Annotated in this window: 104 protein-coding genes and 1 tRNA gene (2 of these 105 running past the window's edge); 47 read left to right on the top strand and 58 right to left on the bottom strand. The window is 65.8% G+C overall.

The window, feature by feature from the left end:
- The 3 genes in view from VH326_RS07990 to VH326_RS07980 are tightly spaced (at most 31 nt apart) and all read left to right on the top strand, a layout consistent with a single transcriptional unit that may run on beyond the window.
- Positions 1-1,227 carry the 3' portion of a hypothetical protein gene (locus VH326_RS07990; protein ID WP_329631277.1) on the top strand. The gene continues 663 nt to the left of window position 1, outside the view, so only the last 1,227 of its 1,890 coding nucleotides appear in the window; the start codon falls outside the window, past its left edge; its stop codon occupies positions 1,225-1,227.
- 26 nt (positions 1,228-1,253) lie between these two features.
- On the top strand, positions 1,254-2,591 hold the full coding sequence (locus VH326_RS07985) for a clostripain-related cysteine peptidase (RefSeq protein WP_329631276.1): 1,338 nt from the start codon (positions 1,254-1,256) through the stop codon (positions 2,589-2,591).
- Between the two features lie 31 nt (positions 2,592-2,622).
- The gene (locus VH326_RS07980; protein WP_329631367.1) at positions 2,623-4,017 is read left to right on the top strand and encodes a matrixin family metalloprotease; all 1,395 of its coding nucleotides are present in this window, start codon (positions 2,623-2,625) and stop codon (positions 4,015-4,017) included.
- Positions 4,018-4,535: 518 nt separating this feature from the next.
- On the opposite strand, the gene VH326_RS07975 is transcribed toward VH326_RS07980, so the two are convergent.
- The 5 genes from VH326_RS07975 to VH326_RS07955 all read right to left on the bottom strand — a co-directional run bounded on the left by VH326_RS07975 (position 4,536) and on the right by VH326_RS07955 (position 9,041).
- Positions 4,536-5,042, bottom strand: a complete 507-nt coding sequence (locus tag VH326_RS07975) for a hypothetical protein (RefSeq protein ID WP_329631275.1) — start codon at positions 5,040-5,042, stop codon at positions 4,536-4,538.
- 263 nt (positions 5,043-5,305) lie between these two features.
- Positions 5,306-5,836, bottom strand: coding sequence for a hypothetical protein (locus VH326_RS07970; RefSeq protein WP_329631274.1), 531 nt, complete (start codon positions 5,834-5,836; stop codon positions 5,306-5,308).
- Between the two features lie 335 nt (positions 5,837-6,171).
- A complete protein-coding gene (locus tag VH326_RS07965; protein WP_329631273.1) occupies positions 6,172-8,286 on the bottom strand; it encodes a CHAT domain-containing protein in 2,115 nt (704 codons plus the stop codon).
- A gap of 64 nt (positions 8,287-8,350) precedes the next feature.
- Positions 8,351-8,647: a hypothetical protein gene (locus VH326_RS07960; protein WP_329631272.1), complete on the bottom strand. Its 297-nt coding sequence runs from the start codon at positions 8,645-8,647 to the stop codon at positions 8,351-8,353.
- On the bottom strand, positions 8,640-9,041 hold the full coding sequence (locus VH326_RS07955; protein ID WP_329631271.1) for a DUF4160 domain-containing protein: 402 nt from the start codon (positions 9,039-9,041) through the stop codon (positions 8,640-8,642). Before VH326_RS07955 ends, VH326_RS07960 begins: the two co-directional genes overlap by 8 nt.
- 147 nt (positions 9,042-9,188) lie before the next feature.
- On the opposite strand from VH326_RS07955, the gene VH326_RS07950 reads away from it, so the two are divergent.
- The 3 genes from VH326_RS07950 to VH326_RS07940 are packed head-to-tail and all read left to right on the top strand — an operon-like array spanning position 9,189 to position 10,794.
- A complete protein-coding gene (locus VH326_RS07950; RefSeq protein WP_329631270.1) occupies positions 9,189-9,644 on the top strand; it encodes a hypothetical protein in 456 nt (151 codons plus the stop codon).
- Positions 9,641-10,144: a hypothetical protein gene (locus tag VH326_RS07945; protein ID WP_329631269.1), complete on the top strand. Its 504-nt coding sequence runs from the start codon at positions 9,641-9,643 to the stop codon at positions 10,142-10,144. The genes VH326_RS07950 and VH326_RS07945 overlap by 4 nt, the downstream gene beginning before the upstream one ends.
- A gap of 35 nt (positions 10,145-10,179) precedes the next feature.
- Positions 10,180-10,794 carry a hypothetical protein gene (locus tag VH326_RS07940; protein ID WP_329631268.1) on the top strand — a complete coding sequence of 205 codons (615 nt, stop codon included), beginning with the start codon at positions 10,180-10,182 and terminating at the stop codon, positions 10,792-10,794.
- A gap of 13 nt (positions 10,795-10,807) precedes the next feature.
- On the opposite strand, the gene VH326_RS07935 is transcribed toward VH326_RS07940, so the two are convergent.
- Positions 10,808-11,392 (bottom strand): hypothetical protein, encoded by a 585-nt coding sequence (locus tag VH326_RS07935; RefSeq protein ID WP_329631267.1) that lies wholly within the window; start codon positions 11,390-11,392, stop codon positions 10,808-10,810.
- 148 nt (positions 11,393-11,540) lie between these two features.
- Here VH326_RS07935 and VH326_RS07930 point away from each other — a divergent pair, with 148 nt between their 5' ends.
- Positions 11,541-12,233: a hypothetical protein gene (locus VH326_RS07930; RefSeq protein ID WP_329631266.1), complete on the top strand. Its 693-nt coding sequence runs from the start codon at positions 11,541-11,543 to the stop codon at positions 12,231-12,233.
- On the opposite strand, the gene VH326_RS07925 is transcribed toward VH326_RS07930, so the two are convergent.
- Positions 12,230-13,069 (bottom strand): hypothetical protein, encoded by an 840-nt coding sequence (locus tag VH326_RS07925; protein ID WP_329631265.1) that lies wholly within the window; start codon positions 13,067-13,069, stop codon positions 12,230-12,232. The genes VH326_RS07930 and VH326_RS07925 overlap by 4 nt on opposite strands.
- A 309-nt stretch (positions 13,070-13,378) precedes the next feature.
- Between VH326_RS07925 and VH326_RS07920 the strand changes: the two genes are divergently transcribed.
- Genes VH326_RS07920 through VH326_RS07910 form a run of 3 tightly spaced genes read left to right on the top strand, consistent with a single transcriptional unit; the run spans position 13,379 to position 17,879 of the window.
- Positions 13,379-14,890, top strand: a complete 1,512-nt coding sequence (locus VH326_RS07920; protein ID WP_329631264.1) for a hypothetical protein — start codon at positions 13,379-13,381, stop codon at positions 14,888-14,890.
- Positions 14,890-17,205: a hypothetical protein gene (locus VH326_RS07915; RefSeq protein WP_329631263.1), complete on the top strand. Its 2,316-nt coding sequence runs from the start codon at positions 14,890-14,892 to the stop codon at positions 17,203-17,205. The genes VH326_RS07920 and VH326_RS07915 overlap by 1 nt, the downstream gene beginning before the upstream one ends.
- Positions 17,202-17,879 carry a hypothetical protein gene (locus tag VH326_RS07910; RefSeq protein ID WP_329631262.1) on the top strand — a complete coding sequence of 226 codons (678 nt, stop codon included), beginning with the start codon at positions 17,202-17,204 and terminating at the stop codon, positions 17,877-17,879. Before VH326_RS07915 ends, VH326_RS07910 begins: the two co-directional genes overlap by 4 nt.
- Here the strand turns inward: VH326_RS07910 and VH326_RS07905 are convergent.
- Positions 17,785-18,231, bottom strand: a complete 447-nt coding sequence (locus VH326_RS07905) for a hypothetical protein (RefSeq protein ID WP_329631261.1) — start codon at positions 18,229-18,231, stop codon at positions 17,785-17,787. The genes VH326_RS07910 and VH326_RS07905 overlap by 95 nt on opposite strands.
- The gene (locus VH326_RS07900; protein WP_329631260.1) at positions 18,224-19,732 is read right to left on the bottom strand and encodes a TM0106 family RecB-like putative nuclease; all 1,509 of its coding nucleotides are present in this window, start codon (positions 19,730-19,732) and stop codon (positions 18,224-18,226) included. Before VH326_RS07900 ends, VH326_RS07905 begins: the two co-directional genes overlap by 8 nt.
- 71 nt (positions 19,733-19,803) lie before the next feature.
- On the opposite strand from VH326_RS07900, the gene VH326_RS07895 reads away from it, so the two are divergent.
- Positions 19,804-20,085 carry a helix-turn-helix transcriptional regulator gene (locus VH326_RS07895; RefSeq protein ID WP_329631259.1) on the top strand — a complete coding sequence of 94 codons (282 nt, stop codon included), beginning with the start codon at positions 19,804-19,806 and terminating at the stop codon, positions 20,083-20,085.
- A gap of 112 nt (positions 20,086-20,197) precedes the next feature.
- Here VH326_RS07895 and VH326_RS07890 read toward each other — a convergent pair whose 3' ends face one another.
- From VH326_RS07890 to paoA, 11 genes are all read right to left on the bottom strand, one after another.
- The gene (locus VH326_RS07890) at positions 20,198-21,151 is read right to left on the bottom strand and encodes a hypothetical protein (RefSeq protein WP_329631258.1); all 954 of its coding nucleotides are present in this window, start codon (positions 21,149-21,151) and stop codon (positions 20,198-20,200) included.
- A 5-nt stretch (positions 21,152-21,156) separates the two neighbouring features.
- A complete protein-coding gene (locus VH326_RS07885) occupies positions 21,157-22,221 on the bottom strand; it encodes an SAM-dependent methyltransferase (protein WP_329631257.1) in 1,065 nt (354 codons plus the stop codon).
- Positions 22,222-22,351: 130 nt separating this feature from the next.
- Entirely contained in the window at positions 22,352-23,467 is a 1,116-nt protein-coding gene (locus VH326_RS07880; protein WP_329631256.1) for a hypothetical protein, read from the bottom strand.
- 4 nt (positions 23,468-23,471) lie between these two features.
- Complete coding sequence (locus VH326_RS07875) at positions 23,472-23,696, bottom strand: helix-turn-helix domain-containing protein (RefSeq protein WP_329631255.1); 225 nt, start codon at positions 23,694-23,696, stop codon at positions 23,472-23,474.
- Between the two features lie 28 nt (positions 23,697-23,724).
- Positions 23,725-25,140, bottom strand: coding sequence for an integrase family protein (locus tag VH326_RS07870; RefSeq protein WP_329631254.1), 1,416 nt, complete (start codon positions 25,138-25,140; stop codon positions 23,725-23,727).
- 397 nt (positions 25,141-25,537) lie between these two features.
- Entirely contained in the window at positions 25,538-27,202 is a 1,665-nt protein-coding gene (locus VH326_RS07865; RefSeq protein ID WP_329631253.1) for a recombinase family protein, read from the bottom strand.
- Complete coding sequence (locus VH326_RS07860) at positions 27,195-27,641, bottom strand: DUF2924 domain-containing protein (protein WP_329631252.1); 447 nt, start codon at positions 27,639-27,641, stop codon at positions 27,195-27,197. Before VH326_RS07860 ends, VH326_RS07865 begins: the two co-directional genes overlap by 8 nt.
- 30 nt (positions 27,642-27,671) lie before the next feature.
- Positions 27,672-27,881: a DUF3489 domain-containing protein gene (locus VH326_RS07855; protein ID WP_329631251.1), complete on the bottom strand. Its 210-nt coding sequence runs from the start codon at positions 27,879-27,881 to the stop codon at positions 27,672-27,674.
- A gap of 372 nt (positions 27,882-28,253) precedes the next feature.
- On the bottom strand, positions 28,254-30,473 hold the full coding sequence (gene paoC, locus VH326_RS07850; RefSeq protein ID WP_329631250.1) for an aldehyde oxidoreductase molybdenum-binding subunit PaoC: 2,220 nt from the start codon (positions 30,471-30,473) through the stop codon (positions 28,254-28,256).
- Positions 30,470-31,423 (bottom strand): xanthine dehydrogenase family protein subunit M, encoded by a 954-nt coding sequence (locus VH326_RS07845; protein WP_329631249.1) that lies wholly within the window; start codon positions 31,421-31,423, stop codon positions 30,470-30,472. The genes paoC and VH326_RS07845 overlap by 4 nt, the downstream gene beginning before the upstream one ends.
- Entirely contained in the window at positions 31,420-32,058 is a 639-nt protein-coding gene (gene paoA / locus VH326_RS07840) for an aldehyde dehydrogenase iron-sulfur subunit PaoA (protein ID WP_329631248.1), read from the bottom strand. The genes VH326_RS07845 and paoA overlap by 4 nt, the downstream gene beginning before the upstream one ends.
- Before the next feature lie 707 nt (positions 32,059-32,765).
- Here paoA and VH326_RS07835 point away from each other — a divergent pair.
- From VH326_RS07835 to VH326_RS07825, 3 genes are all read left to right on the top strand, one after another.
- Entirely contained in the window at positions 32,766-34,751 is a 1,986-nt protein-coding gene (locus tag VH326_RS07835) for a hypothetical protein (protein WP_329631247.1), read from the top strand.
- 697 nt (positions 34,752-35,448) lie between these two features.
- Positions 35,449-39,219, top strand: a complete 3,771-nt coding sequence (locus VH326_RS07830; protein ID WP_329631246.1) for a hypothetical protein — start codon at positions 35,449-35,451, stop codon at positions 39,217-39,219.
- Positions 39,220-39,704: 485 nt separating this feature from the next.
- Positions 39,705-40,103 (top strand): DUF2147 domain-containing protein, encoded by a 399-nt coding sequence (locus VH326_RS07825; RefSeq protein WP_329631245.1) that lies wholly within the window; start codon positions 39,705-39,707, stop codon positions 40,101-40,103.
- A 471-nt stretch (positions 40,104-40,574) separates the two neighbouring features.
- Here the strand turns inward: VH326_RS07825 and VH326_RS07820 are convergent, their stop codons facing one another.
- From VH326_RS07820 to VH326_RS07805, 4 genes are all read right to left on the bottom strand, one after another.
- Positions 40,575-41,027 carry an FAD-dependent thymidylate synthase gene (locus VH326_RS07820; protein ID WP_329631244.1) on the bottom strand — a complete coding sequence of 151 codons (453 nt, stop codon included), beginning with the start codon at positions 41,025-41,027 and terminating at the stop codon, positions 40,575-40,577.
- A 264-nt stretch (positions 41,028-41,291) separates the two neighbouring features.
- Entirely contained in the window at positions 41,292-44,411 is a 3,120-nt protein-coding gene (locus tag VH326_RS07815; RefSeq protein WP_329631243.1) for a CusA/CzcA family heavy metal efflux RND transporter, read from the bottom strand.
- The gene (locus VH326_RS07810) at positions 44,408-45,505 is read right to left on the bottom strand and encodes an efflux RND transporter periplasmic adaptor subunit (protein ID WP_329631242.1); all 1,098 of its coding nucleotides are present in this window, start codon (positions 45,503-45,505) and stop codon (positions 44,408-44,410) included. Before VH326_RS07810 ends, VH326_RS07815 begins: the two co-directional genes overlap by 4 nt.
- A gap of 44 nt (positions 45,506-45,549) precedes the next feature.
- The gene (locus VH326_RS07805) at positions 45,550-47,028 is read right to left on the bottom strand and encodes an efflux transporter outer membrane subunit (protein WP_329631241.1); all 1,479 of its coding nucleotides are present in this window, start codon (positions 47,026-47,028) and stop codon (positions 45,550-45,552) included.
- Between the two features lie 491 nt (positions 47,029-47,519).
- Between VH326_RS07805 and VH326_RS07800 the strand changes: the two genes are divergently transcribed.
- A complete protein-coding gene (locus VH326_RS07800) occupies positions 47,520-48,203 on the top strand; it encodes a hypothetical protein (protein ID WP_329631240.1) in 684 nt (227 codons plus the stop codon).
- 145 nt (positions 48,204-48,348) lie between these two features.
- Here VH326_RS07800 and VH326_RS07795 read toward each other — a convergent pair whose 3' ends face one another.
- The 4 genes from VH326_RS07795 to VH326_RS07780 form a co-directional block, all read right to left on the bottom strand.
- On the bottom strand, positions 48,349-49,677 hold the full coding sequence (locus tag VH326_RS07795; RefSeq protein ID WP_329631239.1) for a surface lipoprotein assembly modifier: 1,329 nt from the start codon (positions 49,675-49,677) through the stop codon (positions 48,349-48,351).
- Positions 49,674-51,443 (bottom strand): transferrin-binding protein-like solute binding protein, encoded by a 1,770-nt coding sequence (locus tag VH326_RS07790; protein ID WP_329631238.1) that lies wholly within the window; start codon positions 51,441-51,443, stop codon positions 49,674-49,676. Before VH326_RS07790 ends, VH326_RS07795 begins: the two co-directional genes overlap by 4 nt.
- Positions 51,444-51,674: 231 nt before the next feature.
- Complete coding sequence (locus VH326_RS07785; protein ID WP_329631237.1) at positions 51,675-52,010, bottom strand: hypothetical protein; 336 nt, start codon at positions 52,008-52,010, stop codon at positions 51,675-51,677.
- Positions 52,011-52,101: 91 nt separating this feature from the next.
- A complete protein-coding gene (locus VH326_RS07780) occupies positions 52,102-52,938 on the bottom strand; it encodes a hypothetical protein (RefSeq protein ID WP_329631236.1) in 837 nt (278 codons plus the stop codon).
- 293 nt (positions 52,939-53,231) lie between these two features.
- On the opposite strand from VH326_RS07780, the gene VH326_RS07775 reads away from it, so the two are divergent.
- The 4 genes from VH326_RS07775 to VH326_RS07760 all read left to right on the top strand — a co-directional run bounded on the left by VH326_RS07775 (position 53,232) and on the right by VH326_RS07760 (position 58,617).
- Positions 53,232-54,329 carry an aminotransferase class I/II-fold pyridoxal phosphate-dependent enzyme gene (locus VH326_RS07775; protein WP_329631235.1) on the top strand — a complete coding sequence of 366 codons (1,098 nt, stop codon included), beginning with the start codon at positions 53,232-53,234 and terminating at the stop codon, positions 54,327-54,329.
- A gap of 61 nt (positions 54,330-54,390) precedes the next feature.
- Positions 54,391-55,179: a 2OG-Fe(II) oxygenase family protein gene (locus VH326_RS07770; RefSeq protein WP_329631234.1), complete on the top strand. Its 789-nt coding sequence runs from the start codon at positions 54,391-54,393 to the stop codon at positions 55,177-55,179.
- A gap of 129 nt (positions 55,180-55,308) precedes the next feature.
- The gene (gene parE / locus VH326_RS07765; protein WP_329631233.1) at positions 55,309-57,291 is read left to right on the top strand and encodes a DNA topoisomerase IV subunit B; all 1,983 of its coding nucleotides are present in this window, start codon (positions 55,309-55,311) and stop codon (positions 57,289-57,291) included.
- 18 nt (positions 57,292-57,309) lie between these two features.
- Positions 57,310-58,617: a serine hydrolase gene (locus VH326_RS07760; protein WP_329631232.1), complete on the top strand. Its 1,308-nt coding sequence runs from the start codon at positions 57,310-57,312 to the stop codon at positions 58,615-58,617.
- On the opposite strand, the gene VH326_RS07755 is transcribed toward VH326_RS07760, so the two are convergent.
- The 5 genes from VH326_RS07755 to VH326_RS07735 all read right to left on the bottom strand — a co-directional run bounded on the left by VH326_RS07755 (position 58,614) and on the right by VH326_RS07735 (position 62,481).
- Positions 58,614-59,174 (bottom strand): GNAT family protein, encoded by a 561-nt coding sequence (locus tag VH326_RS07755; protein WP_329631231.1) that lies wholly within the window; start codon positions 59,172-59,174, stop codon positions 58,614-58,616. The genes VH326_RS07760 and VH326_RS07755 overlap by 4 nt on opposite strands.
- Positions 59,171-59,962, bottom strand: coding sequence for a LysR family transcriptional regulator (locus VH326_RS07750; protein ID WP_329631230.1), 792 nt, complete (start codon positions 59,960-59,962; stop codon positions 59,171-59,173). Before VH326_RS07750 ends, VH326_RS07755 begins: the two co-directional genes overlap by 4 nt.
- Before the next feature lie 113 nt (positions 59,963-60,075).
- Complete coding sequence (gene apaG, locus VH326_RS07745) at positions 60,076-60,474, bottom strand: Co2+/Mg2+ efflux protein ApaG (RefSeq protein ID WP_329631229.1); 399 nt, start codon at positions 60,472-60,474, stop codon at positions 60,076-60,078.
- Between the two features lie 22 nt (positions 60,475-60,496).
- Positions 60,497-61,705: a trans-sulfuration enzyme family protein gene (locus VH326_RS07740; protein WP_329631228.1), complete on the bottom strand. Its 1,209-nt coding sequence runs from the start codon at positions 61,703-61,705 to the stop codon at positions 60,497-60,499.
- A 170-nt stretch (positions 61,706-61,875) separates the two neighbouring features.
- Positions 61,876-62,481 (bottom strand): J domain-containing protein, encoded by a 606-nt coding sequence (locus VH326_RS07735; RefSeq protein WP_329631227.1) that lies wholly within the window; start codon positions 62,479-62,481, stop codon positions 61,876-61,878.
- A gap of 35 nt (positions 62,482-62,516) precedes the next feature.
- Between VH326_RS07735 and VH326_RS07730 the strand changes: the two genes are divergently transcribed.
- Positions 62,517-62,816, top strand: a complete 300-nt coding sequence (locus VH326_RS07730) for a BolA family protein (protein ID WP_329631226.1) — start codon at positions 62,517-62,519, stop codon at positions 62,814-62,816.
- Positions 62,803-63,513, top strand: a complete 711-nt coding sequence (locus VH326_RS07725; RefSeq protein ID WP_329631225.1) for a glutathione S-transferase — start codon at positions 62,803-62,805, stop codon at positions 63,511-63,513. Before VH326_RS07730 ends, VH326_RS07725 begins: the two co-directional genes overlap by 14 nt.
- On the opposite strand, the gene VH326_RS07720 is transcribed toward VH326_RS07725, so the two are convergent.
- Positions 63,514-64,119 (bottom strand): DUF6445 family protein, encoded by a 606-nt coding sequence (locus tag VH326_RS07720; RefSeq protein WP_329631224.1) that lies wholly within the window; start codon positions 64,117-64,119, stop codon positions 63,514-63,516.
- On the opposite strand from VH326_RS07720, the gene VH326_RS07715 reads away from it, so the two are divergent.
- Genes VH326_RS07715 through VH326_RS07705 form a run of 3 tightly spaced genes read left to right on the top strand, consistent with a single transcriptional unit; the run spans position 64,118 to position 65,870 of the window.
- Positions 64,118-64,603: an NUDIX hydrolase gene (locus tag VH326_RS07715; RefSeq protein WP_414714260.1), complete on the top strand. Its 486-nt coding sequence runs from the start codon at positions 64,118-64,120 to the stop codon at positions 64,601-64,603. The two genes, VH326_RS07720 and VH326_RS07715, sit on opposite strands and share 2 nt — an antisense overlap.
- On the top strand, positions 64,600-65,502 hold the full coding sequence (locus tag VH326_RS07710) for a pirin family protein (protein ID WP_329631223.1): 903 nt from the start codon (positions 64,600-64,602) through the stop codon (positions 65,500-65,502). The genes VH326_RS07715 and VH326_RS07710 overlap by 4 nt, the downstream gene beginning before the upstream one ends.
- Entirely contained in the window at positions 65,499-65,870 is a 372-nt protein-coding gene (locus tag VH326_RS07705; protein WP_329631222.1) for a VOC family protein, read from the top strand. Before VH326_RS07710 ends, VH326_RS07705 begins: the two co-directional genes overlap by 4 nt.
- Here VH326_RS07705 and VH326_RS07700 read toward each other — a convergent pair.
- Positions 65,867-66,292, bottom strand: a complete 426-nt coding sequence (locus VH326_RS07700; RefSeq protein WP_329631221.1) for a DUF5990 family protein — start codon at positions 66,290-66,292, stop codon at positions 65,867-65,869. The two genes, VH326_RS07705 and VH326_RS07700, sit on opposite strands and share 4 nt — an antisense overlap.
- Before the next feature lie 160 nt (positions 66,293-66,452).
- On the opposite strand from VH326_RS07700, the gene VH326_RS07695 reads away from it, so the two are divergent.
- Complete coding sequence (locus VH326_RS07695) at positions 66,453-67,352, top strand: alpha/beta hydrolase (RefSeq protein WP_329631220.1); 900 nt, start codon at positions 66,453-66,455, stop codon at positions 67,350-67,352.
- 92 nt (positions 67,353-67,444) lie between these two features.
- Here the strand turns inward: VH326_RS07695 and VH326_RS07690 are convergent, their stop codons facing one another.
- On the bottom strand, positions 67,445-68,572 hold the full coding sequence (locus VH326_RS07690) for a DUF2332 domain-containing protein (RefSeq protein WP_329631219.1): 1,128 nt from the start codon (positions 68,570-68,572) through the stop codon (positions 67,445-67,447).
- 35 nt (positions 68,573-68,607) lie between these two features.
- Here VH326_RS07690 and hisG point away from each other — a divergent pair, with 35 nt between their 5' ends.
- The 7 genes from hisG to pyrE all read left to right on the top strand — a co-directional run bounded on the left by hisG (position 68,608) and on the right by pyrE (position 76,896).
- Complete coding sequence (gene hisG, locus VH326_RS07685; RefSeq protein WP_329631218.1) at positions 68,608-69,354, top strand: ATP phosphoribosyltransferase; 747 nt, start codon at positions 68,608-68,610, stop codon at positions 69,352-69,354.
- A complete protein-coding gene (hisD, locus tag VH326_RS07680; protein ID WP_329631217.1) occupies positions 69,351-70,643 on the top strand; it encodes a histidinol dehydrogenase in 1,293 nt (430 codons plus the stop codon). Before hisG ends, hisD begins: the two co-directional genes overlap by 4 nt.
- A gap of 16 nt (positions 70,644-70,659) precedes the next feature.
- Positions 70,660-71,118, top strand: a complete 459-nt coding sequence (gene nusB / locus VH326_RS07675; protein ID WP_329631216.1) for a transcription antitermination factor NusB — start codon at positions 70,660-70,662, stop codon at positions 71,116-71,118.
- Positions 71,105-71,947: a thiamine-phosphate kinase gene (gene thiL / locus VH326_RS07670; RefSeq protein WP_329631215.1), complete on the top strand. Its 843-nt coding sequence runs from the start codon at positions 71,105-71,107 to the stop codon at positions 71,945-71,947. Before nusB ends, thiL begins: the two co-directional genes overlap by 14 nt.
- Before the next feature lie 105 nt (positions 71,948-72,052).
- Positions 72,053-74,179: a sodium-translocating pyrophosphatase gene (locus VH326_RS07665; RefSeq protein ID WP_329631214.1), complete on the top strand. Its 2,127-nt coding sequence runs from the start codon at positions 72,053-72,055 to the stop codon at positions 74,177-74,179.
- Positions 74,180-74,303: 124 nt separating this feature from the next.
- The gene (locus VH326_RS07660; RefSeq protein WP_329631213.1) at positions 74,304-76,271 is read left to right on the top strand and encodes a S9 family peptidase; all 1,968 of its coding nucleotides are present in this window, start codon (positions 74,304-74,306) and stop codon (positions 76,269-76,271) included.
- A 31-nt stretch (positions 76,272-76,302) separates the two neighbouring features.
- Positions 76,303-76,896 carry an orotate phosphoribosyltransferase gene (gene pyrE, locus VH326_RS07655; RefSeq protein ID WP_329631212.1) on the top strand — a complete coding sequence of 198 codons (594 nt, stop codon included), beginning with the start codon at positions 76,303-76,305 and terminating at the stop codon, positions 76,894-76,896.
- A gap of 128 nt (positions 76,897-77,024) precedes the next feature.
- Here the strand turns inward: pyrE and VH326_RS07650 are convergent, their stop codons facing one another.
- From VH326_RS07650 to VH326_RS07640, 3 genes are read right to left on the bottom strand one after another with little or no spacing between them, the layout of a single operon-like run.
- Positions 77,025-77,780, bottom strand: a complete 756-nt coding sequence (locus tag VH326_RS07650; protein ID WP_329631211.1) for an isocitrate lyase/phosphoenolpyruvate mutase family protein — start codon at positions 77,778-77,780, stop codon at positions 77,025-77,027.
- Positions 77,781-77,794: 14 nt separating this feature from the next.
- Complete coding sequence (locus VH326_RS07645) at positions 77,795-78,595, bottom strand: LytTR family DNA-binding domain-containing protein (RefSeq protein WP_329631210.1); 801 nt, start codon at positions 78,593-78,595, stop codon at positions 77,795-77,797.
- Complete coding sequence (locus tag VH326_RS07640) at positions 78,592-79,752, bottom strand: sensor histidine kinase (protein ID WP_329631209.1); 1,161 nt, start codon at positions 79,750-79,752, stop codon at positions 78,592-78,594. The genes VH326_RS07645 and VH326_RS07640 overlap by 4 nt, the downstream gene beginning before the upstream one ends.
- A gap of 95 nt (positions 79,753-79,847) precedes the next feature.
- Here VH326_RS07640 and VH326_RS07635 point away from each other — a divergent pair, with 95 nt between their 5' ends.
- From VH326_RS07635 to VH326_RS07620, 4 genes are all read left to right on the top strand, one after another.
- Positions 79,848-80,258: a hypothetical protein gene (locus tag VH326_RS07635; RefSeq protein ID WP_329631208.1), complete on the top strand. Its 411-nt coding sequence runs from the start codon at positions 79,848-79,850 to the stop codon at positions 80,256-80,258.
- Positions 80,259-80,312: 54 nt separating this feature from the next.
- A complete protein-coding gene (locus tag VH326_RS07630) occupies positions 80,313-82,547 on the top strand; it encodes a TonB-dependent receptor (RefSeq protein ID WP_329631207.1) in 2,235 nt (744 codons plus the stop codon).
- 37 nt (positions 82,548-82,584) lie between these two features.
- The gene (locus tag VH326_RS07625) at positions 82,585-83,799 is read left to right on the top strand and encodes an aromatic ring-hydroxylating dioxygenase subunit alpha (protein WP_329631206.1); all 1,215 of its coding nucleotides are present in this window, start codon (positions 82,585-82,587) and stop codon (positions 83,797-83,799) included.
- Positions 83,800-83,898: 99 nt separating this feature from the next.
- Positions 83,899-85,506 carry an NAD(P)/FAD-dependent oxidoreductase gene (locus VH326_RS07620; RefSeq protein WP_329631205.1) on the top strand — a complete coding sequence of 536 codons (1,608 nt, stop codon included), beginning with the start codon at positions 83,899-83,901 and terminating at the stop codon, positions 85,504-85,506.
- Here VH326_RS07620 and VH326_RS07615 read toward each other — a convergent pair.
- Positions 85,483-86,778, bottom strand: a complete 1,296-nt coding sequence (locus VH326_RS07615) for an APC family permease (protein ID WP_329631204.1) — start codon at positions 86,776-86,778, stop codon at positions 85,483-85,485. The two genes, VH326_RS07620 and VH326_RS07615, sit on opposite strands and share 24 nt — an antisense overlap.
- A gap of 77 nt (positions 86,779-86,855) precedes the next feature.
- On the opposite strand from VH326_RS07615, the gene VH326_RS07610 reads away from it, so the two are divergent.
- The 3 genes from VH326_RS07610 to VH326_RS07600 all read left to right on the top strand — a co-directional run bounded on the left by VH326_RS07610 (position 86,856) and on the right by VH326_RS07600 (position 91,155).
- Positions 86,856-87,926, top strand: a complete 1,071-nt coding sequence (locus VH326_RS07610; protein WP_329631203.1) for an AI-2E family transporter — start codon at positions 86,856-86,858, stop codon at positions 87,924-87,926.
- A 31-nt stretch (positions 87,927-87,957) separates the two neighbouring features.
- Positions 87,958-89,391, top strand: a complete 1,434-nt coding sequence (locus VH326_RS07605) for an NAD-dependent succinate-semialdehyde dehydrogenase (RefSeq protein ID WP_329631202.1) — start codon at positions 87,958-87,960, stop codon at positions 89,389-89,391.
- Between the two features lie 114 nt (positions 89,392-89,505).
- A complete protein-coding gene (locus VH326_RS07600) occupies positions 89,506-91,155 on the top strand; it encodes a thiamine pyrophosphate-binding protein (protein ID WP_329631201.1) in 1,650 nt (549 codons plus the stop codon).
- Positions 91,156-91,247: 92 nt separating this feature from the next.
- Here the strand turns inward: VH326_RS07600 and VH326_RS07595 are convergent.
- Positions 91,248-91,321, bottom strand: a tRNA-Gly gene (locus VH326_RS07595).
- Positions 91,322-91,690: 369 nt separating this feature from the next.
- Between VH326_RS07595 and VH326_RS07590 the strand changes: the two genes are divergently transcribed.
- The gene (locus tag VH326_RS07590; protein WP_329631200.1) at positions 91,691-93,052 is read left to right on the top strand and encodes a methyltransferase family protein; all 1,362 of its coding nucleotides are present in this window, start codon (positions 91,691-91,693) and stop codon (positions 93,050-93,052) included.
- A gap of 34 nt (positions 93,053-93,086) precedes the next feature.
- Here VH326_RS07590 and VH326_RS07585 read toward each other — a convergent pair whose 3' ends face one another.
- The 4 genes from VH326_RS07585 to VH326_RS07570 form a co-directional block, all read right to left on the bottom strand.
- On the bottom strand, positions 93,087-94,460 hold the full coding sequence (locus VH326_RS07585; RefSeq protein ID WP_329631199.1) for a glutamate--cysteine ligase: 1,374 nt from the start codon (positions 94,458-94,460) through the stop codon (positions 93,087-93,089).
- Between the two features lie 44 nt (positions 94,461-94,504).
- Positions 94,505-95,248: a 16S rRNA (uracil(1498)-N(3))-methyltransferase gene (locus tag VH326_RS07580; RefSeq protein ID WP_329631198.1), complete on the bottom strand. Its 744-nt coding sequence runs from the start codon at positions 95,246-95,248 to the stop codon at positions 94,505-94,507.
- A gap of 130 nt (positions 95,249-95,378) precedes the next feature.
- The gene (locus VH326_RS07575; protein ID WP_329631197.1) at positions 95,379-95,528 is read right to left on the bottom strand and encodes a hypothetical protein; all 150 of its coding nucleotides are present in this window, start codon (positions 95,526-95,528) and stop codon (positions 95,379-95,381) included.
- Positions 95,529-95,554: 26 nt separating this feature from the next.
- Entirely contained in the window at positions 95,555-95,995 is a 441-nt protein-coding gene (locus tag VH326_RS07570) for a DUF2147 domain-containing protein (protein ID WP_329631196.1), read from the bottom strand.
- 118 nt (positions 95,996-96,113) lie between these two features.
- On the opposite strand from VH326_RS07570, the gene ubiA reads away from it, so the two are divergent.
- From ubiA to VH326_RS07550, 4 genes are read left to right on the top strand one after another with little or no spacing between them, the layout of a single operon-like run.
- The gene (gene ubiA, locus VH326_RS07565; RefSeq protein ID WP_329631365.1) at positions 96,114-97,025 is read left to right on the top strand and encodes a 4-hydroxybenzoate octaprenyltransferase; all 912 of its coding nucleotides are present in this window, start codon (positions 96,114-96,116) and stop codon (positions 97,023-97,025) included.
- Between the two features lie 31 nt (positions 97,026-97,056).
- Entirely contained in the window at positions 97,057-98,400 is a 1,344-nt protein-coding gene (locus VH326_RS07560; protein ID WP_329631195.1) for a TldD/PmbA family protein, read from the top strand.
- Positions 98,393-99,187 carry a 3'(2'),5'-bisphosphate nucleotidase CysQ gene (locus VH326_RS07555; RefSeq protein WP_329631194.1) on the top strand — a complete coding sequence of 265 codons (795 nt, stop codon included), beginning with the start codon at positions 98,393-98,395 and terminating at the stop codon, positions 99,185-99,187. Before VH326_RS07560 ends, VH326_RS07555 begins: the two co-directional genes overlap by 8 nt.
- Positions 99,188-99,239: 52 nt before the next feature.
- A complete protein-coding gene (locus tag VH326_RS07550) occupies positions 99,240-99,818 on the top strand; it encodes a hypothetical protein (protein WP_329631193.1) in 579 nt (192 codons plus the stop codon).
- Positions 99,819-99,822: 4 nt separating this feature from the next.
- Here VH326_RS07550 and VH326_RS07545 read toward each other — a convergent pair whose 3' ends face one another.
- The 3 genes from VH326_RS07545 to VH326_RS07535 form a co-directional block, all read right to left on the bottom strand.
- A complete protein-coding gene (locus VH326_RS07545; RefSeq protein WP_329631192.1) occupies positions 99,823-100,524 on the bottom strand; it encodes a hypothetical protein in 702 nt (233 codons plus the stop codon).
- Positions 100,525-100,691: 167 nt separating this feature from the next.
- Entirely contained in the window at positions 100,692-101,909 is a 1,218-nt protein-coding gene (locus VH326_RS07540) for a toxic anion resistance protein (protein ID WP_329631191.1), read from the bottom strand.
- A gap of 124 nt (positions 101,910-102,033) precedes the next feature.
- The gene (locus VH326_RS07535; RefSeq protein ID WP_329631190.1) at positions 102,034-102,978 is read right to left on the bottom strand and encodes a hypothetical protein; all 945 of its coding nucleotides are present in this window, start codon (positions 102,976-102,978) and stop codon (positions 102,034-102,036) included.
- A 189-nt stretch (positions 102,979-103,167) separates the two neighbouring features.
- Between VH326_RS07535 and typA the strand changes: the two genes are divergently transcribed.
- Positions 103,168-104,991 carry a translational GTPase TypA gene (gene typA / locus VH326_RS07530; protein ID WP_329631189.1) on the top strand — a complete coding sequence of 608 codons (1,824 nt, stop codon included), beginning with the start codon at positions 103,168-103,170 and terminating at the stop codon, positions 104,989-104,991.
- A gap of 50 nt (positions 104,992-105,041) precedes the next feature.
- Here typA and VH326_RS07525 read toward each other — a convergent pair whose 3' ends face one another.
- The 6 genes from VH326_RS07525 to VH326_RS07500 form a co-directional block, all read right to left on the bottom strand.
- Positions 105,042-105,797 (bottom strand): Fic family protein, encoded by a 756-nt coding sequence (locus tag VH326_RS07525; protein WP_329631188.1) that lies wholly within the window; start codon positions 105,795-105,797, stop codon positions 105,042-105,044.
- Positions 105,798-105,839: 42 nt separating this feature from the next.
- On the bottom strand, positions 105,840-106,070 hold the full coding sequence (locus VH326_RS07520; RefSeq protein WP_329631187.1) for a hypothetical protein: 231 nt from the start codon (positions 106,068-106,070) through the stop codon (positions 105,840-105,842).
- A gap of 142 nt (positions 106,071-106,212) precedes the next feature.
- A complete protein-coding gene (locus VH326_RS07515) occupies positions 106,213-107,406 on the bottom strand; it encodes a hypothetical protein (RefSeq protein ID WP_329631186.1) in 1,194 nt (397 codons plus the stop codon).
- Positions 107,407-107,876: 470 nt separating this feature from the next.
- Entirely contained in the window at positions 107,877-110,081 is a 2,205-nt protein-coding gene (locus tag VH326_RS07510; RefSeq protein ID WP_329631185.1) for a hypothetical protein, read from the bottom strand.
- Between the two features lie 102 nt (positions 110,082-110,183).
- The gene (locus VH326_RS07505; RefSeq protein WP_329631184.1) at positions 110,184-111,035 is read right to left on the bottom strand and encodes a hypothetical protein; all 852 of its coding nucleotides are present in this window, start codon (positions 111,033-111,035) and stop codon (positions 110,184-110,186) included.
- Complete coding sequence (locus tag VH326_RS07500) at positions 111,032-111,568, bottom strand: sigma-70 family RNA polymerase sigma factor (protein ID WP_329631183.1); 537 nt, start codon at positions 111,566-111,568, stop codon at positions 111,032-111,034. Before VH326_RS07500 ends, VH326_RS07505 begins: the two co-directional genes overlap by 4 nt.
- 159 nt (positions 111,569-111,727) lie before the next feature.
- Between VH326_RS07500 and VH326_RS07495 the strand changes: the two genes are divergently transcribed.
- A complete protein-coding gene (locus tag VH326_RS07495; protein WP_329631182.1) occupies positions 111,728-112,030 on the top strand; it encodes a hypothetical protein in 303 nt (100 codons plus the stop codon).
- A gap of 7 nt (positions 112,031-112,037) precedes the next feature.
- Here VH326_RS07495 and VH326_RS07490 read toward each other — a convergent pair whose 3' ends face one another.
- From VH326_RS07490 to VH326_RS07480, 3 genes are read right to left on the bottom strand one after another with little or no spacing between them, the layout of a single operon-like run.
- Positions 112,038-112,439 carry an EVE domain-containing protein gene (locus VH326_RS07490; protein WP_329631181.1) on the bottom strand — a complete coding sequence of 134 codons (402 nt, stop codon included), beginning with the start codon at positions 112,437-112,439 and terminating at the stop codon, positions 112,038-112,040.
- A gap of 41 nt (positions 112,440-112,480) precedes the next feature.
- Positions 112,481-112,909 carry a nucleoside deaminase gene (locus tag VH326_RS07485; RefSeq protein WP_329631180.1) on the bottom strand — a complete coding sequence of 143 codons (429 nt, stop codon included), beginning with the start codon at positions 112,907-112,909 and terminating at the stop codon, positions 112,481-112,483.
- 23 nt (positions 112,910-112,932) lie between these two features.
- Positions 112,933-113,175 (bottom strand): hypothetical protein, encoded by a 243-nt coding sequence (locus tag VH326_RS07480; protein WP_329631179.1) that lies wholly within the window; start codon positions 113,173-113,175, stop codon positions 112,933-112,935.
- A 164-nt stretch (positions 113,176-113,339) separates the two neighbouring features.
- On the opposite strand from VH326_RS07480, the gene rpmB reads away from it, so the two are divergent.
- Positions 113,340-113,636 (top strand): 50S ribosomal protein L28, encoded by a 297-nt coding sequence (rpmB, locus tag VH326_RS07475; protein WP_329631178.1) that lies wholly within the window; start codon positions 113,340-113,342, stop codon positions 113,634-113,636.
- 159 nt (positions 113,637-113,795) lie between these two features.
- Here rpmB and VH326_RS07470 read toward each other — a convergent pair whose 3' ends face one another.
- Positions 113,796-114,470: the 3' portion of an esterase-like activity of phytase family protein gene (locus VH326_RS07470; RefSeq protein WP_329631177.1), read on the bottom strand. 300 nt of this gene lie beyond the right edge of the window; the window shows 675 of its 975 coding nt (coding positions 301-975); its start codon lies off the right edge, out of view; its stop codon occupies positions 113,796-113,798.

Raw genomic sequence — 114,470 nt, 5'->3', positions numbered from 1 at the left:
GCCATCAAGGCGAACGCCGACGCGCAGGAGGAGGCGACGAAGGCGCTGTCCGCGGCGACGAAGGACGTCGAGCGCTTCACCATCCTCGCCAACCTGAAGAAGGGTCGTGCGAGCGACGTCTCGAACTTGGACGACGCGCTAAAGCGGCAGAACGCGCGGGCCCTCGAACTGCAGGGCCTTACCGACGCCCGGGCCGAGCTCGACGGGGCGGTGGCCGTCACGTCCACGGAGTACTGGCCGCACAAGCCGCTCGACAAGCCGGAGGTCCTGAAGCCGACCACCGATGGCGTCGGCAAGCTCAGGAAGCTGCTGGAGGTCGCGACGGTCCGGACGATCACGCCGTTGAACCTGCGCAACTGGTATCAGGGCCTGACGCCCGCGCTGCGCAAGCGGATCTGGAAAGAGAACGAGGCGCTCCTGAAGCCATTCATCAGGGAGGACGGCTCCGCCATCGCCATCCCCGCAGCCGTGCAGACGCCCTGCACCGCATCAACGCCAGACATCGACGCGTGCCTGATGGACGCCGTCACTGTCACCGCCTCGCTCGTGGCGTCCAGCGGAGACAGGCCGCTGTGCAAGGAGGGGGACTCGCCCGCCTCTGGGTGCCTCTCGAACGTCAACGTCGACGCCGAACAGAAGACCGGTCGCTTCGCGATGGACGACAAGCCTGATCCGGGCATCTTCATCCGCACGCCCGCCGAGGGATTGTTCGTGATCTGCCGACGGTCTAGCCAGCCCGCGGACGACTGTCCGGTGGACCGGCAGCTCGTCCGGCTGGACGCGGTCTCCGCGCCGCAGCTGGGTCAGCTCAGGTTCCTGCCGTTCTCCAGCCAGATGTTTGAATCGGCGACGTTGGCCGTCAGTCTGCGCGAGGACGGGTCGCTCGACTCGCTGACCTATGCCAAGACCAAGGCCGCGGGGACGGAGGTCGCCTCGACCGCAAGCGACATCGCGACGAAGGTGCAGGGCTACATCGACCAGCGCGACACGAAGAAGGCGGGTGCGCTCACGGCAGCGAGGGCCGAGGCGATCGCGCAGGTCCAGTTCCAGATCGACCTGCTGACCAAGCAGGCCACCCTCCTGAAGCTCCAGAATCCGACGGACACCGAGACGATCGACGCTATCAACGAGCAGATCGGCCAGATAAATTCACAGACGGCGCTTCTCGAGGCGAAGCTCTCCAAGTTGAAGGCGGAAGCGAGCTACGCCGCGGCAGGGGGAGAATGATCATGCTTCGACGACTGCAGTCCACGATGGCCATCATGCTGGCGGCGCTTTGCGTGTCGCTATCGGCACCGGTCGCGGCACAGCCGGCGCCTCCGGTCGTGCGCGACTGGACCCTGATCATCTACATGAACGGCAAGAACAGCCTCGAGCTCGACGCCCTGAACAACTTCGGCGCGATGGCGTCGGTGGGCAGCAGCGACCGGCTGGCGATCGTCGCCGAACTTGGACGCCCGAAGGAACACTACACGTCCGCCGAGGGCAATTGGTCGGGCGTCTACCGCTTCCTCGTGGGCAAGGGCCAGAAGCCCCGGCCGGCCGCGGCGGTCGAGAAGGTGGCGGCCGGTGTTGCCAGCGACATGGGCAAGCCCGACACGCTCTCCGACTTCATCGCATGGTCGAAGAAGAAGTATCCCGCGAAGCACTACATGGTCGTGGTCTGGAACCACGGTCAGGGCTATCGCCTGATGTTCAGCCGGTTGATGGCGAAAATGTCGCCGACCGAGAAGTCGATGCTGCAGGTCACCCCGAACGCCGCGAATGGCAGGATCGGCGGGTATCGGGCCGTGTCGAGTGACGACGACACGCGTTCGATCCTCTACAACGCCGAGGTCAACTCGGCGATCTCGCGCAACTTCGGTGCGGATGACAAGCTCGACCTGCTCGGCTTCGACGCCTGCCTGATGTCGATGGTGGAGACCGCCTACGCGCTCGACGGCAACGTGAGGCTCATGGTCGCGAGCGAGGATCTCGAGCAGGGTGACGGCTGGCAATACAAGCCCCTTCTGACACGGCTGGCGGCCGACCCCGCGATGTCGCCGGAGGCGTTGGGACGTACCGTCGTCGAGACCTTCGGCGCGCGCTACGCCGACACCTACGCGACGTTGTCGCTGCTCGATCTGTCGGGGACGCGGGCCGCCGCGACGTCCCTCAGTTCATTCGCCGAGGCCCTGCGAGCGGCCGGCCCTGGCGAGCTTCAGGCCATGCGCGCCGCGCGCGGCGAGCTTTCCGAATACGGCGATTGGGACAATCCGCCGCTGCACCTTTCGGTCGACCTCGTGACGCTGCTAGAGCGGTTCCGGTCACGCACGGCCGACGCCAGCCTCTCGGCACAGGCGGCGTCCACCGCGGCTGCGGTCAACGCGATGGTCCTGGCGAACTACGCCAGTGCCCAGTCACAGGGCGGCGGCAGCGAGGCGCTCTATGGATCGAAGGGTCTCGCGATCTACTATCCCATGTCCAAGGCGGCGTTCCTTGACGACCCCTTCCACGGCGGGTACCTCAAGGCCAACACCGACCGTCCCGTGGCGTTCGTGCGCGACGAGCGTTGGGCGGATCTGCTCTACGACCTGCTCGGTGTCCATTGAACGGGGCTCGTTAGCGGTCGTCTTGGTCGCGGTGCTCGCGGCCGGCGCCGCGTTCGCGCAGTTGAGGATACCTCCTTCGATCGCACCGCTGCCGCCGCCGGCATGCTCGGTCGGTAGCCCGGCGCTCGCGATGTCGGAGGTGACCGAGACCGTGCCGATAGCGCCGCTCCACCGTCGCACGACCTACCTCCGCTCGACGTCGGCGGGCGCGTGGTTGCGCGTCGAGGGCGATCCGACGGACAGGAACCTATACGAGGTCACAATACGCTCGAAGCTCGCAGGTTGGCCGGGGCCAGCCACGCTGGTGTGTGCCAGCGTGAAATGGACGCCATCGCGCGGGGCGCTTGTCGCGACCGACAGGCGCCGTGCGCCAGGTTCGGTCTGGCAGGTCGAGCTCGTCGTGGCTGGACCGTCCCGCGGGAGCGAGGTGCGCCTCCTTCGGCCCCTAGGCTCGGGCAAGGGCGAGGACGGCGATGACGACCAGCGAGCGGACCTCTTTGCGCTGTCATGCGATGGTTGGTCGCCCACGAAACCGGTACGACATCGGGTCGGTGGCTTCGCCAGCCGCGTTCGGCTCGACGCGGAGCCGCCGCAGCAGGGGTCGATGATCGGCCAACGGCAACTCGACGCGATCTCAGACCTGATCCTCTCGGCGGCCGCCTTGTGGGGTACGGCGTGCCGCGAATGCCAGCCGGAGAACCTCGCGGTGATCGGCATCGGTGGGCGTACCTGGGTCCGGCAGGGAATACTCAGGTGGTTGGACGAGTTGGAGGTCGGCGACTTGGAGTCTTCCTCGGCGCGAGCCGAGGCGAAGCTCCGCGACAGGTTGGAGAGCAATGTTTGGCTCACGACCGAACCTGTGGACCTGCGCAGACGACCTCTGCAGCTCTATTCGCGGCTCGACCTGAGCGCGCCCTCGTCGGTGGCGTTCTGCGGTGCGACGCCCAGCAAAGGGTGGGGATCCACCCTGTCGGGGATACACGCCGCGATATGCTCGCCGGCGTCCCTGTCGCGCGAACGCCGGGCACGCATCACGCTCAGCGTACGGCCGCTCGGCGCGACCTACTGCGGCGACGAGCCCGACATCATCGCCTGCCGCGCCGACGACAGGCTGACGGAGCTCAACGCGCGCGACTTCAGGTTCCGGGTCAGGCCAGGGCTGACGTTCGGCTCAGGGCCCGTTGAGCTCGACCTGCTGCCGGTGCTGGTGCACGAGATGGGTCACTGGATCGGACTTCGGCATCTCGACCGCGGCACCAGCATCATGGCCTCGACGGCGGATCGCGCGCGCTGCATCGACGAGGCGACCATCGGCCTGCTGGCGGCCAACCTCAACGCCGCGTCCGCCGGGCCACAGGCTTTCCGGCTGCATGCGAGATCGAAGGCGGTCCGGCGCCGCCCGACACGCGCGGCTCAGCGCGTTTAGGTCACCGCACGGATTGGCCCTGTGCTGGGTCAGCTGCGTCATCCCGATGGTGGGGAGGGCAAGCGCCGCCGGTCACCTTGGCGGGAAGGCCTTCCTTCTCCGTTCACGGCTGAGGAGGGTGGTGCGGCGGCGGACGGGGTGTCGCCACAATGCCGCCGCGTCTCGAGAGCTTGCTGAAATATCGAGGAACCGCCGGCGACTGTGGCAGTCAGCGCGACCGCACAGAGCACAGTCGCGCGCCGTCTTTGCCAACCGGCGGGTACCCACTCGCGGACCATCAGCAGCATCGTGAACAGCAGGGTTCCGTTGATGAAGACGACCGTGAGGGCGAGGCTGTCCAGCGACCCTCTGTGCGGCAACGTCTGCAGGCTTGTCCCCGCGATATCCGATGCGATCATTTACCTAGCTCCTTCGATGTTGCGCTGGGCAATCGCGCCAGCGTCGGGGTCCGCGCGATCCGCAGCTGACCCTCGTTCGGGCGATTGCGCGATCGAACGCCGGTCGGCCGCGGCGGCGGCTCAGAGCGTGGAGATCCCGTAGAACCCGACCTCGTCGTCGGCCGGAAAGTTGCGCGCGGTGTCGGCGAGCAATCTTCCCGCGCGAATGATTCCGCCGGTGAGGCTCGCAGCGCGGCCGGGCCGGTGCTCGAGCTGTCCCTCGACGCTGACGAAGTGCCCGTCGGCATCCGGGCCGCGGGTCACGATCGTCATGGGGTCGTTCCAGTCCCCGAGGAAAAGCGCGCAGTCGCGCGCGACGACCGCCGACCCGTCGGCTGCGCGGCCGACGACCGTGCAGCAGCGGGGGCCCTTCGCGGCCGAGCCGGTGCCGAACTGCAGGACGAGCAGGCTCAGCCCCTGCTCGCTGGCGACCGCGACGGCCGCCTGCTCCTCGAGGGAGTCGCTGGCCTTCACGCACATGTAGACTGTCTGGGAGTAGCGTCCCGCCTCGGCGTCGACCCAGTCGTCCTGGACGAGACGGCGGGCGGCGCTGGCGAACTGGCGCAGGTGGTCATTGAAGGTCATCATGGTTGGAAAAATCCTCGGCTGCCCCGACCGCGGCCGGGTACCGTCCCGCTGGCGGCTGGGACCTTGGTTGAAATCCGTTAGGCACGAATGTGCACCCCGCGGTGAACCACTTGCTAGGCAGCGCCTGTCAGTGATCCGCCGGCGGGGGTCACAAGCCTTTTTCCCCTCTCCAGTTGAACTCGGTTCAACCGCACCCGGGGTGCACTCTTCTCGCGATCGCTGACTTGCCGGCGCGGCCGCAGCCGCGCCGGGCGGCGTTCGCCCTAAGCCGCTCGCCGCAGCGGGACGTACGCGGGCAGGTCGAACTCGTTGCCGCGCTCGAACTGGGCGCGTTCGATCTCCCGCAGCCGAGCGTAGGCGCGCACCATGGCCTCCGTTCCGGCGTCGAAGTCCGCGGCCGGTGCCTTGGCCAGGCGGCGTAGCCGGAGTGCGTCGTCGAAGCGGAACGCGCCCATCGTGAACGCGTCCGGCACGAGTTGCAGGCGCCCGCCGCCCCGCGGTGCCCAGAGCATGCAGTTCTCGATGGCGTGGACCTTGCCGCCGTCGCGGGCGACCAGGCCGATCTGGGGGGCGTTGGGGGCGTCCGCGCTGTGGTGGATCCAGAGCACCGGTCGTCCGTCCGCCCGGACGCGGTCCGTGAACTGCATCAACTGCATGGCGTCCGGCTCGGCGCCGCTCAGGATGACCTCGACCTTGTCGATGAATTCCCTGTGGCGCCCTGGGCGGCCGCCCAGCGCGTGGGCGACGGCGCCCATGTAGTTGGCGGCGATCTTCTGGTTTTCGTTGGTGATCATTTCGCGTTCTCCTGGCGCGTGTCGACGCCCGGTGTCGGTGGACCCGGGTGTTCGTGCGCCGATGATTGGAAAAAAATTCGCACGGCCGTCCTCGGCGTGCACGGAAACTTAACTCTCTTGCCCTTACGCTCCGCTGGGCGGCTGCTTGAAGCTGATATCCTTTTCCCCTCTGCCATTGAGATCAAAGGAACCGCTGCCGCGGTTCATCGGCGACCGCGGTCGCCTCTGCGCGGCGGCTGCAGCCGCCTGCCCTTCCCGCAGCCTTTTCCCCGCCGTCGCCACGGGCGCACCGGGGACCGGGACCCAATCTCAACCTGGCCCGTCGTAAACCTTCGCTACTGGAAGAAGCAGGGCGAACCCCAGTGCAGGATCGCGGAGGTATCCAGGTCCAGGTTCTCGAGCCGTGCCAAGATTTCCTGACCGGGAGCCGCGGCGCGGACGACGGCCGCGATGTCGGCGATCGGCGCGTGGATCATGGCGAGCGCCCTGTCGAAGGCCGCATGGAAGCCCACGCCGTCGGCCAGGGCGCTGGCCATCAGGACGCCGAACGCGGAGGCGACGAGCGGATTGACCGGCCACAGGTGCGACACGGTCGCCTGCCGCGCGCTGGCGAGCACCGGTGCCAGCCCGAGCTTCTGGATCCCGCCGTTGACCGCCGACACCCCGCCGTCGCAGATGTTGAGCACCGCGAGCCGTCGGTCGCCTTCGCGCGGCGTCGCGGCATGCAGCTCGTCGATCCCGACCCGGCAGTACTCGCCCGCGACTAGGCTCGCCGAACCATCGCTCCAGTGATCGATCTCGCCATGCCCCGCGATCCAGACGATGTCGAAGCGCGGATCGGCCCACGCCGCTAGGAACTCATCCGGTCGCGCGCCGTCGCCCGAGCGGCGGTCGATCTCGACGCCGGCGCCGGCGAGCACGGCCGCGACCGCGTCGGTCTCGAACCCCGAGTAGTAGTCGTTGCCCGCCGCCCAGAGGAGCGCCCGCCGCGGCATGCGGTCCGCGCGCGGTGTCTCGAGACTCGACGAGATCGGAAGGCTCGCGCCCCGGTCGGCCAGCAGCATCGCCTGGAGGGGATGGGGCTGCCCCGGGAACGCGATCAGCGCCTGCCGGCCTTCCATCACGTCGGCACGGATCTCCGGCATCGCGTAGGCCCGCGCCATCGCGGCCTCGAAGGCGGGGGCCGCGTCGGCGACCGGGACGCCCGGCCGGTCTGGCACGGCCATGGGCTGCTCGGCGCCCTCGATCGTGAGGATCAGACCGAGCATCGCGTTCGCGACCCGTGTCAGCTCGACGATCTGCGCCGCGCCGTCACGCTCGATCTGCTGGGTGCGCGCACCGAGGTAGATCGTGCCCCGCTCGGCCGTGGCGCAGACGAACAGCGCGCCCGTCAGCAGCCGCTCGCCGTCAGGGACGCGATGCCAGCGCGCGAGGATCTCGAGGAAGTCGTCCGAGCGCTCGAACGTGCGCATCAGGTGGAAGCCGGGCTTGAGCAGCCCGGACCGCTGGTCGGTCGCGCGGCAGATCGCGGTCGGCGTCCCGAGCCGCGCGATCTCGGCGGCGTAGGCGCCGATCGCGTCGAGCACGCTTGGCTTCAGCCGGTCCCAGTCCTCCTCAGTCTCGACCAGCTGCCAGAGCAGCTGGAGGCGCTGGTGCGGATGGAGGTGGCCATCCCCGTTGTCCAATGCCCACTTCGCCCAGTGCTTCGGGTGCTCGCCGCTCAATACGCCGGCGCTGGAGGCGAACACCGCGGCGATCCGCGTCCTGGTGCGCGCGTCCCGGCTCCGGTTGAACCTGCGGCGCAGCCGCGCCGTCAGCGTCGCCGCCGTCCGGTGTCCATTGTCCGCCGCCCAGTTGAGCATCATCGAGTAGGCGTCGATGGTGGCGTCGTCGTCGGGCGGCAGCATCCCGAACACATGTAGGAGGATTGGCAGCAGCGCGGTGGCGGCCTCGCCAAGCGTCCCGCGGACGCGCGCGTAGTAATAGAAGTCGGCTGCCCAGTCGGCGAGCACCTGTCCGCGGGTCGCGCGGATCGTCGGGCGACCCGAGACGACGAAGCCGTAGATGCGTCCGATGTGCAGTCGTCGTTCGATCGTCAATTCCGCGCTGTCGCCCAGTCCATGATGAATCCAGTCGTGCGCGCGCCCGAAGTCGCCGGCCGCCATCGCGTTCTTGAACGGCCCCAGCGCGATCTGGAACTGCATGTACTGAAGCGACACCCCGTCTGCGCCGGCCGGCGGAGCCGCGACGAGCGCCATGGCGTCCTCGACCATCGCCCCGGCGATCGCGAAGTACGCCGGACTGCCCACCGCGGCGTCCTGTTCGTCCGCCACGATCCCCAGGATCGCGTTGAATGCGCCCTCGCGCGACAGGTCGACATCGCGCGTCCAGGGCACGGTGGGGCTCGTGGGGATCGCGCGCCAGCGGGGGAACAGCTCCTGCAGCTGCATCCCGCCTATGCCCGCCGCTCGCCCGGGCGGTCGCCGACCCGGCGCAGCGCGACCCCGGTGGGTCTCACTTGCGCCGGACGATCACCTTGTCGTCCAGCTCGAGATCTATGACGATCAGCCGCCCGTCACGTACGTAGGCATTGATGTACTGGGCTCCCGACGGAAGCGGGTGCTGCATCGGGTCGACCTTGACGCCCTTCACGATGACGCCGGCCGCGGCGCACGCGTCGTAGACGGCGCCGATCAGCGCGTCGACGTCGCGACTGGTCAACCCGGGCGTATCGATTTCGATCGACTTCTGGTCCGGGTTCGCGGCGAGCGTGTCCGCAACGGCGCGTGCGAGTTCGGTGAGGTCAGGCATCGGCTTCTTCCTGAGGTTGCTGGCATTCGGGTGGCACGGGCACCGTTCCGACCGGACAGTCCGCCGGCCGCAGCCGGTTCCAGGTCAGGATCAACTCGCACCGGTTGTCGCGCCACCACTTCTCGACGTTGCGGTCGTAGCGCTCCAGTCCCTTCACACCCGGCAACCGGAGGCCGGTATCGATCGCGAAGCTGACGCTCTCGCCCCGGCCTCGCACATGGAAGTGGGGTGGCGGGTGCTCGTCGGCCTGGATCTGGACCGACAGCCCCTCGAAGCGCGCGACCTGCTCCTCGTTGAGCATGCGGAGCCCGTCGGCGTTGAGCATCGGGCCCATGTTCAGGCTGTCCTCGAGTTCGCGCACGAGGCTCGGGTTGACGGCGACGGTGACGGGCATGGCCGCTTGTCCCAGCGTGGCGGCGCGCTGTCCAGCACCGTCGACCCGGTTTCGGCGCGATCATGCGGACCCCGCCGTTGACGACCGCCGCAAAGGTCGGAAAGGATGCGGGTCAATTCGGCAGGTACGCGTTTCAAGGGGGGCTGCATGGAGGATGAGGGCAAGTCCCGCGCGCTCGCGTTGATCGCCGGGTGCGAAGACCCGGACAAGCTGAAGCGGATGGCGGCGAACGCCCGCCGGCTCGGCGAGGCGGAGATCGAGCGCGCCGCGTCGCTCCGGCTGTACACCGTGCTGCCATCCGCCGATCCGGGCACGCTCGAGCACGACGTGTGGCGCAGCATCCACGCGTTGGAGGGCGCTCTCAAGGATGAGCGCGGACGGACCACGCTGCTCGGGCGCACGCGGCAGAAGATCGCCCGCGACGGCGAGCGGCGGACGGTCGCCGACCTCGTGCGCGGGAAGCCCTCGGACGGTTTCCGGATGCTGATGGACCGGGGAATGGTCGACCACACGTTCGAGGCGGTGGCGCTTCGGCACCAGGCGCTGTTCGACGACGAGGTCGTCGCGAGGCTGCGCGCCGCCGGCGCCGACGGTCGCCCGTGAGCAGCGTCAGCCAGGTCATCGAGGCATTCGAGCTGCTCTACACCGGGCTGCGCGACCCGTCGTTCCGCAAGTCGCTGCCGCTGGACAAGTGGTCGGAGAAGCAGCTGTTGCCGCTCGTGCGGACGTTCCTGCTCGGCTATTTCGGCCCCAAGGCGCGCCCGGAGTTCGGCACCGTGCTGCCCGGCGCGCTCAGCGGCTACGGGCGCGTCGACTTCGTCGTCTATGGCGTCGCGGTCGAGTTCGCCGTGCGGCGTCCCTGGTGCCCGCGCTCGGACCTGATGCCGCGCGTCAACCGGACCGAGGTGCTCAAACTGATGAAGCATGATGGACGCGCCGTGCTCGTGCTCTTCGACTTCGCGCGGGACGGCCTCGAGGACCATCATCTCGCCGGCTATCGCGACCTGCCGAGTATGGGGCGCGGCAACCACGCCCGCTCGCCGTTCAGCGTCGCCTATTTCGGGCTGCGCGGAGACCCCGTGCGGCTGAACGTGCGGGTCTGATGGCGGACCAGCCACCTCCCGAGGCCGGACACACCATGCTGTTTATCACGCGCCAGGAGGTGCGTCCCGACGGCTACGTCAATCTGTCGGATTCGAACTCGTGGACAAGGTGGCTATACCGGGTCGTTCCGGAGCGCATTCACCGAACCGTCAGGGACAGGCTGGTGTCGAACCTGAAGCACCTGATCGTGGGGCTCGAGCTCAAGGCGGCGCTGATCGGCCAGCATCATCATCGCGCCAAGGGGGAGCGTCCGGTCCTTTTCGAGCCCTACTTCCAGAACCTCATCCTCGAGTTCTGCGTGGCCTCATTCTCGGTGTTCGAGGGTCTTGGTTCGGCGCAGTGGCTGGATCAGCAGGGCCAGGACGGAGCCGATGGGCCGAAGATCCAGCGCAACCAGTGGCTGCCCGCTCTCGCTGCGGTCTACGACGAGACCGGCGAACATGGCCTTGCCGCCAACGTGGAGAACACGTTGGCCGTGCGCGATCGTCTCCACCAGGACAAGCTCGGCGCACGCGACGACATCGACTGGCACGCATTCTCCTACGATGCCGCGTTCGCGCCCGCGAGCGCCGCCATCCGCACACTGCTGAGGCGGGAGGCGGACTCGGTGCCCGCCGCATCGAACCTCCATATCGAGCCTGGCGCCTGACTGCCGACGCGCATCAGTCCGCGTCGTTCGCCACCGCGACGGTCTTGGACTTCCATCGCGCGATCTCCCTGAGGAGGACGTCGCCCTCCATGGGACGCCGCAGCTTGGGCAGCGCCTCCAGGACACGCTCGAGCATGAAAGTGGGGTCGATGATGAGGCCGGACCGGAAGCCGCCCGGCGCCGAGCCTATCGCGGTGGCGAGCGCGGTCGCCTTGACCACCTCCACCGACGACTTCAGCCCGCGCGGCGTCACCGTCTTGCCGGTCTCGTGCAGAGCTCTGCTGTCGACTGAGAGCAGCGTCCGCTCACCGCCTGGCTCCTGACCAGCGCCTTGCGCGCGCAGCGTGCGGGCCGCGTCGCCGAACGCCCCGGCGATCGTCGGCCAGCTCGAATTGACGACTGCGACGATCACGTTCGGCGGCATCCGGAACCGCAGCAGCTCGAAGCCGATCAGCAGCTGTACCGCATGGACCGCGGTGTAGTCCGCCCTGTCGCCGGTGCCGACCGCGGTGATCGACGGAAAGTCGAGCTTCAGGAAGTTCTTGATCCGCGAGGTCGTCGCGCTTTTCCGCGTCGCCGGCAGGTCGTGCAGCGCCATTGCGATCCTGACGATGTCACCTTGCTGCAGCACGTTGATCGGCCTCCTTACCCAAGCGGTAATGCAATGCGAGTCCTTGCGCCACCACCGGTTTAGGTGTATATGTATCCCCGGCATACAGCCTTGAGAGGTCGCCTATATGCGCGGAATGGTCCTGGACATCGAGACGCGCATCGACGCCGGCGCGCTGCGCGCCACCCGGCGCACGTCGGCGCCGAAGGGGATGCCGAGCGGCCTCCAGGGGATCGCGGCCGCCGCGTTGCTCGAGTTCACGATGGACGATCGCGGGGTGTGCGACGACTTCCGCCTCACAGCCGCGGATCGGGCGGGCGGTGGGGAGCGCGCGATCGTCGCGATGGCCGAGCGCAAGCTCGCCGGCCTGGCCGCCGACGACGGGACACTCGTGACCTTCAACGGTTCCCATGACCTCGGCATCCTCCGGTTGGCGGCGGTCCGCCAGCGCCAGTTCGACCACGCCGCGGCCGCCGGCTGGCTACGCGACGGCGGCGATCGGCATGACGACCTGATGCTCGAACTCGAGAGCGGGCCACGGGCGTGGCCGAGGCTCGACGACATCGCGGCGAAGCTGGGCATCGTCAGCAACAGCGAGTTCTTCCTCGGCGACGTCGCCACGAGCGCTGAACGGATGAAGTGCGAGCTCGACGTCGTGGTGACGCTCGCGCTGTACATGCACATCATGTCCGAGCGCATGAAGTCGGTCGATCCGCTGCTGCACGGGATGACGCGGCTCGCCGGGTTCGTGTCGGATCGGCTGCCCAAGGCTCCTCATTTCCAGGCCGCGATGCGCGCGCCGGCCTTCGTCGCGGCGGCCGGCCACTAGGCTTTCGCCGGGGGCTTCACGAGCGTCGCCGGTCGACCGTAGCGCCGAGCCCCCTGCTTCGCCTTGCCCGTTCGCGGATCGCAATTCTGCCCTAAGCCGTCGCGCCACTCGACGTTCTTCAACAGCGGCGTGATCCCCACCTCAAGCCCGTTGAGATAGCGCTTCCCGCCCACGATGAAGCCGATCTGCACAGGTGGCCCCTGCATATACAGGCCGGCCAGTTGAGCGGCGCCGCCGGACAGTGGATCGGCGCCTGACGCGATCGCATCCTGGAACCCCGACAGGATGGCGCGGCTGCGGTCGCCGATTTCCGAATCCGTCCAACGCCTAACCTCGGCTTCAGCAGCCTTCGCCCCGCTGCCGAACGCCGCGATGACGCCCGTCACGGCGGGCAGCGTCAGCTCGTTCGAGACGCAAGCGTTGGTCGCGGCGGTGTAATTGATCGTCCACGCCCGGAAGGAGGTATCCGGCCATGTCCGATCGCGCATCAGGTGGTGGATCGTGAAGTCGAGAGTCGGGGTCGATTTGGCGGCGGCCACGCCCGCGCGGATGGCTTCCAGGACGGCCTCGTGCTGCAGTTGCGCGGTCGCGGCGGGATCGATCAGGATGCCCGCGTCGATCGCGCTCGTGATCTGCCCGAGCAGCAGTCCCGGCAGCACAACGTCGCCGCTGTAGCCGAAGAGGTGCGGCAGCGTCGCGGGCGCGAAGGTCTTGCGCCCGGCCTCCCACCGTCGGTCTGCGGACCCCCAGGTGATGCGGCTGTCGGTCGCGAGATAGACCGCGCGCGGGATGTGCTTCTCGTCGCCGGCTTCGACGTAGGTGGCCCAGGATAGCATCGTCGTCATAGCCCCTGTTGCTCATGGCGGGGCGCGCCGTCCAGCGGGTCGATTCTGGGATCGCAGGCCGAATTCAACCGGGGGCGGCTCCCCTCGGCGGGCGAAGTTCCGAAATAGGCGAGTGACACAAGTCGCCGTGGCGCTCCCACGCCTTGGAAACAGCGCAGATCGAGCACTTTTCGAACGCGATTCTAGGGAAACATCTTGCGAGCGCGATTGCAGGGCCAATCTCCCTCGCGCTGACTTGTGTCACAAATCTGTGCCCATATACGGCTTGCACGGCCCCAATAAGGGTCGTATAGCCCTCGTATGGCGATCGCCGCCTCAGTTGCGCCCGACGTGGCACCGAAACCCCGCCGCGGGTCACGGCGCAACGCGCCCTTTATCCGCCGCCGCCCGCTTGCCCGAACGCGCGCCGGCCTACCGTACCGGATCGACACCTCCGGCGACACGGTCGTGGTCTACGGCCCCAAGGGCGAGCCGGACGAGCTGCTGCAGTTCTACGCCGACCGGCGGTTGGCGCCGCCGGACATCGAGGTGAGCGGATCCAGCAAGAGAGACATCGAGGCCGAGCTCAAGGTCTACCGAAGCCGCGCACTGCGCGACATCATCGCCGTCGTCGGGGTGGTGAACGCCGTCCGCGTCAAGCACCCTGCCGCCCACCGCACGATGCTGCTGGACCGGCACGCCTCGCGCGGCATCATGCGCGAGTTCTTCGGGAAGTGCGGCTGCACGGTGAAGCCCGGCAGCGGGCGGAACGCGGGGCACGTCGTGCAGGCGAACACCGAGGCGCAGGGCATCGAGATATCGGTCACGGTGACGGCGCTGTCGGGGTACCTCGGCATCATGGCCGAGGCTGGCCTCTACGAGGACCATGACGCGACCAAGATGGACCCGAAGGCCAGCCGCATGGCGACGGGCAAGTCGAAGTCGACGTCCCGCGGCGAGGATGGCCGCTTCACGGTCGATACCGACCGATACTTCCGCATCCGGGGGGTCGGACGGACGGCGCCGCGCACGAACAACCCCTTCTTCCTGTCCCGCGTGATGGCGGCGGGCAAGGCGTATGGCTGGTGCAAGGCGGTCGAGGTCTGCATCCTGGCCAAGGGCCGGACGGGCGGTCGCGACTTCCAGGTGCGGCCGGCGACCTGGTACAACTACATCGTGCAGGGCGAGGAGAAGTATATCCCCGCTCCGCGCAAGGGCGGCCGCCGCTACTGGCGGTCCCAGAAGCTGATCGTCTGCTCCGAGCTGCGCAAGGGGCTGGAGGAGCTGGCTGCGGCCGCGACCGCGGGCGGCATCAGGGCGCTGCGGGCGCTCGCCCGGACCAACAAGGGAAAGGCCCGGCTGAAGCGGATGTTCATCTTCAGCGTCGACGGCGGCGTGTCGGCGATGAGCTACTCCTATCTCAACGACGAAAACTTCCGGCCGGCGATCGAGCAGGCGGGCCTGCGTCTCCGGAACTACGGCGCGCCCAACGTAGAGTACCGTTGGGTGACGATGCACCAGTTGCGGCACGAGTTCACCAACCGGCTGCTCGACCACATCCGCGACACTTGCGCCAACGAGAAGGACCGGCTGCTCAAGCAGGTTCGGCTGGCGCACTACATGGGCTGGCGCTCAGGCGAGGCGATGCTGCGCTACTACGGCGCCTGGCATTTCGAGCAGGAGACATACGACTTCATCTCGAAGGCGCAGGAGGCGGCCAACGACAACACCATCCCGCCGGGGATCGAGCAGGCCGTCCGCCAGGCGATGAACGACAACGACCGCACGGTCGTCTCGGCGGTGGCCGGCGGCCTGATCAGGATGGCTGCGTGATGGATATGGTCTCGGCGAGCCCCGAGACGACAGCGAAGGCCATGGGCATCAAGCAGGCCACGCTTCGCAGCCTGATGCGGCGCATCTCCCTGCCCACCTTCAGCTGCGTCGAGTCCGACACCAACGCGAACTACTGGACCGTAACCCGGGCCGCGCACATCGACAGTGGCGTCGCCCTCCTCGCGGCGTGGGTGGAACACCATGGGCCGACGCTGTCGGACGCCGACCTGAAGGTGTACATCGAGCTGCGGCAGTCGACCGTCGACATGCATACGCCGCACACGCCGGAACTGCTCACTGCCTATTCCAAGATTAGGAAGAAGGTCGACGGGATCGCGCTGGTTCGCGACCTCGGCGGCAGCAGCGAGGTCGTCCGCGACGCGGTCGAATTCGTTTGCCGGCTGCGCGGCGAGCCCGTGCGGCGGCGCGACCGCCGCCGGTCCAACAGCCCGATAGCGCTTGCGGACTTCCTCGCTGGACGGGGCGAGGTCCTGCGCGGGCTTCCGTGCTCGATCGAGGACCGGGAATTCAGCCACGTCTACAAGCGGCCGAGCGACAACGAGGTCGGCCGGGCGAACGGCATGACGCACGACGACAATGCGGTGCTCGCCGGGCTGACGCTGATCGCGTGCCCGACGCAGCTCGGGCCGTCGTGCATCAAGCATTCGCTCGCCATCGTCGAGCGTCTCGACGAGCTCGCCGACGGCGGAAGCCTCGCGGACACCGAGGTGGCGCTGCAGGCGATCCGCGCGCGCTTCGTGGACAATCCGGACAACGCATCGCCGCTCACCCTCAAGCGCGTGCTGGACCACTACAACTGGACGAAGCGGGCGCTCGACCGCTGGTGGGAGAGCTTGCCCGTGAAGGCCCGGAAGGGATTCACGCGCTTCCTCCTTCCGCCGGTGCCGCTCGACGTCGCGGCAGCCGTCCTGGACCTCCAGGCAAAGGCCGACCCTGACGCGGATGCAGACGCCGACGTCGGGACGGCCGAATCCGAATGGGACGCCACCGCCCGTCAGGTTTCGGAGGAGCGCGTCGCGATCCTCTCGCGGCTCGAGAACCGGTGGGCGGCGACCGAGCCGATGATGGTGGCGCTGAAGGACGAACTGCGCCGGGCCAGGGCCGATTTCGCGGCGGGCGCGCCATTGCAGCTTCCCATCACGGTGGCGCACACTTGGCCGGTGGTGAGGCCGGACGGCACGCCCGGCGAAGGCCGGCAGACGGTCCTCGCCGAGATCGACAGCGCCGCCAACCTGTGGCGGCGGGCGGCCGACCTCGATCCGACCGGCCTGATCGCCAAGGACCGCCTCAGCCACGCGGATCGCTTGGCGCGTTGGAAGGACCGGGCCGGCTCGAAACCTCCGCAGGCGGACGGCAGCGAGCACGACCCGGAGGAGGAGCGTCGTCTCGTCATGGTCTACCACCGCACCATGGCCTGCGAGCCGGGCGGCGAGTGCCACGAGAGCTGGATCTTCCCGATCCTGCGGGCGTCGACGCTGTTCGGTCGCGACCACGTGCCGGCGGAGGATGTTCCTGCCCACCTCGAGGCGCGGAGGCGGCTTGGACTGGTGTCGTCGGCGCGCGTGCCGGGCGGCATGCTCAAGTCGGAGGATTCGCGCGACGTCGTGCTCGGGGCGGCCTGCCGCAAGCATCTCGGGGCAGAGCTCGTCTCGCCCGCGGACATCCTGCGCGGCATCGCTGTCGGCCGCGTCTCCGTTCGCTGCGAGCTGGTCAACGGGCTCCGCATCGGCGCGACCGCCCAGGCGCGCGACGACCATGGTTGCTTCACGGCCGAGAAGGTGCGCGGCAGGCTGGTGTTCTTCATGAGCGCCTGCATGAAGAACGACGACGTCGACGAGCAGCGCAAAACGGTGATGGACCCGGTCACGGTGACCGCCTTCGAGAAGATCCGGCTGCTGTGGCTCGAGCAGTGGAACGACGGAGTGGACGACCTCCTGCCGTCGTTCACCTACTGCAATGCCGACAAGAAGGACGTGCCCAGCGGCGGCTTCCTGCTGTCGGTCGGAGACCGGGCCTGTACGGTCATGGAGCTCAACACGCTGATCGCCGTGGTTCTCGGCGACATCGTCGACACGACGTCCCACCCGCTCAAGTATGGCTTCGCCGCCATGGTGAAGGAGGCTGGGGCCACCCCCCAGCAGCTCAACGTCGCCTGCCACCACGACATCGGGTCGGAGGTCAGCGAGGCCTATGCCCGGTTCGGCAAGGATCTCGGGATCGAGGGACTGCTCGCTGAGGCGCACGACGTGCTCGATCAGGACCAGCACCTTTACCGGCTGATGGAGCTGCAATGAAGGCGCCGTCGGTAGCTAGCGGAAGGCGTCGGTCGCGGGACGCCGACCGCCCCACGCTCGAGCTCGCGCTGCAGCTGCTCGACGTCCGCATCGAGACCTCGCGCCTGCGGGCGGACGCCGAGGGCCGGCCCGTCGACCGCAAGGCCGAGCTGGACCGTGCGAAGCGCGTCGACGCCATGGCGGGCGGAAAGGTGGATGGGGTCACCGAGCGGCTGGAGGTTATGCGCGGGGTGGTGAAGCGCCTGCGCCGTCGCTCGCTGGTCAGCGTCGCGGGTGTCGCCGACGCGATGGCGGCGGCTGGCCACCCGCTGGATCGGCGGACCATCTACAGGCGGCTGGACTACATGGCCGTGATCAACGAGGCCAATGGCGTTGAGGGCATCCCGATGCCCGATGATCCCGAATGGCCGTCGATCGTGCGGATGGACCACCTGGCCCTCGAGAAGGCCCTGAAGAAGGCGCGGCGCGAACGTCGGCGCGCGCGCCTGGCGCTGGAGGAGGCGAAGCGCAAGGTCGTCGCGCCTGACGTCGACCGGCTCCGGCGCGAGATGTCGGAGGCGCGCACGGCGCACCGCGCGGCTACGCGCTGCAGGCGTCCCGCGGGACCTCCGGCGGGGTCTCCTCGAAAGCCCGCTCGATCGAAACCAGAAGCCGTCCGACCTGCCGCCGGCTGAGCAGGCGGGCGCGGATGGCGACCGCGAGCGCCGATCCGCAGTCGGCCACGACCTGCAGCCTCGTCTCGCCGAGGGAGCGCGGCGGCAGGACGAGGTCGGGGATGCCTTCGGGCAGTTCGGTGCTCCCGGGAGCCCATGAACCCACGTTTTCCAGATCGGTCGCGACCACCTCGGCGATCGCTCCCGCGCGCAGAACCGCGATGCGTACCAGGCCCTGCCAGGCGCCCGGGGCAGGCAGCGCAAGTGCCAGGTCGCGGGCCTGCATCGGGCCGGCGGCCTGCGCCCAGCGGCCGATCGGGTCGGCGCCCGCCGCGGGCGGCGACGACCATTCGATCAGATAGCCGTCACGCACGGACCTGCAGCTCGCGGAGCACGTCGAGCACGCGGCCGACAGCCAGGTTGTCGTCCTCGTTATATTCCAGGATGCGGACCTTGATCGCCTCGTCGCCGGTCTGCTGCCAGTCGCGGTACCACCTGATGGACGCGGCGCCGCTCGGCTTGCTGTCGCGCCAGGCGAACCCGCAGTGGACCGCGAGCGTCTTCACGCTGTGGTCGTGGCACGGCCATTCGGTGTGGGGCGAGACGACGTCATAGAGCAGGTCGACGCAACGCGCCGATGAGAAGAGAGCCTCGACGCGGTCGACGGTGTCGGTCTCGGGATACTTGAGGGCGAGCGCGCGGTAGACGGTCCTCTCGTATTTCGACCAATAGATCACCGAGGCGGCGGGATCCTGCTCGAGGAACTCCAGCGCCTCGATGAAGGCGCGGGCCTCGTCGTCGGGGCCGCCCGAGATGAAGGCGTGGTAGCGCGGCTCGCGGCCGCTCCCGTCGGTCCAGCGCTCCACGACCCCATGGAGGTAGCAGTGGTCCGACATCGGGTCCGTCTCGATGTCGAACAGCAGTTCGCGCCCGCGGGGCGGCAGGTGGAGCGCGCTGCGGGCGTAGGGCGTGGACCCGGGCGTCGACAGCAGCCGGGCCCGGTCCTGGAACCGGCGCAGGCGGTCGGCGCCGAGGCCAGGGAACGCCGTCTTGCTACCGTCCATGTGCATCTCGACGTCGGCGTCGGCGAGCGCCTTCACGGTGGGGAAGGTGTGCCGCATGCGGTCGCGCAGTGACCGGCCTAGTTGCGGGATGCGGGTGAGGTCGTCTCGCGCGACGACGTCGGCCTTGCAGGTGGAATACCAGCGGCACAGCTTGCATTCGGCCGCCTGGACCGAGAGCGTGAGCACGGTGTCGTCGGCGATGTCGCGGGCGTGCTGAAGCGCCTCGTCGTATCTGTCGACGAGCGCCCCCTTGCTTCCGCCGAGGTCGACGTCGAGCGCGAACTCCAGTTCCTCCCCGTTGCCGTCGATGATGAACCCGTAGGGCCGCGACAGGCGGTCGATCCGCTCGAGGATGTCGGAATAGAGACAGACCTGGACCGCATATCGCAGGCGCGGCACGCCCGGCGTCCCGTCCTCGCCGGCGCAGAGTTTGATGTCGCCGGCGATGTAGCCGTCGCCGTCGCGGCGGATCAGGTCCGGGCGGCCGAGCAGGTCGAGTTCGGCGATCTCCCCACCGACGATGAGCGGCGCCTTCGCGTCCATGGCGAGGAGCGTGTAGGCCTGCCGCCGGTCGGGCGCGATCTGGCGCAGGTCGACGCTGCCGGGTGACGCAGCGAGCAGCTCCGCGATGATTGCCTCCTCGTGCTCGACGCCGCCCTGCCAGAGCAGCTCGACGAACTCGTTCGGCTCGTCGCGCCCGCCCGTGTCGCCGTGGATGTCGAGGGCGACGCGGTGGTCGCAGCGGATGAGGTCGTGGAGCATCGACCCGGTGATGACATGGCGTTCCATGCCGTCCTGATGCCACGGCAACTTAAGGATGTCAATATACCGGGGATATATATACCGTGGACGTTCTTTGGCGCTACGTGCATCACCGTCGCGTGGCCGCTAGCATCCAGACTGACTTCGGGGAACGTGTGCGCAAGTTGCGCACCGACGCCGGCCGCTCGCAGGAGGAGTTCGCCGCGCAGGCGAACATCGATCGATCGACCTATGGGAAACTTGAACGAGGCCTCATCAACGCGTCCCTTCTGACCATGGCCCGCGTCGCGGTCGCGCTCGACATCAGCCTGGCTGAACTCCTGGACGGATTGCAGCTCGACGCCGACGAGGTCCGCAGCCTGCCACGCTCGGCGACTGGGCCCAAGCGGCTGTCCCGCTAGGCGCGAGGCATCGGCGGCGCTCGGGCCGCTTAGGGCGCGGGCATCAGTTCCCACTAGTCTTCCGCTCCACAGCATACGCACGCCGGATAGCCCGGCCGCCGAATCGCCCGCTTCACTCGCCGTTCCCAGGCCGCAGTCCGCCTGAGCGAATTGCGTATGTGGCTGCCACGCTCGATCTATGGCCGAGCAGATGCGTGAACCTCGCGCGGTGCGATGGAGCAAGGACGGTCCTCGCGGTCCGCGGACGCCAGCGCTCCTTACCTGGCGTAGATGCCAGCAGTGGCACGAGACGATCGACCAGCTCCACGCTCATGCAGGCTGGCTCGCCGGGGGGGGTCCTCGCTGAGGCGATGGTGGCCTTCGTTCCGCGCGCGTCCGCGTCGAATACGGCGCAGACGGAAGCCGCGCCTCGGCCGGCCAGCGCGTTGAGGAGCGCATCCGGATATGCTCCGGTGAAGGTTGCCAGCAGGCGATGGCCTTCAGTGCTCAGGGCGGCGACGACCGTGCCTCGGTCGTTCACGATCGTTGCGCGTCGTACCAGGAGCACGCCTTCCTGACCGGTGAAGGCGACGTCGACCAAATTCCCTCCGTCCGGCAACCATAACTCGCCGTTCCCGCGCATCACCCACGAGGCCGGATCGGCAGGGTTGGGAAGGCACGTGCCGGCGGCGGCGATGATGGCGGCCGCCGCGGGATGGATCGACCAACCAATTGGAGGACCTGGATGCTTCGGCCGGAAGGCCAGCGCCATGTTCCAGACCATCTCGTCGACTGCCTTGCGCATCTCCGCCGACGCGTGGGCCTCCGCTCCCCGCGCCATCCACAGGTCACGGCGCTGCGTCAGCGGGTGACCGTCCTCCGGGCTGTAGGTGAGATACACCTCGTGAATGCGGCCATTGCGCGCGACATCGAGGTCAAAGCGGGCGTAGGCCATGTTGAACGCCGCGCCTGTCCGCCGGAGCGCCGCCCTTCCGGCCTTAAGCACCCTGGGCGCCGTGAGATCGATGATAGTTTCGAGCGGCACGAGCGCCGTGCTGGGCATCGCGCTTGAGTGGGTCACCGACATACTATTCAACCCTTTCTGGAGCGCGAACTTTTGGCCGGCGACGTCAGCGCCGACCCTCGATGAGCACCGGCCTGAGTACGTCCAGCGACGGCCGGGCGCGACTTGATGGCCGGGACACATCCCTTCAAACTCGATCGGCCCTCGACCCGCTCACGGTAGAGCGCGACGATCTCGGACTTCGCGAGGCTGGGAGTGCTAGTTGCATTCCGGGCTGCGCCGGCGAGGTCGAGCTGCGCCATGATGTGTTCGACGTCGCCCTTGATGAAGTAGTACGAGTCTTCATGGACGTTGCGGTCGTGGCTGATCCAGCCGGCGTTCACCCCCACGCGCCTGATCCAGAAGTCGGCCAGGGCGGGAGTGGTGAACTCGAAATCGGGGTGGGTCAGTTCCTCAGGCCGCAAGTCGCGTGGAACCGCGCGTCGCTCCCAGATCTGGAACACGGCGCCGACGTCCCGCCGCTTACCGTCGAGCTCGAAGGCGTTCGGCGGGATCTCGTTGCAGCATACCAGATGGAAGCCCTCATTGAGCTGGTTCTCGATCGAAGCCTTCAGGAAGGACCGTGGGAAGATCATCGCGATGACGTCGGATTGGCGGGCGGCGTGGTTGAAGAACCTGATGGCCAGACACGCGTTTCTTCCGAACGGCGGATTGCCAACGATCATCATGCGGTGAGCGCATCTCAGCTCGATAGACAGGAAGTCCACCTTGATGATGCCGGAGCCCTTCGGATCGATATCGAACGCGATCGAGTTCCGCGGCATCGGCCGCCTGAAGGCGCCGCCTCCGGCACTCGGCTCGACGAGCATCCAGGATGCCAAGTTGTAGAGCAGGCCCAGTTGCTCGAGACAATTGGCGACGACGACGTCGCGCGTATAGAACTGGTCGAGCGCGCGCGCCGACGTGCGCCCCTTGGCACCAGATCCGAAGGCACTCTTGGTCTTGGGTTTTGGGATTCTAGTGTAGGGTGACGGGGCGGTCGGCGACCCCACCCAGTTGCCGACGCGGGAACCACTGACGGGGTAATGTCGACGCTTAAGTCGATTTTCCTGGGCATCGATCAGAGCGATCAATGTGGGGCGCCCGCCGCGCGGCGCGACGAAGTCGATCTCGGGCCTTATCACGCTGCACGCTCGCTTGGTCGGCTGCACCCGTCAGCGGCGAGGCAGGCGCCACGTTCCGTCAGCAAGCCAAGCGACGCCCTCACTTCGACTTCCCGCGGTTGGAGGTCGCATTCGCTGCCGCGCTGACGCGGGCCTTCTCGATCCATGCCGCCCGGGCCGCTCCTTCAGACTTGAGCGCGCTGGCGATCGTCTGCGACGCGTCCTCGAGCGGCGAGGCGGAGGCGGTCAGGATGACGTCGGGCCACTTCGTGGTGACGTTTAGTCCAGCCAACTCGCCGATGGCGGCGAGCTGGTGCTTGACGCGCGGTCGACCCTCCTCCGTCCCGATTTCGCCCTTCCACTCGTCGATCGGGGCGGGCCGCCCGAGATAGTCGAGCAGCCGCTGCGCAGCCGTGCGCGAACGGCGGCGCGGTTGCGCTTCGTCGTCGCGCGCCTTGATCAGCGATGCGGCGAGGCGGAGGAACGCGTCGGCGCGGCCGAGATAGGGACCCTGGTCGAGGAAGTTCGAGCCGCCGAGGAGCTCCGCGACCGACGCGCGCTGCGGGATGGCCCTCTGGCTCCAGCCGAAGTTTCGGTTCAGTTCGGCGAATGCGTGTGCCGCCTCGTCCGGGTCGCGCGAGGCGGCGGTGATGGTCGGCGCCATGAGCGCCATCAGTCCGGCACAGTCCAAGCGGATCGCGGTCGCTTCCTCGTCTGGTTCGACGATGGCTTCCATGGTGAGGAGGCTGGCCGTCGCCGAGGGCTGTCCTGCCGATGCGAAGCCGTCGGGAATGATGGACACGGTGGCCGAGAGGCCGTGGGGCATCTGCTCGGGTCGTACGGCGAGACCCAGCTCGACGGCGGCGGAGATGAAGCCCCGCACCAGCTCCGGCCAGATGTCCTGCACGATAGCGACGGCGTGGGACTGGGGTATGAATAGCGCGTTGAGTTCGAACACCGAGCAGAGCGCGAGCACGCGTGGCAGGTTGTATCCGACCCTGTTTCCCATTCCCGTGCGGATCGCGTCGGGGAATGGCATCTGGCGGAGGTTGCGGAACCGGCCCAGCACGCTGCGCTTGTCACCGCCGCTCAGTTCGACGAGCAGGTTCTCGAGGTCGCCGTAGCGCAGGTCGGGCCACGTGGTTCCGACGCCGACGTCGTCCAGAACCGGGGAATGATCTTCGCGGTCGCGCGGCACGTTTGTCTCGGTTGGCATCGCTTCAGTACTCTGTCGTCGAGTGGAAGGCGTTCCTGAGCTTGTAGGCCCTTAGGTCCGAGCGGAGATAAAATATCCCCCGACGCTTGAACTTGCGGTGGAAGGTCGGGCCCGAGCCCCAATTTCGGAGATTGGCAAGGTATCCGGCCGAGCAGCCCAGATATTCCGCCGCCTCGTCAGTATCGAACTCGTCGTCGTCCGAATCCACAATTGGCGAAGGGAGGTCCATGCAAGCGAAGTTAGTATGTTATGACATACTAGTCAATCTCTAGCTTCTGCTTCCGACGACGGCGTCGCCTGCGCGCGGGGTCCAAAGCCCTGATTCCATCGATGTTGCCAGCCTCCCAGCAAGTCAGCGCGGCGGCGATCAGCTCGCCCCACTCGTCGAGGGCCTCCGCCTTCTCGTCATAATAGTCGTGCAAGTGATAGATCCCGACGACGCCCGTGCGCTTGCCGCTGACGTGGTTGAGGATCGCCTCGGTGTGCTCGATCGCCACGCCCATCGCCTGGCAGCCCGTCGCGAGCGACCGCCGGATGTCGTGGATGACCCATGGTTCGAAGCCATCGGGCACCAGCGCGCGGGCGCGTTCGTCGGAGGCGATCAGCTTCGCCACGGCATCGTCGATGGCGATCTTCGCCTTACTGAACCCGGAGATGCCGACGAGGCCGTTGGTCGTGAACACGTGACCGCGCCGGAGCTTCTTGTCCGGCTGCATTCCCTCGAGGAGTTCGATCGCTTGGATCGACAGCGGTACGAGGTGGTCGTTGGCGTTCTTGGTGCGCTTGCGCGGAAGCAGCCAGTCGTCCGCATCCAGGTCCAGCTCGTCCCAAGGGACGCCCGCCGTCTCCCGCAGCCGCTGTCCGAGCAGGATGAGAAGACGGTGGAACGTGCGGAACGGCTCGACCACCGCTTCGAGCGCCACCCAGAGCACGACCAGCTCGCCGAGCCGCAGGACGCGGGTGCGTTCGCCTTCCTTGAAAGGCGGGCTCATGCGGTCGAGCGGCGAGCGGTCGATGTGTCCTTTCTCGATCATCCAGTTGTATATCGCCCGGAGCCACTTGTGCGCCTTGTTCGCCGCGGCCTCGCTGCGCGCGCCGATCGCGTTGAGCATCGCGGTGACGTCGGCCTTGCTGATCTCGTCGATCGTCTTGCCCACGAACGCCGGCTTCAGGTCCCGTTCGACGACACCGTTGATGTCCGTCTCGCTGCGCAGCGCGTCGCGCTGGACGTGGTCCTTCATCCAGGCGTCGGCGAACGCGGCGAACATCCGGTCGGCCCGGGCGTCTAGGTCGGCGACGGCCGCGGCCTTCGCGGCGTCTCGCTCTGCCACGTGGTCGGTCCCAAGCCGCACCTGCGCCAGCAGCTCGACCGCGCGCTTTCGCGCAAGCTCCGCGGTCCAGGGCGATCCATGCCGTCCGATCGTCAGCATCCGCTGGGGCGTGTCGGCGCCTCCCATCCGGTAGCGCAGGACGTACGTGCGAACGCCGTTGGCCGTGATACGCACCCCGAAGCCCTTGACCTCGGTGTCCCACAGCATGCCCCGCGTGCCGGAGGCAGGGCGCGCCATCGCGTCCACGGTTGACTTGCTGATGCGCGCGGTGGTCTTCTCGCGTCGCTTTGAACCATCGGCCGCCAAATCGATCTCCCAGTTTTGGCAGACCGGATTGGTCATCGCCGGGCCATCACGCTGAAATTAGGCAAGGTCAGCTATGATGAAGTGCGATGAACTTTAATCGAAGGTTTTCAGCGAGATAATGCCGAACGATGAAGTAGGATGAAGTCTAGTTTTGTATGATTATCCACTTCACGATTCTTGGTAAGGCTGAGGTCGTGAGTTCAATCCTCACCGGCAGCACCACGCATTACAAGTCTCCCCGCCATTTTGGCAGGCCAGGAGGCTGGCGGCCGGAAGCGGCGCAGTTTCGCGGGCTTTGGGGGTTATCCCGTTCGCAGTGAGGACAGAGACCGGAACGGCCATCGCGATCCAAGGCAGAATGCGCACGTTCGTCTCCCGGCGCCGTGTTGCTGTCCTGTGTCTGATTTGAAGTTGGCAGTCGTGGACGTCGGCTTCAATTAAATCCGAGAACCTCCCGTTGAGCACTCCACGCCAGCGGAAGCTCAGAGATCCGGAGAAGTGAGCGGCTGGTCAATTCAACGGGCTGACGTCCGTTGACGATGGCGGTGACGATATCAGGTGCGAGGAATCTTAGACGCGCGAGGCGGGTCAAATGGCTGCGCTTCGTCGCATCAGCAATTTTCGGGCCCATCCGCAGTTGCTCCCAAGCAGCCCAACCATTGGCCACAAGCCTTATTAGCCGCTCATCACACTCGCGCGGTCGAGCATCAGCTGCCAGGTAAACGAGACGCAACTCGTGGCCTATTCGTTTGAGCGTGGCGGGGAAGCGAATAGTGAGTCTTTCGGTCGAAGGGTATTCGATGCGACCAACTAGAAGTTTGGCCAAGCGATCGGGGTCCAAAGTTATCTCGATCGCTCCTTGCGAGACGGAGACCACCGCATCAAGGTCGCGGAGAAATTCGTTCAATCGTGATTTCTGCGCGAGGCCAGAAGCAGCTTGCTCAATTCGCATGCCGGTGTCGCGTCGAGCGCCGGCGTCGCCCAATACCGAATTGACGCGACTGGGATTCCGGAGAAAACGTTCAAGCTCCCCAGCCACTATCGACTCAAGATCACCGGCTGGCAGCCGCCACTTTTCGCCCACGGCAGCGTCAGCTGGGCGCGACACATAGTAGCGGTACCGCTTCTGTCCTTTTATCGCGTGCGCCGACATGAGGGGGCGCCCTTCCGCATCGAACAAGCGCCCCGCGAGCAGGCTGGTTTGGCCCGTGCGCGGACGCGCTGCCGATTGATTGAGCAGTTCTTGTGATCCTTCCCAAATATCCTGTCTGATGACCGCCTCATGTTCTCCGGCATAGACATGCTCCCCATGCCTGATCTTTCCGAGGTAGATCTGGTTGCGCAGGAGATGGAGAAGCGTACCTGCCCGGTAGGGGCAGCCGCCCGTGACGCGCCCGTTGCGCATCGTTCTTTGTTTCGATCGAACTCCTTTCGCCCGGAGGTCATCGGCTAGCGCTCGTAACGTCTGCACTGTTTGGTGGCGTTCAAATATCAGGCGGACCGTTTGGGCTTCATTCTCGTTCACGACGAGCTTACGCTCCCGAACATCGTAGCCAAGCGGCACTGGCCCGCCCATCCACATACCCTTCTTTTTGGAGGCGGCGATCTTGTCGCGGACCCGCGCCCCGGTCACTTCGCGCTCGAACTGCGCGAAGCTGAGCAGCACATTGAGCGTCAGCCGTCCCATGCTTGACGTCGTATTGAACGCCTGGGCGATGCTGACAAAGCTGGCATTGGCGGCGTCGAGCACCTCGACGATCTTCGAAAAGTCCGATAAGGCCCGGGTGAGTCTACCGACCTTGTAGACAACGATCACGTCGATCTGACCCGCATTCACATCAGCGAGCAGGCGCTTGAGCGCAGGACGATCCATCGTCCCGCCGGAGAATCCGCCATCATCGTAGCGACCGGGTAAGAGCACCCAACCTTCGTGCCGCTGGCTAAGGATGTAGGCGGCGCATGCTTCATGCTGGGCATCGAGGCTGTTGAACTCCTGATCGAGACCTTCTTCAGTCGACTTGCGGGTATAGATCGCGCAGCGCACATGCCCTGCGATCCCGGCGCTCCGCTGTTCGGTCCGAGGACCGGGTTTAGCCATGTTTTGCGCCACTGGCTGGAGGTCTCGCCGGTCGTTTCAGGCCGAAGAATCGAGGCCCGAACCAATGTGCGCCGGTGATCGCTCTGGCCACCTCGGACAACGAACCGTATCGTTGCTCGCCGAACATGACGCCGTTGTCCATGATGAGCACGTTGTGCACGATGCCGTTCCATTCGCGGACCAAACGCGTGCCGGGCTTCAGCTTAATCGCCGGATCGGGAGGGGGAGCATCGGCCTTGGCCATTGCCTCCAATATCTTTCGTGTCGCGGCCGGCAGACTGCCAAGCGAACGCTCTTGTGCGGCGGAGGCCAGTGCTCGACGAAAGAGCGAGGAAGACAGCGATGGCGCTGCCTCCCCGAACTCTGCTTGCCAGGCATTACGCAACCCCACCGCGGGCATTGTTTCGATCGCGCTGACCTGATCGTCGATCCGGGCCATGCTACGAGGCCTTGACGATACGATAGCAGGTCACGCCATCCCGTTCGCTCTTGACGATCGCGCGGCCCTTCTTGCGCAGGCGGTCAATGCCGCGCGCGTGGTGTGCGGCAGCGAGCCGGTTGCCTCAACCAGTTCTGCGAGCGTCGCGCCGCCGTCGCATTGGAGCAACTCCAGCACGAGAGCGGCCTTGGTCTTCTTCACCGGCTCAAGTGCAGGCTGGATATTTTTACGTTTGGTCATGGTGGCTCCCAGGTCAGGAAGCGGCGACACGCCGCTCCCACCACCCAGAGCCCCGCCGGTCACGCCGGTCGGGGCTGTCGCGCCACTCGGCTGCGACTCACGCGGACACCAATGCTCTTGTTCGGCACCAAGTCGAGTGGATTTTCGTCGGGCTGAGCTCGGTCCGACGGTCCGCAACGACATCGCCCGCCCGATGCCGTGGTACCGTAGGCCAGACTTTCGCGGAGCGTCTGCTTTTGGGTGGAAAACGGCCATTGGTAGCCAGACCTGTAATGGGGTGCGGCCATGCCTGGCGTAGCAGACTGGTTGGTATGGCGACGCCGCTCAATGCAATCTTACAATACGCGTCTCAGCCAAGAACCGGTATGAGGTTCAAGCGACCGTCGGCAAGCCCTCTAGATGCTTGTCGAGGGTAATAGGATAATTGCGCACTCTGACGCCGGTCGCGTTGTAGACCGCGTTCGCAACCGCCGCGCCAACGCCACACAAGCCAAGTTCGCCCACGCCCTTCGCCTTCATCGGGTTTGCCTTGTCATCTGCCTCATCGAGAAAAATTACCTCCTGATGAGGAATGTCGGCGTGGACAGGCACCTCGTACCCCGCCAGGTCGTGATTGACGAAGAATCCGAACCTCTTGTCTACCGCAAGTTCCTCCATCAGCGCCGCGCCCACGCCCATAGTCATTGCGCCGATGACCTGGCTGCGCGCCGACTTGGGATTGAGGATGCGTCCCGCCGCGCAGACCGCGAGCATCCGGCGTACGCGTGTGACTCCAGTATAAGCATCGACACCGACCTCGACGAAGTGTGCGCCGAAGGTGGAGAGCTGCCAGCTCTTTTCGAGATCGCCGAACTCGATCTTGTCCTCCGCGACCAACTCGCCGGCGGCGGCTGCTTCGGCGAGCTTCGCCGATCGGTTGCCACTCCTGACCTTGCCGTCCTCAAAGACCGCATCCGCGGAGTTGAACCCGAGTCGTTGAGCTACGGCTTCGCGCAGCTTGATGCAGGCCGAATAAACGCCCGCGGTCGAGTTTGCGGCGCCAAACTGTCCGCCAGATCCAGCCGATACCGGATAGGCAGAGTTGCCGAGCTTCACCGCCACGGCGTCGATCGGCACGCCCATCATCTCAGCCGCAGTCTGAGCAAGGATGGTGTAGCTACCCGTACCAATGTCGGTCATGTCAGTTTCGACGGTAATCGAACCGTTGCGAGCCAGCCTGACTCGCGCACCCGATACGAAGTTGATGTGGTTGCGAAAGGCAGCGGCAACGCCCATTCCGACCAGCCAGCGGCCATCACGCGCTTTGCCGGGCTTTGCATGACGCCGCGACCAGCCGAACCGATCCGCGCCTTCACGCAAGCAGCGAACGAGCTGGCGCTCAGAGAAGCGACGCTCCGGCTTCTCAGGGTCGACCTGGGTGTCGTTTTTGATACGAAACGCGACCGGATCCATCGCGAGCTTCTCGGCCATCTCGTCCATAGCGACCTCTAGCGCCATCAGTCCAGGCGCCTCGCCAGGCGCGCGCATGGCGTTGCCTTCCGGCAGATCAAGCACCGCCAGTCGCATTGAGATCATCCGATTGGCGCCAGCATAGAGTAGTTTTGTCTGGTTGACCGCGGTTTCCGGTTGCCCCCCGGGCTGGTCGCCCGAGCCGCTCTCGTGCGCGATCGCCGTGATTGTGCCGTCCTTGGTGGCGCCGATACGGACACGTTGCCGCGTCGCCGGGCGATGTGTCGTATTGTTTGCGACTAATGGCCGTTGCAGCGCCAGCTTCACCGGCCGACCGGCCGCCTTTGCACCAAGCGCCGCCAGCACGGCGTCTGCGCGCAGGAACAGCTTGCCGCCGAATCCACCGCCAACATACGGCGACATGAAGTGAATTTTTTCCTTGGGTATCCCAAGCGTCTTCGCCAGGTCGGATCGACCCCAATTGATCATTTGACTGGACGTCCACACCGTCAGCTGATCACCCTGCCATGCGGCAAGCGACGTATGCGGCTCCATCATGGCGTGGGTTTGGTCAGGGGTCGAATATTCGACATCGAGCTTGAACGGCGCTGCGGCGAACGCTTCCTCAAACTTGCCGACTCGTTCGACTGCCGGCGCACCACTGCCCTCCTTGCTGTCGCCGCCGGTCAGCGGAGCGGTCTTGAGGGCTTCGTCGAGATCGAACCGGCCTTTCGCGCGCTCATAGTCCACTCGCACCAGCGCGGCCGCCGCGCGGGCCTGTTCGAAGGTTTCCGCGACGACGACCGCGACAGCCTGATGATAATGATCGACTTCAAGGCCACCGAACAGCTTGACCGTATTGAAATTGCCCTTGCCGAGTTTGTCGGCGTCGGCGGCGGTGACGATCGCAAGCACGCCGGGAGCGGCTTTGGCGGCGTCCAGCTTGATCGACCGGATGCGACCCTTGGCGATTCCTGACCCCACGACCAACCCGTACGCTGCGTTCGTGACCTCGCCGTGATGCTCGTACGCGTAGGGCGCAGTGCCAGTGGTCTTGAGCGGTCCATCAATGCGGTCGAGCGGTTTGCCAACGACGGTCATACGGTCGATGACGTTGCGGCCTTCTGGCTTTTCGAACTTCATGTGGAACTCGCTTGATTGATCACTGCGGCGAGTGTCCGTTCGGCGAGCGGCACCTTGAAAGCGTTGTCGGGAGTGGGATCGGCGCCAGCAAACAGCCGGGCGGCTACCGCGCTTGCTCCCTGAGGCATCGCTGCGTCCGCTGCTTCGACACGCCACGGCTTGTGCGCGACCCCGCCCAGCGCGACCCGGCCGGTGCCGTCTTTCTCGACTACGGCAGCGACCGACACAAGCGCAAAGGCGTATGACGCGCGATCGCGGACCTTCTCGTAGAATTGATGACCACCGATCGGCTTGGGTAGCGTCACGGCGGTGATGAGTTCTCCAAACCGCAGATTGGTGTCGATGTGCGGCGTGTCGCCAGGCAGGCGATGGAACTCGGCGATCGGGATCGACCGGGGTGCCCCCCTGGCGTCGACCGTCTCCACCTCCGCATCCAGCACGCGCATGGCGACCGCCATGTCGGATGGGTTGGTCGCGATACAGTGCTCGCTGGAGCCGATCACCGCGAGCTGGCGCGACACTCCCCCGATCGCGGCGCAGCCGGAGCCCGGTCGGCGTTTGTTGCAGGGCAAGTTGGTATCGTAGAAATACGGGCACCGGGTGCGCTGGAGCAGATTTCCGGCGGTGGTCGCCTTGTTCCTGAGCTGTCCCGATGCGCCCGCCACGATCGCGCGGGAAAGCACGCCATAGTCGCGGCGAATTCGGGCGTCTGTAGCAAGATCAGTATTGGTCACCAGCGCGCCAATGCGCAGCCCGCCCGCGTCGGTTGGTTCGATTTTATCGAGCTTGAGGTCCTGCACGTCGACCAGGTGAACCGGCGTCTCCACCTCGATCTTCATGAGGTCCAGCAGATTGGTGCCCCCTGCCAGAAACTTGGCGCCGGGTCGCTCGGCGACGGCGCGCGCTGCCTGAGTTGGATCCTTGGCCCGCTGATAAGTGAAGGCCTTCATGCCTGCGCTCCCGCGACTTCGGCGATCGCCTCGGCTATGTTGGAATAGGCCCCGCAACGACAGATGTTGCCGCTCATCCGCTCGCGGAGTTCCATATTGGTGACGTGCGGCCGGGCAGCCAGGTCCGCCTGGACATGGCTCGGCACGCCACGCTTGATCTCATCGAGCACTGCGACCGCCGAACAAATCTGCCCTGGCGTGCAATAGCCGCACTGATATCCGTCGTGCTTGACGAACGCAGCCTGCATTGGATGCAGCCGGTCCGGCGTGCCGAGACCTTCTATCGTGGTTACCTGATCGCCGTTGTGCTGAACGGCGAGGCTGAGACAAGAATTAATTCGCACGCCGTTCACGATCACCGTGCATGCGCCGCACTGGCCGTGATCGCAGCCCTTCTTTGTGCCGGTCAAATGGAGGTGCTCGCGCAGCGTGTCGAGGAGCGTCGTTCGCGTGTCGAGCAATAGCGCATGTTGCTTGCCGTTCACTTCAAGGGAGACGGGTATCTCCGGGGGGCTGTCGGACATGGGGGCTCGCTCCTCGGCTGCATCCGCAGGGCCGGCGGCAACCACAGCAGAAGCCGCGCCGGCCACGAGCAGGGCTCGACGCGATACTGCCAGGTTGGGCACATCTGACATTATTGCATCGTCCTTCCGTTGGTTCCCTATTGCACCTGGTCAAGCAGCGCGATCCGGGTGCGGGCGCCCCGGCGCCCGCGAGCTAGCGGACCGCTGCCTCCACGAACTCCGCCCGCTTCGGGCATCTTATCCAACGCAAACGCACTGAGCGGATAATTGACCCAAGCGGCACAAGAAATCGCACGGGCGTCATACCGCGATCCTCTTCAAGGCCGCCCTCCAGAACAACCATATAGCGACAGCAACGCGCCCAATTGCAGACGTTAAACGCGAACTGCGAATTGCTGAAAGCGGCCGCGCCGTTGCGTCGGCATGGTGGGTGCGCGGCGCCAGCATTTCGTGTATCTTGGCGCAGATGGCAGACGATACGATCATCCAAACAGCCGATGGACCCATGACTTGGGGCGAATGGAAGAAGAAGAATCCAGTCCAGATCCCGTCGCGCCGCACAAAGCACAGAAATCTCGGAAAAGACGGCAAGCCCCGCGAGGACGATTGACGCCTTGACGAGCGGCGGAGGGGAGCGGCCCTGACCGCTACGCCCCACAGTTCCAGCCGTTCGGAGCGGTCGGTCTCTTTTTCTAAAGCGGACGTTGCCTCCGCGGCCAAGCAACGGCGACCGCTAGGGGGATGCAAACCGGGGAGGCCTTCGTCGCTGGCTCGACGACGAGGCGTTTGGGCGTGCGGCGGGCTGACAGTGCCGACCGGTGCGCATCTTCAAATGCGCCGCTGCCGCGACGGATCGTTTCGTGGTAGCAACCTCCTTCGACGGCCAAGGGGGTGTTTCGGTGCAGAGAGCGCGAGGTCTGCCGCAACTTAACGGCTCGCTCGGGACGGCGGTGCGGCTGGTATATGTCGCGCTTGCTATTTTAACCGCGATCATTGTCGGCGGCAGCGTGATCTTCAACGGGCTCGACTTCTTTCGGAATAGTCCCGCCGAAGCAACCTGGGGCTTGCGCACGTTCAGTTCGGTCAACATCGGCGCGCCCCCCTATATCGGATGGGTCAGCCCGGAGGCTGAAAAGCGCGGCCTGCGTGTGAACGACGTGATCATCGCGATCCAGGGGACCAAGCTACGACGGGACGCGACGGAGTTCGACATCGGCCAGAGACTGGCGGCCATCCGCGGTGACAGCGCCTTGATCACCACTCGCCGCACCGACGGCAGTGTCGTCGCCCATACCATGCCGCGCGCACCGCATCCGTGGCTCACACCTGACTTCCGTAGCACGTTGCCCCTGTGGCTTTCCGCGATCGCGACGTTTCTCGGCATCGAGGTGATTCCGCTCTTTTTGCTCGGGGCATCCTTGTTGCTGTTCAGTCGCCGTTCGACCGATCCGGAAGCAATGCTGTTTGCGATCGGGTTCCTCCTCTTGTGCAATATTCCCGTGTCGGATTTCTGGTTGCTCGCGCTGTGGCAGGTACCGGTGAACGTCTCCAGCGACATGCTGGCGGCCGGCCAGTGCATAGTCATAATCGCCGCGGCCGGTTTTCCGGACGGCAACTTCGAGTCTAGATGGTCGCGTATCGTTCTGATCGCTGCGATCCCAGTCACCATCGCAACCAGGATCGCACACGGCGTGGCGGCGAATGCGCAGGCCAGCGGCGCGATCTCGGCGACGGCGCTGCTCCTTCTTGGCGGCGTCGCCATGATCGGACTGGAGCAGCGCTATCGACTGATTGAGGACATCCGCGCACGTCAGCAAATCAAATGGGTGGTGCTCGGTTTCTCCGTCAGTGCCATTGCTTCGGCTGCCTATATGGGCCTGCTCAACAGCAACGTGAATCTCGATGGGGCGGTGCCGCAGTTCATCGCGTTCCAGCTGCTTCAGTTGTTGGCGTTCGTCGCTTTGCCGCTGGGCCTCGTCGTCTCGCTGTTGCGGTACAGGCTGTACGATGCGGAGGCGACGATTAGCCTCACCGTCGCGTACAGCCTTCTGACCATTTCGCTGTTGGCCGTTTTCGCGGGTAGCGAAAAGGTGATTGAGATTATGGGTGAACAATATTTCGGCGAGCAACTCGGCGTGCTCGCTGGCGGGCTCGGTGCCGCCATCGCCGCCGTGATGATGGTGCCGATGCATCACCGCGTTATGCAGTGGGCCGAGCACCGCTTTCGCAGTGGCCTGGTGCAATTGCGCATCGGCCTGCCGCAACTTGTCGGCGACCTTCGCGCGACCGCTAGCCCGCGGGTGCTCACTGACGCGATGCTGGCCCGCGTGGAGAAGGGGGTACGTGCACATCACGGGGCGGTGATGATGAACGACGAGGTGGTCGAAACGCGCGACGTCGACGCGCGCTCAGTGGAGACGTGGTGGACCGCGAACAAATCGATGATGGATGCAGAAACCGACCTGCTGTGTGACCGCGCGGACCCGCTGTTTCCGGTGCGCGTTCCGCTGAGGGGAGACGGCGTTGGCCTTGTCGGATGGTTATTGCTCGGACCGCGTCCGGATGGCAGCTTTTACGGCAACGAGGAACGCGCCGCTTTGCGCGACCTTGCCGACCCGATTGCCCGTGCGCTCGCAATCGCGGTCGAGCGCGAGCATCGCGAGGCAGACCGAAGAGATCGCGAGAACACGTTAACAAGTCGCGTCGACTCGATCACGGAGCGCCTGAACACGCTGTCTGCAATTGTGCTTGAGCGACTTGGGTCGAACTCAGGCGTTCCGCCTGACGGTGCCTCAACCGGCTAAAGTCTGCGTCCCCGATCGGCGCGCATCGATAATCATCGTGGCGTGTCGAATGCCGCAATTCTTCCGGAAGCTGTTGTTCGGCAATGCGCCCCAATTGCGGTCGTTCAGTGCGACGCGATCCCGCCCCAAAAGCTGCCGCTCCGTGATAGCGCATCAATCGCTACACTTGCACATGGCGGCGTCCGTTGAGAAGTGGCGGTCAGACAGGAACGACGCGGGGTCACCGAATTCTCTATGAAAATGGGTTCGGCCCACCTGCAAGACTGCGCACCGTATGAAGTCGAGATCGACACTTGGGGGCGGCTGCCAGATTGGCGGGCCTGCATGCTGCTCGAGCCGCCAACCCACTGCGCGCGGGTGCGCACCGCCCGGTTTTGGGAGCGGCAATTCTGGCCGTGAGGCGGAGGCCGGTTAGCTGCGTGAGCCGTCCAGTCGGGGAGCATCGCCGCGGCGGCGCCGATCGAATCACCAAGCTGCCGGTACGTTTTCTCGTGCCGTTGTGATGGTTTCGAGAGCCGAGGGGGAGGCCGGCTGGCCGGGTGGAGGCAAAACCGCATCGACGAAATGGTTCCAAAAATTATTATTTTTCTCAAGCCTTTATTACGTTGACCTCCTCCTTGGGGTGCGGGTACCCGCCCCAGATCTTGCTGGAAGGCGCGTTTTCTATGCGCCTCCCGCTACTACAGGGAGAATAAAGTTGACGAATTCGATAGTCCGCCGCGCGTTGCTCGGTAGCGTTTCAGCTGCGGCCGGGGTGTTCCTGCTGCCAGCCAGCGCGTATGCTCAGAGTACGACCTGCTCGCAGACCGGTACCACGATCAACTGCGTCGATGGCGCAAATACGGTGCTGACTGCCGGCACCACGCCGGGTACTAACACCGTTCCGGGCCCGGGGCTCGTTACCGCCGACACGACGACCCCCTCGACGACGACCTATACCGCGACCGGTCCGATCGCGACGACCGGGTTGACCGCGGTCAACCTAACCTCGACCGGCGGCGCGCTCACCTTCGTGCCGGTCAGCGGCGGCGCACCGTTGAACATCACCACCACCGGCGGCGTAGGTGCCAACGGGCTCCAGCTCAACACCGCCGGTCAGGCCGCTACGGTAACCGTCGGCAACATCAGCACCAGCGGCGCAAATTCGTTCGGCGTGCTTTCGACGGGCGGGACCGACCTGACGCTCAAGACCGGCGACATCACGACGACGGGGGCGACCAGCCGGGGCATCCAGGCGATTAATCAGACGGGCTTCGTCAACATCACCGCGGGCAACATCACGACCACCGACCGCGCGATTAGCGTAGCCGCAGCGGCCACGTCCGACGCGACGGTGGTTGCCGGCAACATTTCCACCGGCGCTTCGGGCGTCCTCGCAAATGGCAACAACGTCAGCATCACGACCGGCAACGTCGCTACCACCAACGGCTTCGGCGTGATCGGCCAGGCGCTGGCAGGCGGGACCGGCGGCGTCGTCGTCCGTACCGGGAATGTGACCAGCACCAACGGATCGGGCGTCGGCGGATCGGTGTTCAACACCGTCGGCGGCGTCGATATCGGTTGCGGGAACGTGACTTCGAACAGCCCCGGCTCGGCCGCGGTATTTGCCCAGAATAACGGCAACGGTGCCCTGACGATCAAGTGCGGCGCGGTGACTAACGTCGGCAACAACGCCGTCTACGCCCAGTCGTTCGGCTTGCCGGACGGCGGCAACATCGCGATCACGGTCGCGTCCGCGGCTTCGAGCAACACCAACTTCTCCACTCTCTTCGCGCAAACCTCGGGGACGGGCACGATCACGGTCAATGCCGGGACGGTTACCGGCGGCGCTAACCCGGCGGGCGTCGGTGCGGCCGGCATCGACCTCATCACCGGCACGGGCGCGATCGACGCTGGCTATGGCAACGTCACCACGATCGGAACGGCGCTGCGGTCGAATTCGACCGGCACGCTTAATCTGCGCGGTTCGGGTGCGACCCTGAAGACCACGGGCGACGGCGCGACCGGCGCGCTGCTCAACGCCAACGGCGTGACCGGCAACCTTGGCAACGTCACCACGAGCGGCCTCGGCGCGCAGGGCGCGATCATCAACTCTACCGCTCCGGTCAACCTGACCATCGGAAACGTTGCGACGACGGGTAATGGCGTCACCGTCAATGCCGGCGCCAACGCCGTTACCCTGACCACCGGAACCGTCACCGCGAGCGAAGCCGGCGCGACCGGCACGGTGATCAACTCGAACGGCGCGGTGACCTTCACCGGCGGCAAGCAGACCGCCAACGGCGCGGACGCGCTGCGCATCAACGGCGGCGCGGGCGCGATCAACGCCACCGTCGCCGGCGCGGCGACGACGGGCACCGGCAACGCGGTAGAGATCACCGGGACCGGCCCGCTGACCTTTGCCAATACCGGGTCGATCACCACCACCGGGACGGGTTCGAATGGCATCAGGATCACTGGTGTCACCACCGCTGCGGTTACTTGCGGCAACGTGTCGACGACCGGCGCGGCCAACACGGCCGTCCTCGTCTCGGCAGGTGGCGATACCAACGTGGCTTGCGGCACGGTTAGCGCCACCGGCGCGGGCAGTATCGCGATCCGCGTCGCCAACACGGCAGGAACAACCACCGTCAGTGGCGGCACGACGCTAGCGACGGGCGCGGGGTCGCGCGGCATTGTCGTAACGTCGTCGGCGCCCGCCGCCTCCGGTCTCGTTACGATCAACACCGGCGCCGTGACGGCCAACAGCGATGCCGTCCTCGCGATTGCGACCGGCGGCGCCAACGTCGTCGTCAACGCCAACGGCAACCTCGCGTCGAGCACCGGCACCGGCATCAGCGCGACAACGGCGGGCACGACGTTCGTGACGATCGGCGCCGGGACGACCACCAACGGCCTACAGGGCGTCAACCTGCAGGGCACCGCAGGCAACACGCTCGTCGTCAACGGCACGCTGCGCAACGCCGGCGGCACCACGCCGTACACCGTGCTCGCGGGCGGCCCGTTCACGCTGACCTTGGGCGCCAACGGGACGATCGTCGGTCCGCTGACGTTCACCACCGGTAACGACACGTTCAACAACCAGGGCACCTTCGCCCTGCCGGCGACGCTCGACTTCCTGACCGGCACCGACGTTCTCAACAACACCGGCACGCTGACTGCGTTCAACGGCACCTCGGTCGTCAGCAACCTCGAGACGTTTAACAATGCCGGCGGCCTGATCGACCTGCGCGATGGCGCCACCAACGACGTCGTCAACCTCGCCAATTCGAACTATGTCGCGACGGGTGCCGCTCGTCTCGGCGTCGATGTCGGCGGGACCGGGGTGATCACGGCAGACCGTCTGGTGATCGGGGGCACGACCACGGGTACGACCACGGTGTTGGCCAACGTCCTCAACCCGGTAATCGACACGACCGGTGCGGTGATCGTCGACTCGACGCTCAACAACCTGACCGCCGGGCAGTTCGTGCTGGGCGGCGCTTCGAACTACGGCTTGGTCAATTATGCGATCCAGATCCGCGGCGGCGATGCGTATATCGTCTCGACGCCCGATGCCCGCACCTACGACATGGTATTCGCCGGTCGCCAGGCGCGCGATCTGTGGTACAAGTCGGCCGACATCTACACGTCGTACGCCAGCGCTCGCCGACTCAGCTTCGGCGAGGCTCGACAGCGGCCGATCGGCTTCTGGGCGCAGCTCGGCGGTGACCGCGAAACCGCCGGCGACCGCAGCCGTACCGCTACGGCGTTCGGCACGTCGTTCAACGTGTCCGATCGCCTCCGTACCGATTATCGCGGGGCCCAGGCCGGGATCGACTTCGGCACGGCGAACTTCGTGATCGGCGTGACCGGCGGCTACGAACGCGCCGCCTCGACCAGCGACGCGGCGACGCGGACGGTGACCGAGGGCATGAACTACGGCGCCTATGCGCAGTTCGGCATGACCTCGGGCATCTATGCCTCGGCACTGATCAAGCGGGACGATTATCGTGCCCAGATCGACAACGGCGCGATCCAGGCGGGCATGGCCAGCCCACGCGGCCACAGCACCGGTGCCCAGGGTGAGATCGGCTTTCGCGCCGGCGGGGCCGACAAGATCAATTTCGATCTGGGCGCCGGCATCGCTTACGTCCGCACCGACATGGACACGTTCAACTTCGGCAACATCACCTTCGATGCCAACCGGATGGAGAGCATGCGCGGGCAGGTTCACGCCCGCGTGAGCTTCGCGGGCGACGTCGCGCCGTTCATCGAAGCGCGCGGTTTCCACGAATTCCGTGGCGACACCAGCTATCAGCTGCGTAGCGGCTCGGCGGTGAGCGCGCTCGACGGGCCCGGCAAGGGCAGTTGGGTGCGGATCGAAGGCGGCATCGCCGGCGGCAAGAAGGGCGGCCCGATGCTAAGCGTGTGGGGCGACCTCGGCGACACCCGCGGCTACGGCCTGCGCGGCGGTTTCCGCTTCTAACTCAAGCCGACGTTAGAATATGGGCGCCCGGTGAAAGCTGGGCGCCTTTTTTTGGTAAGTCTTCGCCGGAGTACGTCCCGGGCCCGATGTTGGCAAACGCCCCGTTGCGGTCGTTCATCGCGGCCGAAGCTGATGCGCCGCCGCTGCGCCAATGCCGGGTCGGTGCGCTCGATCGGACCGGCGTGTTTCGCGCCCTTGGGCGGCTTCAGCTTGTTGGTCATGGCAGCATAATCTGCGGACACGGAGGTTCATTGCGGCTCCACTAGGGCGGAGCCACCCACCGATCTTAGCGCGCGGCCGACGCGGCAGTGAAGTTTCTAGGCGAGGCGACATTCGCCGAGGGCGACCGCAAGTGGGTCGTTAGCCGCCAGTCGCTAGCGGGCGATTTATCCCTGGCACGCCTCGTCAGCTGGGACCTTTATCTGACGTGGCTCGGCCGGAACGCCGGAACCACCGCGACGTTCTCGTCGTGGTAGGAGGTAAGTATGCCTTTCAAATACGGCATCGTGTTGGCGGCGTTCGGACTACCCGGCAATGCGGCTACTGGCACACCACCGCCGGGCGTGTGGGCGAACCCGGCTAATTCGGTGCACGTCGCATTCAAACGATGCGGTGCGGCAGTTTGCGGCACTGTGGTCTGGGCGAGCGCAAAGGCGAAAGCCGACGCACAACGCGGCGGCACCGAGCGATTGGTTGGCGCGCAGTTGTTCCGTGACTTCGTGGAGGAGTCGCCAGGCCGTTGGGCGGGCGAAGTGTTCGTCCCGGACATCGGCCGCACCTTCTCCGGCACGTTAATGGCGACAGATAGTCGTACGCTCACTGGCGAGGGATGTCTGTTGCCGGGCGTCGGCTGCAGGGCGCAGACCTGGAAGCGTATTAACTAGCGAGACGCTGAGGTCGCGCCACGGGACTAAGCCATCGGCGGCGCGAGAGTGATCGTCCGCAGTTGGATCACAAGCCGGCAGCCTCGCCGGGAGGCGCTGCGCGGCAGTATGCGCCCTAGTTGCGGTCATTCAACTGCTGTCGGGGAGGGACCAAAAGCTGCCGTTCTAGCGCCGGTCAGCAGCAGCGTGTTCTACGGAAGAACATTCACTGCTCTCGGGGCGACAAGCGCGATCGCGGGCAGGGAAATCACGGATTCGAACATCATCAATAGCTTTGCGCGCCGGGTGAGCGGAAGCGTATCGATCGGGGAGGAGCTGGCAGACTAACGCGAAAGCGTCTCTGCACGATGGAGTCCGCTCTTGAGGGCAAGCCCACGTTGCGCGGGCTCGACTGCGAAGGCGAGTTGCTCGCCAAAGCGCCGAGAAGCGCCTCATCGGAAGCGTGCGCGATGTCACTCGCCGCGATTGATGTTAGGCGCGGTGCATCCGCGGACTGCACCAACAGACATAGGAGGAAGCGGTCTCGCGGGTGGATAGCCCCAACACCGCGTCGAGCTCATCCCACTCTCGACGGGAAAGGCCGGACTTGTCGAACGCTATCGGATCGCCCGGGATCGCTCGGCGCAAGAGTTCGACGGCACTCGCCGACAGGGCGTATCCGTTTATCTGATGCTCGAGAAATGCCCCATGCGTTAGCGGAACCCAATCGGCTACGATTTTGAGAATAACATCGGCGCATGCCCGGATCTCATATTGAGCATGCAGGTCAGCACGCAGTCGCAAAAACCACAGAAGATTGTGAAGATCGACCTTCCAATACCACTGCGTGTACGTGTTGAGTCCCAGCCCGACGCGGGCCAGTTCGCGGGCCACCCCTGGTCGCTCTGCTTCAAGTCCGCGTTTCCGTCTTCGTTGAGCATCCAAAGATAGTGGGAATAGGCTCGTTCGGAATCGTCGCGCAGTAGCGATCGAACAGCCCCAGCAGCGCTTGCATCCAGGGGGTCCGAACGACCTTGTCTGTTCGCCGAAGACTGAGGGGCAATCTGCTCCGGCTCAGGAATATAGAACTCGCGGTCGAGGACCGAATATCGCGCGGAATACGCCGATCCATCTTATTGACCACCAGAAAATTAGATCGAACCCACTCTGGTTAGTTTGACAGTACCGGCACGCGCATTCCCGCGGCCATTAAACTTCGAGCCGGTCGTTCTCTTTCGCGACTAGAGTGTAGAGCGCCGGCATCAGGAATATTATGATCAGCAGGCAGGCAAACAGCCCGCTGACGATGACGAGCGCGAATGGGCGTTGCGTGTCGGTGCCGACGCCCGTCGCCAGTGCAGCCGGGAGCAGGCCGAGTGCCGCGACCAATGCGGTCATCATGATCGGCCGTAGTCGCAGGATGGCGGACTGGCGGATGGCCTCCTCGATTGAGGAGCCGTTAAGGCGCAGTTCGTTGACGTAAGAGATGTAGACTAGAGCGGTCTGGACCGACACGCCGAACAGCGCGAGGAACCCGATCCCCGACGACACTGAAAACGGCGTTCCTGTCAGCCACAGCGCCAATATGCCGCCGACCGGTGCCGACATCATCACCCCTATCAGCGTAATCGCGGGGAACTTGAAATTCCGGTAGAGCATGAACAGCAGCAGGAAGATCAGCAGGAGAGTGATCGGCACGATCGCCATCAGCTGTGACCGCGAGGCGGTATACTCCTTATATTCGCCGCCCCAGTCGAGCCGATAGCCGCGCGGCACCTGAACCTTGGTCGCGACCTGATCCATCGCGTCGCGGACAGCGCCAGCGAGGTCGCGCCCTTCGACCGAAAACTGCACTCCGATGAAGCGACTATTGTCCTCGCGATAGATGAACGAGGCGCCGCTCTGCACCGAAATGTCCGCTAATTCCTTCAATGGGAGGTGCTGCCCGTCAGGCGTCGCTACCAGGATGTTGCCGATTGCCACGGGATCGTCACGATAGCGGCCCTCCATCCGGACGAGCAGGTCGAACGATTTTTCGCGCTGCACCACTTGCGTGGCCACGTCGCCGCCGATTGCGGTCTGGATCAGGCCGTTGATGTCGTCGACATTGATCCCGTAGCGCGCGATCTTGGCGCGATCGATCTTGATCGTCAGGCTCGGCTGCCCAAGCTCCTGGACCAAGGTGACGTCGCCGATCCCGCGGACGCGCTCGAGCACCGCCTTGATCGCCTTGCCCTTGGCCTGCAGCGTATCGAGGTCCGGACCGAACACCTTGACTGCCAACGCGCTCTTGAGACCAGTCTCGGCTTCGTCGACCGCGTCTTCGGCGGGCTGGGTGTAGTTGAAGCTGATGCCCGGAAACGTTTCGAGCTTCTTGTTGATCGCTGCAATCAGTTCGGGCTTGCTGTGGTAGGCGCCGTGCCACTGCGCGTACGGCTTCAATCCAACATAGAATTCGGCGTTGAAGAATCCGGTTGCATCGGTGCCGTCGTCGGGGCGGCCGTGTTCCGACGCAACCGTCGTTACCTCCGGAAAGGACGCCAGGATCGCGCGCACCTTCGGGACAATCTTGGCCGATTCATCGAACGAGATCGTGTATGGCATCGTCGCGCGGACCCACAGAGCGCCTTCATCCAAGTGCGGCATGAACTCCGCGCCGGTAAACATTGCGAGGACCAGCGAGAGTGCGAGGACGATACCCGAGACGGCGACAGTGCGGCGAGGACGGGCGAGGCAGCGATCGAGCCCGCGCGTATAGGTCGAGCGGATGCGCTCGAAGATCGCGTTGCGGCGTTCGCGCACGCCGCGCCGCATCAGCCACGAGCACAGCACCGGCAGGAGCGTTAGCGTGACGATCAGCGACCCGATCAGTGCGAAGATCATCGTGTCCGCCATCGGCTTGAACAGCACGCCCGACGGCCCCGACAGAACGTAGATCGGCAGAAAGCTGACGCCGATCACGATCACCGAATAGAAAAGCGGCCGATCGACTTCGGCGGCGGCATCACGGATCGTCTCGACGATCCCGGGCGAATCGTCGCTGCGTTCGGCGAGCCGGCGGTAGATATTCTCGACCATGATGACCGCGGCATCGACCAGGATCCCGAAATCGATCGCGCCGATCGAGAGCAGGTTGGCCGAGGCGTTCTGGAGGTCGAGGCAGGTGAAGGCGAACAGCAGCGCCAGCGGAATCGTAACCGCGACGATCAGCCCGGCGCGGACGTCGTAGAGGAAGAAGATCAGGATCGCGACGACGAGGAGCATGCCGCGCAGCAAATTGCCTTCGACCGTGACGACGGTCTCATGCACGAGGTCGGAGCGATCGTAGAACGGGACTATCTTTACGTCCTTGGGCAGCACGTTCTCGTTGAGGTCGCGGGTCTTGGCATCAACGCGTTTGAGCACTTCCTGCGTCTTCTCGCCCGTGCGAAGCATGATGACGCCTTCGACGGCGTCATCCTGTTTGCCGATCCCGAACTGACCGAGCCTCGGCGCGATGCCGAGGGTCACGTGGGCGACGTCTTTGACGAGGGTGGGGACGCCGTTGTGGACGGCGACCACGACGTTGCCGATATCGTCGAGCGTCTCGATCTGCCCGAGACCGCGGACGTAATAGAACTGGCCGCCCTGGGTATAGAATCCGCCGCCGCCATTGTCGTTGTTCGCGGCCAGCGCGCTCTCGACCTGCTGCGCGGTTAGACCGGCGCCCGCCAAGCGAAACTGGTCGAGCAAGACCTGATATTGCAAGCTGCCGCCGCCGAACCCCGAATCATCGGCGACGCCCGCTACCGACCGGAATTGCGGCTCGACGGTCCAATCCTCGAACGTCTTCAATTCGGTCGGGGATCGGTCCGGACTTTGCAGCGTGTAGCGATAGATCAGACCCGAAGGCGAGGTGAGCGGGGTCACCGACGGCGTCACCCCGGTCGGCAGGTCGAGATCGCCGATCCGGTTGAATACCTGTTGCCGCGCGAAGTTGCGGTCGGTGTCCTGGTCGAGCGTGATGACCACGTCCGACAGACCATAGAGCGAAACCGACCGCACGACGTTCTGCTTGGGAATGCCGTTCATCCCGTTTTCGATCGGGACGGTGATCTGCCGCTCGACCTCTTCCGCAGCGTGGCCCGGCCATTGCGTGATGATCTCGACGCTCGGCGGCGACAGATCGGGGTAGGCATCGACCGGCAAACGGGTCCACGCCCGAACACCTGCGCCGATCAGGATGACCGCGAGCAACAGCACGAGGATTCGCTGCTCGAGGCTGGTCGCGACGATCCGGTTGATGAACGACGAGCCGGTCGACGGCGCCGTTGGCGGATCGCCGCTCATTGGCTTTGCATGAACTGAAGGAAGATCGCGCCATCGACTACGATCCGGTCGCCATTCTGGAGCCCGGTCGTCACGTCGTAGCGCCGGGCGTCATGATAACCGAGCTGGACGTGGCGGCGAGCGAAGCTTCCGTCGGGCTGGGCCACGTAAACGAACGGCAGATTCTGGTCGTCGCGAAGCACCGCCGATACCGGCACCAGCAGACCCGTACTGGCGCGGCCCGACTCGATCGAGACATTGACGTACATCTGCTTCTTGAGAAGATCGCCCGGATTGGGCGCGACCACGCGTGCCGCGACCGCGCGGGTGGCGGGATCGACCGACGCCGCGATGTTCTCGACCCTGCCATGAACCACGCCGTTGCCCGCTCCCGGATCGATGTCGGCCTCGTCGCCGAGGCGGATCGCGCTGAGCTCGCTGCTCGCGAGCTGGACGAAAACCCAGACCTGCGAGAGGTTGGCGACGGTGAAGGTCGGGCTGGTCCCCGCCTGCAACAGCTGGCCCGGCGTGACTTGCTTGTCGACGATCGTTCCCGACACGGGCGCGCGAATGATCCCGCCGCTGTTGGGCGCGGCTCGTCCCGCCATGATCTTGCCGATCGTTCCGCCGTCGACGTTGAGCGCGAGCAAAGATTGCAGCGCCGCATCGCGGTCGGCGTCGGCGCCCGCCGCATCGGTCTGCGCCTGTGCGGCCTCGCGTGCGGCAATGCCGTTGTGCGCAAGCAAGTCGCGGTCGACATCGGCAACGCGTCGCGCGGTATTGGCGGCGGCAATGGCCTTGCGATACGTGCCGACCGCCGCGGCGAAATCGGCCGACTGGACCAGCGCCAACGGCTGGCCCTTGACCACATGCTGGCCGAGCGAGACCAACGTCTGCGTGACCGGCCCGCTGAACGGCGAGACGACGGCGGTCGCCTGATCGTTGTCGAAGTCCACGGTCCCCGGCGCCTCGATCCGCTGGCGATAGCCGAGCGGCACCACGGTATAGAGCGTGACGCGGCTCAATTGCGCCTTGGTCAGGCGCACGTTGGCGACGGCGTCGCTGGCGTTCTCCGCTGCGTCGGGTGGCGTCGAGCAGCCCGCGATGAGAAGCATCGCGAATGCGGCGGCTGCCGACCGGCGTATCAATTGTCTATCGATCATTGTGAGCCCTGGTTCAGATCGGGTCGGTGCCACCAGCCGCCGCCGAGCGCCTGGAACAAAGCCGCTGTGTCGGCAAAGCGATCGGCTTCGGCCTGGATGAGGCTCAGCCGCGCCTGCTGGTACGCCTGGTTGGCGGTGAGGACGGCGAGATAGGCGACGTATCCGTCCTTATATTGCACGTTCGTGATATCGAGGCTCGCTTTGGCGGCATCGGTCGCCGCGGCGGATGCCTTGACCGTCTTCGCATCCTGGTCGATCGCGGTCAGCGTATCGGCGACGTTCTGGAACGCGGTCAGCACGGTGCCGCGATATTGCTCGGCAGATTGCGTGTAGGCGGCGCGCGCGGCGCGTTGCTGGTGGAGCAGGGTACCGCCGTCGAAGATCGGCGCCAGCAACGCCGCGCCGAGGTTCCAGAAACCGGTACCCGGCCCGAACACCTGGCCAATCGCGAGTGCGGTGCTGCCGGCATTGGCGCTGAGCGTGATATTGGGCAATCGGTTGGCGGTCGCGATCCCCACCTGCGCGCTCGCGGCATGCAGATTGGCCTGGGCCTGGAGGACGTCCGGCCGCTGCTCGACGAGCATGGAGGGAAGGCTCAGCGGCAGGTCCGACGGCAAGGTGAAATTCGCGAGGCTAAATTTGGGCGGCGCGACTTGCCCGGGATATTGGCCGGTCAGGACGGCGATCAGATTGCTCGCCTGATCACGCTGTTTGACGAGGCCCGGCAACGACGCCTCGAGTTGGGCAAGTTGCGCTTGCTGCGCGACGACATCGGCGCCCGCGATATAGCCCTTGGATTTTTGGTATTGCAGCACGCCCAGCATCTCGCGGTCCGTTTTGATCAGCTCGTTGGTCGCATCGATCTGATCGTCGAGCGATGCTTGCTGGATCGCGGCGGCGGCGACGTTGGTGCTTATCGTGACGTAGACCGCCGCCATCTGATATTTGCTTGCTTGCGCTTGCGCCGCGGCGGCCTCGATCGTTCGCTTGTTGAGACCGAACACGTCGGGGACGTAGGAGACGCTGAGCTGCGGGGTCACCAGCGTATAGAGAAACGCGTTATTGCTCGGCACCGGCGCGAGCGCACCCGATGGATCGCGCTGGCGGGTGATGCCCACCCCGGCGCTCACCTGCGGCAAACGCGCACCGCGCTGCGCGCGGGTGTTTTCCTGGGCGGCAAGCAACGCAGCCTGCGCCGATTTTAGATCAGCGTTCTTGGCGAGCGCCTGCTCGATCAGCGCATCGAGCGGTTTGGAGTGAAACAGGCTCCACCAATCGGCCGGAATCTCGGCGCCGCTGATGAAGCGTTGCGGCTCTCCGCCAAGGATCCCGGGAGTCGCCGCGGTGCTTGCCGGGGGTGCGGCCGTATAGGACGTGACCGGCGGCGGCGCGGGCTGTTTGAAATTGGGCCCCACCACGCAGCCCGTCAAAAGCGACGCGAATAGCGGAGCAATTCGACGATGGGTGGCAGTCATGATAGGCCAGACTGAAAGAGCACACGTCGGCTGGCTCGATGCCCAACGGTCGGTGGTGCGTGATGATATTACAAGGCTAGGCGGTTGGTAACATTCCGTCAATGCGCCTCTGGTCAGCTACGTTTTCGCTACCCGGGTCACCGAGTTATTCGGTCAGGGGTGGGCGCATTACGCGATCCTCGGCATGCGCCCTATGAACTGAAGGAATGGCAGCTAACCACCCATTTTGCGGACCTTCGCGATGGGCGAAGCGGTCGCAACAAGCTGCCAGTCGGCTAGCGACCCAGTAGCCGCCGTTCAGGTGGCTCGCTAAGCTCGTGCCGTGGCAAGCCGTCATTCACTGTGCCGTTCATCCTCGGCTGGTCAATTCATCAGGCTGGCGTCCATCGACAATGGCAGTGACATCGCCTGTCCGACCCCCGTGCTACCGTCACGCGTCGAAGTGTCTGCTTTTGGTGGAAAGCTGCCACTACCCGCGTTAGTGTAGCCCTATGAGCAAGCCTGATATTTTTGGCGCTCGCATGGGGGAGTGGATGTTACGCACTGGTCTTTTCGTTTTGTCGGCGACCATCGCGGCCCTTGCGGCCGGCTCGGCTGATGCCAAGCTACCCGTTGGCGACGCCTCGCAGTGCGAACTCCACATCTGGCCGACCGAAACCTTTTCCGGCATTCCGTACAAGGTAGGGATCATCACCGGGCGAGCGTCGGAGGATCAGATCGTCGGATCGATGGAAAGCCTCGTCGGACCGTCGGCGCAGCTTGCCGCCTTGCGCGATGCCGACCCGGTTCGTGCGCTGGGGCTGCCGGCGGGCACTCGGGTCGTCGAGCATCAGGAGGTGCTCGACCGCAAGACGGTCACGAAGATGCCGACGCGCCGGGCGTCGTCCACCTCGCCCTGTTATTCGGAGCTGATCGTCTTGCAGCACTTCCTGGTCGAAGACATCGTCTGGGGCGACCGGTTCGGCTCTGCGTTCATGTTCCGCAATTTCGGCGACAAACCGGAAGTACGCGGGTCGATCAAAGGCGTGGGGGGCTACAAGCTCAAAGTGCTGACCATGCCCGAGGCAGCGCGTCCGGCCAACACGACCGAACTGGTTGCGGCGGCATTGAAGGGAAACTTCCTGGAATTCGCGAAAAACGTGCATTCGCAATTGACGGCCGGTTCCGCGCGATAGGTCATTGCGACGTCGTCTGGGCTTGCCCGTCTAGCGCCGTCAGAGTCGATCCCAAAAGTGGCCGTTCGGGGACAATAGGCAGAAAGGATCGCCGTTCTTGCGACGACGATGTGGTCAAGCCCCTTCTTGGCTCGCCGGTATAAACTCAAAAGGCGCGGGTCACCCCAAGATCGGCCGCCAGGCGATGGTAGTCGTAGAGGCCCACGCTCGAAACGTTGCGCTCGTAGGTCAAGCGAACCACGGGCGCGAATCCGTGGAATGTCAGCGAGCGGATGGTGGCACCGGTGGCCATTTGATACAGCGTTTCGCGCCGCCGATCGGTGAAGATCGCCAAGCGCGCGTCGCCTTCGGTTCGACGCACGCTCGCGCTGCCAAAGATCGTCACTCGCCCGAAATCGCGCCATCCGAAGGCATTGGCGTAACCCGCAATCGTGGAATAGCCGGGATCGCGCGCTGCCTGGCGCGTTGCACCCACGCCGCCGCCGATGCCACTCTTCGCGTCGATTGCGTGTTCGATTCCGGCGGACACATCGAAAAGTCCGCCGGATTGCAGTGGATTCAGCCGGTAACTGGCATGCGCGGCACTGCCGCTCACGGTGAGTTGAGAACGGCGCCCAAGAGGATGCAACCAGTCGAGCGCGATCGTGTCCGTGCGAGCATAGAACTGGCTGCCATACCATCGCCACGTCGGGCCAGCGGCCGGTGTCAGTCGATCATGCCCTACACGCCATTCAAGGCCGAGTAAGGCAGAGGCAGAGACGTCTCGAAAGGCGGGTGACCGATACAGCGAAGCCGCCCCTGACAGCCGTGGCAGTAAAGCCAGGTTTTGCGTCAGGTTCAACCGAGCATAACCTTGACCCGAAAGCTTTATGCCGACTCCGGATTGCTGACGGGCGTCGCGCGAAAGGGTTAGTGGCGCAATCACGGTGTCGAGCGTGCGCGCACTGGTGGCGCGATTGACATTGCTGTCCGGCGCCAACGCGATCTCCAACGATCCTCCCAGTCGCTGGGTCGACCGCAGCGCCGCCGCGAACTGATCGACGACGACCGCGACATCCGACGGAAGCCCCGAGGCCTGGGCTTGCCGCAACGCGCGGCGGGCAGCAGCCTCGTCGCCCATCGCAATCAGCACGCGCGCCAATTCGAGTTCGACCCGAGGCGTGCCTGGCTTTTCGTCGAGAAACGCCCGAAACACGGTTGCGGCCTCCGCGTAACGCTTCAGCGCTCCGAGCAACATGCCTTCGCGAAACCGTGCTTCGGAGCGGACTTCCAGATCAGGGTCCCGTGCCAGCGCGGTGTAGATTGCAAGGGCGTCGGCCGGATGATCGGCGGCCACGTCGCGTTCCGCCAACGCAAACAGATCCGTCGCGCTAAGTCCGGTCCTGCGCTCCTGCGCAAGAGCGGGCGCGACCCCCAGCGCAAGCCCGATAATCGCGATCTGCGTGCAGGCAAGCCGCTGGTGCGCGCGGATCAATGGCGCTTGGCGGCTGCGACACCCGCGATCGTGAGGTTCTGCCCGTTGATCGACGCGCCAGTCACGATCGAGAATGGCGCAGCGATCTCCTCTCCGTCGGGGCCGTAGAATTGCGGCGAGATATTGTTGCCGGGGTTCGACGGGCCGCCGTTGCTCAGCGGGGCATTTACGAGCAGCCCATAAGACATGTTGGCGCTAAACTGCCACGCACCCAGCGCCGCCGCAGCACCCCCAGCCTCGGGCGTGGCATCGAGCGTGAGCGAGCCACTGTAACGCTGATTGGAGAAGTCCACATCGAAGTGCGACGTGCCTCCGATATCGTACCGCGCGCCGTTGTCTGCCCCACCGGTCCCATAAGCGACGCCATCATAACTACCGCTGCCGGTGCGCCGAGCCAGAAGGTCACGCGGGGTGACGAACCCATACGAGAAGTAGCCGTTGATCGTCCTCGTCACCGACCCGTCGGGAGCCGTCCGCGCCCACCTGCCGAACCCCGCATAGGTCAACGCAATCGCCTGGCCACTGCCGTCGGGCCGATAAAGATCGACCCGCACCGGAGAGCCATTGACGTCTTTTTGATAGCTTACGAAGTTCGCGCGAGAGTTAGGGAGGCGGTCGGCAGCGGTGAACGTCAGACTCGGCATGTTTGAAACCGGCGGCGAGATCGTAAAGCTTCCATCAGCTTTGAACGTCGTTTGACCATATAGCGGACTCTGCGCATTGAAGCCCGTCCCCGACGCGCTCACAGCCTGATCCAGGGTTCCCCAGATGGAATAGAAGAGTTGATCGCTGGTAATAGAATCGAGCGTGAAGTTGGTCGGCGTCGTGGTGGTCTTGCGCTGGCCGGTCAACGCGCCGTTAAGGGTCGCGCCAGCCGCATTGTCGGCGTGAAACGCCGCGCCGATTTCCTCCGCGTTCGGGCCGTAGAAGCGACCGTTGATCGTTCCAGAAACCGCCCCCGAACTCCCGCCATAGGCTAGATTGCCGGCGAAGCTGTTACCGCTGCCGATCGCGCCTTGCGCGACAACGCTGACGCCACCGCCCGAAAGCGAGGCGCCGGTCAGAAAATCGTATTGGGTGACAAATGTCGTCGTCGTGAACAGTGCCTTGGCAAAATCCACCGTGAAGTCGCCGCTTCCCTGGATGGTGCGCGGCGTCAGACCCGGCACCGTGTAGAGGCCGAAAACATCGGTTTTCCAACTCGCGCTTCCCGTTCGCGGCGGTGCTGCGGTTTCGAGCCCAAACGTGAAGGCGTCGAAATTGGTGGATTGCGTGCTCCCAGTGGTATCGTTGCGCTGCCAATACCCCATCGCGACATAGCGGTTGCTAGTACTGCCGGTATAGGGCGTCGTCACGATGGTGAGATAATCGTGCGGATTGTTTCCGACATGCGCGTATCGCGTTTCTCCATTCACCGCGCTCTGAATATCGGCAGGCAAGAACGATGCCGACCGGCCCGGTGCCGTAACCGTGTAGCTTCTGGCCGACGCGTCATAAGCCACGGAGATCGTCTGGCCACTTGCGCTCGCACTACCCGTCGTCCCGCTGGCGAGATCGATTGGAACATTCGTCGTGCTGGCGTCTGTCGCGAACACCTGGCTCGACACCAGATTGGTAATCGTGCCGTTGGACGCTGGAGTGGGCGTAGGTGTCGGGGCAGGCGTTGGCGTTGGCGTGCTGGCGATCCCAGTCCCGCCCGAGCCGCCGCAGCCGGTCAAAGCGATACAGCTTGCGCCAACAGCAAGCATGAATAGCGACTTTTTCACTCACTGCCCTCCAGTAGATCGATAAATATCAATGCGTTGCGACAAAATTCGCACCGCGGCGTCATCGCGCGTGAGCTACCTCGCGTCAACTGTGCGATGAGCTTTTGGACAAATTAGCAGGGATGGGTGACCTGATGGTCTGCAACGCGCCTTCATTGCGTCATTCCGCAGGCCGGCGCTGATCCCCAAAAAACTGCCATGCGCTAATGCGGATGCTGAGCAAGTGCAGCCTCAACTGAGTGTCGACGCCTCCGGCGCCGCCGCCGCGTCCGCGCCCGGCTCGTACTGCGCCCCCGCCGCGCGCTCGATCATCGCCGCCTCCAGCGCATCGTACCCCGCTTCGAGCGCGTCATCGACTTGCGCGGCGAACGCCGGATCGCGCCGCCGGTGATAGTTGATCGTGACCGCCGACACCCCCGCCGCCGCCGCCGCGCGCCCGAGGTTGCAGCACCCCGCCAGGTGATCGAGAAAGGTCTGCCTTTTCTCCTCGGTAAACCCGTCCTTGCGCGGCGCGCGCATCTGAATCCGCCGCTTGTTCCCGGCCTGCGCCGGCCCCTTGTCGCTCAACGCCCCGCTCCCGCTATGAGGGGGAGGAGAGAACCAAATCAAATCCTACATTGCAAGGCCAAATAACCAGATCGGTTCTCGTCGGAGTACCCTAGCACGACGCTTGGGGCAGCGCCGCAACATCCCTGGTTATCGAGGCCAATGCCTTTTCGCGAACGTCGCGTAGGAGGCGCTGTAGCGGCTCTGAATACTGTTCGATTCCAACGGTGACCAGCCACGTGCTATCCCGGATAAAAACGTGGTGATAGTCGAGTTGCTCGCGAACGGTTTTTTCCCATTTGCTTGGATCGTCCCCGTGTTCAAGCACCTCTTCGCACGCTCGAAATAGGACGCCGACAAACCATTGATATTGACGATACTTCTTGTAGTCGCCATCCTCGCTGATCTCATCAGAAGGTTCGGGTTCCGCGAACTCAGGGTATTGCACACATAGCTCGAGATATCGTCGATAAAGTCCCACTGCGTTCGCAAAGCGCTGTGCCTTACGCGTGAAGCGGAAGCTGAGAAATGAAACCACCAACGCCGAAGCGGTAAAAATCACCGCTAGGATGGAGAAGAATGGAGCGAGACGGTCGCCCCAATCGATGATCTCCTTGACTGGACCACCGACGGGGTTTCCGCATCGGAGCTTGTACCCAACTGCCAAGATCTTCCGGGTCTGCGCTTCATTAGTCCCCAGCGTGGCATCCGCAAGATCATGCCAGCCATCTCCGGCCAGACGCATTGCCTCCAACTGGTCACGAGTGAGTGGATAGTTAGAGGAATTCAGCGCGGCGCAGGACGTGCGTGCTCGCCTGACGTACAGCAGTGCGCCTACGTCCGGAGATATACCGGCACCCTCGCTGCCGAACTCGAGATAGGTAACGAGCGTTGCGCCGAAAACCGCAGTCGCTAACGTGAATATATATACCCATGGCCGAACAAACATAGCGTATCTCCCCGCGCGGGCCCTCCGCAGACAATAGCTACACAACCAAATGTATTTTAGCGCAATAGTAGCTACGTCAATGCTGAGGTAAATATGGTAAGATTGCGCGATGGGCTTTTCGCGAATGACGTGGTTAAGCGATCTGTGACTTTGAGGACGTAAAGGTAATGGAGCCTTAGCGTCCGGCCTTGACCTCTACGTTGTCCCTCTTCCCAGGCGGGCAGATCGCACTTGTGCGCTCACCGGATCAGGCTAACCTATGCAAACCTTGAGACGCTAAAAGTTGGAGGTCCATGCTCTCGACCGATCAGTTCACCCGAACCAATGATCTGAACAGCCATTACGAGCATTTGGCTTTTGAATTGGGAGACGGCGATAAGGGCAATTTCTTGTCCGGGTGGCAGTGCATCAATCCCTTTGCCGGAGAGCTTTTAGAGGCCGTGAAGCGTCGATCGGCGAATGTCGACTACACACGCTATCGCTATTTTGACGACGAGCCGAGCCTATGTGAAGGCCTTAGCGCGCTTCATCTCGCGCGCGACGGGCATAATCCGCCGGCGGTATTTTGTGGGTCGGGATCTACATCGCTGCTGTATGGCTTTGTTTCTTTGCTCAAGAAAAGAGGAATCGCACGGGTATATTATCTACCGCCGATGTATTTCACGCTGCACATTGCCTTTGATCGGTTTGGCATCGAGACTGTTCCGGTATCTGAATCTCAACCATTTGAACGCGACTTCGCTATGACGTTGCCGCAAGAGGGATCATCGGTTCTCTTCCTCACTGATCCGATTTGGTATGCTGGAACTCCGATTGATGCCCACGTTATCGAAAGAATTTCAGCGTGGCAAATGCGCACGGGCTCCCTCGTCTTCGTCGATGGCAGCCTGCAATACATGCCCTGGCCTACTCGAGGCGCAAGCGAAGCCACCGCCGACCTCGATCCGGACCTAACCTTTCGCCTGATTTGTCCTTCAAAGCAGCTAGCGACACACGGTTATCGCTTCGCCTACGTACTTTTACCGGCTGCCTTCGTGCAAGAGTTCGCCTGGGTGTACACTAACATTTTCGGGCCGGTGAATGTGGATTCGATTGCCTTTGCCTACGAGGCCGTAGGCGCGATGGAGTCTGGCGCGATTACCGCAAAGCTAATGGCCTTGGCGCGTTCGCGGCATGCCAAACTTCGCTCATGTGGAGCTATCGACTCCAGCTTTGAGCCTACGTGCGGTTATTTCGCATTCGAGCAGGTAAATGTCGAATTGCCGCCGGACTATATTCGTGTCGATGGCAGATATTTTGACCTGACCAAATACGCCACGTACATGAAACTCAACCTGCTTTCCCCATCCATCGCGATTTTGGACAGCACGTCGGCCAATGTTTTCCCATAATCCAAGGTTTCAGCTACCTAAAAACTCGGCCGACACGTTGCGGAGCGAGGGCTATCTGATCGTGACGGTGCCCGACGCAATCACTTTGCTCTCGCTCGAAATCTATCGAGTGGCCACCACATTTTTCTCCAAGCCGGAACAGCTCAAACGACTGGATGCCTGTCCGCAAGAATTTCAGGGATGGCGATCACTCGGCGGTGAGTTTTCTGTCGTCCCCGAGAGACCTGACTTGCATGAATCGTTTTGGGTAACCGGAACTGACGGCGATCATTTATTCTCGCGATTTTCGTCAGAGGCGCGGCGTCTTCACGAACTCCTCGCTGACTATGCGAGGCAAATCTCTGGCCTTGAGCGGTTACTCACCGCGGAAATCATGCGAAGTCTTGGGGTGGATGGACATGCGTCCTTTGAGTGCGTCAGCCGCTCCGACATCCAGTGCCTCTTCTATCGTCCGTCAACGCATCAAGACCGAGAGTTTCTCCAAGAGGAGCACGAAGATGCGGTCTATATGACGCTCACCAAGGCCGACGCCCCCGGGCTGGAGGTCGAATGTAAAGGCGGATCCTATCGCCCACTTAGCCTGCAACCTAACCAAATCGCGGTTTTGCCAGGCGAGATATTATCACTCATGACAGGTGGATTCATCCGACCCCTGATGCACCGCGTCGTGCGAAATGCCTCCCAAGAAGTTCGAACCACCATCGGCTATTTTCTCGCGCCCACGGCGATCGATGGCGGTAAGATCGAGCCCTGGATTTCCAACGCGTTCAACGCGTCGATCAACCTGGAGCAACGGGTTCGCGATAATCAGGTCAAGTTCTTAGTGCGCGGAGAGGGAATAGATAATTAATCGGCAACTTTGAGCACATCTCTCCACGCTTATCGGCAAGTTTTGGGCACACAGCCACCATTCCGCCAAGCCGATCAACACCCCCCCCAAGCTTGCACCCCCGACTCCCCCGCCCCTATACCCCCTGCCATGTCCGAAGACCTGTTCGCTTCCTCGCCCAAGTCCACCACCGACTACGACGCTTCCTCGATCGAGGTGCTGGAGGGGCTCGAGCCCGTCCGCCGCCGCCCGGGCATGTATGTCGGCGGGACCGACGAGCGCGCGTTGCATCACCTTGCCGCCGAAGTGCTCGACAATGCGATGGACGAGGCGGTGGCGGGGCATGCGACGCGGATCGAGGTCACGCTGGAGCCCGGCAACCGCCTCACGATCGTCGACAACGGGCGCGGCATCCCGGTCGATCCGCACCCCAAATTTCCAGGCAAGTCGGCGCTCGAAGTGATCATGTCGACGCTCCATTCGGGTGGCAAGTTCGACGGCAAGGCCTATTCCACGTCGGGGGGCCTGCACGGCGTCGGCGTCAGCGTGGTCAACGCGCTGAGCGAGGACACGGTGATCGAGGTCGCGCGCAGCCGCGAATTGTTCCGCCAGCGATTCTCGCGCGGGATTACGCTGGGGCCGCTCGAAAAGCTGGGGCCGACGCCCAATCGCCGCGGCACGTCGGTCGCGTTCACCCCCGACCCGGACATTTTCGGGCCCGAGCTCCATTTCAAGCCGGCGCGGCTGTACAAGCTGGCGCGGTCGAAGGCGTATCTGTTCGCGGGCGTCGAGATTCGGTGGAAGTGCGCGGGCGAGCTGATCGGCGACGACACGCCGGCGGAGGCGGTGTTCCAGTTTCCGGGCGGGCTTGCGGATCACCTCAAGGAACAGATCGGCGAGCGCGACTGCGCCACCGCGCAATTCTTTTCGGGGTCGCAGGATTTTCCGGGGGAGCAGCAGGGGCGAGTCGAATGGGCGGTGGCGTGGCCGCTATGGTCCGATGGCAGCTATAGCTGGTATTGCAACACGATCCCGACGCCCGACGGCGGCACGCACGAGGCCGGCTTGCGCGCGGCGTTGGTGCGGGGGATTCGCGGGTTCGGCGAGCTCGTGGGGCAGAAAAAGGCGAAGGACATCACCGCCGACGACGTGATGACCGGGTGCGAGCTGATGCTTTCCGTGTTCGTGCGCGACCCGCAATTTCAGAGCCAGACCAAGGACCGGCTGACCTCGCCCGAGGCGGCGGGGCTGGTCGAGAAAGCGGTGCGCGACCATTTCGACCATTTCCTGTCGGACAATATGGAGCGGGGGAAGGCGCTGCTCGCCTATGTCGTCGAGCGGATGGACGAGCGGCTGGCGCGCAAGCAGGAACGCGAGGTCAAGCGCAAGTCGGCGACGTCGGCGCGCAAGCTGCGGCTGCCGGGCAAGCTCACCGATTGCTCGGCGAACGACCCGGCGGGGACCGAGATTTTCATCGTCGAAGGCGATTCGGCGGGTGGCTCGGCCAAGCAAGCGCGCGACCGCAAGACGCAGGCGATCCTGCCGATCCGCGGCAAGATCCTCAACGTCGCGTCGGCCACCAGCGCCAAGATCTTCGCCAACACCGAGATCGCCGACCTCACCCTCGCGCTCGGCTGCGGCACCCGCAAGGACTGCGAGCCCGACAACCTGCGCTACGAACGCGTCATCATCATGACCGACGCCGACGTCGACGGCGCCCATATCGCCACGCTGTTGATGACCTTTTTCTTTCAAGAAATGCCCGATTTGGTTCGGCGCGGGCATCTCTATCTCGCGCAGCCGCCGCTCTATCGGCTGACCGCGGGGACCAAGAGCCTTTATGCGCGCGATGATGCGCACCGCGCCGAGCTCGAAGCGACCGAGTTCAAGGGCAAGAAGGTCGAGGTCGGCCGGTTCAAGGGGCTCGGCGAGATGAACCCGGGCCAGCTCAAGGAAACCACGATGGACCCAAAGAGCCGGAGCCTGATCCGGATCACGCTGCCGCAGGAATATGAGGAGCGCGCGGTGGTAAAGGATCTGGTCGACCGGCTGATGGGCACGAACCCGGCGCACCGCTTCGCGTTCATCCAGGAAAATGCCGCGCGGCTCGACGAGGAAGCGATCGACGCCTGATCGCCAAGGGAGGAAGAGATGCGGGGACTGATTGCACTGATGCTGCTCGCGGCGTCGCCCGCAACGGCGCAAACCGCCGCGCCTACTCCAACCGCGCCCGCTGCCCCGACCGCCGACCCGGCGACCACCGCGCGAGTCAACGAACTGGTCGGGCTCATCGGAGGCACGGGCGACTTTCAGGCCTATTTCTCGCCAACCTTCCACGCCGCTTTGTCCAAGGACAAATGGGACGCCGTGGTCACCCAGGTCGTCGCGCAGACGGGCAAGCCGCTCGGCGTGGACTCCTTCGCGCCATCGAGCCCGTGGAGCGGCATCGCTCGGCTGCGGTTCGAAGGCGGGATCGTGACGGTGCAGATTGCGGTCGATCCGACGCCGCCGCATGCGGTGACCGGCTTGCTGTTCAGCGGCGCGGAAGTCGCGGGCGACACGCTCGACAAGCTCACCGCCGATTTTCGCGCGCTGCCGGGTAAAAACGGGTTGGCGGTTTACCTGCTCGGCGACCGCGCGCCGAAGCTGGTTGCCGGGATCAACCCGGACCAAGCCGCACCGCTCGGCTCGGCGTTTAAGCTGTGGGTGCTCGGCGAACTCGCGCGCGAAGTCGCGGCGGGCGAGCGCAAATGGGCCGACGTCATTCCGGTCGGGCCGCCTTCGCTCCCCTCGGGCATGACGCAGAGCTGGCCGGCGGGCAGCCCGGTTACGCTGCAAACGCTGGCGACGCTGATGATCTCGATCAGCGACAATACCGCGACCGACACGCTGGTGACGCTCGAAGGGCGCAAACTCGATGCCTTCGTCGCGGCGGCGGGGACGCCGGGGCTGATGCCGATCCTGACGACCCGCCAGATGTTCGCGATCAAGTCCGCGCCCAATGCCGACATTGCCGCAAGCTGGGCGAAAGCGACCCCCGCGGCGCGACGTGCGATGCTCGACGCCGACGCCGCGCGGCTCGCCGCAACGCCGCTCGATGTTTCGCTGTTCTCGGGCAAGCCGGTCGCGGTCGACACGCTCGAATGGTTCGCCAGCCCGCGCGATGCGGCGGGCATGTTCGACTGGTTGCGCACCAAAGGCGGCGCGACCGCGCTGGCGCTGCTCGCGATCAATCCGGGAACCGACGCGACGACGCGCGCGCGGTTCGATTATGTCGGGTTCAAGGGCGGGTCGGAGCCCGGCGTGCTGACGCTCAACTATCTCGTCAAGCGCAAGGACGGGCGCTGGCTGGCGATCACCGGCAACTGGCATCGCTCCGACGCGGATGTCGAGCTTGCGACCTTCATGCAGCTAATGTCGCGCGCGCTCGTGCTGACGGCGGACGCCAAGCTCCCCTAGTGGTTGGAGCCGGGACGGCTTCTCCATTCGCCCTCCAGCAGCCCCCAGATCAGGCTGTCGCGGATGCCGAGATGAGTCTCCCACTCGGCGCGCAACGTCGCCTCGAGCGTGAAGCCGAGCCGCTTGAGCACCGCGATCGACGCGACATTGTCGGGGTCGGTGTCGGCGATCACGCGGCGTTGCCCTTCGGCGAACAATTGGTCGATCAGCGCGGCGACCGCTTCGGTGGCGATCCCCCGGCCCCAATACGGCCGCGACAGGATATAGCCGATCTCGGTCACCTTGCCCTGGCGCTTCTCATAGCTCGCGACGGTGCCGATCGCGGTGGTGCCGATCGCCGTGTCGTCGCCCTTGAGCGTGATCGCCCAGGCGCGCCACGCGGTGTCGGCCAGCGCCTTGGCCACACGCTCGTGCGATTCCTCAATGGTCGTGGTCGCGGCGCGCGAGCCATAGATGTTGGCCTCGGCATCCGAATACATCGGATGGAGCGCGTCGGCGTCCTCCTGCCGCATCGCGCGCAGGATCAGCCGTTCGGTTTCCAGCGGCGGGATGGTCACGCGCCGAGCGCTTCGACCAGCGCCTTGACCTTCTTCTGCCGCCATTGCGGGAGCGGCGCGACCAGCCAATAGCCCAGCCGATACGGCTTGGCCTCGCCGACGGCGACGATCCTTCCGGCAGCGAGGTCGCGGCGCGCGAGCAATTCGGGAACGGTGGCGCGACCCAGCCCTTCGGCCGCGGCATCGATCGCGAGCCCGGCGTCCGCCACCCGAACCAGCGAGACCGAATCGTCGTTGAGGCACCCCGGCCACGAGATTCGCGTATCCGCCCCGCCGCCCGGCCGCTCGACGGTGATCATCCCGTCGCTTTCGAGCGCTTCGCCCTCGTGCTCGCCCGGGCCTTCGCCCCAGCGCACCGCGAGGTCGAGATTGGCTTGTGTGAAGTCGAGATCCTCGTCGGCGGCGATCAAGACGAACCGCAACTCGCCGTCGGCTGCGCTGATCTCGGCCAGCCGCGGCATCAGCCAGCATTGCAGCAGATCGCGCGGCGCCGCGATGGTCAGCGACTTGGACGATTGCCCCGCCTGCATCGCGCGGACCGCTTCCTCGAACTGCAGGAACCCTTGGCGCAGCGCGTCGAGCCCGGCCTGGCCCTCGGGCGTCAACTCGAGGCCCTTGGTGGTGCGGCGGAACAGCACGACGCCCAAGGTATCCTCAAGCGCGCGAACTTGCTGCCCGACCGCCGCCGGCGTGACCGCGAGCTCGTCAGCGGCGCGCGTGAACGACAAATGCCGCGCCGCCGCGTCGAGCACGCGCAGGCCATTCAGAGGAAGGTGGGTGCGTTTCATGGCACGTCACCCCGGCGTAGGCCGGGGCCGCCGGCGGCACTTGTCCCCCGCAAAAACGCGGCGGCCCCGGCCTGCGCCGGGGTGACGGAATGAAATGGCGCCCCCGCCACCCGCTAAACCCCCACCGCCGGCGCGGTCAGCGCGAAGCGCGGAATGTCGACGTCGAACGCCGATCCATCCTCGGCGATCATGTGATAGCTGCCTTGCATCTGCCCGGTCGGGGTCGCCAGCGGACAGCCGGAGACATAATCGAACGATCCGCCCGGTGCCACGACGGGCTGCTCGCCCACCACGCCCTCGCCCTCGACCGAATGCCGCGCGCCGCGGCCGTCGGTGATCACCCAGTGCCGCGTGAGCAGCTGGACCGTCGCGGGCGATTCATTCTCGATCCGGATATGATATGCCCAGAACCAGCGCCCGCGCGCCGGCTCGGATTGTTCGGGCAGGAAGCTGACCGACACGCGCACCACCACGCCGCGCGTCTCCGCGACATAGGGGAACAAGGCCTTCATCGCCGCGCTCACAATTTTCTACTCATAGGCCCACCGCCCGAAGCGCCTGGTCGAGATCGTCGATCACGTCGGCGGGGTCTTCGAGCCCGACATTGAGCCGCAGCATGTTCTCGGTCACGCCCATGCCCAGCCGGACCTCCTCGCTGACGCCGGCGTGGGTGGTCGAGGCGGGGTGCGTCATCAGCGATCGCGAATCGCCGATATTGTTCGAGATGTCGATCAGCGCGAGCGCGTCGAGCAAGCCATGCGCTTGCCCCCGCCCGCCATCGACCTCGAACGCGAAGATCGGACCGGCGGCGTCCATCTGCGCCATCGCCAGATTGTGCTGCGGGTGGCTCGCCAAGCCGGGATGGAGCACGCGCGGCACGCGGCCCTCGAGGAACTTGCCGACCGTCAGCGCACTTTCGCTCTGCCGCCGCGCGCGCAGGTCGAGCGTCTCCAGCCCCTTGAGCACCACCCAGGCGTTGAACGGCGACAAGGTCGGCCCGGTGTTGCGCGTGAACGGCAGAAGCGTCTTCTCGATGAAATCGGTCGACCCGCACACCGCACCGGCGAGCACGCGGCCCTGGCCGTCCATCAGCTTGGTCGCCGAATAGGCCACGACGTCCGCGCCGAATTCGAGCGGGCGCTGCAGCACCGGGGTCGCGAACGCATTGTCGACCACCGACACGATCCCGCGCTCGCGAGCTATGTCGCACACCGCTTTCAGGTCGACGATGTCCATCGTCGGGTTGGCCGGGGTTTCGAAGAAATAGACCCTGGTCTCGGGCCGCGTCGCGTCGATGAACGCTTGCGGATCGCGCGCATCGACCACCGTCGTCGCGATGCCGAACCGCGGGAGCAGCGTGTCGACCAGCCAGCGGCACGATCCGAACGCCGCGCGCCCGCCGACGACATGGTCCCCGGCCTGCACCTGGCACAGCAACGCCGCGGTCATCGCCGCCATCCCCGACGCCATCGTCCGGCACGCCTCCGCGCCCTCCAGCAGCGCGATCCGCTCCTCGAGCATCTGCACCGTCGGGTTCTGCAACCGCGAATAGGTCATCCCGGCTTGCTCGCCGGCGAACCGCGCCGCCGCATCGCCCGCGCAATCATAGGCATAGCCCGAAGTCAGGAAGATCGCTTCCGACGTCTCGCCGAACTCCGACCGCGCCGTCCCGCCGCGCACGGCTTGCGTCGCGGGGCGCCAGTTCTGCGTGATCGAGCGGTCCTGACCGGTGCGGCGTTTCATCGAGCGGCTTTGCGGGGTGGGTCGGGATAAATCAATCCTCCCCGCTCGCGGGGAGGGGGACCGAGACGCGAAGCGGCGTGGTGGAGGGAGCAGGCCACACACGAACCGCTCGCGGAAAGCCCCCCACCATGCTCCGCATGGTTCCCCTCCCGTAAACGGGGAGGAATGCGTTAGGCAAACGCCGGCGACCCCTTGAGCTGCTGGTACGCCGCGATCACCTCCTGCAGCGCTTTCTCCATGCTGCGGTCGCCGCCGTTGCGGTCGGGGTGGAACTTGCGCACCAGTTCCGAATAGCGCGTCCGCAGCCCCTTGCGGTCGGTGTCGGTGTCGAGGCCCAGCACCTTGAGCGCGCGGAGATCGCTCGCCGACAGCGGCTTGCCGTCCTTGCGCGGGGCCGCCGCGCGCTCGCGAAACCGGGCGCCGATCGCATCGAGCGGATCGTGGAAATCGGCCCAGCGCGGCGGGCGGTCGGCGCCGTTCGCCGCGAACGCGCGAGTCTCGCGCTCCCACCCGGCGAACGGGCGTTGCGCGTCGTGGATTTCGTCGGCGGTCATGCCGTTGAAGAAATTGTACCTGGCGTTGAATTCGCGGACGTGATCGAGGCAGAAATAGCGGTAGCCGCCGGGCCCGTCGCCGCGCTGGCGCGGACCGTCGAGCAACGGCGCGCGGAACTCGCCCGGCTGCTCGCAATCGGGCGAATCGCACCGCCTGCCGCTCCCTTCCACGCGGCCATGGAAGCGGGCATTGGGTCGATCGTGCGGGGGCGTACGCGCCACGGTGTCTCCGGCGAAAAGCTGGCTATATAAGGACGATGACCGACCCCGCCACCGCGCCGCTCGCCGAAATCATCACTGCTCGTCTGACCGACGCGCTCGCTCCGTCGCGGCTCGACGTAATCAACGACAGCCATCACCATGCCGGGCACAGCGGCGACGACGGCACCGGCGAATCGCACTGGACGGTGGTGGTCGAAAGCGCTGCCTTCACCGGCCTCAACCGAGTCCAGCGCCAGCGGCTGGTGAACCACGCGCTCGCCGATTTGTTATCCTCCCGAATCCACGCGCTGGCGATCCGCGCGCGTGCTCCGGGAGAAGGCAATGGACCTCTATAAGCTCTGGTACTGGCCCTCGATCCAGGGGCGCGGCGAGTTCGTCCGACTGGCGATGGAGGGCGCCGGCATCGCCTATGTCGACTGCGCGCGCGAGCAAGGCGCCGAGGCGCTGATCAAGGACATGAAGGCGCGGCATCCGTTCGAGCCGTTCGCGCCGCCCTATCTCGACACCGGCGAGATGACGATCGCGCAAGTCGCGCACATCCTGACCTGGCTCGCCGACGCGCACGGCCTCGCGCCCCAGGACCAGCCGACCTTGTTCTGGACGATCCAGCTCCAGCTCACCGTCAGCGATTTCGTCGCCGAAGTGCACAACGTCCATCACCCGGTCGCGCTCGACGAATATTATAAGGACCAGAAGCCGGAAGCCGCGCGCAACGCCGAAGGCTTTCGCGACAAGCGCATGCCCAAGTTCCTCGGCTATTTCGATCGCGCCGCGGGCGCACTCGACGGCGATTTTGTCGCGGGCGCGCAATGGTCGCCGATCGACACCAGCCTGTTCCAGCTGGTCGAGGGGCTGCGCTATGCCTTTCCCAAGCGGATGGCGGCGATCGAGCGCGACTATCCGCACCTGACCGCGCTCCACGATCGCGTCGCCGAAATCCCCGGCGTCGCCGCGTACCTCCAAAGCGATCGCCGCATACCGTTCAACGAGGACGGCATCTTTCGACATTATCCTGAGTTGGATGCGGCCTGATCAACGCGCCGGCTGGAAGAACATCACGTAGATCAGGCGCCCGTTCTCCAGGCTGTCGCCGAACCCCGGCCCGGCGGTATGCCACAACCACGGGCGCAGCAGGACGAGGCGGTTGAACCGCATCGGCACCGAGTGCGTCAGCTCCCACTTGTCGTCGTCGAGGCTGTCTTTCTCAACCAGTTCGCGGCGCATCTCGTCGAACGACGAATAGCCCAGCGCCGCGAGTTCCTCCGCGCTGACCGGCGCGCGGTCGGTGCCGGTCGGGCAGTGACGAAAGAAATCCGTGCCGCCGCGGCAATCCTCCGGGCGGCTGAGATAGAGGATGCCCGACCAGTAGCCGGGGTCGATATGGACTCGCCCCTTGCCGACGTCCGCCGCCAGCGTGATGCGGCACTTGGTGTGCGATCGCGGCGGGTCGAGCGGGGTCAGCCGTTCGTTGGTGAGCCGCGACACCTCTTCGGTCAGCCCCTCCATCGCGATCCGTTGCAGCGAGTTGCGGCCGGGGAAATACCCTTCCAGATCGGGATAGGTCAGCCCCAGCGCCGCCGCGCGAAACGTGTCCGGGTTTTCGAGGAAGTCGTCGACGACCATCAGCGAAACAGGCATGGTGCCCGGACTAGGGTTGACGCCCGCGACTGGCAAGATCGAGATGACCCGCACCCCTCGCCCCGCCGCACGTATCCTGTTGGTCGACGACCTGGGCCGCGTCCTGCTGTTCCGCTTTACCCCCGGTGACGGCCGCGCGCCGTTCTGGTGCACGCCCGGCGGCGCGGTCGATCCGGGCGAGAGCTATGAGGCGGCGGCGCGGCGCGAATTGTACGAGGAAACCGGCATCCTCGCCGATCCGGGGCCCGAGGTGCTTCGCCGCGAGGTCGAGTTCCTGACCATCGAGGGGATCGAGGTGAGCGCCGACGAACGCTATTTCCTGGTCCGCACACGGGCGCGCGAGATCGACATCGGCGGCCAAACCGAGCTCGAACGCCGCGTCATGCAGCAATGGCGCTGGTTCACCCCGGCCGACCTCGCCGCGCACCCCGAAATGATCTATCCCGAGGATCTGGGCGATATCCTGCGCGAGATGGCGGCATGACCAACGACGATTTGATCCTGCGCACGATCACCCCAACGACGCACGATCTCGGTGGGTTCAAGGTCCATCGCACGCTCCCGTCGAAGCCGCACCAGATGGTGGGGCCGTTCATCTTCTTCGACCAGATGGGGCCGGCGCATCTCGACATCGGGACCGGCATCGACGTCCGCCCGCACCCGCATATCAATCTCTCGACCGTGACCTATCTTTTCGCCGGCGCGATCGATCATCGCGATTCGCTCGGCACCTTCGCGCGGATTGAGCCCGGCGCGGTCAATTTGATGACCGCCGGCCACGGCATCGCGCACAGCGAGCGCTCGCCCGGCGACGAGCGCGCGCACGGGCCCGAGCTGTCGGGCATCCAGACCTGGCTCGGCATGCCCGAGGACAAGGAGGAGATCGACCCGGCGTTCGAGCATGTCGCCAAGGGTGACTTGCCGGTGATCGATGGACACGGCGCGCGCGCGCGGATCATCATGGGAAGCCTGTGGGGCGAAACCGCGCCGACCACGACCTATGCCGAGACGATATATGCCGACGTGCGGCTCGAGCCCGGCGCGAGCATCCCGATCGACACGCAAGCCGACGAACGCGCGATCTACCTCGCGCTCGGCGAGGCGAGCATCGATGGCATGCCGATGGCGCTCAACACGCTGTACGTGCTGCAACCGGGCGTCGCGATGACGCTGCGATCGGCGACCGGCGGCCGGGTCATGCTGTGCGGCGGCGAGGCATTCGCGACCCCGCGGCATGTGTGGTGGAACTTCGTCAGCTCGCGGAAAGAGCGGATCGATCAGGCCAAGGCCGACTGGAAAGCCGGCCGGTTCGCGCTGGTGCCGGGGGACGAAAAGGAGTTTATCCCGATCCCCGAGGTGCCGAAGACAGCGACGTATCCATGAGCTTGCACCCACACGCCTATGTCCTCGCGATCCACGATCTGGCGGCGACGGTCGACTATTTCGTCGAGATACTCGGCTTCGCGAAGGATTGGAACGACGAGGACCGATGGCAATCGGTCGTTCGCGACGGCGTGCGTATCGATCTTGGCCGCTGTCCCGATGCGCTTCCGGCCGCCGCTCTGGGGGACCACAATTATTTCGGGTTCTTCGCGACCGACGATGTCGACGGTCTGCATGCCCAATTCGTCGCACGCGGCGCCCTGGTGTTGCGAGCGCCGGAGGACAAGCCCTGGGGCTGGCGCGAGATGCCGGTCGCCACGCCCGAAGGCCACCGAATGATGTTCGCGCAGGCGATCCCGGCCCGCTAGACGACCCGCCGCCCCACGACCTTGACCGTCGCACAAGCCAGCGTCCCATCCTTGCCCGTGCCGTTTACCGTCAACTCCACCACTCCCGCCCCCGCCATCGCGCAGTCGAGCAAATCCTGTGGGATGTCGTGCACGTCGATCTTCATCCGCCGCGTCCATTCGGAGGAGGGGTCGCCCGCCATCGTGCCGATGCGGATATAGACAAAGCGCCGCGTCGGCCCCTCGCGCCGCACCTGGTCGCCGAAGAATTTGGGGCCGGGCGCAACGCGCACGGGCAAGTCGAACACCAGCGGCTCGCCCGCCTCCGATCGCTTGGGGTCGAGCACGCCGGTGTCGCCGCTCTGCAGGCTGTGGAGGACGCCGGCGACCGGGTTCTCGATTATAATCCGCACCGGGATTTCGGTCTGGTCGGTCCTGGCCACGAATCATCCCTCTTTTCGCGCTTCCAATGTAGGATTTCACGTGAGAGAGTCACGCGCCCGCCGAGCGGTCCGAGCGCGACCGGCGATCAACGGTTCGTCGCATTTCGACGGTGGCGTGGTATGACTTTCGTGACCTTCGGATCGCGGACGGGAGGCGAAGATGACCGATTTCGAGCTGCAACGGGTCGCCCTGTCCACCGGCGTCCAACTCGATGTCGCCGTCGCGGGCGATCCCGCCGCGCCGGCAATCATCCTGCTCCACGGCTTCCCCGAATCGCACCGCACGTGGCGGCATCAGATCGAGGCGCTCGCCGCGGACCATTTCGTCCTCGCGCCCGACCAGCGCGGCTTCGCCCGGTCGTCCAAGCCCGAAGGCGTCGAGAACTACACCGCCGACAAACCGGTCGCCGACCTGATCGCGCTCGCCGACCATTTCGGGATCGATCGCTTCACGCTCGTCGGGCACGATTGGGGCGGGGCGATCGCGTGGATGGCCGCGCTCCAGCATCCCGGCCGAGTCGCGCGCCTGATCATCGTCAACGCGCCGCACCCGTTGGTCTTCCAGAAATCCTTGTTCGACGATCCGGATCAGCGCGCCGCGAGCCAGTACGTCACCGCGTTCCGCAACCCTGATTTCGAGAAATATATCGGCGAGATCGGGCTTAGCGAGTTCTTCGACGGCAGCTTCATGCGCCATACCGATTTCGACAAGGTGCGCGACGAAAAGCCGATCTATTTGGAGCAATGGGGCCAGCCCGGCGCGATGACCGCGATGCTCAACTGGTATCGCGCGAGCGCGGTGCAGGTGCCGGCGATCGGCGCGACGCCCGAGCGGCCGGCGTTGCTCGACGCGCCGTTCCCGCCGTTGCAGGTGCCGACGCTGGTGATCTGGGGGATGGACGACAAGGCGTTGTTGCCGGTGCAGCTCGACGGGCTGGAGGGGCTGGTGCCCGATCTGACGGTCGAGCGGCTGAAAGGCGTCGGCCACTTCGCGCCGTGGGAAGCGCCGGAACAGGTGACGAGCGCGATGCGGGGGTGGCTGGGCGAGCGGGGCGACTGATCGGCCTCGCTATTGCGAGCGAAGCGAAGGAATCCATGGGCGCCGCGCGACGCTGGATCGCGTCGCTGCGCTCGCAATGGCGGATCGGGCCGCTACCCCGCCGCCACCTTCGCAGAATCGGGCAGGTCGTATGGTCGCCGATCGCTGTCATCGATCCCCATCTTCACCCAAGTGCCATGGGCGTGCGCGGTGGCGAGCACTTGCCACTCGCCCTTGCCCGGCCAGCTCCGCACGCGGACGATCTGCTGCGCGAAAGCGCGGTTGGGCTCCATCATCACCCAGCCAAGCGGACGCTCCGCCGTGGCGCGATCGCTCGCCGCGCCCATCGCCGCGCGGATGCGGTCGGCGACCGCGCCGGGCAGATACTGCCACACCACCGAATGCATCAGCACGCGCGTGACGCCCGCCTCCTGCGGCTCCGCCAGCCGTGCCTCGATCCAGTCGGCGGCATCGGCCTGAACGAGATCGACCGGCTTCGCGCGCTGCATCGCGATCGCCGCCTTCAACCGCTCGCCGCGCGCCGGCGTTTCAGGCCAGACATAGGATAGCAGCCGTTCCTCGACCGCCGGATCGGTCGCGTCGAGCGGCTGGACGTCGCAGCCGCGCACCGAGACGAACTCGACCGGCACGGCGGCGGGCGGATCGCCGCGCCATTCGGGGGCGATCGTCACCGGCGCGTCGGCTGGCCCCATCCGCGTCCCACCGAGATCGAACCCATAGCGGTCGATCAGCAAGTTGAGCCCCGCACTCGACCCGATTTCCAGCAGCCCGATCTTCGGCCCGTGGCGTCGCGCGATCTCCATCAGCCCGAGCATCAGCGCGCCCGACCGCCCCGGCTCGTTGGTCTGCGGCGGCCCGTCGAGCCACGGCAGAACCTCTTCCTCGTGCGCGACCAGCGCGGCGTTGACCGCCGCGGCCATGTCAGCTCGATCGGTCACCTCGCCACGGAACACGGCAGCCAAGCCTTCGTCCTTGCCCGCCCGCACCAGCGCATGCAGCCCGCCGAAGAACCTGAGCGGCAGCGCGTCGCGGGTCGGTTCGCCCGCCCAATCGAGGATCTTCGCGCCCGTCCGGCTGTCGTGAGTCAGCCCGTCCGCCACCGCCAGGCACAGCCGCGCGTACATCGGCGCATCCATGTTGCGGCAATAATGCTCCTGGATCCGGAACGCCTCGCGGTTATTCTCTTCGCCAGCCATCGCCACCTCCGTTGCGCCACGCATTGCTCCTTCGCACCTGCACAAGTAAAGCCCGCGTCATGGCGCAACCGCTCGTCATCGCCGTGCCCAAGGGCCGCATCCTCGAAGAGGCTGCGCCATTGCTCGCGCGCGCCGGGGTCGAGCCCGAAGCGGCGTTCGCCGACGAGGACAGCCGGGCGCTGCGCTTCCGCACCAACCGACCCCACATCGACCTGATCCGAGTCCGCGCCTTCGACGTCGCGACCTTCGTCGCGCACGGCGCGGCGCAGCTCGGCATCGTCGGGTCGGACGTGCTGGCGGAGTTCGACTACCCCGAGCTTTATGCGCCGGTCGACCTCGGTATCGGCCATTGCCGGCTGTCGGTCGCCGAGCCCGCGGATATGGCCGCGACCGACGATCCGCGCGGCTGGAGCCATGTCCGCGTCGCGACCAAATACCCGCATGTTACGCAAGCGTATTTCGAGCGGCGTGGCGTGCAAGCCGAGTGCGTCAAGCTGAACGGCGCAATGGAGCTGGCGCCGACGCTCGGCCTCGCGCCGCGGATCGTCGATCTGGTCTCGTCGGGCCGCACGCTCCAGGAGAACGGCCTGGTCGAAGTCGAGCGGATCATGGACGTCACCAGCCGCCTGATCGTCAACCGCGCCGCGTTCAAGACTCGGCCCGAACTGGTGCCGCTGGTGGATGCGTTCCGTAACGCCATCCTCCCCTCCCGCTTGGGGGAGGGGCTGGGGGAGGGCGTGTCTGGAGAAAGCGGGCCGTCGACTACCCCTCCCCTAACCCCTCCCGCAAGCGGGAGGGGAATTTGATCAAGCTCTCCACCTCCGAACCCGGCTTCGAGCGCCAGTTCGCCGCGCTGGTCGATGCCCGGCGCGAGGCCGATCTAGACGTCGCGCGCGACGTGCGGACGATCGTCGCCAGCGTGCGCGATGAAGGCGATGCCGCGGTCCACGCCTTCACGCGCAAGTTCGACAATCACGACCTCAACGAGACCGGCTGGCGGATCGAAAAAGCCGATTGGCTCGCCGCGCACGAAGCCCTCGCGCCTGAATTGCGCGACGCGCTCGAACTCGCCGCGGAGCGGATCGTAGCCTATCACGTCAAGCAGAAGCCCGCCGATCGCGACGAAGTCGACAGCATCGGCGCCCGGCTCGGCGCGCGGTGGCGCGCGGTCGACACGGCGGGGATCTACGTCCCCGGCGGTCGCGCGGCCTATCCCAGTTCGGTGCTGATGAACGCGGTCCCCGCGAAGGTCGCAGGCGTCGAGCGGCTGGTGATGGTCACGCCGACCCCCGACGGCGAGGTCAACCCGCTGGTGCTTGCCGCCGCGCATATCGCCGGCGTCGACGAGGTATGGCGGATCGGCGGCGCGCAGGCGGTGGCCGCGCTCGCCTATGGCACCGGGCGGATCGCGCCGGTTGACGTGGTGTGCGGCCCCGGCAATGCCTGGGTCGCCGAGGCCAAAAGACAATTGTTCGGCGTGGTCGGGATCGACATGGTCGCGGGACCGAGCGAAATCGTCGTCGTGGCCGACGGGAACAACGATCCGCAATGGATCGCCGCCGACCTGCTCAGCCAGGCCGAGCATGATCCGTCGAGCCAATCGATCCTGTTCACCGACGACGCCGCGCTCGCACGCGCTGTGGCGGAAGCGGTCGACCTCCAGATCGGCGGCCTCGCCACCGCCAAGGTCGCGCGCGAAAGCTGGGACTCGAACGGCGCGATCATCGTCACCGCCGACCTGATCGAGACGATGCCGCTGGTCAATCGCCTCGCGCCCGAGCATCTCGAGCTGGCGTGCGACGACGCGGACGCGCTGTTCGATTTGGTCAAGCATGCCGGGTCGGTATTCCTCGGCCGTCACACGCCCGAAGCGGTCGGCGATTACGTCGCGGGACCCAATCACGTCCTGCCGACCGGGCGTCGCGCACGCTTCTCATCGGGCCTGTCGGTGCTCGATTTCATGAAGCGAACCAGCTTCCTGTCGCTCGACGCCGCCGCGCTCGCCGCGATCGGCCCCGCCGCGGTGACCCTCGCCGAAGCTGAAGGACTGCCCGCGCACGCCCGGTCGGTGGCCTTGCGCCTCGCGCCGCGCTGACCGATAGGCGCAGCCCATGTCCCGCCGAACCGCCGCCCGATCCAAAGCCCGCGCCGCCGCGCGGCTCGCCGCCACGCAGGCGCTGTACCAGCACGAAATGGAGGGCACGCCGCTCGCTAGCCTGCTTCACGAATTTCACCAGCACCGGCTTGGTGCGACGATCGAGGATGCCGAATATGCCCAGGCCGACGAGGCCTATTTCGACGACGTCGTGACCGGCACGCTCGCGCGCAGCGACGAGATCAATGCGGCGATCGCGGCCAAGCTGAACAGCGATTGGTCGTTCGACCGGCTCGACAAATCGATGAAGGCGCTGCTGCGCGCGGCGACCTACGAATTACTAGCAAGGGCCGATACCGCGACCGGCACCGTGATCAGCGAATATGTCGATGTCGCGCGCGCCTTCTACGAAAAGCGCGAAGCCGGGTTCGTCAACGGCGTGCTCGATGCGGTGGCCAAGGATGCACGAGGCTGAATTCATCGCCACGTTGCGCACGCTGCCGCTGCACCCCGGCGCGCGCGGGTTGAGCGACGACGCCGCGGTGATCGCGATCGGCGGCGAGACGTTGGTCGTCACGCACGACATGGTCGCGGAAGGGGTGCATTATCTTCCAGGCGCCGACCCGTTTGATGTCGCATGGAAGCTGGTCGCGGTGAACTTATCGGACCTGGCGGCCAAGGGCGCGGAGCCGATCGGAATCCTGATCGGCGCGAGCCTGACTGACGGCAGCGCTCGGTTCTTGGAGGGATTACGCGCGATCCTCACAGAATACGACGTGCCCCTGCTTGGCGGCGACACGATCCGTGCAGCCGGACCCGCCGGCTTCGGCTGTACCGCGATCGGCCGCGCGACCACCGCTACCGTTCCGGCGCGGAGCGGTGCGCAGCCCGGCGACACGCTATACCTCGCCGGCGAAATCGGCGCAGCGCGGCGCGGTTGGCTGGCGCTGACGAAGGGCGAGCAAGCGAGCGAAGACGACATCGCCGCCTATCTCCGCCCGCGCCCGCTGCTCGCCCAAGGCCGCACGCTGGCGCCGCGTGCGCACGCAATGATGGACGTGTCGGACGGGCTGCTGCTCGACGCCTCGCGGATGGCGGCAGCGAGCGGGGTAACGATCGATATCGATGCGTTCGCGGACGACCAAGCGATGCGCTGGGGCGACGATTATGCGTTGCTGCTCGCCGCCAGTCCGCTCGACTCCGCGCTCCCCCCGCGTGCGATCGGACGCGTGTTGCCGCGCCAGGCGCATGACGTGCTGGTGGACGGCCGGCCAGTCGCGGGACCGCTCGGATACCAGCACTGATCCATGCGCTTGCGCCGCGCCCGCGCGGGCGATAGGCAAGCGCCCACCTAACAGGGATCGCGCGCGCGGGTCGTCCGGCCAGGCGCGCTTAACAGGGGAAGAGGAATGACGATCGTTTATGCGGCCATCGTCTGCGGTCTGATCGCCGTGGTCTATGGCTTCATCACCAGCCAGCAAGTGCTCCGCGCACCCGCCGGCAACGAGAAGATGCAGGATATCGCCGCCGCCATCCAGGAAGGCGCAAAGGCCTATCTCGGTCGGCAATACACCACCATCGCGATCGTCGGCGTCATCGTCGCGGTCATCATCTGGCTGACGCTGGACGGCCATGGCGCGCCGCTCTCTACCGTGTCGTTCCTGATCGGCGCGACGCTGTCGGGTATCGCCGGCTATATCGGCATGAACATCTCGGTCCGCGCCAACGTGCGCACCGCGGAGGCCGCGCGCAGCAGCCTGCAGGGCGGGCTGACGCTGGCATTCCGCTCGGGCGCGATCACTGGCATGCTGGTGGCGGGACTCGGCCTGCTCGCGATTTCTGGCATCTTCTGGTACCTGACCGGCGTCAAGCATCTCGCGCCAGGCGACCATGAGATCGTCGCGGCGCTGACTGCGCTCGCGTTCGGTGCCTCGCTGATTTCGATCTTCGCCCGTCTCGGCGGCGGCATCTTCACCAAGGCCGCCGATGTCGGCGCCGATCTGGTCGGCAAGGTCGAGGCCGGAATTCCCGAGGACGATCCCCGCAACCCCGCCACCATCGCCGATAACGTTGGCGACAATGTCGGCGACTGCGCCGGGATGGCGGCCGACCTGTTCGAAACCTATGTCGTGACGATCGGCCTTACGATGGTGTCGATCGCGCTGCTCCTCGCCAACGCGACGAACCTGTTCGCGCTGATGAGCCTCCCGCTGATCGTCGGCGGGGTGTGCATCATCACCTCGATCATCGGCACCTACATGGTCCGCCTCGGCAAGAACCAGTCGATCATGGGGGCGCTCTACAAGGGCTTCTGGACCACCGCGCTCCTGTCGGTCTTCGCCATCTTCGGCGCGACCAAGTGGGTGCTAGGCGACCTCAACGCCGCGATCGGCAATGTCGGCGCGAAGAGCTTCACCGGCATGGACCTGTTCTATTGCATGCTGATCGGCCTGCTGGTCACCGGCCTGCTGGTGTGGATCACCGAATATTACACCGGCACCAATTACCGCCCAGTCAAGTCGATCGCCAAAGCATCGACCACGGGGCACGGCACCAACGTCATCCAGGGGCTGGCGATCAGCCTCGAATCGACCGCGCTGCCGACCATCGTGATCGTCGTCGCGGTGATCGCGACTTATCAGCTCGCCGGGATCATCGGCGTGGCGTTCGCCGCCACTTCACTGCTCGCGCTCGCGGGCATGGTGGTCGCCCTCGACGCGTACGGCCCGGTGACGGACAATGCCGGCGGCATCGCCGAGATGGCGGGGTTGCCCGATGACGTGCGTCACCGCACCGACGCGCTCGACGCGGTCGGCAACACCACCAAGGCCGTGACCAAGGGCTATGCGATCGGCTCGGCGGCGCTCGCCGCGTTGGTGCTGTTCGGCGCCTACACCACCGACCTCGATCGCTATGCCGGTCCGCTCGGTATCGGCAAGATCAACTTCGAGTTGAGCAATCCGTACATCATCGTCGGGCTGCTGCTCGGTGCGCTGTTGCCGTATTTGTTCGGGGCATTCGGGATGACCGCGGTCGGCCGTGCCGCCGGATCGGTGGTCGAGGATGTTCGCGCGCAGTTCGCCGCCGACAAGGGCATCATGGAGGGGACCAGCCGCCCCAACTACGCCCGAACGGTCGACATCGTCACCCGCGCCGCGATCAAGGAAATGATCATCCCGTCGCTGTTACCGGTGCTCAGCCCGGTGGTGGTGTTCTTCATCGTGCAGGCCGTGGCGGGGCGCGACCAAGGCTTTGCCACGGTCGGCGCGATGCTGCTCGGCGTGATCGTCTCCGGCCTGTTCGTCGCGATCTCGATGACCTCGGGCGGCGGCGCGTGGGACAATGCCAAGAAGTATATCGAGGACGGCAATTACGGCGGCAAGGGATCGGAGGCTCACAAGGCCGCGGTCACCGGCGACACGGTGGGCGACCCGTACAAGGATACGGCCGGCCCCGCGGTCAACCCGATGATCAAGATCACCAACATCGTCGCGCTGCTGCTGCTCGCGGCGCTGGCGGCGCACGGCGCTGGCTGACCGGTTTAGCCCCATCCGGCCAGCGCCGGATGGGGCCATCCCGCTCAAAATCCACATTAAATCGCTTGCGGTACTTGCTCCGCGTTGCTCCCCCGCTAGACTGCGAGTCGCAGGGGAGAGTTGCATGATCAGGCCTATGATGTCCGTCGCCGCTGCGGCCGCGCTGTTGTCGCTGAACGCGACGGCATCGGCGCAGGACACGAAGCCCGCCGCAACCTCAGCCTCCATCGCGACTGCTCCCGCGGGTCCGCCGCCCGCCGCGGCCTTCGCTGCGCTCCCATTCGTTGAAAACCCTGTTCTATCGCCCGACGGCACTCGAGTCGCTGCGCGAGTTGCGATCCGGGGCAAGCTGCACTTTGCGATCATTCCGATCGACGACATCGCCAAGACCAAGCTGATCGATCCGGGCGATTTCGAACTCAACGGCTGGCAATGGGTCAACAACGACTGGCTAATCGTGCGCGCTGGGCAAATGCAGCCGGTGGAGGGCGACGAATGGTACGTGCGCCGCGCGTTCGGGGTTCGCTCCGACGGCACCAAGATCAACCTGCTGGCCGTTCCCGGCGCAGGCCAGTCCGCCGACGACGTGTTATGGGTGGCCCGCGACGGACGTCCGCACGCGCTGATCGCCGGGCAGACGACGATCTACGCCAACGAAGACGGTTTTTGGCCGGAGGTCCGCGACTTCGACGTCTCGACTGGCAAGAGCGTCCGCGTCCAGGCGACGACGGTCGACGTTTGGGATTGGTACGCCGATACTGGGGGCACGGTGCGTCTGGGGATCGCGTACGACGATCAGCGGCGGTCGTACCGCGCGCTCTATCGCGGCCAGGCCGGGACGCCGCTGCGGACGATCGACACCGCACGCGGCCCCAACGCCAAGCTCAGCACGCTGCCGGCGCTGATCCCGCCGCAATCGGGCAAGGCAATCGCGATCGACGACGATGATGGATACGACGCGGTCTACGATTTCGACCTTGATTCGATGAAGATCGGCGCCAAGGTTTTTGGCGCGCCCGCCAACGATATCGACGACGCGTTGATCGATCCGACCGGCACGCGCTTGCTTGGTGTTCGCTATATCGACGACCGCGCCCGGACCAAGTGGCTCGACCCGACATTGGCGGGGATTCAGGACGAGCTCGACAAAGCCGTGCCGCAGCGGTGGCCGCAGATCGTGTCGTGGAGCAACGACCTGTCGGTCGTGATCGTCCATATCGGCGCAGCCGACAGTCCCGGTGGCTATTACATCTACCGCCCCGCCACCGGCCGCATGACGTTATTCGCGCGGATCAACGAAACGCTGGGAATGAAGGCGCAGGGACCGGTCAAGACGGTACGGTTCAAGGCGCGCGACGGGGTCGAGATGACGGGCGTGCTGACTCTGCCCCCGGGCCGCGAGGCGAAGAACCTGCCGCTGATCCTGATGCCGCATGGCGGCCCGTTCGCGCGCGACGATGAGGAATGGGATTGGTGGGCGCAGTTTCTCGCGAGCCGCGGCTATGCCGTGCTCCAGCCCAATTATCGCGGCTCGTCGGGATTCGGCACCAAATTCGCCAAGCTCGGGGAGGGGCAATGGGGCCTGACGATGCAGGACGATCTGCTCGACGCTGTCGCCTGGGCGGCACAGCAGGGGATCGCCGATCCGAAGCGCGTGTGCATCGTCGGCGGCTCATACGGCGGCTATGCGGCGTTCCGCGCAGCCGAACGCGACAAGGGTGTCTATCGCTGCGCGGTATCCTATGCCGGGGTGTCGGACATGTCGGCGATGGTGCGTTACGATTCGTCGTTCCTGAACGGCGGCCGCGACAAGGACTATCTACGCCGCCAGGCGCCTGACCTGAAGGCGGTGTCGCCGATCAACTATGCGGCCAACTTCTCGACCCCAATCCTGATCATGCACGGCAAGGCCGACCAGACCGTGCCGGTCAAGCAATCGCGCGAGATGGTCGAGAAGCTCAAGGCGGCGGGCGCGGTTTATAAATATGTCGAACAGCCCGAGGGCGACCACCATTTCACGCGCGAGGCCGACCGGCTGCAATTCCTCCAGGAGCTGGAGGCGTTCCTCGCCAAATATAACCCTGCCGATTGACGCTGGCGGGCGCGTGCCGGATGGGAGCGGCATGACTGGATCGTACGATCGCGAGGCGCTGCGCGCGCTGCTCGCCAAACGCACCTTCAAGCGCGGCGAGTTTCTGCTCGTCTCGGGCAAGCGCAGCCGGATCTATTTCAACATGAAGGCGACGATGATGACGCCGGAGGGAGCCGCGCAATGCGCGCGCGGATTGTTGTCGGTGCTCGATGGGTTGGAGGCAGATCACGTCGCGGGGCTGGAGATGGGCGCGGTGCCGTTGCTCGGCGGGATTGCGGCACTAAGCTGGGAGCAGGGCCGGCCGATCGGCACGGTGTTCGTGCGCAAGGCGGCGAAGGCCCACGGCACGGCGTTGATGGTCGAGGGACTCGACGACGCTGGTGGCGAGAGCCTGGCGGGCAAGCGAGTCGTGCTGATCGACGATGTCGCGACGAGCGGCGGATCGATCCTTAAGGCGGCGGAGCAGATCGAGGCCACGGGCGGCGTGATGACCGACGCGATCGTCATCCTCGACCGGGAGCAGGGCGCGACAGCGACGCTGGCTGAGCGCGGGATCACCCTCCACACGCTGTTCACGGCGACCGACCTCGGTGTGAGCGAGGAAGACCGACAGCCGCTGGACTAACTCATTCCCCTCCCTGGAAGGGATCGGTTAAGGGATGGGTGGACGTATCGCGATGCGGAAAGGATCGGGTGAGGCTCGCGTCTCGCCAAGCCTCGACCGCGCAGCTCCTCCCTTTCAGGGCGGGGAGCTTAACCGCGCCAGTCGATCGCCGGGCGCGCCTGCTCCTCGAGCCAAGCCATCGCCGCTTTCCACGGCCCACCGCCATAGCTGATCCGCGCGACGCCGGCGTCGGCAAGTTCGCGGGTCGGCTGACCGGAACCGGGGATCACGTTGATTCTCGCACTCGTCCGCTCGACCAATTCCGCCAGCGCCGCCGGGTCCCGCAAACCGGGCACGAAGATGCCGCTCGCGCCCGCCGCCATATAGCCTTGCGCACGCTCGACCGCCTGATCTAGCAGCGAGCCATCGTGCGCGTCCTTGGGCGTTCGCAAATAGAGGTCGACTCGAGCGTTGATGTAGAAGGCATCGCCCGCGCCTTGCCGGGCGGCGCGGACTCGATCCGCCTGCTGGGCGAGCGGATAGACGCCTTCGCCGCCGATGACCGAATCCTCGAAGTTACACCCCACCGCGCCGGTCGCGGCGAGCTTGGCGTGGTTCGCCGCGACGCCTTCGGGCTCGACCGCGTACCCGCCCTCGAAATCGATCGAGACGGGCAGATCGACGACGCCGATGATCCGCCGAGCGTTGTCGAACACGGCATCGAGCGGCGCTTGCTCGCCGTCGTGGAAGCCAAGAGATTCAGCCGCGCCGAAGCTCCCCGTCGCAACCGCCTTCGCACCCGCTTTTGCTATCGCCACCGCGCTGCCTGGATCCCAGCAATTGTAGATGATCAGCGGATCGCCGGGTACGTGCAGCGCGACGAAGGTTTCGTAAGCTGACGACATCCCCCGCCCCCTTCTTAATGAACGAACCTCGCGACAACGTCGCGATAGCTACGGCTGACCTTCACTTGACCGCCCGAATCGAGGACGAGGAAACATTCGCCGTTGGTGTGCGGCTTGACCTGACGCACCAGGTCGAGGTTGACGATCGTCGAGCGATGGACGCGCTGGAAGCGCCGCGGATCGAGCCGCTTTTCGAGGTCCTTCATCGTCTGGCGCAGGATCAGCGTGTTGTCGCCGGTCTTGATGCACATGTAATCGCCCGCCGCTTCGACCACTTCAATCGTATCGACATCGACCCGGAAGATCTTGCCGCGGTCCTTGATGTTGATGAGCTTTTCGAAGCGGTTCGACGAATGGCCGTCGCCGGCATCGGCGATCTCGCCGGCCGCCTCAGGCGCGACCTCGGCGAGCGCTTCCTTGTACTTCTCGACCTCCTCCGCGCCGCGCTTCTCGCTCAGGCGTTGCCGTACCCGTTCGAGCGTGTCGGCAAGCCGCGATTCTTCGACCGGCTTGACCAGATAGTCGACCGCCTGCGCCTCGAACGCGCGCAACGCATGCTCCGAATAGGCGGTGACGAACACGAACAGCGGCGGCTCGACCTCCATCAGTCCCTGCACCACCGAAAAACCGTCGAACCCGGGCATCTGGATGTCGAGGAAGACGAGATCGGGCTTGTTGGTCTTGATGCTGCGGATCGCCTCGCGGCCGTTGGCGCAGCGGTCGACGATCTCGACGTCGGGATGCGCCTGGAGGCGGAGCTCGAGCCCCTGGATCGCCAAGGTCTCGTCGTCGACCAATATCGTTCGGATCGTCATGCGGCCTCTCTATTCGGATCGTCCAACTGGTACGGAATTTCGATCTCCACGACAAAGCCGCCCCCTGGCAGAGATCGAGTGTCGAAACGGTGGTCAGGTCCGTACGCCTGCGCCAACCGGTCTTTAATATTGGCGAGCCCCACGCCGGTTGAAAGGCTTGGCCCTAACTTGTTCTCGATCAAGCCCGGCCCCGAGTCCGATACGGCGATCCGCACGCGTTCGCCGACGAGCCGTGCCGAAACCGCGATTTCCGCCCCCTCTTCGCTCGGCGTAACGGCATATTTGATCGCATTTTCGACCAGCGGCTGGAGCAGCAGCGACGGCAAGCGCGCGCGCTCAGCGCGCGGATCGATGTCGAATTCAGGACGCAAGCGCCGTTCGAACCGCATCTTCTCGATCTCGAGGTAGAGCTTCAGCGTTTGGACTTCCTGCGCGACGGTCACGTGCGCGGTGGGTTCGTAAACCAGCGTGAAGCGCAGGAAATCGGCAAGCCGCGACAGCATCGCGTTGGCGCGCTCGGTCTCCTTGAGCAGCACCAGCGTCGAGATCGAATTAAGCGTATTGAACAGGAAATGCGGGTTGAGCTGATAGCGCAGCATCGCGAGCTGCGCCGACGACGCCTGGCTTTCGAGCGCGACCAGTTGGTCGTTCTGCTGCTCGACGATCAGGTAGAAATTGATCCCGAAATAGAGCGCGGACCAGCCGGCGAGCACCGTGAAGGTGAAGAACATATAGCCGACGACTCGGCCCAGGCTGACTTCGAGCTCGGGAACCGCGGCGACCAGCGAGAAGGTGAGCGCTTCGAGCACCGCATAGATCACGGTGGCCGCCCCCAGCGTCACCACCGTCAGCAACGCGCCGCTCAGCCGCGGCAAGCGGCGGTAATAACCGTAGAGCGTCGATAGCAGCAGCGTGATGCAATAGCCGATGATCGCTTCGATGATCGCGGGGATCAGCGCCGAAAACGAATTGCCGTTCGACAGCGACGACACCGACCGCAGCAGCAAATACCCGGTCCAACCCGCCGCCTGGAGCCGCCAGAACGCGCGGCTCTTGTCCTCGAAGAACGGGCGCGAGAAGATGGCGGGCCGCCAGAAGGGACGGGCGTGTGCCTCTTGCGATGGATCGGCGGGGGTCGGGGTGGAGATGCTGGCCATGGGGCTGGCGCCTCTTATACCCGTTGGCCGAGCGACGAAAGGCGGCAGGAACAAGGATGGCCAGTCGAGCGTAGCCGGCCTAAGGCCATGCCGAAATGACTGCCCGCCCCCGCCTCGATCGCACGCGCCTCGTCGGGCTGATGCTGCTGATCGTCGCGTTGCTCGGGCAGACGGCCGCGCCCGAAGGCTGGATGCCGGTCGTAGCAAGCAGCGGCGGAGTCGTGGTCGTGCCGTGCGACGGCATGGGGCCGAATGCGGCGATGGCGATGATGATGCCGGGCGGCAAGAACTCGCACGACCAGATGCCGCATCATGGCCAGGCTGGCGATCATCCCTGCGCAGCCGCCGGCATCGGCATCGCCGACGCCCCGCCGCCCATCCTGCAAATCGCGATGGCGCCCGTAGCGCCGATCGAGACGCCCGACTTGCCCGCTCCCGATACGCTGCCGGGTCGCGGCCTTGCCGCGCCGCCACCGCCGGCCACCGGCCCCCCCGCCCGCGCCTGATCCGTCGCCGCCCCGCGGAGGGCGGCGCGACGCGTTTCAGCAAGGGAAATTCACGTGACCATTTCGAAGAGCGCGCTGCTGCGGGCTTCGTTCGCCGTTGTGGCGAGCCTGACCGCTATGCCCGCCAGGGCGAGCGACGATCCGCTGGCTGGCGACGACAAGAAGGACGACATTCTGGTCGTCGCGCAGCGCCAGAAGCAGACGATCGATAACCCGCCTTCGACTCAGGCCTCGATCGACGCCGATCGCATCGCAACGACAGTGAACGCGATGAACGTCGAGGACGCGCTCAAATATCTTCCCAGTCTGATCGTGCGAAAGCGCCACATCGGTGACACCCAAGCGCCGCTCGCCACGCGCACCGGCGGGCTCGGCGCCAGCGCGCGCAGCCTGATCTATGCCGACGGCGCGCTGCTGTCGTCGCTGATCGGCAACAACAACACCAGCGCCAGCCCGCGCTGGAGCCTGGTCAGCCCGCAGGAGATCGCGCGGATCGACGTGCTGTACGGCCCGTTCTCCGCGGCCTACCCCGGCAATTCGATCGGCGCGGTGGTCAACATCACGACTCGGTTGCCCGACGCGTTCGAGGCCACCCTGACGATGGGCGTCAGTGCTCAGACCTTCGATCTCTACGGCCGCCGCGATGTCTATCCGGCGTATCAAACCGGCGGAACGGTCGGCGACCGCTTCGGCCCGCTAGCGTTGTTCGCGAGCTACGATCACGTCACCAGCACCGGCCAGCCGCTCGCCTACGTCGCCGGATCACCCGGCGCAGGCGTGACCGGCGCCATTCCCGGCCGCACCCGAACGGGGGCTGCGACCGATATCCTGGGGGCAAGCGGGATCGAGCGCCAGGGGCAGGACCGCCTCAAGCTCAAGGCCGCGCTCGACCTCAGCAAGGACGTCCGCCTGACCTATGTGGGCGGCCTGTTCCTCAACCGCACCAACGCGAGCGCGGAAACCTACCTGACCGCGACCGCCACCGGGATGCCGGTCTATCCGTCGAGTTCGTTTGCGAGCGGTACCTATCTCGCCAACCAGCGCCATTGGTCGCATGCGCTGTCGCTGAGCGGGTCGGGCCAAGCGATCGACTGGCAAGTGATCGGCACGCGCTATCGCTTCGCCAACGACGAACAGCGCACGCCGATCGACGCGCTGCCGGGCGCGCGGTCGGGCGGGGCCGGCAACATCACGCAGCTCGACGGCACCGGATGGGATACGCTCGACGCCAAGGGCGCGTGGCGGTCGCGCGCCAACGTGCTGAGCGGCGGCGCGCATTGGGACCGGTTCACGCTGGCGAGCAACCGCTACACGACGAGCGACTGGATCGCGGGCACGCCGGGCGCGCTCAACCAGCAATCGCTCGGAAGGACTCGCACCGCCGCGCTGTGGCTGCAGGATGCGTGGACGACGGTGCCGTCGGTGACGCTGACGCTCGGCGGGCGCTACGAATGGTGGCGCGCCTATGATGGCGTCAATTTCTCGTCCGCGCCTTCGATATCGGCAATCCAGCCGGCGCGGTCGGCGGTCAAATTCTCGCCCAAGGCGGCGCTCGCCTGGACCCCGGCCAACGGCTGGAGCGTGCGCGCGTCGTTCGGCGAGGCTTGGCGCTTCCCCACGGTTGGCGAGCTCTATCAGGTCGTCACCACCCCGGTACCCGCGGTGCCCAACCCGACCCTGCGACCTGAGCGCGCGCTGTCGGAGGAGATCGCGATCGAGCGCACCAGCGCGAAGGGATACTTCCGCCTGTCGCTGTTCAACGAAATCGTCCGCGACGCACTGATCTCGCAGACCAGTCCGCTCAACGGCACGACCACGCTCGCGACCTTCGTCCAGAACGTCGACCGGACGCGCGCTCGCGGCGTCGAGCTGGCGTTCTCGCGCACCGATATCGTCCCGCGCTTCGACCTGTCAGGCAGCGCGACCTACACTGATGCCACAACCCGCGCCGACGCCGCCTTTCCGGCCGCGATCGGCAAGCGCTTGCCCACGGTGCCCGAATGGAAAGCGACGTTGGTCGCGACATGGCGTCTGGTCGACGGCGTCTCGCTCACCGCCGCCGGCCGTTATGCGAGCCGGATGTACGGCCAGCTCGATAACAACGACGTGGTCGGCAACACCTATCAAGGGTTCTACAAATACCTCGTCGCCGATCTTCGCGCGCAATTCGTGGTGGGCAAGAATTACACGCTCGGGATCGGCGTCGATAATATCGGGAACGATCGCTACTTCCTGTTCCACCCCTTCCCGCAGCGGACGTTCCACGCCGATCTGACGATCAAGCTGTAGGCGTTGGCGCGGGGGCGGCGCGCTGGTATCGATGGCCATGGCCACGCACGCGATACCCACGCCGGAGAGCGATCCCGACGCCGACTGGAGCTTGCCGGGCTGGCTCTACACCGATCCCGAATATCAGGCGGTCGAGATGGAACGGGTGATCCGCCCGTCGTGGCAGATCGTCTGCCACGTCAGCGACATCGCCCGGCCCGGCGATTTCCACACGCTCGATTATCTTCGCGAGAGCGTGATCGCGATCGGGGGGACGGATGGCGAGGTGCGCGCCTTCGCCAACGTCTGCCGCCACCGCGCGATGCGGCTGGTCGAGGGGCCGAGCGGGTGCGCGCGGAAGATCGTGTGTCCGTATCACGCCTGGACGTACGACAGCGACGGGCGGCTGTCGGGCGTGCCGTTCAAGAGCGATTACCCGTCGCTGCGGCTCGAGGACAACGGCCTTGCGCCGGTCGAGGTCGAGCTGTGGCGCGGGTTCGTGTTCGTGCGGCTGGAGGATGACGGCGGCCCGTCGGTGGCGGCGATGATGGCGCCATACGACGCCGAGATCGCGCCGTACCGATTCGAGGAGATGCGCTGTCTCTCCCCGGTTCGCGAGCGGCCGCGCGCGGTGAACTGGAAGAACGTCGGCGACAATTATTCGGACAATCTCCACATCCCGGTCGCGCATGACGGACTGACGCGGTTGTTCGGTAAGTCCTACGCGATCGAAGCACAGCCGTGGGTCGACCGGATGTCGGGCGAGATCGTCGATCGCCCGTCGGACAATCCATGGGAGCGCTTCTACCAAACGCATTTGCCGCGCGTGGACCACTTGCCCGACGCCAACCAGCGGCGCTGGCTCTATTACAAGCTCTGGCCCAACATGGCGTTCGACCTCTACGCCGATCAGGTCGATTTCATGCAATGGCTGCCGACCTCGCCGACGACATGCGTCCTGCGCGAAATGGCGTTCGCGCTGCCGGACGCTTTCATTCCTGAAGGTAGGCGCCGCGAGATGAAACTGGTGCGCTACGCCAATTGGCGGATCAACCGCGTCGTCAACGCCGAAGACACCTGGCTGATCGAGCGCGTCCAGCAAGGCATAGCGAGCCGAAGCTATGAGGTCGGCCCGATCGGCGCGAGCGAGGTGTGCTTGCGCAGCTTCGCGAGGAAGATCCGTGAGCGGATTCCGGAGGCAAGGCTGCATCGCGCGCCCGCGCCGGGATGGAGCAGAAGGCCATGCGCCGCAGCCAACACGCCGTCATCCTGAACTTGTTTCAGGATCCAATTCTCCGCCCGCGATGGTGGCATTTGTTGCACGATGGATGCTGAAACAAGTTCAGCATGACGGAAGAAAGACACGACGCCGATGACCAAATCCTACGACGCGCTCATCATCGGCGGCGGGCATAACGGCCTCGTCTGCGCGTTCTACCTCGCGCGCGCGGGGCTCAAGGTCCGCGTCCTCGAACGCCGCCACATCGTCGGCGGCGCGGCGGTGACCGAGGAGTTCGCTCCCGGCTTCCGCAACTCGACCGCGAGCTACACCGTCAGCTTGCTCCGCCCCAAGGTGATCAAGGACATGCGGCTGCACGAGCGCGGCTGGCGGATCATCGAGCGCACGATCAGCAATTTCTTCCCGCACGATGACGGCTATCTCAAGCTCGGCGGCGGCACCGCACGGACTCAGGCCGAATTCGCGCGCTTCTCGGCGCGAGACGCCGCAACGCTGCCGCGCTACGAGGAAGCGCTCGAACGCGTCGCGCAAGTGCTTCGCGACCTCGCGCTCAAGACCCCACCCAATGCCGGCGGGGGCTTGCGCGCGCTGATCGCCGCCGCCGCGCAAGGCAAGCGCCTGACGGGCATGTCGATTGAGGCGCAGCGCGACGTGATGGACCTGTTCGTCAAATCGGCGCGCGACTTCCTCGACGGCTGGTATGAGGACGAGTTCGTCAAGGCAGCGTTCGGCTTCGATGCGGTGGTCGGCAACTACGCCAGCCCCGACACGCCGGGCAGCGCGTACGTCCTGCTCCACCACGTGTTCGGCGAAGTGAACGGCAAGTACGGCGCGTGGGGGCACAGCGTCGGCGGGATGGGTGCGATCACGCAATATATGGCGGAGGCGTGCGCCGATGTCGGGGTCGAGATCAGCCTGGAGGCGCCCGTCGATCGCGTGCTGGTCGACGGCAAGCGAGCCGTCGGCGTACGGCTCGAAACCGGCGAGGAGATCGCGGCGAAGATCGTCGCCGCCAATGTCGGTCCGGCGTTGCTGTTCCGCCGCATGGTCGAGCGCGCCGATCTGCCCGCCGATTTCGCGCACCGGATCGATCGCTTCAAGGCCGGGTCGGGCACGTTCCGCATGAACGTGGCGCTGAGTGAATTGCCCGATTTCTCGGTCCTGCCCAGCACCGCGATCGCCGAGCACCACACCTGCGGCATCATCATCGCGCCGACGATGGATTATATGGACAAGGCGTTCGACGACGCCAAGGCCAAGGGCTGGTCCGACGCGCCGATCGTCGAGATGAAGATCCCGAGCAGCGTCGATGACAGTTTGGCGCCGAAGGGACAGCACGTCGCGAGCCTGTTCTGCCAGCAATTCGCGCCCGAGCTTCCCGATGGCCGCTCATGGGACGGGGAACGCGAGGCGGCGGCGGATTGCATCATCGACACCGTCACCAAGCACGCGCCCAACTTCAAATCGTCGATCATCGCGCGTCAGATCCACAGCCCGCTCGACCTCGAACGCAAATTCGGGCTGATCGGCGGCGACATCTTTCACGGGCACATGTCGCTCGACCAGCTCTGGGCGGCGCGGCCGGTGCTGGGCCACGGCGATTACCGTTCGCCGATCAAGGGCCTCTATATGTGCGGGTCGGGTACGCATCCCGGCGGCGGCGTCACCGGCGCCCCCGGCCACAACGCCGCGCACGAGATATTGCGCGATCGAAGTCTATTCGGCCGGCTGCTCGGCTAGCGCGACGCGAGGGCGCAGCAAGTAGAGCGGCAGCGCGGTCGCCATCAGCGCGAAGCTCCACGCGAACGCCTTTTCGCCCGCCCCCCAAAACGCAACCACTGCGAACGCCAGCCCGATAATCGCCGTCGGCACCGCGATCCGCCGCTTGATCGCGCCGATCGCGATCGCGGCGTAGAGCCACAGGCTTGAGCAGGTCGCGAGCAGCGCCATGAACACGAACACCTGCCCAAGCGACGCGCTCGAATTGAACAGCACCAGCACGCTCGCCAGACTCGACGAGAGGAAAAGCACGCGTACCGGCACGTCGCGCGACGATACTTGCCCGAACCAGCCCGGCAGCAATCCCGCCCGCGCCATGCCGAGCGGCACCTCCCCTTGGATTAAGACCCAGCCGTTGAGCGCCCCGATCGTCGCGATCGCCGCGAACGCCGAGATCGCCAGCGCTGCCTCGGCAGTCCAATAAGTCGACACGAACAATTCGAACGGCGCGCTCGATCCGGCGAGCGTCGCCATCGGCACGATCAGGAACGCGCCGCTGACAAGCAGATAGAGCAATCCAGTGCCGGTGGTCCCGGCCATCGTCGCGCGCATGACGTTGCGCGCGGGATCGCGCACGCGCTCGGCGGCGACGCCCGCGGCTTCGAACCCGACCAGGGGGAACAAGGTCAGCGTCACCCCAGTCGCGAGCCCACCGAGCGCGACGCCGGAGGGCAGCGGCTGGAACGCCGCGTGCCCGCCCGTCACCGCGGCGATCGCGAGCACGATCACGACGATCAGCGGCGCGATCTTGAGCAAGGTCGTGACCACCTGAAACCGCCCCGCCGCCTTGGCCCCACCCAGGTTGAGCAAGGTCAGCAGCCAGATCAGCGCCACGGCGGTCAGCGCACCGTTGAGCGGCGTCGCGCGGATGAACGGGAAGAAGGCGCCGAGATAACTCGCGGCGGCGATCGCGATGCCGGCATTGGCCGACCATACCGACACCCAATAGCTCCACCCGATCAGCACGCCGGTGAGCTCGCCGAGCGTCGCGCCGGTGATCGCGATCGCGCCGGTCGCCGCCGGGATCGCCTGCGCCAGCCGCGACATTGTGAAGGCGAGCGACACCGCGCCGGCGATGCTGACGATCCACGCGATCATCGCGATCCAGCCGAGCGGGGCCAAGCCCACCGGCATCATGAAGATGCCCGACCCGATCATCCCGCCGACCACCAAAGCGGTCGCCATCCAGAAGCCGAACGGGCGCTTGATCGCCTGATCCTCGACCGTGTCCATGTCCGCTCTCCCCTGCCCCACGCGCTACACAGCACGTAACGCTGTCGCACGCCAGCGCCACACGCTACACGCTTGCCATGGCCATTCTTTCACCGGACGTGCGGCGCGGCGCGATCGCGCGGATCGTCCTGATCTTCCTGCTCGCGGCCCTCGGGCTGTGGATCGTGTTCAGCTTCCTCCCCGCGCTGATCTGGGCGGTGGTGATCGCGGTGGCGATCGACCCGCTGGTCCAGCGTACGGAGGCACGGTTCAGCAGGCCGCACCCCAATTTAGTCGCTGCCGGCTTCACCGCGGCGTTCGCGATCCTCGTCCTCGCTCCGATCGCGTTCGGCGTGGCGCAGGGCGCGCGCGAGGCGCACGACATCCTGACTTGGGTCGCGGCCGCGCGCACCCACGGCGTGCCGCCGCCGACGTGGATAGCCGAACTTCCGTTCGGCAGCAGCGAGTTGGCCGGCTGGTGGCAGGCGAACCTCGCCGACCCCGCCGCCGCCGACTCGTTCTTCGCCCACCTGACCGGCGCGACAATGATGGCGCGCACGCAATTGATCGGGATCGGCCTGATCCACCGCAGCGTGATCTTCGCGTTCACTTGCCTCACCTTGTTCTTTCTGATCCGCGACCGCGACACGATCGTCGCGCAGTTCCGGGTGATGAGCGCCAGAATGCTCGGCCCGACCGGTGAGCGGATCGGACATCAGGCATTGCTGTCGGTGCGCGGCACGATCGACGGACTGGTACTGGTCGGGATCGGCGAGGGCATCGTCATGACGATCGTCTATTTCGTGCTCGGCGTGCCCCATCCGATCCTGCTCGGTATCGCTACCGCGATCGCGGCGATGATCCCGTTCGGAGCGGCTTTGATGTTCGCAATCGGCGCGCTGATGCTGCTGGGGCAAGGCGCGGTCGGCGCGGCGATCGCGGTGGCCGCGATCGGCCTCGGCGTGGTGTTCGTCGCCGACCATTTCCTTCGCCCGGTGCTGATCGGCGGAGCGACTCGGCTGCCGTTCCTGTGGGTGCTGATCGGAATTCTGGGCGGGGTCGAGACGATGGGGCTGCTCGGTCTGTTCGTCGGCCCGGCGACGATGGCGGTGCTCGTCATGCTGTGGCGCGAGGGCGTCGAGGGCAAGCCGACGGTGCCGGTGGCTTGAACGCCGGGCGGGGGAAGCTAGAGGTCGCGGCATGACGGAATATCCAGCGAAGCTCGGGCTCTACATCGACGGCGAATGGTTGGCGGGCGACGGCCGCGACGTTCACCATGTGCTCAACCCGGCGACCGGTGGCGCGCAAGCCGACCTGCCGCTCGCCACCACCGCCGATCTCGACCGGGCGCTCGATGCCGCCGATCGGGGGTTTCGGGAATGGCGTGTCGTCGCGCCCGAAGCGCGTGCCGCGATCCTGACCAAGGCCGCCGCTTTGATCCGCGAGCGCGCCGACCATATCGCGCGCGTCGCGACGATGGAGCAGGGCAAGCCGCTCGCCGAGGCCAGGGGCGAAGTGCTCGCCTCGGCCGGGCTGATCGACTTCCATGCGGCGGAAGGCATGCGAGTCTATGGCCGCGTGCTGATGCGTCCGGCGGGAATGCGGTCGATGGTGCTGCACCGGCCGGTCGGGCCGGTCGCCGCGTTCTGCGCGTGGAACTTCCCGGCATTGAACGTGGTCCGCAAGATCGCCCCCGCGATCGCCGCGGGATGCTCGATCATCCTCAAGCCGAGCGAGGAAACCCCAGGCAGCGCGGTCGAGGTGATGCGCTGCTTCCAGGATGCCGGCTTGCCCGGCAACGTCGCGCAACTGGTGTTCGGGGTGCCCGACCAGGTCTCGCGTCATCTGTTAGCCTCGCCGGTCACGCGCAAGCTCAGCTTCACCGGGTCGGTTCCGGTCGGCAAGCATCTGATGAAGCTCGCCGCCGACACCGTGATGAAGATGACGATGGAACTGGGCGGGCACTCGCCGGTCCTGGTATTCGACGATTGCGACCTGGAAAAGACGCTCGACACGCTGGTCGCGCACAAGTTTCGCAACGCCGGCCAAGTCTGCGTCTCGCCGACGCGGTTCCACGTGCAGGAAGGGATCTACGACCGCTTCGTCGCCGGGTTCGCCGAGCGAACCAACAAGCTGACCGTCGGCAGCGGCCTGGATGCGGCGAGCACCATGGGACCGATGGCCAACCAGCGCCGCCCCGAAGCGATCGCGGCGATGGTCGAGGATGCACGCTCGATCGGCGCGCGCATGCTGGTTGGTGGCGAGGCGAGCGGCGCCGGCGGGTTCTTCTACAACCCGACGGTAATCGCCGACGTGCCGCTCGAGGCGAAGGCGATGAACGACGAGCCGTTCGGTCCGCTCGCGCTGATCCGCCCGTTCGCGACCGATGATGACGCGATCGCTGAGGCCAACCGCTTGCCCTACGGTCTTGCCGCGTATTGCTTCACCGAGAATGGCCGCCGCCAGAACCTCCTGAGCGAGACGGTCGAGGCCGGGATGGTGGCGATCAACCAGGTCCGCCTGACTTGGCCCGACGCGCCGTTCGGCGGGGTCAAGGAATCGGGCTTCGGATCCGAGGACGGACCGGAGGGGATCATGGCGCACCTAGTCACCAAGTCGGTGCACATCGCGTAATGGCCGTTCCTCTTCCTCGTGCTCCTGCGAAGGCAGGAGCGTTGGCGATGGTGGACGATGCCGGCCAAGGTTCCTGCCTTCGAAGGAACACGGCGATGTTGTCGTGAGCGCCTGATGCCCACCCGCACCGCCGCCCGTATCCTGGTCGACCAGCTGATCGCCCAAGGTGTCGATCGCGCGACGTGTGTTCCGGGCGAAAGTTATCTCGCTGTGCTCGACGCGCTGATCGGTAGCGACATCGACCTCCTCACTTGCCGCGCCGAGGGCGGGGCGGCGATGATGGCGGAGGCGTACGGCAAGCTGACCGGGCGCCCCGGCATCTGCTTCGTCACGCGCGGACCGGGCGCGACCAATGCATCTCCGGGGCTGCACATCGCGATGCAGGATTCGACCCCCATGATCCTGTTCGTCGGCCAGATCGAGCGCGGCATGCGCGACCGCGAGGCGTTTCAGGAGCTCGATTACCGCGCCACCTTCGGTGCGCTGGCGAAATGGGTGGTCGAAATCGACGACGCCGCGCGCATCCCCGAGATCGTCGCGCGCGCGTTCCGCGTTGCGATGCAGGGGCGGCCGGGCCCGGTGGTGATCGCGCTGCCCGAGGACATCCTGGTCGAAGAGGCCGACGTGTCCGACGCGCCACGCGTCGACCCGGTCGAGACCGCGCCGACGACAGGCGACATCGACGCGCTCGCCGACCTGCTCGGCGCCGCTGAAAACCCGGTCGCGATCGTCGGCGGCTCGCGCTGGGCTGCCGCCGCGCGCGACGCGATGGTCGAGTTCGCGCACCGGCACGGCCTACCGGTCGCCGCGCAATTCCGCCGCGCCGCACTTTTCCCGGCGACCGACGATCGTTTCATCGGCGACCTCGGTCTCGCGGCCAACCCCAAGCTGATCGAGCGCGTCAAAGCCGCCGACCTGATCCTGCTGATCGGCGGGCGAATGTCGGAGATCGCGTCGCAAGCCTACACCTTGCTCGACATTCCGAGCGGCCGACAGAAGCTGGTCCACGTCCATCCCGACCCGATGGAGCTGGGGCGAGTCTATCAACCGACGCTCGGCATCTGCGCGGCACCAGGTGCCTTCTTAGGTGCCGCCGCACGGATCGACGGTCGGAACCGCGACGTCAGCGTAGCGCGCGCGGCGTATCTGACCTGGTCCGACGCGCCGCCGACCGTGCCCGGCGATTTCCAGTACGGCGAAGTCATGGGCTGGCTGCGCGACCGCCTCCCGCCCGATGCGGTGATCTGCAACGGCGCGGGCAATTTCGCCGCGTGGATCCACCGCTACTACCGCTTCCGCGATTTCGGCACGCAGCTCGCGCCGACCAGCGGATCGATGGGCTATGGCGTCCCTGCCGGCGTGATGGCCAAGCGCCAGAAGCCCGAGAGCATCGTGGTGACGATCGCCGGCGACGGCGACTTCCTGATGAACGGGCAGGAATTTGCGACCGCGGTGCACCACGGCATTCCGCTGATCGTGCTCTTGATCGACAACGGCATCTACGGCACGATCCGCATGCACCAGGAGCGGCACTTCCCCGGCCGAGTGTCGGCCACCAAACTGACCAATCCCGACTTCGCCGCGCTCGCCGCGGCCTATGGCGGGCACGGCGAGCGAGTCACCACCACCGCCGAATTCGCCCCGGCGTTCGAGCGCGCGCTGGCGAGCGGTAAGCCCGCGATCGTGCACTGCCTTCTCGACCCGCAAGCGATCACCCCGACCGCGACGCTGGATGGGATCAGGGCGGCGGCGGAGAAGGCGTAGCGCGCGGCAGAGCCGCGCCTTCGGTCATCGCTGCGCTACGCCGCCCGAGCTTGCGCGAGTCTTGCGCCGGCGCGGCGCAAGCCGTGCTGCGCTGGAGCGGGTGAAGGGAATCGAACCCTCGTCGTAAGCTTGGAAGGCTTCTGCTCTACCATTGAGCTACACCCGCGCAGAAACTGGCGAGTAGCCAGTCGCCGCGTCGCGCGCAAGCCGCACCCCAACCAACCGACATCGCGAATTCGCGCCGAATCGTCACACGCCCGCAAGATTGCGGCGCTATCGACGGAGCCCTCGGTGGCTCGAACGGTTCGGGCCGCACCAGTAACCGCGTGCCGAAGGCTTCCCCACGTCGCAACGCCCATTGACCCGTCGCAGGCGGTCGATATCGGTGAGCCCGAAACAGATCCGCCTCGCCTTGCTGGTCGTCGCGATCTTCCTGTTCCTGATCACAATGCTCGGGCGCGTGAACGTGGTCGGTTAGCGCCACCGGAATCTTCCTTCACGCCTTGCTTACCATTGCGCGGCTAGGCTCGCGCGCATGTATCACGACCTCGCTCTGGGCAGCGCCGCCGCCAAGGCCGATCCGCGCCCCGCTTCCGCCGTCTCGACCGCGACCGGGTTGGTCGGGCTGGCGGGCATGCTGGTGTGGGTCGGCGTCGCGCGCTGGTATGGGATGGACGGGCCGTATTCGGCCTTGGTCAACGTCGCCGCCGCGGGTATTCCGATGGCTCTGTGGTCGGTGCTGGTCGAAAAGGTCCACCGCAATCCCTCGACCGGAATCGACTGGGCCAATCCGAAGCCGTGGCGAGAGACGCTCGACACCTCGATCACCAAGCTTGCCGGGCTGTGGCTGACCTGGGGCGGGATCGCGGCGATCTACGCGGTCGGGCGCTTCTATTGGGTCGATGGTTTCCGCTTCTCGATGTGGTGCTTCCTGTGGGCCGCGCCCATCCTGTTCGTCGCGTCGATCCCTTATACACTCTGGCTCGACCGACGCATGGTCGAGCCCAGGGACGGCTGCTGGAGCCTCGGCGCGTGGCTGATGGGGCTCAACGAGCCAGTCGACCGAGAGGCGATCTACGCTCATCTGCGCAGCTGGGGGGTGAAGGCGTTCTTCATCGCGTTCATGCTGGCGATCGTGCCGCCGGGGTTTGGCGATTTCGTCCGTGGCGACTTCAGCCAGGTGCTCGGCGATCCGGTGACGCTGGCCAATTGGCTGATCGCCTTCATGTTCCTGGTCGACGTGGCGTTCGCGACGGCCGGTTATCTGCTCGCGCTTCGCCCGCTCGATTCGCACATCCGCACCGCCAATCCGTACGCGGCGGGATGGATGGCGGCGCTGATCTGCTATCCGCCGTTCGTGCTGATGGGCGATGGCGGCCCGCTCGATTATCACCCCGGCACTTATGGCGAGAATGGCTGGTCGACCTGGTTCGCGGGGCATCCGGTGCTGCTCGGCGGGATCGGCACGGTGCTGGTCGCGCTGACCGCGATCTACGCCTGGGCGACGGTGACGTTCGGCATTCGCTTTTCCAACCTGACCAATCGCGGCATCCTGACCAATGGCCCCTACGCCTGGTCGCGCCACCCGGCCTATCTGTCGAAGAACTTGTTCTGGATGATCTCGACGGTGCCGATCCTGACAAGCGGGAGTTGGGTCGATGCGTGCCGCGCGACCGCGCTGATGGGGGCCGTCGCCGGCGTCTATTACTGGCGCGCGCGAACCGAGGAGCGGCATTTACGCGCCGATCCGGCCTATGAGGAATACTATCAGTGGATGGAGCGGAACGGTGCGGCGCCGCGTTTCTTCCGGTGGCTGAAAGGACAGAAGGCAGAAGCAGCCGCTATCAGTGTTCCTGCGAAAGCAGGGACCCAGAGCCGCAAGCCGCGTCGCCAATAACCCTGGGCTCCTGCTTTCGCAGGAGCACGAAGAGTCAGAAGCTCATCTCACCATAAACGCGGCTGATATCGCCACCCCAATCGCCATTGTAGCGATCGAGCAGCACTTGCGCGGGCACCTTGCCGGTCCGCACCACTTCGCGCAGCGGCTCGAGGAAGCCAGTCTCGTTGCTGCCCCCCGCATCGGTCCGCGCGCGTGCGGTCAGGCCGGCATGCGCGATGTCGAGCACTTCGCCGGCGATATCGCGGAGCTTGCCGCCACCCGGCAACGGCGCATCGAGCGCCAGTTCGGGTACCGCGTTCCGGAGCGCCTCGCGGTCGGCCATCGACCAGTCCTTGACCAGATCCCACGCCGCGTCGAGCGCGCCCTGGTCGTAGAGCAACCCCACCCACAATGCCGGCAGCGCGCAGATCCGTCCCCACGGCCCGCCGTCGGCGCCGCGCATTTCGAGGAAGGTCTTGAGCCGCACTTCGGGAAACGCGGTCGACAGATGGTCGGAGAAATCCTCGATCGTCGGCTTCTCGCCGGGCAGGATCGACAGCTCGCCCTTGAGGAAATCGCGGAAGCTGAGCCCGGAGGCGTCGAGATATTGCCCGTTGCGATAGACGAAGTACATCGGCACATCGAGCGCATAGTCGGCGTAGCGTTCGTATCCAAAGCCATCCTCGAACACGAACGGCAGCATCCCCGTGCGGTGCGGGTCGGTGTCGGACCAGATATGGCTGCGGTACGACAGCATGCCGTTGGGCCGTCCTTCGGTGAACGGCGAGTTGGCGAACAGCGCCGTCGCGAGCGGCTGGAGCGCCAGCCCGACGCGGAATTTCTTCACCATGTCGGCTTCGCTCGAATAATCGAGATTGACCTGAATCGTACAGGTGCGGAGCATCATGTCGAGCCCCAGACTGCCGACCCGCGGCATGTGGCGCAGCATGATCGCGTAGCGCCCCTTGGGCATGATCGGCAGCTCGGCACGAGTCTTGTCGGGCCACATTCCCAAGCCGAGAAACCCGAGTCCGAGCTTGTCGCCGACCGCCTTGACCTGTTCGAGGTGCCGCCCGGTTTCCGCGCAGGTCAGATGGAGGTTTTCGAGCGGCGCTCCCGAAAGCTCGAACTGGCCCGCGGGCTCGAGGCTGACAGAGCCGTCGGCGCCGGTCAGCGCGATGATCTTGCCGTTCTCCTCGACCGGCTTCCAGCCGAACTCGGTCAGACCGTTGAGAAGGTCACGGATGCCGCCGGGCTCGTCCCAGCTTGGCGCGCGATGATCGTCGGTGCGATAGACGAACTTCTCGTGCTCGGTGCCGATCCGCCAGCGCTCGACCGGCTTCTCGCCGCTCGCGAACGAAGCGATCAACTGGTCGCGGCTTTCGATGACCGCTGCGTTTGAATCCGTAACGGTCTTCGTCGTCATGGCGGGCATTTAGGGGGACGGCCGCACCCGCGCTAGCCAAATCGTCACCAATCCCCGGCGGTGCTCATCCAGATCGAGACGGCGGCGGCGGCGGCGGTTTCGGCGCGGAGGATACGCGGGCCGAGGCCGATGCCGACCGCTTGCGGTAGGCTGCGAATCGAGTCGCGTTCGGCTTCGTCGAAGCCGCCCTCGGGACCGACCAGGATCGCGGCAGGGCCCTTGTGCGCCCCCATCGCCTCGGCCGCGGGCGCACCACCAGTTTCATCGGCGAAAAATAGCGTGCGATCGACGGGCCAATCGCGGAGCAGTGCCTCTAGCTTTATCGGCTCGGCCAGCTCGGGAAGCGCGGTGCGGTCGCATTGCTCGGCGGCCTCGATCATGTGCGCGCGCAGGCGCTCGGCGTTCAAACGCTCGATCACCGTCCGCCGGGTCAATACCGGCACCAGCCGCGCGACGCCCAGTTCGCACGCTTTTTCCGCGACCCAATCGATCCGGCCCTTCTTGATCGGCGCGGCGCATAGCCACAGATCGGGAACGGGCTCGCGGTCGCGGAGATGCGCGGTGACGTCGAGGATCAAGTCGCGCTTGCCCACCGCGCTGGCGAGACCGAGCCATTCGCCGGTCGAATCGTCGAACAGTTTGACCGGATCGCCCGTCTTCAGCCGAAGCACCGACAACAGGTAGTGCGCCTGACCGCCTTCGACCCGCACTTGCCCGCCTTCGCCAAGCGGCGTTTCGACGAACAGCCGCGGCGTCGATCGGGGTGGCCAGGCGGGGGTGGCGGGCATGAAGCTTTCTAGCCCGCCAATGCCGAAAATAAACCGTGCTCCTGCGACGACGGCAGGAGCCCAAGGTCAAAAGCGCTTTCGTTCGCGACCCTGGATTCCCGCCTTCGCGGGAAAACAGACCCGACGGAGCCTAAGGCCGCCGCCGCCGCATCATCCTCCAGCCGACCAGCAACGCCGCGATCGCAAACGCCGTGCCGATCAGCGCCAGCCCCGCCGCCTGGGCGATACCCCAGAACAGGGTTTCGGCGAACCGTGCGATGGCGACGGAGAGATGGACCATGTGCCGGTCCTAACGGTCGAAGCTCGTCAGGATATCCGCGACCAGTGCCGAGTCTGGCAAACCAGGCCGAGGAAGCCGCAGCCTACCGCCGCCAGCGTGTTGCGGTCGGTCATCGTGATCTTGCCCGAAATCGTGGTGTCGAGGTCGGGAACATAGACCGTGCCTCTCCACTCCGCGGGGCCCGATTGGTGGAAATTGCGCAGCAACTGCATGCCGATGATGTTGTGGCCCTTGGCGGCAACATCCGCTTTGGTCTTGTCGTTCGCCCAGATCACCGTCGCGCACATCCCGTCGCCGCACGGGCTCGCCTTGATGTGCACCGTGTTGTTGGTGTTGCGCCAGACTCCGGCCCAGGATTGGGTGCCATGGCCGACCGGCTCCGGGCCGGCCGCCGCCGCCGCAGGCAGCATGATCGGCGCCAGCATCAACGCGGCGCAAGTCAGCAATCGGGACACGGTCCGCTTCATCAAGTCACTCCAACACGCCCGCCCCAACCTCGTTCCTGCCCAAACAGCGTGACGGCAGTGAGGCGAAGCGTGGCGCTGGTGCGGCAAATGCGGTTCGCCTAGTGAACGCACGATGACCATGGAACCCGAAATCGTACCCGATACGCAATATCGCGGGCTGGTCGGCATACTCCCCGCTTACCCGCGCGCGCTGGCGCTGCTCGCGCGCTTCGACCGGCCGATCGGATGGCAATTGCTGTTCTGGCCCGGAGCGTGGGGCGTCGCGTTGGCGAAGGGGGCCGTCGAGCGCTGGGACCTCATCCTGTGGCTCGCGCTGGGGAGCATCGCGATGCGCGGCGCGGGGTGCGTCTATAACGACATCGTCGACCGCGGCCTCGACCGTCAGGTGGCGCGGACGCGGAACCGACCGCTCGCCTCGGGCGCGGTGTCGGTGAAGGCAGCGTGGCTGTGGCTTGCCGTGCTGTGCCTGGTCGGACTCGTCGTGCTGCTCCAGCTTCACCTTTATGCGCAGATCGTCGCGCTGATCAGCCTCGCTCCCGTCGCCGCCTATCCGTTCATGAAGCGGATAACCTGGTGGCCGCAGGCGTGGCTCGGCATCGTCTTTTCCTGGGCGGCCTTGGTCGGGTGGAGCGAAGCGACGGGGTCGCTGATGATGCCGGGGCCGCTGCTCTATGCCGGGTCGATCTGCTGGGTGATCGGCTACGACACGATCTACGCGCTGCAGGATGTCGAGGACGACGCGTTGGTCGGCGTGCGATCCTCGGCACGCGTGCTGGGCAGCCGGGTCAGACCGGGCGTCGCGATCTTCTACGCAATCGCGCTCGCGCTATGGGGCGCGGCGTTCTGGCAGTTGCGGCCCGACTGGCTGGTGCTCGTCGCCTTGCTGCCCGCCGCCGTGCATTTCGCCTGGCAAGTCGCGACGCTCGCGCCCGCCGACGGCGCCAACGCGCTCCACCGCTTCCGCTCGAACCGCTATGCCGGGCTGCTGATTTTCCTCGCCTGCATCGTCGTCGGACAAACCAGCTTTTGACCTTCGCATCGCGGCTACCTAAGTCCGCGCGATGCTGACCCCCGACATTGCCCGCGATCGCGCCCTCGATATCGTCGGGCGCGCGCGCGCCGCGGGGGCCGACGCCGCCGAAGCGACGCTCGCCGCTTCCGCCAGCATCGACGTGTCGGTGCGCTTGGGCGCGCTCGAGGATGTCGGGCGGTCGGAGGAAGAAGAGCTGGGACTGCGTGTCTTCGTCGGGCGGCGGTCGGCCTCGGTGTCGAGCTCGGACCTGTCGAGCCAGGGGATGGATGCATTGGTCGAGCGCGCCGTGGCCATGGCGCGTGAGGCACCGGAGGACAAATGGGCCGGCCTCGCGCCAGAGGACCGGCTGATGACCGGACCGCTTCCCGAGCTCGACTTGTACGACGACGGAGAGCCGGCGCCGGCATCGCTCAAGGAAGCGGCGCTCGCCGCCGAAGACGCCGCGCGAGCCGTGCCCGGCGTAACCAACAGCGAAGGCGGCGGCGCCTCAGCCTCGCGCCTCGCCTGGGCGCTCGCGACCAGCCACGGTTTTGCCGGGGCGTACCAGACCAGCAGCCACGGCATCCAGGCGAGCGTGCTCGCGGGCGGCGGCGGCGCGATGGTGCGCGACTATGCCTATCATGCCGCACGCCACCGTCGCGATCTCGACTCGCCCGAAGCGATCGGGCGCAAGGCGGGCGAGCGCGCGGTCGCACGGGTGGGCTCGGGCAAACTCTCCAGCGGGCCGATGCCCGTGGTGTTCGACCCGCGCGTCGGATCGTCGCTGGTCGGGCACCTTGCGGGCGCGATCTCGGGCGCGGCGATCGCACGCGGCACCAGCTTCCTGCTCGGCAAGCTGGGCGAGGCGGTGTTCGCGCCGGGGATCACGATCGTCGACGATCCGCTCCGCCCCCAGGGCCTGCGCTCACGCCCGTTCGATGGCGAGGGACTCGCGGTTGCGCGCACCGAGATCGTCCGCGAAGGCGTCCTGACGACGTGGCTGCTCGACTCAGCCTCGGCGCGGCAATTGGCGATGGAGCCGACCGGTCACGCGGTGCGCGGCGGCGGCGCGGCGGGGGTCAGCACCAGCAACGCCTACATCGCCCCCGGCGCAGCCGGGCGCGACGCATTGATCGGCGACATTGCGCGTGGCGTCTACGTCACCGAACTGATCGGGATGGGGGTCAATGGCGTCACCGGCGATTACAGCCGCGGCGCGGCCGGCTTCATGATCGAGAATGGCGAGATCACGCGGCCGGTCGACGAATTCACCATCGCGGGCAACCTGATCGAGATGTTCGCGCATCTGAACGCCGCCGATGATCTCGAATTCCGCTATCCGACCAACGTCCCGACCTTGCGCATCGACGGCATGACGGTGGCGAGTGGCTGAGGTCGAGCCCGGGCTGGCCGATGCGGTAGCGGCAATCGCCGCCGAAGCGGGCGCTCATGCGCTCGGCGAATGGCGCACCGACTTCAAGCGCTGGGAAAAGGAGCCGGGCAGCCCGGTCTGCGAAATCGACTTGTCGGTCAACACGATGCTGCGCGAGCGGCTGAGTGCGCTGCTCCCCGATGCCGGCTGGCTGTCGGAGGAGACCGCCGACGATTCGGTCCGCTTGAACAAGCGACGCGTGTGGGTGGTCGACCCGATCGACGGCACCCGCGATTATATCCGCGGGCGCGACGGCTGGGCGATATCGATCGCCTTGGTCGATGGCGAGCAACCGGTGATCGGCGTGCTCGACGCCACCGCGCGCGGTCAGGTATGGCGCGCCGAGGCTGGCAAGGGCGCGACGCTCAACGGCGCGCCGATCGCGCATAGCGGGCGTGCGAGCTTTCCCGGCGCGCGGACGCCGACCGATGTCTTGCCCAAGGCGGACCACGATCTGATGGCGGTCGCCAGGCCCAATTCGATCGCTTTGCGCATCGCGATGGTCGCCGTGGGAGAGGCCGACCTGCTCGCGACCCTGCGCTGGGGCCACGAATGGGACATCGCCGCCGCCGTCCTGATCGCGCGCGAAGTAGGGTGTGCGACAACCGATGCGTTGGGGCGCAAGCTGCGGTTCAATACCCCGCGCGCCGAAGCCTTCGGCGTGCTGGTGACAGCGCCGGCGATCCAGATGGCGGCGCTCGCGAGGTTGCACGATCGCGCAGTGGAGGCGCTCGGGACGGCACGTTGATTGCACTCTTGATCAGTTGAGATAAGCTCAGATTTTATCTGGAGAATCTCTTTTGCTAACCGCGCTGGTCCTGTTTGCCGCCGCCAAAGCCGTTCAGCCACGCGCGCCCGAACATCCGCCCGCGCGGCGCTACGCCTCCGAGAATTACGAACTTGCCTTTCCGACGCCGGCCAACATCTGGACGTGCCCGTTTCGTGCCGATTGGAGCGGTACGGATCACGGCACCGTCCTGTTCCTGACCCCACCGAAAAGCTGTGCTGGAGTCGGCTACTTATCCAGCGATCGCGCGTTTGGACCTCCGACCACGCCGCGGATCGAACTCTATTACGATCGTACTTTCATCCCCGACGGCGTCAAACCTTTCACTGACGATCCTTGCCGTAAGATTGGGGCGATCCGCTTGTTCGGCCAGCTTCGTCCGCTGTGTGTTGAGCGGTCGAAATGGGGGATAACAATCGTGTCGGTCGCCTCGCTCTACAAAGCGAAGCGCTATGAAACGAGGATAGCGTTGATCACGACCGGCGCTCGCTATCAGCAAGACCTGAGGGCCTTAAAACGTTTCGCGACGACGATCGGGACTTGCGACCAAAATCGCCAGAAGGGCCCTCGGGTCTGCACGGGCACTTATTGACCGATCAGACCGACGCCCCATCCCCCTGATACTTGATCTCCAGATACCGCCCCCGCGTCGACAGCGCGTCCAGGTCGCCCTGCGCGAGTTGCCCCGCCATCTCGTCGATCTGGCCGCCGATCACCTTGAGACCATCAACGAGTTGCTGATCCGGCGTCTTGCCGTTGCGCTCGACCCCACGCAGCCCCTTCGGCACCGCTTCATAGCCCTTGACGAATTCCGGCAACTGCTCGCCGACCAGCTTGCGGATTTCGGCGGCGGCGGGCTCATCCTCGCCCAAGGTCGCGAGCTGCGGCGCGAGCGCGTCGAGCTTTAGGCCGATCTGGTCGACCAGGTTGATCGCCGGCGCGGGGAGCATCGGGCGCTGCGCGTCCAGCCAGCGGCCGGTCTGTGCGGGAAGCGCCTTGATGTCGGCCTGACGTAGCCTCTCGAAGGTCGGCGCGGGGGTCGCCGGTGCGGCGAGCAGCACGACGGTCGCCACCACCATCGCGACCAGCATCAGGAAGAACCCCATCATGCCGATCGGGATCGCCAGCCCGATTGCCACCGCGACGCCGATGATCGCGAGATCGGCCACCGCCGCGCGAGTCACCCGCTTGGCGATGTCGTTCTCTCGCGCACGCCGCCCCGGGCCCGCCCGATAGCTTTGCGACGTTCGGTCGAGCGTCTCGCGCGCCTTGGCGATGACTTCGTCAGTGGAGGACATGAATGGTGACCTCCGCCGCTGGCCAACCATAGAGCGCCTCCCCGGCGAAGGCCGGGGTCCAGCATCGATCCGTTGGTCGTCGAACGTTTCGCTTCATCATCAAAACCTGCGCAACTGGGCCCCGGCCTTCGCCGGGGAGGCGTGCTCATTTGATGGCATTGGCCTCACTACACCGCCTCGAGCTTGAACGTGTCCGCCGACGGCCCCGCGAGCGACGCCTGCGCCTGACCCTCGGCGCGCGCGATATAGCCCTTCGACTTCTCGACCTCGGACGACAGCGTGCCGATCGTCGCCTTCATGCTGTCGAGCGCCTTCATCTTGAACGTGTCGACCGCGTCCATCGTGTCGTAGATGTTCTGGAACGCGCGCTGCAGCACTTCCACGGGAATCGTCGACGCCGCCGCCTGCTCGTGGATCGCCGCGGTATTCGATTTGAGCAATTTGCCGGTCGAATCGATGATGTTCGCGGTCGTGGTGTTGAGTTGGGTGACTTGCTCGAGCACGAGCTTCTGGCTGGTCAGCGCCTGCGCCACCGTCACCGCGGTGCGCAACGCTGCGACCGTGGTGGTCGATGCGCGGTCGACGCCCTTTACCAGCTCGACATTGTTCTTCTTGACCAGGTCGAGCGCGAGATAGCCCTGCACGCTCACCGCCATCTGGGTCAGCAGGTCCTGCGTGCGCTGACGGGCGTAAAATAGGGCGGTCTCGCGGATCGCCTTGGCCTTGGCCGGGTCGGTCGCGTCGAGCTCGTTCGCCTTGTCCTCGAGCTTCTGGTCCATCGCCTTGGCGAGGTGGATCATCTGTTCGAGCCGCCCCATCGACGTCCACAGATTGGCGCGCTCGGTGTCGATCGCGGCGTTGTCCATCAACAGCTCGTCCTTGCCCGACGTCAGGCTCTTGAGGATCGCGCTGATGTGCGTTTGCGACGATTTGTACTGGTCGAAATAGCCGGTCAGCCCCTTGCCGAACAGCTTCTCGAGGAAGCCGCCGCCGCCGAAGAACTTGCCGTTGGTCGCGTTGCCCGGGTCGAGCCGCTCGATCACGCGGCGCAGCTCAATCAGGTCGGTGCCGACCCCGGTATCCTTGTCCATCGCCTTGACCGGGCGGTCGAGGAAGCGATTGGACTGGCCGGCCGCGTCGCGAATCTCCTTTTGCCCCATCGCGGTAATGGCATCGACTCGCTTGCCGAATTCGGGCGAATCGACGTCTTGTGCGACAAGATCGTCGATGAACGTATCGACCCGCGCCTCGAGTTCGGTGCGCTTGGTATCGTCGATCGGCACCAGCCCCGCCGCCTTGGTCAGGCTGACCGCGGGCACCGGATCGGGCGCGGTGAGCACCAGATCGGGTTCAGCGGTCATCGTCTCGGTCGGCGTCGTCGCCATGGTCCATCCTTACATCGCTCAACGGCGCCAGCGACTCTGGCCGGGTTCGCCAGCACGTTCAAGTGTATTGCCTATGTAACACGGGACAAGTCTATGGCAAGACCGTTCCGCGCGCCCGTCTCGCTTATTTGTCGGTCGCCGTCGCCGCTGGCCCCGCGGAGAGCGGCGCGGCGATCGCCGGCGCCGGCGCGCTGCCCGTCGCCAGCCACAGCACCATGTTGCGCACCATCTGGCGGTTACCGGTCGCGTCGGGCGCGTTGAACCCCATCGGCAGGTTCTTGATCGAGATCTGCGCGCTCAGGTCGCCCGCCTCGCCGAACACGATCAGCCGCCCCTTGCCGACCAGCATCGTCGCGCCGCGCCAGTCGGCGCTGGTCGCGACGACCGGGTGGGGCAGCCCCTTGGCAGTGTCGAAGGTCCATTGCGAATCGAGCTTGAGCAGCGGTTGCGCGCCGGGCGGGGCGGTGAACGCGGTCCCGAAGAAGGTGCGGAACTGAACGACCCTCTGCGTCAGCGGACCGTCGATCAGCCCCCCATTGGCGCGCGTGAACAGCTCGGTCTGCGCGGCGTCATACGCTGCGTAGCGGTTATAGGTGAAGCCGAATGCCTGGGCGAGATCGCGCACGCCGCCGATGAACGGCGGATGGTCGGCGACCAGCATCAGCGCGCCGCCGCCTTCGACCCAATCGTGCAGCGTCTGGATTTCGGCCGGGGTGAACGCCGACAACGTGTCGATCGGCGACTTGCTGGGCGGCGGGGTCGGCGAATTGGGCTCGGCGATGATCAGCACGCGCAACCCCGCGAGGTTGGCCGGCGTGATCGCGTCGGCATAATCGACCATCACATAGCCGTCATTGCCGAGCAACGTCGCGAGCGGGCCGTAGCCGGTCTTGATCGTGTTGAACTCGCGATGCCCCGAATCGATCGCGATCACCGGGCCGGCGCCCTTTGCATAGATCGGGTTCGGCACGCTGACGTCGGCATCGGGATCGGGCCGCTGCTGCGCCAGCGCGGGCGACCACGCCACGACCAGCAACAGCGCCAGGACGTATCTGCTCAGGCTGCGCATCTCACCCCTCCCCATCCATGGCCTGACCATAGCAGATCGAGGGCGGAGCGGAACGTCGATCGACTCCGAATTCGAGCCAGCGCCGCGAACGCCGCCTAGACCGAGCCGCCCAGCCCCTTTCCGCGATGCAACATTTCGGCTACAGGGCGCGCCGAACCCGCCTTCTGGGCGCTCCAATCAGGATAGATCATGAATCTGCGCAACGTGGCGATCATCGCCCACGTCGATCACGGCAAGACGACGCTCGTCGACCAACTGTTCCGCCAGTCGGGCACCTTCCGCGACAATCAGCGCGTCGAAGAGCGCGCGATGGATTCGAACGACCTCGAAAAAGAGCGCGGGATCACGATCCTGGCGAAGTGCACCAGCGTCGACTGGGAAGGCACCCGGATCAACATCGTCGACACGCCGGGGCACGCCGATTTCGGCGGCGAGGTCGAGCGCATCCTGTCGATGGTCGACGGCGTCATCCTGCTGGTCGATGCCTCCGAAGGCGCGATGCCGCAGACCAAGTTCGTCACCGGCAAGGCGCTCGCTCTGGGTCTCCGCCCGATCGTCGTCGTCAACAAGGTCGACCGCCCCGACGAGCGAATCCAGGAAGTGCTCGACGAAGTGTTCGACCTGTTCGTCAGCCTCGACGCGAGCGACGAGCAGCTCGATTTCCCGGTGCTCTACGCGTCCGGCCGCAACGGCTATGCCAATGAGGATCCGAGCTTGCGCGAAGGCACGCTGGCGCCGTTGTTCAACACGATCGTCGAGCACGTGCCGCCCCCCTCGGCCGACCCCGATGGTCCGTTCAAGTTCTTGGTGACCTTGCTCGACCGCGACAATTTCCTCGGCCGCATCTTGACGGGGTTGGTGTTCTCCGGTTCGGTCAAGACCAACCAGCAGATTCACAGCCTGGATAACGACGGCAATATTGTCGAGACCGGGCGCGCGTCGAAGATCATGACCTTCCACGGGCTCGAGCGCGTCCCCACCGACGAAGCGCAAGCCGGCGACATCATCTCGATCGCTGGCCTGACGCACACCACGGTGTCGAACACGATCTGCGACCCGACCGTCACCGATCCCTTGCACGCCCAGCCGATCGACCCGCCGACGCTCAGCATGCGCTTTGCCGTGAACGACAGTCCCATGGCTGGCCGCGAAGGCACCAAGGTGACGAGCCGCATGATCCGCGACCGCCTGTTCCGCGAAGCCGAATCGAACGTCGCGATCAAGGTCACCGAGGCCGCCGACCGCGACAGCTACGAAGTCGCCGGGCGCGGCGAGCTCCAGCTCGGCGTGCTGATCGAGACGATGCGCCGCGAAGGCTTCGAGCTCGGCATCAGCCGCCCGCGCGTGCTGTTCGGCGAGGACGAGGCCGGCCGCAAGACCGAACCGTACGAGACCGTGATCATCGACGTCGACGAGGAATATTCGGGCACCGTCGTCGAGAAGATGGCAATCCGCAAGGCCGAGCTGACCGACATGCGCCCGTCGGGCGGCGGCAAGACTCGCATCACCTTCTCGGCGCCGAGCCGCGGCATGATCGGCTATCACGGCGAATTCCTATCGGACACGCGTGGCACCGGGATCATGAACCGGCTGTTTGAACGCTATGGTCCGCACAAGGGCAATATCGAGGGCCGCAAGAACGGCGTGCTGATCTCGAACGGCGCGGGCGAAGCCAACAGCTACGCGCTCGGGCCGTTGGAGGAGCGCGGCGTGCTGTTCGTCGGTCACGGCGAGGCGCTCTACGAAGGCATGGTGATCGGCGAGAACGCCAAGCCCGACGACCTCGAAGTCAATCCGATGAAGGCGAAGCAGCTCACCAACTTCCGCGCGAGCGGGGGCAAGGACGACGCGATCCGCCTGACGCCGCCCAAGAAGATGACGCTCGAACAGGCGATCGCATACATCGACGACGACGAAATGGTCGAGGTGACGCCGAAGTCGATCCGGTTGCGCAAGCGGTTCTTGGACCCGCATGAGCGGAAGAGAGCGAGCCGAGCGAAGCAGGCGGCGTAAGGCTCATCCGCTTGAGCGGCGCCGGCCGCAACCGCTGAAGGGGAGCAGTTCTAAGCGGCGTATTCGGCGATCTCGCATGTCTTGCGGGATCGAGCCGCAACGGCCTGATCGGCGTTTGCGGCGCACAGGTTCAAGACTTTTCCCAATGTCTGTACGTAGCGTGGCCAATCCGCTCGCTTCGACAACGCAAGCGTCGCGAGGGCGAGCGGGCGGCGGCAAAGGTCGAATGTCGGACCGAGACCAAGACATGGACCGGGGACCAATCCGCCCCGACGAAGCGATCCGTAAATGAGCGCTCGTGCCAACCGTCCGTTACCATCGCGAAAAGGATGCGCGAAAACGGTGTGCGCGTATATCGCGATGGCCTCGGTCACCGGCGGCAAGGCCAACGCGTAAAGGCTCTTCACCCGGTCCGCCCATCGCGCGAAATCGGCTTTCTCGAACAGCACGCCATTGTCGCCGTCGCCTCCCGCACAGATTTCGCCCGTCCTGATCTCGGCATCCGCACCGCGGATGACCGACACGAAATCCAGCAGGTTTTCACCCACGAAAGACGCTGTGCCGATCGCGTCCCAGCACCCGAGCAGGGCAGGCTCTGGCGTCGGACGATAGAAGGGTTTCCGCGTGATCCGGTCGGGCCAGCGTTCTTCGATAAGTGCCTGCACTGTCTGTTCGAGCCCAAAACAGGCGAGTGGCGATCCGAAGGCGTGCGCGGTTCCCCTGATCCTCGCCGCCGTCTCCGGCAGCGAGGATAGGGAATCGTCCGGCAGCGGGGGCAACGCAAGGCGGCGATACCGTTGTGCCATGGCCGCGGTTACACCTTCAACATGTGTCAGTAGACGGGGCGATCAGCCCGTGCCTGTGCACTTCTCGCCGTCGCGGCGGAGTGCCCAAGCCACCGGCCCAGGCTTCTTCGGGACGACGACGCAGATGTTCAGCCTCAGCCCACGCGGCTTGGAGACGAACACCACCGTGTCGACGAGTACGCCACCGCCACCGAGCCACGTGACCTTGATCCGCTGACGGCCGGGGAGCGTCCAAAGGCAAGCCCCGAAGCCACCGGTGATCGTGGCGCTCATGCTCAGGCCTTCCAGAGAAATCCTGAACGGCGCGACATTCGCGACTCCGGGGTTTACCGGCCTAGCGAAGCAAAGCGGGACCAGGCCTTCTTCGATGTATCCGGATGGCGCCGCTGAGACGACAGAATGGTTATACCAGTGATCAATGGGCATATGCCGGATCCCTATAAAAATCGACGTACCTGTAAGTTGTACCTGCCGCACTGAACGGTCCAAATTCGCCTTGGCTGGTGAGGCCATTCCATGTGTGCGGCCCTGGTGATATCCACATAATCCAATTAGTCGCCCCGGCTGCTGGACTGGCCATATCGTAATAAGATGCAATGATATTGGAATATTGTTGCACCGCGTTGACCGCAGTCGTCCAAGCCCCTTGTTGCGCTGATCCGCTGACCGTGGCGAGGGGCGATGCCGCCAGATAACTGCGTCCTGCGTTGTTGTTGATGACCTGCATGATCAGAGCAGCAACCATCTGACGATCGTTCGGGTCCTCGATTCCGCGCGTCTCGTTATACACGACTGCCGCCTTCTGCGCATCGGTCATGTTCTTCGGCAGCACATAAAGTCCGGGATATTTCTTGCTGGCCACGACACCATCCAGGCTGCCGTAGATCTGGGCTGAGCCCGGATCGGCGGGCATATACGAAGCCTGCATGAACTGGCCGTCGCTGCCGAAGCTCGCGATCGTGTTCGGGATGCCAACTCTATAGGTAGTGCCGTTGATGATGATGTCGTTGCTGGGCTCCGAATCGGATTGCTGCACGGACTGCCGGGCCGCCGCAAAACCAGTATCGCTGATCTGAGCGCTGAGCTGGCTGCCGAGACCGAGGGACGCAATGTAGTCAGCGATTCGCTGGTTCGCCGTTGCGGCATCGGGTGCCTGCTGCACGATACTGGTCAGATCGGTACGAATCTGATCCTGGCGCTGTGCATAATTGAAGAAAGCTCCAGCCGAGATCGCCGCGCGGACCTCGATCGATTCCGGGCCATGCTGCGTGGCGAAATAATCCATGTAGGCCGCTTCGGGACCGTTATAGTCGGCGCTGTCATAGCCTCGGTTGTCGCCGGTGCCGCCTTGGCCTTCAGTCTGCGCTTCCTCAACAGGGATGTAGTAGGCGAATTCCGTTGCGCCGTCTTCGACGGCATCCATCTCGTCATCGAAGATCGCGCTGTAGGCGTAGTCGATGTCCGCGTCGCCGCCGTCGCCCGGCGGGTCAGAAGGAGGCTGGTCACCACCGCCGCCACCGCCATCGTTAAACGGGTTGGAATCGGTATCGTAACTGCACAGTCCGCCCATGACACGCTTGAGTTCCGCCTGGGTCAATACTCGTAACATACTATTTTCCTCGCATGGTCCTGCCGGCGCCACGGTACGTGAACATAACAGGAACATACGATGCATCTAAAACGAATTCCTACAAGTCAAGCTGGTCTGAAGTGTTGGCACGTCACCAGCCGCACGACCCCGACCGCTCGTTTCGCAGAGCCGGTTCAAACCTCCCGATCGAGGCAGCCGACGCGCCGGCTCTCGCCGGCAACGAAGTCGCGGGCGCGGCGAGCTCCATCTCAACGCTAATCGAGACTATGCGCTCGGGAAGCCGAACTCGGCCTCGGCCGACTACGCGTGCAGTTCGGCGAAAACGCCAAGACCGACGGCCTCGAAGTCAACCCGATGAAGGCGCAGCAGTTCACCAACTTCCGCGAGCGGGGGCAAGGACGACGCGATCCGCCTGCGCAAGCGCTTCCTCGACCCGCACGAGCGGAAGAGAGCGAGCCGGGCGAAGCAGGCGGCCTGACGGCTGAACGCTACGCGCGCCGCAGCGTCATCCGAGTCTCCGCTGGCACCTCCGCGGCCAGCCCAGGCTGATCGTCCGGCGTAAGCACGGTGGCGTTGCCGGCGACGCTCACCAGGCGCCATTTGCGCCGGTCGCGCCCGTCGAGGATGCGGAGCGCGCACGTCATGCCGGCGGCGCCCGCGACGGTGAAGCTCGCTTCGTCCGCGCCATCCTCGACGTCGATCAGCGGATATTCACAGAACACCGTGACGCCGAGCTTGCGCAACCGATGCCATGCACGCGCGGCAAAGGTCGGGGCCGCGCCCGCACCATAGACTTCCTGCCCGACCTGCCCGGGCGCGTCGCCGTTGCCGTACAAATCCTCGAGCGGGATCGCGAGCTTGCGGTCGATCTCCCCATTGCGGACTTGGTCGGGAAGCAGGTCGGCGGGCAGCTCGGACGGATAATAGCCCCACGCGCGAAACAGCGTGTAGCGGCAATATTCCGCGATCAGCATGCGCGCCGATTGCGGCAGGTCCTCGCGACCGCCGAGCAGGTAATTGCCCATCGCCGCGAACGATTCGAAACATTCGAACAGCGCCATATACGGCCCATCGTGGAGCGCGGACGCGCCGAGGAAGCAGCTGTAATGCTCCGCCGCGCCGATCGCCGGCTCCCAGAATATGGTGTTGTGAAAGAAGCTCGCCGCGAAGACGAGGCTTTCGTCGAGGAAGTAGCGGTCGCCAGTCTCCTGCCATAGCCGCAGACAGGCATTGACCCCATAGGCGGTCAGGTTGAGCTGATAGGCGAGCTCGAACCGCATCGACCGCATCGCGCGCACCGCCCGCGCGGCCTCGTTCAGATACAGCCGCCGCCCGGTCAGGTCATAGGCCAGCAGCATCACGCTGGCGTAGATGCCGCCGACGTCCGATTGACCGGGCTCGCCGTCCTTGCGGTGGCGCTTCTTTACCTTGAGCGTGCGGATGTCGAACAGCACCGGCCAGCGATAATCGAAGCGGCGCGCGACCTTGACCGCGAAGTCGAGCGAGTCTTCAAACAGCTCGCGCGCCTTGGCGTCGCCGCGTTGCGCGAGATGACCGAGCGAAACCAGCGGGTGATAGATGTACCAGCTGTCGACCTCGTTCTCGTCCTTCTCGTTGCCGAGCTTGCGCGACTCCTCGACGACATTGGGCAGATAGCGGCGAACGATCCCGAGCCGCGGGTCGAAGAACCGGTCGACCCCGCCCGCCAACCGGGTGGCGAGCTTGCGCCCCGCGCCGGTCTTTCGCGCGAACACGTCGAGCGGGTTGAGCACCGCGAGCTGGCACATGCTGTCGGGCACCTCGGCGTCGACATAGGGCCGCAAATAGGTGTGGCCGTAATGGCGCACGGCAACCTTGGGGGAGCGCGAGAGGTCGCGGATCGTGCGCCGCGCCATGCCCGGCCAGTCGCGATAGACCGTCGCGGGGCGAGTCAGATGGGGATAGATGCCGGCGAGCAGATCGAGGAACGTCCGCGCCGAATCGCGCGCGTCATCCAACGTCCGGTCGGTGAGGCTGAGATAGGCGTCGGACAGCGTCACGCGCTCGCCCGCCGCGAGCGGTTTGTCGCCCTCGCCGAAGTGCGGCGCGATCGGAAGCTCGAGGCCAAGCTCGGGCCAGTGCCCGCCGACGACGCCATCGGGAGTCGTGCCGGTCTGGCGGAAATATCGGTTGAGCAGCCCGAAATCCTGAAAATAGAGCGCCGATCCAAGGCCGTCGTCGCGCCCCAGGAACACGATTCCGGCATTGACCCCGCGCTGCGCCGCTTCGACCCAGCCGCGCGCCGCGAGCGGATCGCGGTCGCGTCCCAGCGCGTACAGGTCGCGCGGGCGATGGCGGATCGTCAGCGGCCGGTCGGGCGTCAGCGTCGCGGTCGCGCGGACCAGTCCGCCGTCGCGCGACAGGATTTGGACGTTCGCCTCCTGCTCGCCGATCGCGCTGGCGCAGCGGATGATCGCCGCATCGGGCCCGATCGTGACATCGTGCGGCTCGACCCCGCCCGGCGCGTGCGCCAGCCGCAGCGCGTAGCCGCCGGCGTCGCGCTCGATCAGCAGCCACAGCGAATCGCGGCCGCGTGCGACCGTGGCGCGCCATTGCCCCAGTTCGAGTTCGCCGAGCCGATCGAGCTTTTCGGCGAATTCGGCGGCGGCATAGAGCGCGCCTTCGGGCAGTGGTTGTCGAACCGTTTCGCGCATCTCCGTTTTCCCTGTCGGGACTGCAACGCACCGTTGCGCGAGCGGTTCGATCGCGAGCGAGGAATCTACGTAACCTGGATTAGGTTACGGAGGGTCAGCGGCTCATTGGACGGGCGGCGGTCCGTCGGGAGCGGCAACCACCGGCGCGGCATCATTGTTGCGCAGCCGCCAGGCACGCCGCGCCATCCGCCATTGGCGCCACGCGGCGCGGTTGGCGGCGACTTGCGGACTGGGCGAAGCCGCTTGCGGTCGAGAACCGGAATCGACGGCAGGCGGATTACCCGACGCCGCAGCCATCGACCGGCTCTCCAGCCGTTTCTCATATTGCTGCGCGAGCCGCGGATGCCGCCCGAGAAACGCCGTGCGGATGCGGGCGATCTCCGTCTTGCGCTCGGCGGGCGGCAGCGCGCGCAACCGCCGCCATTCGGCGGTCACCGCGCGCCCGTCGCCTGGCGCCGCGCCGATCTCCTCCGCGAGCGCGCGCACCACCAGCGGGCGTTGCGCCAGCGCGGGCGGGAACCCGGCGGCAGTCATCGCGGCTCGGCGCCGCTGCCGGCGTTGCCAGTCGATCGCCGGCGCGGGTGCCGGATCGGGCGTCGGCGCAGCGAGCGCGACCGCTGCCCCTTCCTCGGCCGGTTTGGCGCGCAGACGCACGGCATGCGCGACCTTCGGCCCGGCCGGCGTCGGCGCCGCGGCGACATGCGTGATCCCCGGGATACGGATCGGCAAGCGATCGAGCAGCCCCGTCGCCGCGGCGGTCGCGCTGGCGACAAGCAGGGCGCCCACGCCGAAGAGCACGCGCCCGTGCCGCCGCCAGCCGCCGCGCGATGACCGCCGCAGCGGAGCGCGGCCAGCGGTCGCCGCCGTCACGACGTCCGCCGCAAAGCCGGTCCGCATCGCCGGTACGCTTGCATGGTCGAGCGCGGCGCGTTCGGCTGGGGTGAAGCCGGTCATGCCGCGTCTCCCAGGCCGATCAGCCCGCGCGCCGCCAAGCACCCGCGCATCGCGCCGCGCGCGCGCAACAGCAATGATTCGAACGCCTTGAGCTTCATGTCCAGCACCTCGGCCGCCTCCGCATTGGGCAGCTCCTCGTAATAGGTCAGCACGATCGCGGCGCGGTGCCGCTCGGATAGATCCCCCAGCGCCGCCAGCGCCGCCGCGCGCAGTTGCGCCGCCGCGATCCCCTGATCGGCACCGGGCGCATCGTCGGCACGCTCGGGCAGTTCGGCATCGCTCGCAAAGCGCCGCCGCCTGAGCCGGTCGAGACACAGATTGACCGCGACCCGGGTCAGCCACGCCGCGATTCCCGCCTGCCCCGCGCGCCAGCGATCCGCGGTCGCCCACAGCCGCAGCAACGCCTCCTGCGCGACATCCTCCGCCTCGGCCGCGTCGCCGATCATGCGGTACGCCACGCGGTGGAGCATCCCAGCCTGCGCCTCGACCACGCGCGAAAACGCCAGCGCGTCGCGCGCGGCAATGCGCGCCATCGTCGCATCGTCGTCCGCAGCGACATCCCTCGCGCGTATCTGGCCGCTCAGCACGACGTCCCATCTACTCCATCGCGCTCAACGCACGAAGCCCCGCCGCCCTTCGCGAGAGGGAACGCGCGGTGCCGCCGCGCCGTTCTACCCCTTGAGGAGCACGCCATGAGCAAGAATGCGTTCGACAGCCCCGAAGGCTATTCGGGCCAAGACTATGACCGCGACCGCGAAGCGGCCGAAGGCGTCAAGCTACCGAGCGGCACCGTCGCCGCGCGCCCCGGCGACGTCCCGCCCCCCGACGATGCCGACCTGCCCCCCGACGCCGGCAAGCGCGCCTCGTTCGACCCACAGACCGGCGAAGTCCACGGCAGCGGGATGGGCGCGGGCGGCGGCAATCCCGGCGAGGATTACGACAGCGACCCCGCGGCGGGCGACGGTTTCCCGCAAACCGGCGAGGGCAGCCGCTGAGCCGCGCTCAGCCCTCCGCCATCTCCATCATCACCGCCCACTCGTCCTCGCGCACCGGCGTCACCGACAGCCGTGACTGGCGCAGCACCTCGAGCTTCGCCAGCCGCGGCTCGGCCTTCATCTCCGCGAGCGTGACGTGATGTTTGAGCGGCGCGATCGGCTCGACCGCGACCGACGCCCATTCGCCCTTCTCCCCGTCGGGCCGCCACGTGCGAGTCACTTCCATCACACCGACGCAAGCCTTCTCCGTGTTCGAGTGATAAAAAATCGCGCGGTCGCCCACGCTCATGTCCTTGAGGAAATTGCGCGCGGTGTAGTTGCGGATCCCGTCCCATTCGGTGCCGCCGTCGCGCACCAGATGTAGCCAGCCATAGACATCGGGCTCCGAACGGAGAAACCAATACGCCATCACCAAAAAACCTCCTTCATTTTCGCCCGGTTGGCGTCGGGCTACCGCCGCGCCGCGAAGAAGTCGCGGAGCAGCACCGCCGCCTCGTTTTCGCCGATTCCGCCATATACCTCCGGTCGGTGGTGCACCGTCGGCTGGCCAAACAGTCGCGGTCCGTGCTCGACCGCGCCGCCCTTGAAGTCGCTCGCGCCGTAATAGAGCCGCGCGATCCGGGCATGGGCAATCGCGCCGGCGCACATCGCGCAGGGCTCGAGCGTCACCCACAGATCGCAATCGGACAGCCGGTCGTCGCCGATCGCCGCCGCCGCGTCGCGAATCGCGAGCATTTCGGCATGCGCGGTCGGGTCTTGACGCGCGCGCGGCGCGTTGGCGGCGGTTGCGACGATTCGGCCGTCGAGCACGACCACCGCACCCACGGGGACCTCGCCTCGTGCCCCCGCAGCGGCGGCCGCGTCGAGCGCGGCACGCATCGGATCGGGCAGTTTGAACCCGCTTATTGCGCCGCCGCCGTGTTGGCCGGCGCCGGCTCGCCGGGCTTGTTGATCTGGACCGTCGGCACCGCGACCGTCTTGTTCTCGCTGCCCACCGTGACCGTCGCCATGTTGGCGCTGACCGAAGGCGCGGTTCCGGTAACCTTGAGCGACCCGGCCGAACCGTTCAGGGTCAGCATTCCCGTCCACAACAGCACGATGAGGATGATCGCGGCGAGCGCGATCAGGCCGAGCAGGAACCGCATTGCATTCTCCCCTGGTGAATCGAATCGTTGACGTAATAACCCTTCGTCGGCGCGGGTTGTTGCTCTGTCTAGAGCGAATCTGTTGACCCGGCGAGCGCTTGCCGCTATCCGCGCCACCTTTCCAGGGCAGGTTGATACCTGGCCGAAACTCAGGATTATACGACATGTCGCGCATTTGCGAGCTGACCGGCAAGGGCCGGCAGGTGGGCAACAACGTTTCCCACGCCAACAACAAGACCAAGCGGACGTTCCTGCCCAACCTGCAGAACGTGACGCTGATCAGCGACGCGCTGGGCGCCAGCGTCAAGCTGCGCGTGTCGACTCACGGGCTGCGCTCGGTCGAACATGTCGGCGGGCTCGACAATTGGCTGGTCAAGACCAGCGACGACGATCTGTCGCTGCGCGCGCGCCGCCTCAAGCGCGACGTCAAGAAGAAGCTGAGCACCGCCACCGCGGCGTAAGCTGCGCTGCGGCTCGTTTTCGAAGCCCGCTTTCCATCAGGCGTTTAGCCATAGTTTGCGTCATGCTGAACTTGTTTCAGCATCCAACGTGCAGCAAAATACCTGATCGCTTGCGGCGCGATGGACCCTGAAACGAGTTCAGGGTGACGATGGTGTTGGTCATAGATCCACCCGGAACTTCATCAGCAACGTACGTTCGAGCACGAACTGGTTGTCGTCGCTGACCATCCACAGGATCGTGGCGGCCCCCTCGCGGGTGATCGCGAGCCCTTCGAAATTGTCGACATTGAGCGGCGGATCGAACGTCGCGACGACCTTTCCCTTGACGATCGCGCCGGGCTTGAACTGGCGCGGGTCGATCAGCGTCAACACCGCGCTCCATCGGAACGGCCAGCTCAAGCGGCGATTGAGCACGAGCACGCGCCCGTCGGGCAGTTCGGTGGCGTCGCTCGGATCGTAACCGGCGGGTGGCAAATAGCCGAAGCGGAAGCCGCGGTCGGGCTGTGCCACCGGGTCGTCGTCGAACAGCAAGGCGTTGCGCGCATCGCTGCCGGGCCGCCGATCGACCTCCGCGATCGCCAGGAAGCGCCCGTCGTGGAGCCGCACCATCGACTCGGCACCGCCATTGTCGACCCAGCCGCGCATCGCGCGCGGCGCCACACCGGCGGCCGGGCTCGTGAGGTTCGGGGCATAGCGCCAGATCTGGTTGGTGGTTTCGAACCCGACCCAGACCTGCCCGGCCGGATCCGCGGTCATCGATTCGCTGTCGCGGTCGACCTTTTGCCAACCTTGCCCCGGCCCGGCGGGGAGCTCGGCGAATTCGGGCGCGGAAAC

The sequence above is a fragment of the Sphingomonas sp. genome (genome assembly GCF_036269755.1).
In the GTDB taxonomy this organism is placed as follows: Bacteria; Pseudomonadota; Alphaproteobacteria; order Sphingomonadales; family Sphingomonadaceae; genus Sphingomonas.
The sequence above is the reverse complement of the archived record's forward strand: the minus strand, read 5'-3'. Positions and strand labels throughout refer to the sequence as shown.

What these genes read in the sequence shown, in the direction of transcription:
- VH326_RS07985 (WP_329631276.1), top strand. Translation starts at nt 1,254, where the DNA reads ATGGCCATCATGCTGGCGGCGCTTTGCGTGTCGCTATCGGCACCGGTC.
- VH326_RS07975 (WP_329631275.1), bottom strand. Translation starts at nt 5,042, where the DNA reads ATGATGACCTTCAATGACCACCTGCGCCAGTTCGCCAGCGCCGCCCGC.
- VH326_RS07970 (WP_329631274.1), bottom strand. Translation starts at nt 5,836, where the DNA reads ATGATCACCAACGAAAACCAGAAGATCGCCGCCAACTACATGGGCGCC.
- VH326_RS07965 (WP_329631273.1), bottom strand. Translation starts at nt 8,286, where the DNA reads ATGCAGCTGCAGGAGCTGTTCCCCCGCTGGCGCGCGATCCCCACGAGC.
- VH326_RS07960 (WP_329631272.1), bottom strand. Translation starts at nt 8,647, where the DNA reads ATGCCTGACCTCACCGAACTCGCACGCGCCGTTGCGGACACGCTCGCC.
- VH326_RS07955 (WP_329631271.1), bottom strand. Translation starts at nt 9,041, where the DNA reads ATGCCCGTCACCGTCGCCGTCAACCCGAGCCTCGTGCGCGAACTCGAG.
- VH326_RS07950 (WP_329631270.1), top strand. Translation starts at nt 9,189, where the DNA reads ATGGAGGATGAGGGCAAGTCCCGCGCGCTCGCGTTGATCGCCGGGTGC.
- VH326_RS07940 (WP_329631268.1), top strand. Translation starts at nt 10,180, where the DNA reads ATGCTGTTTATCACGCGCCAGGAGGTGCGTCCCGACGGCTACGTCAAT.
- VH326_RS07935 (WP_329631267.1), bottom strand. Translation starts at nt 11,392, where the DNA reads ATGGCGCTGCACGACCTGCCGGCGACGCGGAAAAGCGCGACGACCTCG.
- VH326_RS07930 (WP_329631266.1), top strand. Translation starts at nt 11,541, where the DNA reads ATGGTCCTGGACATCGAGACGCGCATCGACGCCGGCGCGCTGCGCGCC.
- VH326_RS07925 (WP_329631265.1), bottom strand. Translation starts at nt 13,069, where the DNA reads ATGCTATCCTGGGCCACCTACGTCGAAGCCGGCGACGAGAAGCACATC.
- VH326_RS07920 (WP_329631264.1), top strand. Translation starts at nt 13,379, where the DNA reads ATGGCGATCGCCGCCTCAGTTGCGCCCGACGTGGCACCGAAACCCCGC.
- VH326_RS07915 (WP_329631263.1), top strand. Translation starts at nt 14,890, where the DNA reads ATGGATATGGTCTCGGCGAGCCCCGAGACGACAGCGAAGGCCATGGGC.
- VH326_RS07910 (WP_329631262.1), top strand. Translation starts at nt 17,202, where the DNA reads ATGAAGGCGCCGTCGGTAGCTAGCGGAAGGCGTCGGTCGCGGGACGCC.
- VH326_RS07890 (WP_329631258.1), bottom strand. Translation starts at nt 21,151, where the DNA reads ATGTCGGTGACCCACTCAAGCGCGATGCCCAGCACGGCGCTCGTGCCG.
- VH326_RS07880 (WP_329631256.1), bottom strand. Translation starts at nt 23,467, where the DNA reads ATGCCAACCGAGACAAACGTGCCGCGCGACCGCGAAGATCATTCCCCG.
- VH326_RS07875 (WP_329631255.1), bottom strand. Translation starts at nt 23,696, where the DNA reads ATGGACCTCCCTTCGCCAATTGTGGATTCGGACGACGACGAGTTCGAT.
- VH326_RS07870 (WP_329631254.1), bottom strand. Translation starts at nt 25,140, where the DNA reads ATGACCAATCCGGTCTGCCAAAACTGGGAGATCGATTTGGCGGCCGAT.
- VH326_RS07865 (WP_329631253.1), bottom strand. Translation starts at nt 27,202, where the DNA reads ATGGCTAAACCCGGTCCTCGGACCGAACAGCGGAGCGCCGGGATCGCA.
- VH326_RS07860 (WP_329631252.1), bottom strand. Translation starts at nt 27,641, where the DNA reads ATGGCCCGGATCGACGATCAGGTCAGCGCGATCGAAACAATGCCCGCG.
- VH326_RS07855 (WP_329631251.1), bottom strand. Translation starts at nt 27,881, where the DNA reads ATGACCAAACGTAAAAATATCCAGCCTGCACTTGAGCCGGTGAAGAAG.
- paoC (WP_329631250.1), bottom strand. Translation starts at nt 30,473, where the DNA reads ATGAAGTTCGAAAAGCCAGAAGGCCGCAACGTCATCGACCGTATGACC.
- VH326_RS07845 (WP_329631249.1), bottom strand. Translation starts at nt 31,423, where the DNA reads ATGAAGGCCTTCACTTATCAGCGGGCCAAGGATCCAACTCAGGCAGCG.
- paoA (WP_329631248.1), bottom strand. Translation starts at nt 32,058, where the DNA reads ATGTCAGATGTGCCCAACCTGGCAGTATCGCGTCGAGCCCTGCTCGTG.
- VH326_RS07825 (WP_329631245.1), top strand. Translation starts at nt 39,705, where the DNA reads ATGCCTTTCAAATACGGCATCGTGTTGGCGGCGTTCGGACTACCCGGC.
- VH326_RS07815 (WP_329631243.1), bottom strand. Translation starts at nt 44,411, where the DNA reads ATGAGCGGCGATCCGCCAACGGCGCCGTCGACCGGCTCGTCGTTCATC.
- VH326_RS07810 (WP_329631242.1), bottom strand. Translation starts at nt 45,505, where the DNA reads ATGCTTCTCATCGCGGGCTGCTCGACGCCACCCGACGCAGCGGAGAAC.
- VH326_RS07805 (WP_329631241.1), bottom strand. Translation starts at nt 47,028, where the DNA reads ATGACTGCCACCCATCGTCGAATTGCTCCGCTATTCGCGTCGCTTTTG.
- VH326_RS07800 (WP_329631240.1), top strand. Translation starts at nt 47,520, where the DNA reads ATGAGCAAGCCTGATATTTTTGGCGCTCGCATGGGGGAGTGGATGTTA.
- VH326_RS07780 (WP_329631236.1), bottom strand. Translation starts at nt 52,938, where the DNA reads ATGTTTGTTCGGCCATGGGTATATATATTCACGTTAGCGACTGCGGTT.
- VH326_RS07775 (WP_329631235.1), top strand. Translation starts at nt 53,232, where the DNA reads ATGCTCTCGACCGATCAGTTCACCCGAACCAATGATCTGAACAGCCAT.
- parE (WP_329631233.1), top strand. Translation starts at nt 55,309, where the DNA reads ATGTCCGAAGACCTGTTCGCTTCCTCGCCCAAGTCCACCACCGACTAC.
- VH326_RS07760 (WP_329631232.1), top strand. Translation starts at nt 57,310, where the DNA reads ATGCGGGGACTGATTGCACTGATGCTGCTCGCGGCGTCGCCCGCAACG.
- VH326_RS07750 (WP_329631230.1), bottom strand. Translation starts at nt 59,962, where the DNA reads ATGAAACGCACCCACCTTCCTCTGAATGGCCTGCGCGTGCTCGACGCG.
- apaG (WP_329631229.1), bottom strand. Translation starts at nt 60,474, where the DNA reads ATGAAGGCCTTGTTCCCCTATGTCGCGGAGACGCGCGGCGTGGTGGTG.
- VH326_RS07740 (WP_329631228.1), bottom strand. Translation starts at nt 61,705, where the DNA reads ATGAAACGCCGCACCGGTCAGGACCGCTCGATCACGCAGAACTGGCGC.
- VH326_RS07730 (WP_329631226.1), top strand. Translation starts at nt 62,517, where the DNA reads ATGACCGACCCCGCCACCGCGCCGCTCGCCGAAATCATCACTGCTCGT.
- VH326_RS07725 (WP_329631225.1), top strand. Translation starts at nt 62,803, where the DNA reads ATGGACCTCTATAAGCTCTGGTACTGGCCCTCGATCCAGGGGCGCGGC.
- VH326_RS07715 (WP_414714260.1), top strand. Translation starts at nt 64,118, where the DNA reads ATGGTGCCCGGACTAGGGTTGACGCCCGCGACTGGCAAGATCGAGATG.
- VH326_RS07720 (WP_329631224.1), bottom strand. Translation starts at nt 64,119, where the DNA reads ATGCCTGTTTCGCTGATGGTCGTCGACGACTTCCTCGAAAACCCGGAC.
- VH326_RS07710 (WP_329631223.1), top strand. Translation starts at nt 64,600, where the DNA reads ATGACCAACGACGATTTGATCCTGCGCACGATCACCCCAACGACGCAC.
- VH326_RS07705 (WP_329631222.1), top strand. Translation starts at nt 65,499, where the DNA reads ATGAGCTTGCACCCACACGCCTATGTCCTCGCGATCCACGATCTGGCG.
- VH326_RS07695 (WP_329631220.1), top strand. Translation starts at nt 66,453, where the DNA reads ATGACCGATTTCGAGCTGCAACGGGTCGCCCTGTCCACCGGCGTCCAA.
- VH326_RS07690 (WP_329631219.1), bottom strand. Translation starts at nt 68,572, where the DNA reads ATGCGTGGCGCAACGGAGGTGGCGATGGCTGGCGAAGAGAATAACCGC.
- hisG (WP_329631218.1), top strand. Translation starts at nt 68,608, where the DNA reads ATGGCGCAACCGCTCGTCATCGCCGTGCCCAAGGGCCGCATCCTCGAA.
- nusB (WP_329631216.1), top strand. Translation starts at nt 70,660, where the DNA reads ATGTCCCGCCGAACCGCCGCCCGATCCAAAGCCCGCGCCGCCGCGCGG.
- thiL (WP_329631215.1), top strand. Translation starts at nt 71,105, where the DNA reads ATGCACGAGGCTGAATTCATCGCCACGTTGCGCACGCTGCCGCTGCAC.
- VH326_RS07665 (WP_329631214.1), top strand. Translation starts at nt 72,053, where the DNA reads ATGACGATCGTTTATGCGGCCATCGTCTGCGGTCTGATCGCCGTGGTC.
- VH326_RS07660 (WP_329631213.1), top strand. Translation starts at nt 74,304, where the DNA reads ATGATCAGGCCTATGATGTCCGTCGCCGCTGCGGCCGCGCTGTTGTCG.
- pyrE (WP_329631212.1), top strand. Translation starts at nt 76,303, where the DNA reads ATGACTGGATCGTACGATCGCGAGGCGCTGCGCGCGCTGCTCGCCAAA.
- VH326_RS07650 (WP_329631211.1), bottom strand. Translation starts at nt 77,780, where the DNA reads ATGTCGTCAGCTTACGAAACCTTCGTCGCGCTGCACGTACCCGGCGAT.
- VH326_RS07645 (WP_329631210.1), bottom strand. Translation starts at nt 78,595, where the DNA reads ATGACGATCCGAACGATATTGGTCGACGACGAGACCTTGGCGATCCAG.
- VH326_RS07640 (WP_329631209.1), bottom strand. Translation starts at nt 79,752, where the DNA reads ATGGCCAGCATCTCCACCCCGACCCCCGCCGATCCATCGCAAGAGGCA.
- VH326_RS07635 (WP_329631208.1), top strand. Translation starts at nt 79,848, where the DNA reads ATGACTGCCCGCCCCCGCCTCGATCGCACGCGCCTCGTCGGGCTGATG.
- VH326_RS07625 (WP_329631206.1), top strand. Translation starts at nt 82,585, where the DNA reads ATGGCCACGCACGCGATACCCACGCCGGAGAGCGATCCCGACGCCGAC.
- VH326_RS07620 (WP_329631205.1), top strand. Translation starts at nt 83,899, where the DNA reads ATGACCAAATCCTACGACGCGCTCATCATCGGCGGCGGGCATAACGGC.
- VH326_RS07615 (WP_329631204.1), bottom strand. Translation starts at nt 86,778, where the DNA reads ATGGACACGGTCGAGGATCAGGCGATCAAGCGCCCGTTCGGCTTCTGG.
- VH326_RS07610 (WP_329631203.1), top strand. Translation starts at nt 86,856, where the DNA reads ATGGCCATTCTTTCACCGGACGTGCGGCGCGGCGCGATCGCGCGGATC.
- VH326_RS07605 (WP_329631202.1), top strand. Translation starts at nt 87,958, where the DNA reads ATGACGGAATATCCAGCGAAGCTCGGGCTCTACATCGACGGCGAATGG.
- VH326_RS07600 (WP_329631201.1), top strand. Translation starts at nt 89,506, where the DNA reads ATGCCCACCCGCACCGCCGCCCGTATCCTGGTCGACCAGCTGATCGCC.
- VH326_RS07590 (WP_329631200.1), top strand. Translation starts at nt 91,691, where the DNA reads ATGTATCACGACCTCGCTCTGGGCAGCGCCGCCGCCAAGGCCGATCCG.
- VH326_RS07585 (WP_329631199.1), bottom strand. Translation starts at nt 94,460, where the DNA reads ATGACGACGAAGACCGTTACGGATTCAAACGCAGCGGTCATCGAAAGC.
- VH326_RS07580 (WP_329631198.1), bottom strand. Translation starts at nt 95,248, where the DNA reads ATGCCCGCCACCCCCGCCTGGCCACCCCGATCGACGCCGCGGCTGTTC.
- VH326_RS07575 (WP_329631197.1), bottom strand. Translation starts at nt 95,528, where the DNA reads ATGGTCCATCTCTCCGTCGCCATCGCACGGTTCGCCGAAACCCTGTTC.
- VH326_RS07570 (WP_329631196.1), bottom strand. Translation starts at nt 95,995, where the DNA reads ATGAAGCGGACCGTGTCCCGATTGCTGACTTGCGCCGCGTTGATGCTG.
- ubiA (WP_329631365.1), top strand. Translation starts at nt 96,114, where the DNA reads ATGGAACCCGAAATCGTACCCGATACGCAATATCGCGGGCTGGTCGGC.
- VH326_RS07560 (WP_329631195.1), top strand. Translation starts at nt 97,057, where the DNA reads ATGCTGACCCCCGACATTGCCCGCGATCGCGCCCTCGATATCGTCGGG.
- VH326_RS07545 (WP_329631192.1), bottom strand. Translation starts at nt 100,524, where the DNA reads ATGTCCTCCACTGACGAAGTCATCGCCAAGGCGCGCGAGACGCTCGAC.
- VH326_RS07540 (WP_329631191.1), bottom strand. Translation starts at nt 101,909, where the DNA reads ATGGCGACGACGCCGACCGAGACGATGACCGCTGAACCCGATCTGGTG.
- VH326_RS07535 (WP_329631190.1), bottom strand. Translation starts at nt 102,978, where the DNA reads ATGCGCAGCCTGAGCAGATACGTCCTGGCGCTGTTGCTGGTCGTGGCG.
- typA (WP_329631189.1), top strand. Translation starts at nt 103,168, where the DNA reads ATGAATCTGCGCAACGTGGCGATCATCGCCCACGTCGATCACGGCAAG.
- VH326_RS07525 (WP_329631188.1), bottom strand. Translation starts at nt 105,797, where the DNA reads ATGGCACAACGGTATCGCCGCCTTGCGTTGCCCCCGCTGCCGGACGAT.
- VH326_RS07520 (WP_329631187.1), bottom strand. Translation starts at nt 106,070, where the DNA reads ATGAGCGCCACGATCACCGGTGGCTTCGGGGCTTGCCTTTGGACGCTC.
- VH326_RS07515 (WP_329631186.1), bottom strand. Translation starts at nt 107,406, where the DNA reads ATGTTACGAGTATTGACCCAGGCGGAACTCAAGCGTGTCATGGGCGGA.
- VH326_RS07510 (WP_329631185.1), bottom strand. Translation starts at nt 110,081, where the DNA reads ATGCGCGAAACGGTTCGACAACCACTGCCCGAAGGCGCGCTCTATGCC.
- VH326_RS07505 (WP_329631184.1), bottom strand. Translation starts at nt 111,035, where the DNA reads ATGACCGGCTTCACCCCAGCCGAACGCGCCGCGCTCGACCATGCAAGC.
- VH326_RS07500 (WP_329631183.1), bottom strand. Translation starts at nt 111,568, where the DNA reads ATGGCGCGCATTGCCGCGCGCGACGCGCTGGCGTTTTCGCGCGTGGTC.
- VH326_RS07495 (WP_329631182.1), top strand. Translation starts at nt 111,728, where the DNA reads ATGAGCAAGAATGCGTTCGACAGCCCCGAAGGCTATTCGGGCCAAGAC.
- VH326_RS07490 (WP_329631181.1), bottom strand. Translation starts at nt 112,439, where the DNA reads ATGGCGTATTGGTTTCTCCGTTCGGAGCCCGATGTCTATGGCTGGCTA.
- VH326_RS07485 (WP_329631180.1), bottom strand. Translation starts at nt 112,909, where the DNA reads ATGCGTGCCGCGCTCGACGCGGCCGCCGCTGCGGGGGCACGAGGCGAG.
- VH326_RS07480 (WP_329631179.1), bottom strand. Translation starts at nt 113,175, where the DNA reads ATGCGGTTCCTGCTCGGCCTGATCGCGCTCGCCGCGATCATCCTCATC.
- rpmB (WP_329631178.1), top strand. Translation starts at nt 113,340, where the DNA reads ATGTCGCGCATTTGCGAGCTGACCGGCAAGGGCCGGCAGGTGGGCAAC.